Raw genomic sequence first — 110,464 nt, forward strand, 5'->3', positions numbered from 1 at the left:
CCTTTGCCTCGGACCTCGGGTCCAAACGGGCGAGGGCCGGGATACCGCCGGAGTCCCTGACCTCGGCGGTGCGGCTGGACTTCAGCATCCTGTGGGCAGACCTCCTGGAGATCGCCGCACCGGAGGATGCCGGTCTGCTGGCCTCCCGGGTGGACCAGGTCTGGCGGGTCGTCGACGAGTTCGCCACCCGCACCCACATGAGCTACCTGACCGAGCGCGTGCGCATGGCCCAGGAGGAGTCCAGCATCCAGCACGAATTTATCGCCCGGCTGTTCAACCAGAGCACGCCCTCGGCCGAGACGTCCGCGCAGGTTGGCTCCGCCCTGGGCATCGGGCCGGATGCCCGCTGCGGCCTCGTGGCTGCCAGCGGCGACGCCGGCGCCCGCCTTCGTGCGGCCGCTACCCAATTCGGCGCCGCCCAGCGCCGACAGAAGATCTTCCTGCACGAATCCGGCGGAAACACGTACCTGTTTTGGCCGCTCTTGTCGTGGACACCGTCGGGGAGGTCCGGAGAAGCGCGGAGCGCGCCGCAGCCCCCGCCGCTCGTGGCGGATATTCCCTCCGGCTATGTCCCGGAGGTGCACGGGCTGCGCGGCCTACCCGCCGCCGCCCGGACCGCAGAGAGCCTTGCGGCCCTGTTGCGCCCCAGCGACGCCGGTCCCCTGTCCGCGGATGCCGCATGGGCCCGGTTTGCCCAGCAAAACCTCCAGGACGCCGGGCTCGACCTCGCCGCCCAGCTGGAGGAAGCCATGGAGGAATGCCGCGGCGGGGAACGGGAACGTCTCCGGGAAACGGTGCAGCACTATCTCTCCACCGGCAACATCACGGCCACGGCGGAACAGCTGTTCTGCCACCGGAACACCATCCTGAACCGGCTCAACCGCTTCCAGGAACTGACCGGGATCGACCTGACCATTCCGGCCCAGGCCGCGCGGCTGGTGGTCGCCTGGGCCTGATAGTTGTGTGAACACACACTTCGAGGCCTTTACTGGTGGGGTTTTTGCCATTGAGCTGTGATCACCAACACAGAATAGTTGGCTACTACCTTGCACTGGACATTCGTCCCCGCACCCCCATCTGGAGATATTGATGGCTCAATCGGTAGAAACCACCTCCCACGCGGCTGCCCGTCTGGACCTCGCAAAAATGCGCAAAATCGCTCTCGCCAGCGTCATCGGCACCACCGTTGAGTGGTACGACCTCTTTGTTTTCGGCACGGCATCCGCGCTCGTGTTCAATAAGATCTTCTTCCCCAGCTTCGACCCCATCGTGGGCACCATGCTCGCCTTCGGAACCTTCGCCTCCGCCTACATTGCACGCATGGTCGGCGCCATCATCTTCGGCCACTTCGGGGACCGCCTGGGCCGCAAATCCATGCTCCTGATTTCACTGCTGACAATGGGCGCCGCCACCTTCGCCATCGGCCTGCTGCCGGATTACAACAGCATCGGGATCATGGCGCCGCTGCTGCTGCTCTTCCTGCGCGTCATCCAGGGCCTGGCCCTGGGCGGCGAATGGGGCGGAGCGGTCCTGATGACGGTGGAGCACGCTCCCGCATCCAAGCGCGGGTTCTACGGCTCATTGGTCCAGGTGGGCGTGCCCGCCGGAACCCTGATCGCCAACGTGGCGTTCCTCATTGTCGCCTCGACGGTCAGCACCGAAGAGCTTCTCGCCTGGGGCTGGCGCATCCCGTTCCTGGCCTCCGCGCTGCTCGTGGCCGTGGGCATCTACATCCGGCTGCACATCGAGGAAACCCCGTCCTTCCAGGCGGTCAAGGAAGCCGGCGCCAAGGCCAAGTTGCCGTTCGCCGCCCTCATGGCCAAGTACTGGAAGCAGGTCATCCTCGGCGGCGTTGCCACCCTGTCCACCGGCAGCACCTTCACCCTGCTTGTGGCCTCGGGCGTCTCCTACGGTAAAAAGGAACTGGGCCACTCGGAGGCCCTGATGCTATGGGTCGTGCTGGCCGCCTGCGCCCTGTGCTTTGTCCTGATCCCTTTCTTCGGCCGGCTCTCTGACAAGCACGGCCGCAAGCCGATCATCTACGCCGGAGTGGCCGCCGAGGCAGCCCTCGCGTTCCCGATGTTCTGGCTGATGGACACCAAGTCCGTGCCGCTGCTCTTCGTCGCGTACCTCGCCATGATGACGGCCTTCGCCGCGAACTACGGCCCGATCGCCACGTTCCTCGCCGAACTCTTCGGTTCCAAGGTCCGCTACTCGGGACTGTCGGTGGCCTACATGCTCTCCGGACTCCTCGGCAGCGCCGCCACGCCGTTCATCACCACCTGGCTGCTCGGCATGACCCACCAGAGTTCCTCCATCGCGTGGTACATCATGGCCGCCGCCCTCGTCTCGCTCGGCGCCTTGTTCGTCCTGACCGAAACCCGGCACGGCAACATCGACGCCGTCGACTCCGCCCCGACTGACGCAGTCACTGACGCAACCACCGACGCGAGCACCGGCCCGGCCGCCGAAGCGGTGGCTGCCAAATGACAGCTCCACAGGCCGTTCTCCCCGCTGTCGATCCCGCTGTTCAGCCCGTAACAGAGTCCGTCCGACGGATCGCGCAGATCCCGGGCGGCGCGGCCGCCGTCGGCCCGTTCTCCCAGGCGGTCGCCGCCAACGGGTTCGTGTTCACCGCCGGCCAGATCCCCGCGATCAGCGGGCTGGAGGACCAGCCGGACACGTTCGAGGACCAGGTCCGCCAGACCATCATCAACCTCCGGTCCGTGCTCGAGGCGGCCGGGTCCGGCCTGGAGCATGTGGTCAAGGTCAACGGCTACCTCACGGATCCCAGCCAGCTCGAGGCTTACAACCGGGTTTACTCCGAGTTCTTCGGGGCGGCCAAGCCGGCGCGGACCACTGTCTGCGTGAGCCTGTGGGGCGTCGCGCTGGAAATCGAATGCGTTGCCGTGGTTGCCGGCGCCACGGCGCCGGACGCCCCGTGAACGTCGTGAACGCGGTGAACGCAGGGCTCGCCGAGGGGCTCCGCGAGGGGCTCGCCGCCGTCAGCTACCCCACGATCGGGCACTTCCTGGAGGACGGATTCGTGGATCCGGCCATCCGGGCGCTGCTCGACGGCGTCAAGGTGGCGGGCCCCGCGGTCACGGTGCGCATTGCGGAAAATGACGCCTACGCCATGAACCGCGCCCTGCTGGAGCTGTACCCCGGCGCGGTGCTGGTCGTGGACATGTCCGGGGACCACCGGCACGCGCCGGTGGGCGCGGTCACCGCCGCAGCGGCCACCGCGCAAGGCGCTGCCGGCGTCGTCGTCGACGGCGTGGCCACCGACATCCTGGAGCTCCGCGCGACCGGCCTGCCGGTCTTCGCCCGCGGGACCTCGTGCCTGACCACCAAGCGGGTCCGCAGCGCCGTCTCCGCCGTCAATGTCCCGGTGCAGTGCGGCGGCGTCCAGGTCAATCCGGGCGACTGGGTGCTCGGTGACGACAACGGCGTGATCGTCCTGTCCGCGGAGGCGGCAGCCGACGTCCTGGGCCTGGCCCTGGACTCGGACGCCGCCGAGCCGGCGCTGCTGGCACGGATTGCCGCCGGCGAGCCGCTGGAATCGGTGCTGGCGATCTGAGTGACGGCGCGGGGTTCGGGGACGGGATGGGGTAGAACTTAACCATGAATGTGCGCACCCCTGACCCGAATCCCGGCTGGCTCTCCGACGACGACCTGTTCGAAGCGCGGGGCAGGCTGCCGATGGTCTATGTCGAGGCTGTTCCGGTCCGGCTGGACCCCCTCGGGTTCGTGAACGAGGTCGGCACCCTCCTGCAGGCCGACGAGGACGGCACCATGGTCCGGTCCCTGGTGTCCGGCCGCGTTCTCTACCGCGAGACCATCCGCGCCGCGCTGCTCCGCCACATGGAGAAGGACCTGGGCCCGCTCGCCTTCCCGCAGCTTCCGGTCAGCCCGGTGCCGTTCACCGTGGCCGAGTACTTCCCGTCCCCGTCCCATACCGGCTTCACGGACGACCGCCAGCACGCCGTTGCCCTGGCGTACGTCATTCCTGTGACCGGCGAATGCTCCCCGCGGCAGGACGCCCTTGAGCTGACCTGGATGACCCCGCAGGAGGTCATGAGCACCGACGTGCAGCTGGAATTCAGCGGCGGCCGGGGGGCCCTGATCCGGCAGGCACTGGCGTTCGCGGGAGTCGGCAACTAGCCGCTTCGCTGGGGCCCGGCGCCGGCCGGGACTCTCGGGGGCTCCCCTGCGTCCCCGACTTCGTGCGGCCGATTTTGTAGACTGTTGGGCGGACCGCAAGAGAACTTTAAGGACTCCCGATGACCCACCCCCCAGCCTCCCGGAACTACAGTGAACAGCAGGCTGGATCTCTGCGGGCCGGCGACCACCTGATTCTGCCTGACGGAAACCGCTCCGCAGAGATCCATCGCGTGGATGTCGAAACCGACGATTTTGGTACTCCCGCCATGGTGTTGACGACCCTCAGCGGCGGCGGTGTGCTGCGGATCGCGGCGGGATCACTGGTCCGCGTCACGGACGACGCCGGGGCCGGCACACCGGCGTCCGACGGCGGCGCGACCGGCACGCCAACTCCTTCCGATGGCGGCGCCCCTGCGCCGGACGAGGCTGAGCCGGTCGCACCCGGGCCTGGCACAACTGAATCCGACACTGCCGGGCCTGGCACAACTGAATCCGACACACCCGGGGCCGACGCACCTGAATCCGACGCTGCCGGGCCCGACAATACGGCGGCCGCCGCCGTCGTCGTTCCTCCCCAGCCTGTTGCGCCGCCCGCGGTGAGCGGACCCAGCGAAGCGGACCTGGCACTCATCCCGGCCCCCGACGGCACGCCGGAGTCTGTCGTGGAGGCCGCGGCCGAGGACCATCCGGGCGCCGTCGGGGTCCTCCTGCTCAGTGAACGGCTCGCCAAGGGCATCAACACCAAGTCCGGGAGCTGCCTGAAGGATCTCAGCGACCTCGCGCACGAGCTCTTCGTCACCCTCAAGGACCCCGACAACGCCCTGGCGGTCGCGGACCTGCTCAACGTCCTGCCGTTCGACGGCAACCCCGACCGCTGGGCCTCCGTGGAGTCATCGCTGGCGCTCTCCAGCTACATCTGCCGCCAGCTGGGTCAGGACCAGCGCGCCGGGATCTACGAGAAACTGCTCCGCGCGCCGGAGGCCATGGAAACGGACCCGTTCAAGGCCAGGATCAACGCCAAGGTGCGCCAGCGCTCGCTCAACGAGCCCAACCTGTACGACAAGGAAATCTTCCGCTCGATCGACAACGCGAACCAGGATGCGGAACGCGACTGGCGCCTGCTGCGGCTCGAGGCGCTCCTGTTCCTGCGCGCGCACGGCAGCTCCGAAACAATTGGCACCGTTGAGCTGGAACGCCGGATCGCCAACGAGCTCGAATCGGTCCGCGCCTGAGGTCTAGCGTTGGGCCCTACCCGTGGCGGTCCCGGAGTTGTAGATTCACCCCATGACGAACAATCTGAGCGTTGTGATCAATTCCGACGCGCAGCAAGTTTGGACCATGCTGCGCGAACCCGCCAAGATCGCCCAATGGCACGGCTGGGTGGCCGATGACCAAGAGGCCGAAATCAACGAAATCTACTTCGGCCCCAATGTGGTCGAAGGCGCCGACCACACCTCCCTGGTGGTCGACGGCGGCGACGTTTTCACCTTGAAACCTGTCCCCACGGGCACGGAGGTCAGCGTCACCCGGGCGGCAATCGACCACAATTCCGAGTGGGCGGCCTGGGACGAGGACATCACCCAGGGCTGGCTGACATTCCTCCACCAGTTGCGCTTCACCCTGGAGCGCCACCCGCATGGTAAGCGCCGGACCTTCTTCTTCTCCGTTCCCGGCTCAGGCGGGTCCGCGATCGAAAGGCTGGGGCTGAGCGATGTCCCGGCGCCGGGGGACCCGTATTCGCTCACCCTGCCCACGGGCGAGGAAATCTCCGGCAAAGTGTGGTTCCGCAGCAACCACCAGGTGGGTCTGACCGTCCACAACTATGCCGAGCACGGGGACGGCCTGCTGATCGTGGCGGACCAGCCCGCCATCGCCGACGTCCGGCCCGACGGCGGATCCCTCGCAATCGTCTCCACCTACGACCTCGGGGCCCACCAGTTGGAGGCGGTCCGCGACTACTGGGACAAGTGGCGGGCTGAGAACTACCCCACATCGGATCCCGTCCACTGAGTCCAGAGCTGCGTTAGCTGGCACACTTGAACCGTGCCAGCCAATCCTGACTTCGAGTCTTCGTCCCCCGCGCCTGCCCGGCAGTCCGAGTTCTCCTTCCGCGTGGGCAAACGCCTGAGCGAGACGTGCCCGCCGTCGGCCGGGCAGGTTGCCGCCAACGGCGGTGAGTTCCTGGGCCGGACCGGCACCATAGCCACCCCGCACGGGGAGATCCAAACCCCGGCGTTCATCGCCGTCGGCACCAAGGCCACGGTCAAGTCCGTGCTGCCGGAATCCATTGCCGAACTCGGCGCGCAGGCGGTGCTGGCCAACGCCTACCACCTGTACCTGCAGCCGGGCGCGGACATCCTGGACGAGGCCGGCGGCCTGGGGGCGTTCATGAACTGGCGCGGTCCGACGTTCACCGATTCCGGCGGGTTCCAGGTGATGAGCCTGGGCTCCGGGTTCAAGAAGGTCATCGACATGAAATCGGTGGACCATTCGGGGCCGGACGACGCAGTCGCACCCGGCAAAGAACGCCTGGCCCACGTGGACGAGGAAGGCGTGTGGTTCAAGAGCCACCTCAACGGCGACCGGCACCGCTTCAGCCCCGAGATCTCCATGAACGTCCAGCACCAGATCGGCGCGGACATCATGTTCGCGTTCGACGAGCTCACCACGCTGCAGAACTCCCGCGGCTACCAGGAGGAGTCCCTGGAGCGGACCCGGCGCTGGGCCGAGCGGTGCATCACCGAGCACTTCCGGCTCACGGACGAGCGCGCCGGCAAGCCCTACCAGGCCCTGTTCGGGGTGATCCAGGGCGCCCAGTACGAGGACCTGCGCCGCAAGGCCTGCCGCGACCTCGGCGGCATGAACTTCGACGGCTTCGGGATCGGCGGGGCGCTGGAGAAAGAGAACCTCGGCACGATCGTGCGCTGGTGCAACGAGGAGCTGCCGGAGAACAAGCCGCGGCACCTGCTGGGCATCTCCGAACCGGACGACATCTTTACGGCCATTGAAAACGGCGCGGACACTTTCGACTGCGTCTCCCCCACCCGGGTGGCCCGCAACTCGGCGTTCTACCACCCCACCGGCCGGTACAACCTCTCCGGCGCGAAGTACAAACGCGACTTCGGCCCGCTGCAGGAGGGCTGCGACTGCTACGCCTGCCTGAACTATTCGCGGGCCTACATCCATCATCTGTTCAAGGCCAAGGAGATGGTCTCGGCCACCCTGATCTCGATCCACAACGAGCGCTTCGTGGTGAAGATGGTCGACGACGCCCGGCTCGCCATCGAGGCCGGCAACTTCTTCGAGTTCAAGGCCGAGACCCTGGCGAACTACTACTCCTAGGTCGCCCCGGCGTCGGTGCGGCCCCGGCGTCGGTGCGGCCCCGGCGTCGAGGTCGCCCCGGCGTCGAGGTCGCCGGAACCGTGCGAGATCGCCGGAAGTTTCCGGCGACCCCGCAGTGTTCCGGCGACTCGGCGGCAGGACTTGGGTGCCGGGCCGTCAGTTGGTGAGGTGCAGCGACGCCGCGAGTGCCGAGTCGGCGTCCCGCAGGACCTTGGCCGCCACCTGGAGGCCCTCGATCCGGCCCAGAGAGACGTCCTCGTGCTCGATGTTGACCAGCATCTCCGGGTCCACCTCGTAGAGCGCGCGCAGGAACTCGGCCCAGTAGGCCGTGTCGTGCCCGCGGCCCAGGGCAACGAAGTCCCAGGCGGAGTCCTTGGGCCATTCGTTGGCCCACTCGTCGCCGCCGAGGTTGGTGCGGTTTTCGTCCGGGGAGAGTCGCCGGAAGCTGTTGTCGAGGACACCGTAGAGCGCTGCGTTGGCGGTATTGATGCGGACGTCCTTCGCCGCGGCCTGGAAGACCAGCGGGCCGAGTTCGCGGACCACCGCGACCGGATCCATCTGCTGCCAGAACAGGTGCGAGGCGTCCAGCTCGACGCCGACATGGGTCGCGCCGGTAAGCTCAATGAGCTTGTGGACGTCGGCGGTGTTGAACACGATGTTCTGCGGGTGCAGCTCGAGGGCCACCTTCACGCCATGGTCGGCGGCCAGGCGGTCGGTTTCCTTCCAGAAGTCGGCCGCGATGCCCCATTGGTAGTCGAGCACGTCCAGGGCCGCCGAGTTCCAGGCGTTGACCACCCAGTTGACCGTGGTGGCCCCGGGTTCGCCGCCGGGCAGGCCGGACATGGTCACCACACGGTCCTGTCCCAGCCGCTGCGCCAGCCGGATGGAGCGGCGGATGTCCTCGGCATGCTTCCCGCCGATCTCACGTTTGGGGTGCAGCGGGTTGCCATTGCAGTTCAGGCCGGCAATCGAGACGCCGGTGCCCTCGAAAATCGCGAGGTAGTCATCGCGGGCCGCATCGCTTTCCAGGATCTGGTCCATGGTGGGGACGTGGACGGCCGGCAGGAACCCGCCCGTGTTGATTTCGATGCCGGTCAGTCCGAGGTTGGCGATGACCTTGAGGGCCTCGGGAAGGGGCCGGTCGTGCAGGATTGCGTTGTAGACGCCGAGTTTCATAGCGTGATTTTCTTTCCGTTGTTGAGGGCGGATTCGGTGACTGCGCCGAGCAGCTCCATGTTGCGCACGCCCTCGTCGAACGTGGCGCAGCGGGGCAGGGAGTCCGCCTCGCTGAGGCCGGCGACCTCCTCGAGGAAGGCCCGGGCCTGGTAGCCGAAGGCGTCGTTCTGGCCGAAGCCGACGCTGGGCGCGTCCATGGCCAGCCCGCCGGCGATGTAGGGGTGTCCGGGGCCGAGGATCACCTGGCGGTAGCCGTTTTCGTTGGCCGGGCCGTCGTTGAGGAACAGCTCGATCTCCGCGGGGCGGCGCTGGTCGAACCGGGCGGCGCCGTTCTCGCAGAAGACCTCGAAGATGAGGCTGTTCGCGTGCCCTGCGGCGACCCGGGAGACCTCGAAGCCGCCTGCACCGTTCTCGAATTCGGCGGAAAACACCGCGTAGTCGTCGTTCTCGACCGGCTCGAACGTGTCGCTGACCGCGGCGTGGTCGTGGCCCATGACGGCGCCCAGCGGCAGCGGGCGCTTGTCGATCACGGTGCTGAGGCGTCCGCCGCTGATGGACTTGATGTCGCCGCAGAGGAACTCAGCGACGTACGTCAGGTGGCTGCCGACGTCGGCCAGGGCCCCGGAGCCCGGGCCGCCCTTGTAGCGCCAGCTCATGGGCGCCGACCGGCTGAACCCGTAGTCGGTCCAGTAGCGGCCGCTGAAGTGCAGGACGTTTCCCAGCACGCCGGTGCGGATGAGGTCCCGGATGTAGGCGATGCCCGGCGTGCGGCGGAAGGTGAACCCGATGCGGGCAATCGAACTGGCACTGCGGGCCGCCTCGGCCATGGCGCGGGCGTCCTCGATTGAGTCGCTCAGCGGCTTCTCGCACAGCACATGCTTGCCGGCGGCCAGCAGGCCCTCCACGACTTCGCGGTGGAGGGAGTTCGCGATCACGACGCTCACGACGTCGATGTCATCGGCCTCGGCGATCGCCTGCCACGAGGTGTCGTGGCGTTCGTAGCCGAAACGCTTCGCGGCCAGGGAACCGAACTCGGCGTTGACGTCGCCGATGGAGACCAGCCGGATAGGAGGAAGAACCGGGCTGTAGAGCGCCGACGCCGTGCGGTACGCGGCCGCATGCGCTTTTCCTGCCATGCCGGCGCCGATTACGGCAACTCCCAAACTGTCAGCCATCGATTTCTCCTTTGAAATTCGGTCAGGCCGACGGCCCGACGGTAGAAATTGGAGCGCTACAAAATCTGGCGCTGAACAAAAGCGTAGCTATGTCCATATGTCCTGTCAATGGTTGACCGGTTATCCTCGGATGAGACGTGAAAGGCCCTGCAGATGTCGTTGAATACCCCCAGAACCCGCCGCCCGACGATCTACGACGTCGCCAAGAGCGCCGGCGTCTCCCCGTCACTGGTCTCGCTCGTGCTTCAAAACCCGTCAAAGGTCAGCGAGAAGCGTCGGGAGGCCGTCCGGGCGGCCATGTCGGAGCTCGGTTACCGCCCCAGCCGGGCGGCGACCACGCTCGCCAGCAGCCAGACGAAAAGCATCGGGCTGGTCATTGACGACTTCCGGAACCCATGGTTCGTGGACCTCCTGCGCGGCATGGAATCCGTGTTCTCCCCCCGCGGCTACCAGGTCACCCTCGCCGATTCCCGCCCCGGCGAGAACCGCATCACGGAGGCCGTGGACGGCCTGCTGTCCATGCATGTGGAGGGCCTCGTCATCGCCGCCGAGCCGAGCGAGTCCATGATGGCCGGCACTTGGGTTCCCGCCGTCGTCGCCGGCTGGCGGAACGGCGTTCCCGCCGGCGCCGGGCTCATCACCAACGACGACGACGGCGGCGGCCGCATGGCGGCGGAGCACCTGATCGGGCTCGGCCACACACGCATCGGACACCTCTCGGGCTCCGGCGGCGCCGCGGCCCACCGGCGGGAGGGCTTCCGCCGCCGCATCCTGGAGGCCGGCGTCGAGGCCCGGATCGCCGGTGAATCCCGCGGCACCTCTGAGGAGGACGGCTATGCGGCCGCCTGCTGGGTCCTTGACCACCACCCCGACACGACCGCCCTGTTCGCCGCCAATGACACCATGGCCCTGGGCGCCTTCGCCGCAGCCAAGGCCCGGGGCTTGTCCATCCCGGAAGAGCTCTCCGTGATCGGCTACGACAACTCCCCGCTGGCCAAGTCGCGGTATCTGGACATGACCTCGGTGGACAACCGGAGCGACATTGTCGGGTCCGGCGTCGCAAGCGCCCTGCTGGCACGGATCCAGGACCCCGCCCTCGAGCCTGAGCGCCAGCTGATCGAGCCGGACCTCATCGTCCGCGGAACCACCGCCCGCGTTCCCGGCTGACGCCCCGCCGAATTCGCGGGAAACCACCGACTTCGCCGTAAATTGACGGCGCCTTCGCCGCGTTCCGGCGAATTGGGCGGCATCCAAAGCGGCCGTCCCCCTAAGAAGCCAAGGTGCGGCGCCCTCGTGTTTTCCACATAGCGACGGCGGGGCCTCCCGCCTGCTCCTGCAGCGGCCGAAGCTGGTGGCATGACGCATAACCCCGTGCTGGAGCCGCCGCCGACCGGTAACCTCTGGCGCACCGAACAGCTCCTGGATCTCGGCTTCAGCTCGCGCGCCATTCGCTCGCTCCTCGATTCAGGCACCCTCGTCCGGCTCCGGCACGGCTGCTACATCCGCGCCAGCCTCTGGAACGCCCAGTCGCATACTGTCCGGAGCCGGCAGCTCATCTACGCGCAGGCCCACGGAACGCGTACGACGTCGACAGGCGCCTTCCACTACAGCCACACTTCCGCAGCGCGCCTCCGCCTCCTCCACCTGTGGGAAGTGGATGACGTGATCCATGTCCTCCAGAAAGTACGGCCCTCGAACGAGCGACACGGCAGGGACGTCCGCTGCCACACGCGCCCCTTCGCCGACCACGACGTCGCCGTGGTGAACGGCCTCCGGACCACGTCCCTGGAGCGCACGACGGCCGACTGCGCCATGCTGCTGCCCTACAGGCAGGCGTTGATCCTCACCGACCACGCGCTTCGACTCGGCGCGGACCCGGGCGCCCTGCAGGCCATGGCAGATGACCTGGACGGCCGCCGGGGCATTCGGACTTTCCGCCGTGTCCTGGCCGCGGCCGATCCGCGCTCCGAATCTCCCGGCGAGACCCTGACCCGCGATCTGATCCTGCGGCTGCGGATCCGGCCACCTGAGCCGCAGCTGGAAGTGTCGAGCCGCGCCGGGCGCCATCGCCTGGACTTTGCATGGAAGGAGGAAAAGGTCGCACTCGAGTTCGACGGCAAAATCAAGTACTTCGACTACAGTCCCACGGCCGAGGTGCTCTTCGAGGAACGGCGCCGGGAGAAGGCCTTGGTTGAAGAGGGCTGGCGGTTCGTCCGCGTGGAGTGGAAGGACCTCTTTCGCGAGCAGGAATTCAAACACCGTCTGCTTCGTGCGCTGGCCGGCCGCCGGCACCCCTGAGCGTCGAATGCGTCGCGGCGCCCGGCACCCCGCACCCCAAAGCCCGCACCCCAAAGACTCGAATTCGCCGGTAGCCCGCCACGTCGTCGGAAACTTACGGCGACACCGCGGGTTTCCGGCGAATTGGGCGGCTGCTGGCTCCGAACTGGCTGGCTCCGAACTGGCCGGCGGCCGGCGGCGGAGTCCTAGGCGCCGTAGCTCGGTTCGCGCTTCTTGACCCAGCCGATGGCGAGCGAGGTCAGCGGGACGAAGGCGAACTCCACGAGGGTCTTGTAGAGGAAGCCCACGAGGACGTAGTTCATGAACATCGCGGCGTCGGTAATTCCGATCACGGATGCGGCGATGCTGCAGAAAATCAGGGTGTCCACGAACTCACCCGCCACGGAGGAGCCCATGATGCGCGCCCACAGGGACCTTTCCCCGGTCCGCGCCTTCATCTTCACCAGGATCCAGGAGTTGATGGTCTGGCCGGCGAGGAAGGCCAGCAGCGATGCCAGCACAATCTGCGGGACCGGTCCCAGTGCGCCTTCCAAGGCTGCCTGCTTGGAGGAACCGTATTCGTCGTCGAACCCCGGAAGGGCGATGATGACCCAGTAGCAGAGCGACGCGAAGACGGACAGCGCAAAGCTGGTGATGATGGCCTTGCGCGCCACTTTGAAGCCATAGACCTCGCTGATGACATCGCCCAGGATGTACGCCAGCGGGAAGAGGAAGAAGCCGCCGTCGGTGATCACGGGGCCGATCGCCACGCCCTTGGACGCCCCGATGTTGGACAGGATCAGCACCACGGCCATGACAGCGAGCATGATGCCGAAATGTGGGGAGCCGATCGAGGCGAACCTTGGTGCGGCTGACGCCGGGAAGGTCTTGGCGGAAGTCATGGGTATTCCATTCGTAGTGGTTCGCTCGGCGGCCCGCACCCGCAAGGGGAACACGCTGGGCGGCCGGCTGTATTAGCACTGGACGGCCCCGGTAACACAAGCAGCCGGAACCGCCTCCATTCTCGCACCCGACGGTGCGGGAGCCTGATGCAGCCGCAGCTTCACCCTGTGAACGCTCCGGGCGTGGTGGCAGGATGGGGCCATGGAGGAGCCCCATGCCTGACTCCGCGGTTTCCACGCGCGCCCTCGTCAAGCGGTACCGCGACGTCACCGCCGTCGACTCGCTCAACCTTGACGTCCGCCGGGGCGAGATCTACGGGTTCCTCGGCAGGAACGGGGCGGGCAAAACGACCACCATCCGCATGATGCTCGGCCTGATCCGGCCGAGCAGCGGGGAGGTGACCGTCCTGGGCCAGCGCATCATCCCTGGCGAGACCGCTGTGTTCGCCCGCGTTGGCTTCCTCGTCGAGACCGCGACCGCCTACCCCAACCTCACCGTGCGCGAGAATCTGGACATCCAGCGCCGGCTCACCGGTTCGCCGCCGCGGTCGGTCGCCGACTCGATCACGCTGCTGCGCTTGGATCCTTATGCCGATCGGCGTGCCGGGCAGCTCTCGCTCGGCAACAAACAGCGTCTCGCTCTCGCCCGCGCGCTGCTGCACTCCCCCGAACTGCTCGTGCTCGACGAGCCCGCCAACGGCCTTGATCCGGCCGGCATTGTCGAGATCCGCGAGCTGCTCCGTTCGCTCGCCGACGAGCGCGGCGCCACCGTCTTCATGTCGAGCCACATCCTCGCCGAGGTCGCTCACCTGGTCGACCGCATCGGTATCGTCCACGACGGCCGTCTCATCGAGGAGTCGTCGCGCGACGAACTCGCCGCGAAGGCGCGCGCGTTCGCGACCGACGCCTACACCCCGGAAGAGCGCGAGCAGGCGCTGCTCACACTGGATCTGGAGCGCTACTTCCTGGCGCGGACGGGCGATGCGCGCGGTGCCGATGGCCGGAGGAGCGGCGCTTCGTCCGAGGGCGGCGCGGTTTGATGTTCGGTCAGGTTCTTGGCACCGAGTTCATGAAGCTCCACCGTGCCAAGGCGACGTGGGCCACGCTGGCGGTGCTCGCGATCATGCCGCTCGGTATTGCGCTTTTCATGTGGATCGTGCGCGAACCGGGGCGGGCGGCCCAGCTGGGGCTTCTGGGTACCAAAGCGAGCCTTGCCGGGCTTGAGGCGACGTGGCTCCAATACTTCTACATGCTCACGCTGGTCTTCGGTGTCGGCGGGATGCTGCTGCTGACGTTCATCGTCGCCTACCTGTTTGGTCGGGAGTACGGTGATGCCACTGCCAAGAACATGCTCGCACTGCCTGTGGCCCGTCATTGGTTCGCCGCCGCCAAGCTGGCGGTCGCGGCCGTGTGGTGGATGGCGCTCATCGTCATAGTCCTCGTCGAGGCCATGGCGATCGGACTGGTGTTGGGGCTGCCGGGGTTCTCGGCAGAGTTGGCCGCGACGGGAATCGCACACGTGCTCCTCGCTGCGACGATCTCGTTCCTGCTCGCGCCTGTGGTCGCCTGGATCGCAGTGTGGAGCCGAGGCGAAGTGGCCCCCATCGCTTTCTCGCTCGTTATGCTGGCCCTGGGCAATCTGTTCGGCAAGACCGGCTGGGCGGAATGGTTCCCTTATTCGATCGTCCCGCTGCTGATCGGCATGGTGGCCGATCCTGTCGGCTCGCTCCAGCCAGGCAGCTATGTTGTGCTCGCGGGAACGTTCGTGGCGGGCACCGCCGCAACGATCCTGCAGCTGCGGTTCGCAGACAACGCCCAATAGCGTGGGACCGGGCCGCCGTCGTTGTCGCCGTCCATTCGCTCCTTAGGCCGCGAGTTCGCCGGATACGCGCCAAGTCGCCGTAAACATACGGCGACCCGGCGCGCTTCCGGCGAATTCGAGGACGGCTTGCGGCCTGCCCTAGCGGCGCGAGGCGTCGATGAGGTCCTTGTCCTCGTCCCTGCCGCCGTCGCCCGGACCACCAGCAGCCGCGTCCGGACCAGCGGCCGCCCAGGCGTGGCCCTGTTCGTGGTCCAGGTGCGTGGACTTCTTGTTCTTCAAGGCGAAGATGTACACCAGCAGGGAGATGCCGATGGCCACGGTGACGTAGGTGAAGAACAGCTCTTCCTGCCCGGTCTTCTGCAGAGCAGCGCCGATGAGCGGGACGGTGCCGCCGAAGAGAGAGTTGGCGATCGCGTAGCCCAGGCCCACCCCGAGGGCGCGGATGGACGCGGGGAAGAGCTCGGCCTTCACCAGGGCGTTGATGGAGGTGTAGCCGCCCACGATCAGCAGACCGCCCATCATCAGCAGGAACGCGGTGATCGGATCCTTGGTCCCGGCGAGCGCGGACAGGAGCGGCCAGGTGAACAGGACGCCGGTGATGCCGAACCACAGCAGCAGCGGTTTGCGGCCGACCTTGTCCGAGATGATGCCGTAGACCGGCTGGAGCAGCATGAAGATGAACAGTGCCCAGAAGTTGATGACCGACGTGTCCGTCTTGGCGATGCCGGAGGTATCGTTCATGAACTTCAGGATGAAGTTGGTGTACGTGTAGAACGCCACCGTGCCGCCAAGGGTGATTCCGATGCAGATCATGAGCGGTTTCCAGTAGCTGGTGAACAGCAGCTTCATGGTCCCGGGCTGCGCCTGGCCTCCCCCGGCAGGGGCCTTTGCGGCCTCGAGCTGTTCGGCCGAGACGGTTTCCTCCATGGAGCGCCGCAGCCAGAGGACCACCAGCGCGGCCACGCCGCCCACCGCGAACGGGATGCGCCAGCCCCACTCGGTCAGCTCAGCCTTGGGCATGGCGTTCTGCAAGACCACAAGGACCAGCAGTGCCAGCATCTGTCCGCCGATCAGCGTGACGTACTGGAAGCTGGAGAAGAAGCCGCGGCGCTTGGACGTGGCAGCCTCGGACATGTACGTGGCGCTGGTGCCGTACTCACCGCCCACGGAGAAGCCCTGGATCACGCGGATGAGGACCAGCAGGATCAGGGCCCACAGGCCGATCACGTCCTGGGTGGGCAGCACCGCAATCGCGAAAGAGCCCGCGGACATCATGGTCACGCTCAGTGTCAACGCGGCTTTGCGGCCCTTGCGGTCGGCGTACCGGCCAAAGAACCAGGCACCGATCGGGCGCATCAGGAACGACGTCGAGAAGACGGCCATCGCCTCGAGACCGGCCTGGAGCTCGTCCTTGGAGTTGAAGAAGTGCGCCTGGAAGTAGGCCGCGAACACGGTGTAGACGTAGAGGTCGTACCACTCAACAAGGTTGCCGGCCGAGCCTTTGAGGATGTTGCCGACGGCTTTCCGGGTCTGGGCCGCTTCGGTCAGTTGGGTGCTCATCAATGAACCTTCCTGGATCCGGCGCCGCCTGTAAGCAACACCGTCCGCCACCCTAGTCCGCGTGATCCGGAACACTCAGGTTTTGTTCATACTGTTCATGGAACGCTTGTTCATGAGCACAATGCGCGCGGTTTTGGCGGGATGGCAGGATGGGACCATGACTTCTACCGCATTCGATTCCACCGCCCTGGCGGATGGCGCTGCTGCTTCCGATACAGCTACCGAGCCCGCCTCCTCCCCCGCCGTCGCGCTGACCATCGCAGGCTCCGAAGCGACCGGCGGCGCCGGCGCGCAGGCTGACCTGAAGACGTTCCAGGAACTCGGCGTCTTCGGGATCGCGAACCTGACCTGCATCGTGTCCTTCGACCCCAAGGACAACTGGAACCACCGCTTTGTCCCGGTGGACCAGCAGGTCATCGCGGACCAGCTGGAAGCCACGACGGCGGCCTACGGTGCCGCGTCCGGCGCACCGGCCGTGCTGGACACCGTCAAGATCGGCATGCTGGGCAGCCCGGCGACGATTTCGACCGTGGCCGCGGCGCTGGCGGCCGGGCAGTTCGCCAACGTGGTGCTGGATCCGGTGCTGATCTGCAAGGGCCAGGAGCCGGGCCACGCCCTGGACACCGACCAGGCGCTCAAGTCCCACATCCTGCCGCTGGCCACCTTCGTCACGCCCAACCATTTCGAGGCCGAGTCGCTCTCCGGGCTGGAGATTACCGACGTCGAGTCCCTCAAGGCCGCCGCGGTCCGCATCCATGAGCTCAGCGGCGCCGCGGTGCTCGCCAAGGGCGGCGTGCGGCTCGAAGGCCCCGACGCCGTCGACGTCTACTACGACGGCGAAACCCTGGAAGTCCTGTCCGCCCCGAAGGTGGGCGAGGTGGCAGTCTCCGGCGCCGGGTGCTCTTTGGCCGCGGCGGTGACGGCCGAGCTCGCCAAGGGTGCGACGCCGCTGGCCGCCGCCCGGACGGCGAAGGCGTTTGTGACCGCCGGCATCCGGAACCGTGTGGCCTCGGGCGCGCCGTTCGATGCCTTGTGGCAGGGCGGCCCGCGCTAACTCGTTGCTGGGATCGTTGGAGGGAACGGCAATGGCACAGCACTTTGAGTCCGTGGAGGAATACATCGCCTCGTTTCCTGCTGATGTGCAGGAGGCGCTGCAGGAGATCCGGCGATGCTGCCATGCGGCGGTACCCGGATCAGGGGAGAAGATCAGTTACGGCATCCCGACGATCACGCTCGGGGGCAGATACGTCGTATATTTCGCGGGCTGGGCGCACCACATCTCCGTCTACCCCGTGCCCGACGGCGACGAATCGCTAAGCACGGAACTCGCCCCCTACCGCGCCGCGAAGGGCACCCTGAAGTTCCCGTTGCGGAAGCCTGTCCCGTACGAGCTGATTGGAAAAGTGGCGGCGGCACTGGCACAAGAGCGCCGGAGCGGGACGCCCTAAGCCGTCGAGTTCGCCGGAGTCCCTCCAGTTCGCCGGAAGTTTGCGACGAACTGGAGGGCTTCCGGCGATGTGGGTCCCGGCAGGCCGCCCCTCAGCGCGGGTCCGCGACCTTCCCCATGAAGATCGGGAGCCCGGTTTCGGTGTGCACGACCTGGTAGAGGAACGGCCGGTCGAAGTCGATGGTCTGGTCCGGGAGGGGCGGCACACCGGTCACGGCGCCGTTGATCTGCGTCACGGCGGCGGCCACCGTTCCCTTCTCGGCAACGGTGATGTTGGCGGCCTGGGCGGCCTGCGTGAGCGTCAGCTTCGGCTGGATGGCGTCGAAGTCTTCGGTGGTGACCAGGGTCCTGGCCAGCCCCAGCGCTTCAAATACCTTCCGCAGGTCGAAGGTGCTCTTGTGGTCCCACTTGGGCAGGGAGATCAGTGCGGAGACCTCCGGGGCCGTGTCCAGGGCCGCCGCAATTGCCGTCAGCTTGGCCGCCGTGAGGCTCTCCGGCCCAACGCCAGGACCGGGCAGCACCAGCCGCATGGCAAAACCTTCTGCGTACGGCAGCTCGACCGCCCGCCAGCCGGGGCCCTCCGCATAGGCCAGCTGCAGCGAGTTGTACATGGTCGGCACGCTGATTTCCTCGCCACCGGACTTGGTGAAGGGGCTGTCCGAGGTGTCGTTCGGGTCGAAAGGCGACTGCCACGCCGCGGCGAAGTACAGGGCATTGAGGAGGCTGAACGTGTTGTCGCGATCGTACTCCGCAGGTGCTTTCTTGATCCGGCCGCCCGTGTTCTTATCCACCCAGGCATCCAGGGCCGGCCCCGTGGCGGCCTCATCCCGGAAGTCCACGGGGTACACCCCGGTGCCGTAGTGCCGGGCAAGGGTTTCCAGGTAGTTCTTTCCGGTTGGTACGTCCTTGTCCACAAACAGACCGTTGGCCGCATGCATGACCGGCGTCCGGGGCGGGTCCTTTTCGTCGACCGAGCCGGGATCACCGTCGTACGCAGCCAGGGACTCGAGCAGGGCGTTCATGGCCTCATCCCGGTTGCCGTCCGGGAGCCCCAGCATCTGGTCCATTTCGACGGCGGTCTCCCCGGACGCCCCTGCCCGCAGCATGGCGAGCGCGATCAGCAGGCTGCCGGGGGACGACACCACGTTCCCTTCGGCCCCTTCACCGCCGTCGGCCAGCAGCGCGGCTCCCAACGTCAGGGCGGAGGCCCGGAATGCCTGAAATTCGGCAGCGTACGCGGCGCGGTCCACCGGAACCCGTTCGACGCCGTCGGCCTTCACAAGCCCTGGTACCGGGGGCGCACAAGCCGTGAGCACCGCGATGGTTCCCACCGCCACAATTTTCGCCATGCGGTGATCTTTCATGGCCACCCCCTTCGCCTCGATTGGTGCGCAGTTCGCCGGAATGTCTCCAGTTCGCCGGAAATGTCCGGCGAACCGGGCAGCTTCCGGCGAGTTCGCCGGGCCCGCCCCTAGCGCCGCGGGACGTTCCGCAGGTTGCTCCGTGCCATGCTGACGGCCTCGCCGGCGCCCCGGTTCAGGACCACTTTGGACATGGCCGTGGCGAAGCCCAGGACCTGTGCGCCCTTGATCTTCGGCGGGAGGGACAGCGCCTTGGGGTCCGTGATGAGCTCCACCAGCGACGGGCCGGGGTGGGCGAAGGCTTCCCGGTACGCGGCCTCGATGCGGGACGGATCCGTGACGCGCTCGGCGTGGAAGCCCAGGGCCCGGGCAACGTCCGCGTAGTTGGCGTCCGGGACGTCGACGCCGAAGTCCGGGAGCCCGTCCACCAGCATTTCGAGTTTCACCATGCCCAGGGTGGAGTTGTTGAAGACCACCACGTTCACGGGCAGCCGGTGCGCGGCGACCGTAATGAGCTCGCCCAGCAGCATCGACAGGCCGCCGTCGCCGGAGACCGAAACCACCTGCCGGCCGGGGTATGCCAGCTGGGCGCCGATCGCGTGCGGCAGCGCGTTGGCCATGGACCCGTGCAGGTACGAGCCGATCAGCCGGCGGGTGCCCAGCGGGTTGATGTACCGGGCGGTCCAGACATTGCACATGCCGGTGTCCGCCGTGAAAATCGCGTCCCTCGCCGCCACCTGGTCCAGCAGCGAGGCCGCATATTCCGGGTGGATCGGCTGTTTCGTCCCGACGTTGCGGGTATACGCCCCCACGGCCTTGTTCATGAGCCGGTCGTGCTTCTTCAGCATCGCATCCAGGAAACGGCGGCTCTTCTTGGCCGTGACCAACGGCATGAGGGCGGCAAGGGTAGGGAGGACGTCGCCGTGCACTGCGACGTCGACGTCGGTCCGCCGCCCCAGTTTGTGCGCGGCCCGGTCCACCTGCGCCGTCCGGGTTCCGGGAAGGAACTGGTCGTACGGGAAGTCCGTTCCCAGCAGGATCAGCAGGTCCGCGTCCTCGATGCCCTCGGCCGCGGCGCCGTAACCCAGCAGCCCGGTCATGCCGATGTCATAGGCGTTGTCGTACTGCATGAAGTCTTTGCCGCGGAGGCTATGGCCGATCGGCGCCGCGATCAGCCCGGCGAGCGCAATCACCTCGTCGTGGGCGCCCTCGACGCCGGCACCGGCAAAGATGGCCACCTTGCCGGCGGCGTTGATGGCGTCGGCCAGTTCCTGCACACTCGCGGGGTCCGGCATCAGCGTCGCCGGCCGGAAGGTCGCCGGGGCCGGCGTTTCGGCCGTCGCCTCCAGGCCGGCGATGTCACCGGGAAGGGTCACGACGGCGACGCCCCTGAGGCCGACGGCGTGCTGGATGGCGCTGTGCATGACGCGGGGCGCCTGCTCCGCGGTGCTGATCAGCTCGGAGTAGACCGAGCACTCGTTGAAGAGCCGGTCGGGGTGGGTTTCCTGGAAGAAACTGCTGCCGATCTGCTTGCTGGGGATGTGAGAGGCGATGGCCAGCACCGGCGCCCCGGAACGGTTGGCGTCGTACAGGCCGTTGATCAGGTGCAGGTTGCCGGGTCCGCAGGAGCCGGCGCACACCGCGAGCCGGCCGGTCAGCTGGGCTTCCGCCGCCGCGGCGAAGGCGGCCGCCTCCTCATGCCGGACATGGATCCAGTCGATCCCGCCCTGTTGCGAGCCGCCAGTCTTGCGGACGGCGTCGACAATCGGGTTGAGGCTGTCCCCGACTATCCCGTAGATCCGCTGCACGCCGGCAGCCTGGAGTTGTTCGATGAGCTGGGTGGCAAGTTCCTTGGCCATGGGCGCACGCTCCCGCGAGATGGATCGATGAGCTGACACAGGCCAATATAGTCCGCCCGCCTGCCAGCCGCCCCCCACGGAACGCTCCCTCAGCTTTGGCAACCGATCGCCGAACGCTCCCTCACCTGATCTGAGGGAGCGCCGGGGAGCTTCGGGCCGGATCTGAGGGAGCGTCCCGCCAAAAACCGCAGGACCTGAGGGAGCGTCTGGGAAAATCCTGCAGAAGCTGCCGGAGGGTCAACTCCCCGAGTGCGCCTGCAGAAAGGAGTAGACCTCGGTCTCGTCCACGCCCGGGAAGGCGCCCGGCGGCATGGCCGCCAGCAGGTGGGAGTGGGCCCGGGCCGAGGGCCAGGCGTTCCCGGCCCATTCGGCGGTCAGCGACGCCGGCGGGCGGCGGCAGCAGCTTTCGTCCGGGCAGGTGGACTTGGACCGCTCGGTGGTGTCGCGGCCGCGGAACCACTTCACGTGCGCATACGGGACACCCACGGACAGGGAGAACTCCCCGTTCGCGGAGCGTTCCGTCCGGGCCGTGCACCAGTACGTCCCGGCCGGGGTGTCCGTGTACTGGTTGTAGGCGCTGAACTTGTCCGGGACGTCGAACACCACCCGGGACGTCCAGTTCCGGCACGAGAACTGACCCTCGATGGCGCCGGTGTGGTCCTGCGGGAACGTCACGCCGTCGTTCTCGTAGGCCTTGTAGATGATGCCGCTCTTGTGCGTCTTCTGGAAGTGCGTGCGGATGCCCAGGTGCTGGGTGGCCAGGTTGGTGAAGCGGTGCGCGGCGGTCTCGTAGGACACCGCGAAGGCATCCCGGATGTCCTCGACCGCGATTTCCTTGGCCTGCTTGGCCTCCTGCAGGAATGCCACGGTGGCCTGCTCGGGCAGCAGCAGCGCGGCGGCGAAGTAGTTCGTGGCCACGCGCTGCATCAGGAAATCGCCGTAGTTGTTCGGCGTCTGGTGGCCCAGGACGTAATGGCCCAGCGCCTGCAGCAGCACCGAACGGGGGTCGTGATCGCTGCGGGCGTTCTGCGTGAGATAAATTCGGCGGTTCTTAAGATCAGTCACCGAACGCGTGGAATGAGGGAGATCACCCACATGGTGGAGGCTGAATCCGAGATGCCCGGCGATGTCCGAAATGACGTGGTGGGACAGCGGACCGCTGGTGTGGCCCACCGAGGCCAGGACCTTCTGCGCCTCGGCCTCATACTCGGGGAAATAGTTGTTCCTCTCGCGCATCATCGCGCGCAGTTCACCGTTCGCGCGGCGGGCCTCCTCCGGCGTCGCGACCTGCTCATTGAGCCGGCGTTCAAGCTCATGCTGCAGGCCCACCATCGACTCCAGCACATCCATCGGAAGCCGCGAACTGATGCGGATCTTGGGCAGGTTCAGGGACTCATAGATGGGGCTGCGCTGGTACCGTTCCAGCTCGATCTCCAGCGCCGCACGCCGGTTGGGCGGCTCCGCGCCGAGCAGTTCGTCGATGCTCACCCCGAGTGCCGCTGCAAGCTGCTGGAGCAGACCAAGCTTGGGCTCGCGTTTGCCGTTTTCCATCAGGCTCAGCTGGCTGGGGGCCGTCCCGACGGCGGCACTCAGGTCGTCGAGCGTGAGCCCTGCCGCCTTGCGCAGATGCCGGACGCGCCGGCCCAGGCTGATGACATCCACCTCCGGCGCTGCGGGCGCGGACGACGCAAGGGCTTGGCGGTTCCAGCTGGTTGAGTGCATTTCTTGAGAATACGCGAAGAAGTGCATTTCTTTCCATAGCTTTGGTCTAGAAACCCCTTGGAAAGTGCAGAAAAGTAGAACTCACGGAAAGATTCACTATCCGGGAACAACCAGCCAGGCTCTGCAGAGACGCAGACTGACCGGCCCGGACCCACCAAGGAGACAAAGATGACTGCAGCATTTGAGCCCACCCAGCAGACGCCCGAGCAGCAGGCCGCCGCACTGGAGCTCGAGTGGGCCGCCAACCCCCGCTGGGAAGGTGTGACCCGGGACTACAAGGCCTCCGACGTCATCCGCCTCCGCGGCCGCGTCTCCGAAGAACACACCCTCGCCCGGCGCGGCTCCGAAAAGCTGTGGAAGCAGCTCACCGAAGAGCACAAGACCGGCGGCTACACCAACGCCCTCGGCGCCCTGACCGGCAACCAGGCCGTGCAGCAGGTCAAGGCCGGCCTCCGCGCCATCTACCTCTCCGGCTGGCAGGTCGCCGCGGACGCCAACAACTCCGGCCACACCTACCCGGACCAGTCGCTCTACCCCGCCAATTCCGTTCCCACGGTGGTCCGGCGCATCAACAACGCCCTGCTCCGCGCGGACCAGATCGAGTTCTCCGAAGGCATCCAGACCGTCGAGGACTGGATGGTCCCGATCGTGGCCGACGCCGAGGCAGGCTTCGGCGGCCCGCTGAACGCCTACGAGCTCATGAAGTCCATGATCCAGGCCGGCGCCGCGGGCGTGCACTGGGAAGACCAGCTCGCCTCGGAAAAAAAGTGCGGCCACCTCGGCGGCAAGGTCCTGATCCCCACCCAGCAGCACGTCCGGACGCTGAACGCGGCCCGGCTCGCCGCCGACGTCGCCGGTACCCCGTCGGTCATCATCGCCCGCACCGACGCCGAGGCGGCCACCCTGATCACCTCCGACGTCGACGAGCGTGACCAGGAATTCATCCTCCGCGAAGGCGGCCAGCCGGTCCGCACCCCGGAGGGCTTCTACAAGGTCCGCAACGGGATCGAACCCTGCATCGCCCGCGCCAAGGCCTACGCCCCGTACTCCGACCTCATCTGGATGGAGACGGGCACCCCGGACCTGGAACTGGCCCGCAAATTCGCGGAATCCGTCAAGGCCGAGTTCCCGGACCAGATGCTCTCCTACAACTGCTCGCCGTCGTTCAACTGGCGCAAGCACCTCGATGACGCCACGATCGCGAAGTTCCAGCGCGAACTCGGCGCCATGGGCTTCACCTTCCAGTTCATCACCCTGGCCGGCTTCCACGCCCTGAACTACTCGATGTTCGACCTCGCCCACGGCTACGCCCGGGAAGGCATGAGCGCGTACGTCGAGCTGCAGGAGAAGGAATTCGCCTCCGAGTCCCGCGGCTACACCGCCACCAAGCACCAGCGCGAAGTCGGCACCGGCTACTTCGACGACATCGCCACCGCGCTCAACCCGAACGCATCCACCCTGGCCCTGGTGGGATCCACCGAAGAAGGCCAGTTCCACTAGAACTCACGACGGCGGCAGTTCCGCCAGCGGACCGAACGCTCCTCCGCGTGCTATTCCCCATTGCCGCCTTCGCCATTGCCCACCTCGGCGGGGCGGCAATGGGGCCCCTTTTACGCACGCTTCCGGAGCATCTGGCCCGCCGTCTTCAGCGCACGTCACCACCCGCCGTCGAACTTTTGCTTCTCCAAGGAGAGATTGAGATGAACAGCTTCACTGACAACTTCACTATCAACGGGATCACGTTGACCGCGCAGCCGATTTGCCGGCAGAGCGAGGTCCTCACGCCGGACGCGCTGGCGTTTGTTGCCAAGCTGCACAAGGCCACGGCAGGGCCCCGTCGGGAGCTGCTGCAGGCACGGCAGGAACGCCGCCAGCAGATCTCCAAGGGCCAGGACCCGCGGTTCCTGCGCGAGACCGAGTCCGTCCGCAACGACCCGAACTGGCGCGTGGCTCCCCCGGCCCCGGGCCTGGAGGACCGCCGCGTGGAAATCACCGGGCCGGTCGACAAGAAGATGACGATCAATGCGCTGAATTCCGGCGCCAAGGTGTGGCTCGCGGACATGGAGGACTCCTCCACGCCGTCCTGGCGCAACGTGATCCAGGGCCAGCTGAACCTCACCGATGCGCTGGAGCGCCGGATCGACTTCACTTCCCCGGAGGGCAAGGAGTACAAGCTGCGCCCGGCCGGGGAACTGCCCACAGTCGTGGTCCGCCCCCGCGGCTGGCACCTGCCGGAAAAGCACATGCTCATCGATGGCACGCCTATTGCCGGCGGGATCGTGGATTTTGGCTTGTACTTCTTCCACAACGCCCGCCGCCTGATCGCCCAGGGCAAAGGTCCGTACTTCTACCTGCCGAAGATCGAGAGCCACCTCGAGGCCCGGCTGTGGAACGACATCTTCATCATGGCGCAGGACCTGCTGGGTATCCCGCAGGGCACCATCCGCGCGACCGTGCTGATCGAGACCATCACCGCGGCGTTCGAAATGGAGGAGATCCTCTACGAACTCCGGGACCACGCCGCGGGCCTGAACGCCGGCCGCTGGGACTACATCTTCTCCCTGATCAAGAACTTCCGCACCCGGGGACCGCGCTTCGTGCTCCCGGACCGCGGCCAGGTCACCATGACCCAGCCGTTCATGCGCGCCTACACCGAGCAGCTGGTCCGGGCCTGCCACAAGCGTGGCGCCATGGCGATCGGCGGCATGGCCGCCGCCGTCCCCAACCGCAAGGATGCGGACGCCAACGCGATCGCCTTCGAGAAGGTCCGCGCGGACAAGACCCGTGAGGCGAACGACGGCTTCGACGGTTCCTGGGTGGCGCACCCGGACCTGGTGCCGGTCTGCCGCGAGGTGTTCGACGCCGTCCTCGGCGAGCGTCCGAACCAGCTCGAGCGCCTCCGCGAAGACGTCACCGCGGACGACCGCGCGCTCCTGGACATCTCCGCGACCACCGGAACCATCACTGAGCAGGGGATCCGGAACAACATCGAAGTGGGGATCCGCTACATCGAATCCTGGCTGCGCGGCAACGGCGCGGTGGCCATCCACAACCTGATGGAGGACGCCGCCACCGCGGAAATCTCCCGCTCGCAGCTGTGGCAGTGGATCTTCGCCCGGGCCATCACTGACCACGGCGACGTAATCACCCGGGAGTGGGTGGAGGACATGCTGGACGAGGAATTCGCCAAACTGGAGCGCTTCGAAGGAGACCGTTTCGCCGACGCGCGGGACATCTTCGAGGAAGTCACCCTCAGCAGCGAATTCCCGGCCTTCCTGACGCTGCCGGCCTACGACCGCTTCCTGCATGAAGCGCGCGACGGCGCCGACGCCGCCAGCGGGGACCCCGCACTGGTTCCGGCGTAGGACTCCGCGTCCCGGGCAACCGGGTCCGCACAGATTTCCGTTGGCTGGACTGCCAGGCCCTTCGCAACAGGCACCCCGAAATCCGGGTGGCAGTCCAGCAACGGAAAATCCCCCCGTGCTCGACAACGGCGTCGAGACGACAGGTAAGGCCCATGTTCCCCGCGAACATGGGCCTTACCTGTCGTCTCGATTGACATCACCCCGGCGCGCGACAGCGAGTCAGTGGGGCTTCGGCACCCGCCGCAGCGACAGCGAGGTGCCCAGGATGAACGCGGCCACCGAGCCCAGGATCATCAGCAGCGGTCCGGTCCAGGCGCCGGTGGTCCCGTGGACGTAGCCCAGCAGGGTCGGCGCCACTGCCCCGAAGGAGTATCCCGTCCCCTGGACGACGGCGGACATCCGGGCCGCCGAGGTCTGGTCCCGCGCCAGCCGGATAATGGCCAGGAAGATCAGCGTGATGCCGCCGCCTTGGGCCACACCGCCGAAGGAACACCACAGCCACCACAGCTCCGGTGCCAGCAGCAGGCCCACGGGTACGGTGAGCCACAGCAGCCCCAGGGCGAGGCCCACCGCCGTCGTACTGGCGAACCGGGCCGCCAGCGGCACGCCCAGTCCGCCCACAATGGCCAGGATCTGGAAGAGCGAGGACCCTGCCCCGGCGGCTGCGGGCGCCATGCCGAGTTCGTCCGAGAGCAGGCTCGGCAGCCAGGCGGTCACTCCGTAGTAGGAGAACGCCTGCCCGGCGAACCCGAAGGTCAGCGCTGCCGTGATCCACCGGGAGGTGAGCTTCCCGGGCCGCCGCGGGTCCGCCGCAGTGACGGCGGCCGGAATAAAGGCCCGCCGGCCAACCGCGATCACCCACACGGCGGCGGCCGCCACCGCGAACAGGCCACTGGCGGCAATCGCGGGCCGCCAGCCCAGGAGTTCAGCCAGCGGCGCCGACACCATGGAGGTCAGGAACGAGCCGATGTTCAGTGCCGCGGTGTAGGTGCCCATTGCCGCGCCTTGCCGGGCGGGGGTGAAGTCACGGCGGATGATCAGCGGGACCACGATGTTGCCGATCGTAATGGCGACGCCGAGGATCACCGTGCCCAGCATGACCAGGGCACCCCCGCCGGCCGAGCGGACCACGACGCCGAAGAGCACCCCGAGCAGGGTCAGGGTGATGGCGAATTCTGGCCCCAACTTGCGCCCGGCCAGCGAGGCCAGGGGCGCGGCCAGTGCAAAGCACAGGACCGGGATGCCGGTCAGGAATCCCAATTCCACCGGGGTGAACCCGAGATCGTCCTCCAGTTGGGCGATCACCGGCGCCACCGCCACCAACGGGCCGCGCATGTTCAGCGCGATCAGCCCGATCGCGAGCATGAGGAGCCAGCCGCGCGGCGCCCGGGCCACGCTGCTCATGGGGCGGCCCGTAGCCCGGCGGCCGGGCAGAAATATGATTTCATCAGTCCCATTGCTGTCACGGGCCCCGGCCGCGCCTTCGGAATGTGACGCTTTCCGGGACACCCCTGCCGGGCGCGCCGCTTTCCGGGACACCCCTAGCCCGTGGCCTGCAGGGTCGCTTCAATGACCGCGGGTGAGAGCACATGCTGCGTGACCATCTGGCTGGCGCCGAGGATCGCGGCCTGGTCACCGGCCCGGGACACGCCGATCCGCAGGTGCGCCGTGGCCAGCGGCAGCGAGCGCCGGTAGACCACCTCGCGGACGCCGGCCATCAGATGCTCCCCGGCCTGGCCGAGGCTTCCGCCGATCACAATCACCGAGGGGTTCAGCAGGTTAACGACCATGGAGAGGACGTCGCCGAGGTCCCTGCCGGCCTGCCGCAGCGCCTGGATGGCCTGCAGGTTCCCTTCGGCGACCAGGCGCAACACATCGCCGCCGTCGTGCGCCGGCAGGCCCTGCCGCGTCAGCGCCTTGGCGACGGCGGGCCCGGACGCCAGGGCTTCGAGGCACCCGTAGTTCCCGCACCGGCACAGCACGTCATCGCCACGCGGAACCCGGACGTGTCCGAGGTCGCCGGCCGTCCCGTTGGCTCCGCGCTGGAGCTGGCCGCTGCTGATGATGCCCGCCCCGATGCCGGTGGCCACCTTGATGAACAGGAAGTTTTCGACGTCAGGCCAGTGCGCCGTGCGCTCCCCCAGCGCCATGATGTTCACGTCGTTGTCCACCAGGACCGGCACCGGAAGGGACCGCTGGACGTGGCGGACGACGTCGAACCCGTCCCAGCCGGGCATGATTGGCGGCTTCACCGGCATGCCGGTGGCGTGTTCCACGGGCCCCGGGAGCCCGATGCCGGCGCCGGCCAGGTCCCCAATTCCCCGGCCGGCCCCGCCGAGCAGCTGCAGCCCTTCCTCGATCACCCGGTCCAGGACAACCACCGGGCCGTCGGCGACGTCCTGCGCCAGCCGGCGCTCCGCGAGCACCGTCCCGCCGAGGTCCGTGACGGCGATGATCACGTGGGTGGCCCCGACATCCACCGCCAGAACGACGCGGGCCGCCGGGTTGAAGGCAAAGCGCGACGGCGGGCGGCCGCCGCTGGAGCTCGCCTCCCCGGCGGGGCCGACGAGCCCGGAGACCATCAGCGCGTCGATGCGGGAAGCGACAGTGGACCGGGCGAGCCCGGTGGTCAGGGCCAGCTCCGCGCGGGTCCGGGCCTTGCCGTCGCGCAGGAGCTGGAAGAGGTCTCCGGCGCGGGACAGGCTGCCGCCGGCCTCGGGGGTTGCGGGCTCGGTGCCGGTGGGCGTACTCATGAGTAAGTGATAGCACGAAGATCTTCTGCATGTCACGCTTCACAAAGATTGACACGTAGGGTCCAACTTTTGCTTGACGCCCGGCAAAAGTCTCCCTAGTTTGGAGCCATCGTGTTCTCCGCTCCAGACAAATCATCTCGCTGCCCATGGGCGTGCAGTCCTTCTTCGCGCAGAATCAAACGGAATGGACGCCCCTTCCCGCCGTCAGGGCTGACCCTCACACCTTCGAAGCCGAACTCGTGCAAAGGAATCCCGTGTCTTATTCAATCCAGCTGTACACCCTCCGCAACGCCCTCCAAGAAGACTTGCCCGGCACCATCAAAAAGGTCGCCGAACTCGGTTTCACCCAGGTTGAGCCCTACAACTTCGTCGCCACGGCCGCCGAGCTCGGCGCTGCCCTGAAGGAGAACGGCCTGACCGCCCCGTCCGGCCACGCCCCGCTGCTGAGCCAGGACCAAGACGAAATCTTCGCCGCGGCCAAGGAGTTGGGCATCACCACGGTGATCGACCCCTACCTCCCGGCCGAGCACTGGCAGTCCGCCGAGGACATCCAGGCCACCGCAGCGAGGCTCAACGCCGCCGCCAAGAAGGGCGCCGGGTACGGCATCCGCATCGGCTACCACAACCACGCCTGGGAGCTGGAGTCCAGCATCGAGGGCCAGACCGCCCTGGAGTACTTCGAGGGACTCCTGGACCCGGAACTCGTCCTGGAAGTGGACACCTACTGGGCCGCCGTCGGCGGCCAGGACCCGGTGCAGCTGCTGCAGCGCCTCGGCGACAGGGTCAGATTCATCCACATCAAGGACGGCCCCGTCTCCACGGACACCAAGGCGCAGCAGCCGGCCGGGCAGGGCAAGATCGCCGTGCGGGACGTCATCGCCGCGGCGCAGTCCCTCGAAGTCGGCGTCGTGGAATTCGACGACTACTCCGGCGACATCTTCGACGGCATCGCCCAGAGCCTGGGCTACCTGCAAAGCGGTTCCGCCGGCGCGCAGGGCGTGAACGCATGAGCGCCGCACCGAACCGTGTAGCAACGAACCGTGCCGCCGGCCGCGGCCCCGTGGGCGTCGCCGTCATCGGCGCCGGCAACATCAGCAAGCAGTACCTGGACAACCTGACCGTCTTCCCCGACCTTAAGGTCCAGGTGATCGCCGACCTCTTCGAGGAGGCGGCCGGGGCGCGGGCCAAGGAATACGGCATCCCGGAGTGGGGCGGGGTGGACGCCGCCCTGAACCACCCCGACGTCGAAATCATCGTCAACCTGACCATCCCGGCCGCGCACGTGGAAGTGGCCACGGCCGCCGTCGATGCCGGCAAACACGTCTGGACGGAAAAGCCGTTCTCGCTGGACCGCGATTCCGGCCTGGGCCTGCTGAAAACGGCCGACGCCGCGGGGCTGCGGCTGGGCTGCGCCCCGGATACGTTCCTGGGCGCCGGGCTGCAGACTGCCCGGCGGCTGATCGAACGTGGCGACATCGGCACCCCGCTGACGGCCATGACCACGTTCCAGACGCCCGGGCCGGAATCGTGGCACCCCAACCCCGCGTTCCTCTTCCAGCACGGCGCCGGGCCGCTGTTCGACATGGGCCCGTACTACCTCACAGCCCTGGTGCAGACGTTCGGCTCCGTGCGCCGCGTGGCCGCGACCGGTTCCAAGGCAAAGGAGGTCCGGGTCATCGGTTCCGGCCCCAAGGCCGGCGAGGAATTCACGGTCGAGGTCCCCACCCACGTCTCCGCCATGGCCCAGTTCGAGTCCGGCGCGTCCTCCCACAGCGTGTTCAGCTTCGAGTCCCCGCGGCTGCGGATGGGCTTCGTGGAGATCACCGGGACCGAGGCCACCATCTCGCTGCCCGATCCAAACTACTTCGACGGCGACATCAAGCTCTGGCGCGCCGGCGACGAGGAATGGACCGTTATTCCGGCCACCGGCCCCAGCCAGGGCCGCGGCATGGGCGTGCTGGACATGGCACGCTCCATCCGCGCCGGCGTTCCGCACCGCGCCACCGGCAACCTCGCCTACCACGTCCTGGACACCATGGTCTCGATCTCCGAGTCGGTCGATTCGGGCACGTTCATCGATGTGGAAAGCTCCGCGCCCACCTCCGCAGCCCTCCCCGAGGACTGGGACCCCACCGCTTCCACACTCTAGGGACCAGCAATGAATTCCCACGAAACCACCCCCGGCCCCGCCGCCGGTTCACGTTTGGGTGTGGCCATGATCGGGTACGCGTTCATGGGCAAGGCCCACTCGAACGCCTGGCGGAATGTTGCCAGCTACTTCGACGTCCCGGCGTTCGAACGGCGCGTCCTGGTCGAAAACCACTGGCCAACACCCTCGCCGAGGCCGAGGCCATGACCGCGGCAGCGCAGGCAGCCCGGGAGCGAGGGGTGCAGTCCATGATCGGCTTCAACTACCGCCGGGTCCCGGCCCAGGCGCTGGCCCGGGAGCTGATCGCGGAGGGCCGGCTCGGCGCCGTCCGGCACGTCCGGGCCGCCTACCTGCAGGACTGGCTCGTGGACCCGGATGCGCCCATGACGTGGCGGCTGAACAAGGACACCGCCGGGTCCGGGGCGCTGGGCGACATTGCCAGCCACGCGATCGACCAGGTGCTGTTCCTCCTGGGCGAGCCGGTCACCGAGGTCTCCGGCCGGCTGCACACCTTCACGCCGCGGCGACCGGGCGCTGCCGGGCTGGAGGAGGTGACGGTCGACGACGCCGCCTGGGCCACGCTGACCCTCGCCTCCGGGGCCATCGCCTCGGTGGAGGTCTCCCGGGTGGCCGCCGGGCGGAAGAACTCGCTCACGCTGGAGATCTATGGCGACAAGGGAGCCCTGCTCTTCGATCTGGAGGACCTGAACGAGCTCTGCTTCCTGGACGCCACAGTGCCGGTCCGCGAACAGGGCTTCCGCCGGATCCTCGTCAACGAACCCGAGCACCCGTACCTTGAAGCATGGTGGCCGCAGGGCCACGTGATCGGCTGGGAACACACGTTCACGCACGAGATCCGCGACTTCCTCACCGCGGTGGGCAACGGAACCCAGCCGTCGCCGTCGTTCGAGGACGGCCTGAGCGTCCAGCGGATCCTCGCCGCCGTGGAGGAAAGCACCGCGGCCAAAAGTTCACTCATCCAGCTCACCCCGTCCGCACGGACCACCCAAACGATTACCGAAGGAACCTGACATGCCCCGCCTGTACACCCTGTTCACCGGCCAGTGGGCCGACCTGCCCTTCGAGGAAGTCGCCCGCCTGGCCTCCGGCTGGGGCTACGACGGCCTGGAAATCGCCGTGTCCGGCGACCACCTGGACGCCTGGCGCTGGGACGAACCCGGCTACGTCGAATCCAAGCTGGCCGTGCTGGAGAAGTACAACCTCAAGGTCTGGGCCATCTCCAACCACCTCAAGGGCCAGGCGGTGTGCGATGACCCGATCGACTTCCGGCACGAGGCGATCGTCGGGGCCAGGGTCTGGGGCGACGGCGACCCCGAAGGCGTCCGCCAACGCGCCGCAGAGGAAATGAAACACACCGCCCGGCTCGCCAAAGCCCTCGGCGTCGACACCGTGGTCGGGTTCACCGGATCCTCCATCTGGCAGTACGTCGCGATGTTCCCGCCCGTGCCGGAAAAGGTCATCGAGGCCGGCTACCAGGACTTCGCCGACCGCTGGAACCCCATCCTGGACGTGTTCGACGAAAACGGTGTCCGCTTCGCACACGAGGTCCACCCCTCCGAGATCGCCTACGACTACTGGACCACCGTCCGCACCCTCGAGGCGATCGGGCACCGCGAGGCCTTCGGCCTGAACTGGGACCCCTCCCACTTCATGTGGCAGGGCATCGACCCCGTCTCCTTCATCTGGGACTTCAAGGACCGGATCTACCACGTGGACTGCAAGGACACGAAGCTGCGCCCCACCGGCCGCAACACCGTGCTGGGCTCGCACCTGCCCTGGGGCGACCCGCGCCGTGGCTGGGACTTCGTCTCCGCCGGCCGCGGCGACGTGCCCTGGGAATCGTCCTTCCGCGCCCTGACCGCAATCGGCTACGACGGCCCCATCTCGATCGAATGGGAAGACGCGGGCATGGACCGGCTCCACGGCGCCCCCGAAGCCCTCGCCGCGCTGAAGAAGTTCGACTTTCCGGCCTCGAACACCTCCTTCGACGCCGCCTTCAAGCAGTAGCGGGGCACGCCGTAACGGCGGCACGGGCAGAATCCGCTACGTTTCCGGACACCTGGGACGAAACCGGCCCGGCGCACCGCGGATCCGCGCTGCGCCGGACCGATTTCGTGGCCCTGGTCCGATTCCGTAGCGGAAACCAGGCCGAATCGTCACAGTCCACAGCTGTCATCGTCGGGAGCTTCGAGTGCCGGAACTCCCGGAAAACACCATCGCACCGCGGGAACTTCAGCCCGGCCAGCGCTGCGAGGTCTGGATCGCGTCCGTCACCGGTGAGCGCGAGCTGGCGTTCCCCAACGTGGACGTGCTCCTTGAGGCGCCGAACACCTCCCGAGTGCAAGTTCCGCCGACTGTTGACATGGGACTCCGAGCGGTCCGATGCTGAGCTGATCCGGTATTGCTTACCCCTCGGTGCGGCTTTGCGCATCGAGCAGGTGCAGGAACATTCCCCCTCCTCGTGCGACCCAGCCGAGAGATAGCAAAAAGGAGCACCCCCATGCACATCGATATGCCGACCCGGGACGACGTGGAACGGCTGGCCGCCGCGCGCGATCCACACAGCGTCACCGTGTATCTTTCGACGAGCAGCGTCCCTGCCCATTCGGAGGACAATCAGTCCAGAGCCCGGTCCTTGTTCAGTTCCGCCGTCGCACAGCTCCGCGAAGCGGGAAGCAACGACGCGGTCGTCGCGATAGAAACGTTTCTCGACGAGCTGCTGGGATCCCCGGAATTCTGGTTTGAGATGGGGCGGAGCCTGGCCATCTTCGTGACGCCGACTTCGATTCTCGAGTTCCGTTTGCCCAACGATCTCGAAGACCACGTGAGCGTGGCCGATCGTTTCGCCATCACACCGCTGCTCCGTGCCCTCACCTTCCCCAACGCGGCGCTCGTGCTCGCCATCTCCCAGAACGGGGCACGGCTCATCGAGGTCACGGCGGACCGACCGGCCGAAGAGGTCACGGTACCGGGCATGCCACAGGGTGCAGCCAGTGCCGTCGGGCTCGAATCGATCGGCGGCCGCTCCCACTTCGGGCGGCTGCATGGCGACGAGGGACGAAAGGTACGGCTAGCCCAGTACGCCCGTTCCGTCGACCACGTGCTTCGTCCATTGTTGAACGGGCAGTCTCTGCCGCTGGTGATCGCTGCGACGGAGCCGCTCGCGAGCATCTACCGCAACCTCGCAGGATACGCCCACCTCGCGTCCGAGGGCATCGAGGGGAACCCCGATGAACTGACCCCGGCCCAATTGGCGGAAGCGGCGCGTGGCGTACTTGACCGGATCTATGCGGCCGATCTTGTTGCCCTGCAAACGACGTTTGAAGAGCGTCGCCCCAGCGGCCGCGGCACCGCCGACCTCAGCGACTTGGCGCGGGCCGCCGCCTTCGGCGCCATTGCGACGCTTGCTGTGGACATGGATGCCAGTGTCAAAGGTGCTGTCGGAGACGACGGCGCGCTCACCCTTGACGGTGACACCGGACAGGACGTGGTCGAGGAAATCGCCCGTCGGGCCCTCGGCTCGGGCGCCCGGGTCTTCGCCGTGCGCCGATCCGACATGCCGGAAAATGTGGAGGCCGTCGGAATCCTCCGCTACGCCATCTGATATGTAGCCCCCAACCACGCCAGTTCTTGTTGATGCCCGGGCCCCGCCGCGGGCTAGGGTTTAGCCATGACGCACCGGATCCGGACAGCAACCGCGGACGACGCCGGGAAGCTGGCCGCACTCGCGGCCGTCACCTTCCCGCTCGCGTGCCCGCCGGAGTCCCGGCCGGAGGACATCGCGGCCCACCTCGCCAATACCCTGAGCGAGGCCAATTTCCGGGCCTATCTGGCAGATCCGGAGGTCACGGTGCTGGTGATCGACGCCGACGGTGACCTCCGCGGTTACAGCCTGCTGGTGGCCGGCCCTACCCGGGATCCGGACGTAGCCGCGGTCCTGAGCGAATTGCAGTGCACCGAGCTCAGCAAGTGCTACGTCCATCCCGAGCACCACGGACTCGGCGCCTCGGCCGAACTGATGCACGCCAGCATCGGCGCGGCTGCGGAAGCCGGCGCCCGCGGGCTCTGGCTCGGCGTGAACAGCCAGAACGCCCGGGCCATCCGGTTCTACGAAAAGTCCGGCTTCCGCAAGGTCGGCACCAAGTCCTTCCAGCTCGGCACCACCGTGGAGCACGACTTCGTGATGGAGCGCCCAGTCGCGCCGTGAGGCCGCGGGCGCCGGCCGGCCCTCAGCCGGGAGGACCCTTAGCCGTGGGGCCGTGACGAAGCCGACAGGCCGCCGGGGAATGGACCCGGCGGCGGCGCGGTTGTTGCGGGCATGAAGATTGAGATCTGGTCCGACGTCGCCTGCCCCTGGTGCTACATCGGCAAACGCCGTTTCGAAACCGCCCTCGCGGCCTTCCCGCACCGCGATTCCGTGGAGGTGCAGTGGCGCAGCTACCAGCTGGACCCCACGCTCCCGGAGCACTACGACGGCACCGAACTGGACTACCTGAGCACGCGCAAGGGCATGGCGCCGGCGCAGGTATCGCAGATGTTCGAGCACGTCGCGGCCCAGGCCAAGGGCGAGGGGCTGAACTACCGGTTCGACGCCGTCGTGGTCGCCAACAGCTTCACGGCCCACCGACTGATCCACCTCGCCGCCGCCCACGGCCAGCAGGACGCCGCGAAGGAACGCCTGCTCAGCGACCACTTCGAGCATGGCAAGGACATCGGCAGCCAGGACTACCTGACCGCCCTGGGCCTGGACCTCGGACTCGATGCGGGCGAACTGGCGGAACTGTTCAGCACCGAGGCCTACGCCGACGCCGTCCGCAACGACATCGTCGAGGCCCGCGCCCTGGGCATCAGCGGCGTCCCGTTCTTCGTGATCGACCGGAAGTTCGGACTCTCCGGTGCCCAACCCGCCGAAACCTTCACCGCCGCCCTCGAGCAGGCGTGGCAGGACAGCCACCCGCTGGTCATGGTGGGCGCCGGCGCGGAGGCTGCGGACGCCACCACCGATTCCCCCGCGGAATCCGGCGCCTGCGGCCCGGACGGCTGCCCCGTCTGAGCCCGGCATCGTCGAAGTCGCCGGAAACTCCCGGATTCGCCGGAAGTTTCCGGCGACTCGGGGCGTTTCCGGCGAAGTCGCGGCACGGGCGGCATCCTGCGGCTTCGGGCGGCCCGGCCTAGAGTGGATCATGGACACTTCGGCCGGACCGGACGGACCCCGGACCTCCCTGTTTACCGACCACTATGAGCTGACCATGTTCCAGGCGGCCCTCCACTCCGGGGCCGCGCACCGCCGGTCCATCTTCCAGGCCTTCGCCCGGGGACTGCCGGCCGGGCGCCGGTACGGGATCGTGGCCGGCACCGGCCGGCTCCTCGAGGGAATCGCGAACTTCAGCTTCAACGAGGACGACGTCGCCTTCCTGGCCGCCACCGGCGTGGTCCATGAGGACACCCTGGAGCACCTGGCCGCCTTCCGGTTCTCCGGCGACATCTGGGGCTATCCGGAAGGTGAAGCCTACTTCCCGCACTCCCCCGTCCTGATCGTCGAATCGACGTTCGCCGAGGCCTGCGTCCTGGAGACCTACGTCCTGTCGGTGCTGAACCATGACAGCGCCATCGCCTCGGCCGCATCCCGGATGACCAGCGCCGCCGGCGGCAGGCCCTGCATTGAGATGGGCTCCCGCCGCACCCACGAGGAAGCGGCCGCCGCGGCGGCCCGCGCGGCTGTCATCGCGGGCTTTTCCGGCACCTCCAACCTGGCCGCCGGGCGGCGTTACGGCCTGCGGACCATCGGCACCGCGGCCCACTCCTTCACCCTGCTCCACGACTCCGAGCGCGACGCTTTCGCGGCGCAGCTTGCCTCGCTCGGGTCCGGCACCACGCTGCTCGTGGACACGTACGACGTCGAACTGGCGGTCCGTACCGCCGTCGACCTCGCCGGAGACAAACTTGGGGCCATCCGGCTGGACTCCGGAGACCTCGTGGCCCAGGCACGGTGGGTCCGGGAACTCCTGGACAGCCTCGGCAACGTGCACACCAGGATCGTGGTGACCTCGGACCTGGACGAATTCGCCGTCGCCGCGCTCCGCTCCGCCCCGGCCGATTCCTATGGCATCGGCACGTCCCTGGTGACCGGATCCGGGGCGCCAACGGCCGGGATGGTCTACAAGCTGGTGAGCCGGGCCGGTGACTCCGGTGAGCTGGCTGCCGTGGCGAAGACCTCGAAGGACAAGATCAACATGGGCGGGCGCAAGTTCGCCGTGCGCCGCCTCGACGACCGCGGCACCGCCACCCACGAGGTCCTCGGCGTGGACCACCCGCCGGCCGCCGGAAGAAACGGGCGCCCCCTCCTGCAGCAGTTCATGAAAGACGGCGAAATCCTGCCCGGCTGGACCGGCCCGGACGGGGTGGGGCGGGCGCGGGACCGGCACACGGCCTCCATGGCGGAGCTGCCCCGGGTGGTGGACAGGCTGCAGCCCGGCGAGCCGGCCATCCCCACGATCTACGAATAGAGCCCGCCAAGGCGGCGCAAGACCCAAATCCCGTTCCGGGAGGACGGCGACCTAGTCTGACGTCCGGTGCAGGACAAAGATGCCGCCGTAGGCGGGCTGGTCCAAGCGCTGCCGGTCACTGTCGGTGTATTCGCTCAGCACAGCGTGGATGCGCGTGGTGAGGTCCTCAGCATCTTCCTCGGAGAGGTGCAGAACGAAGCGTGAGAGGCTGGCGAGCGCGGCCGGTCCTGCTTCCGTCAGCTCTTCCCGGAACGCCTCGAGCGGGGCCAGCGGACCGGCGGGACCGGCTTCACTCAGTGCGGTGTCCAGCTTCCAGGACCGCCCCGTGGAACGATACGGCTTCTCCAGCGCGCCACTCTCGCCCGTGCGGACCCCGGCGGGTTCAAGGAACCCCGTTGAGAGCAACTGCCGCACGTGATAAAGCACCGTTCCCGGGTCCTGGCCCAGCCGGTCGGCGAGTTGTTTGTTGGTCAGTTCGTGGAGCCCGCACAGGCGCAGGATCCTCAGGCGCAGCGGATGGGCCAACGCCTTAATTTCCCGGGCGCTCGCGACGGGTCTTTTTTGGTCCGCGCTCGACTGCTCTGCGTCCGTCATGTCCCAATCCTACAATTCGATGTACTGGATTCAATCACCTTGAATTTTCTCAATCACTGTGGAATGGTCCACCTATGACTAGTCACGCCGCGCAGGTGAAGGAACGGCATCGTGCGCCGCTGGGTGCGTCCTACTGGAAGCTGTGGACCTCGTCCGGACTCTCGAACCTCGCGGACGGCGTCTTCAAGATCGCGCTGCCGCTGCTGGCCATTCAGTTCACCCAGTCACCCACGCTGGTTGCCGGACTGAGCGTCGCAGCGACGCTTCCCTGGCTCCTCTTCGCCCTCACTGCCGGCGCGCTGGCCGACCGGCTGGACCGGCGCAAGCTCATGTTGTGGGCCAACCTCAGCCGGGCGGTGCTGCCGGCCCTGCTGGCCGCCGTCGTGTTGCTGGATGCGGGCTCCGTCTGGGCTCTGTACGTTGTCGCACTGATGGTGGGTGTGGCTGAGACGCTCTACGACACCTCCGCGCAGTCGATCATGCCCCAGCTGGTGCACAGGGATCAGCTCTCGCGCGCCAACGGCCGGCTCTACGCCGTCGAGCTCACCACCAACCAGTTCATTGGTCCCCCGCTGGGCGGGCTGCTGGTGGCCATGGGCCTGGTTGCGGGCGTTGCCGTGCCGGCGGCTCTGTGGCTTGCGGCCGTCGGCGGCCTGCTCCTGGTCCCGGGGGCATTTCGCACAGAACGTGAGCAGAAGACGACACTGCGATTCGACATTGCTGAGGGGCTGCGGTTCCTCTGGAACCAGAAGATCCTGCGCACACTCGCGGTGATGACCGGGGTGTTCAACTTCGCATCCAGCGCGGCCTTCGCGGTCTTAGTGCTGTTTGCCGTGGGCCCGGCTTCACAGATGGGGCTGTCCGAAGTGGGGTTCGGCCTGCTCTTGACCACCTCCGCTCTCGGCGCCTTCGTTGGCTCGTTCATGTCCGAGCGGGTGGAGGCCAGGCTCGGCCGGTCCACGTCCCTGATGCTGACGATCTTCGGGGCCGCGCTGTTCGTGGGTGCGCCCGCCCTGACCGACAACCCCTATGTTCTTGGCCCAATCTTCTTCGTGGGCGGCATGCTGATCGTGCTTTGGAACGTCATCACCGTATCCCTGCGCCAGCGCATTACTCCCAACCGCTTGCTGGGCAGAGTCAACAGCGCCTACCGCCTGCTGGCGTGGGGCACCATGCCGCTTGGTGCAGCAGCCGGCGGTCTGCTGGCCCAATGGCTGGGCCTGCAGGTCATGTTCGGCATCATGGGAGTGCTGACGCTCGCCCTGCTGGGGATGATGCCCGTCCTCACGAACAAGGCAATGGCCGCGGCCGACGTCGAATCCTAAGTTGCTGCCAGGGGCGCGGATCGGGCATCCGCGCCCCTTGTTTGGTGCCGGGTTCCTGTCAGCTGTCGATCGAGGCCATGTTGGCCTCGTCGTGGCGTTCCCCCGCGGCGGGCCGGAGCGAGTTCAGCCGATCCAGCTGGTCACGGGTGAGTTCGATGCCGTCGGCCGCGGTGTTTTCCTCGACCCGGGAGACCCTGCGGGTGCCGGGGATCGGGGCGATGTCGATCCCGCGGGTCAGCAGCCACGCGAGGGCGGTCTGCGCGGGGGTCGCGCCGATCTCGGCGCCGATGGCCTTCACCTCGTCGACGATCGCGAGGTTGCGGCGGAAGTTCTCACCCGTGAACCGGGGGTTGGTCTTGCGCCAGTCGTCGTCGGCGAAGTCCTCGACGGAGCGGATCTGGCCGGTCAGCAGCCCGTGTCCGAGCGGCGAATACGGAACGAACCCAATTCCGAGGTGGCGCAGCAGCGGCAGGATCTCCGCCTCCACGTCCCGGGTCCACAGCGAGTACTCCGTCTGCAGGGCCGAGACCGGCTGCACGGCGTGTGCCCGGCGGATGGTCTCCGGGGAGGCCTCGGACAGCCCGAAGTGCAGCACCTTGCCCTCGGTGATCAGGTCCGCAACCGCGCCGGCCGTCTCCTCGATCGGGGTGTTCCGGTCGATCCGGTGCTGGTAGTACAGGTCGATGTGGTCGGTGCCGAGGCGCTTGAGGGAGCCCTCGACGGCGGCCCTCACGTTCGCCGCGCTGCTGTCGACCACGCCGGGGCCGCCGCCGGAATGGGAGACCAGGCCGAACTTCGTTGCAATCCTGACCTGATCGCGGCGTCCCTTGACGGCTTGGCCGACGATCTCCTCGCTCAGGAACGGCCCGTAGATCTCCGCGGTGTCGATGTGGGTGACCCCGAGGTCAAGGGCGCGGTGGATCGTCCGGATCGACTCCGCGTTATCCAGGGCGCCCTCGCTGGTGTAGGTGCCGGCCATGGTCATGGCGCCGAGTCCGATGCGGGAGACTTCCAGGCTTCCGAGGCGTGCGTTCTTCATGGTGTATTTCCTTTGGGTGTGGTTTCCCGGCCTGGAATGTGGGCATGGCCCACAGCGTGGCGAGGGTTTTGGGGCGGCCGGTAGCCATTGGCGTCCGGCGGGTATGTCGAGACTAGGTGGACGACGGCGGGAGGCTCCCGACGTCATCCGTTTGCCTCGGTGTCAGGCGTCGGTGTCAGGCGTCGTCGTGGGCCAGGTTGCTGGAGAGCTCGCGGTGGGCGTCGGCCTGGACCTGGAGTTCCTTGGCCCGGGCCTCAAAGACTCCAACAGCGTCCGCTCCCGCGGCGAAGCGCAGCGGCGGTTCATCCAGCTCCGCCAGTTGAATGAGGGCGACGGCGAGCTTGGCCGGGTCCCCGCCCTGAAGGCCGTTCATGCCTTTCCACGCGGTGACTGTCTGCTCGGCCCGCTCGGAATAGTCCCCGATAGTGGATGCCGCGTAGCTGGTGGATTCCGGGGTGAGGAGCTCGGTGCGGAAGAATCCCGGCTCAACGATCATGGTGCGGATTCCGAACGGCGCGACTTCGGGGGCCAGGGATTCGGCCCAGCCCTCCACACCGAACTTCGAGGCGGCGTAAGCAGAAAGGAACTCCCCGCCGGCGATGCCGGCGGTGGAGGAGATCGTGACCAGCAGGCCCGAGCGCTGGGCCCGCAGGACGGGCAGGGCCGCGCGGGTGACGTTTATGGGTCCGAACATGGTGGTTTCGATTTGGGCCCGGAAGTCCTCCGGGGTGATTTCCTCGAAGAACCCGGCGTAGAAGTTGCCGGCATTGTTTACGAGCACGTCGATCCGGCCGAACCGGTCCACGGCGGCGGCGATGGCGGCGGTGGCGTCGGCGGGGTTGGTGACGTCGAGTTTTACGGCCAGCAGGTTCTCGTTCTCGCCGACGGCCTGGGCGACCTTGTCGGGGTTTCGGCCGGTGGCGACGACTGCGTGGCCGGCGGCCAGGGCGGCCTTGGCGATGTCAATGCCCATACCGCGGCCTGCCCCGGTGATGAACCAGACTTTCTGTCCGGTCTTGGCGTCGTTGTGCTCAGTCATGTTCTGTCTTTCCTGGGTTGGGTGTTCCGGGCCGCGCGTGGGAGCGCAGATCCGGGATGGAAGGGTCGCTGGTTGCGGTTTTCGCCGGGGGCGATGCCGCCCAGCTGGCAAGGAACGCCAGCGCGTTTTCGGATGCGGACCCCGGCTCTGCAGTGAAGGTGTACAGGGTTTGTCCCTCATCGCCGGGAAGGTCGAGCGTCTCGAACTGCAGCGACACGTCGCCGGCGACCGGATGGTGGAAGCGCTTGGTTCCCGTGGTGTGGATCCTTACGTCATGGCCGGCCCACAAGGCGGCGAAGTGCCCGCTGCGTGTGGTCAGCTCGCCGACCAGTTCGTTCAATGCGCGGTCATGGGGATTCCGTCCCGCTTCCGATCGGAGCATCGCCACCGTGGTGGCAGCGATTGCGGACCAATCGGGGTAGAAGTCCCCTGCCCCCGGATCGAGGAAGAGGTACCGGGCCTGGTTCGGCAGCTGGCCCGGAGCCTCCGGACCAGCGGCTGCTGTGGACTCGAACACCGGCCCGTACAGCGCGCGCCCCAAGGAGTTGGCGGCCAGCACGTCCGAGCGTCCGTTCTGCACCAGGGCGACCGCTCCGGTCATCCCGTCCAGCAAACGCAATACTCCGGGACGGACCCTCTGCTGCGGTGGCCGGCGCGCCGGCCTCCGGGAGGACGGCGTGTTGGCCGTCCTGGCCAAGTCCATCAGATGTGTCCGCTCTGCCTCATCCAGCTGAAGGGCGGAGGCCACAGCGTCGAGGACCGAGTCCGAGACGCCGCGGATGCTGCCGCGTTCCAGCCGCGTGTAATAGTCCGTGCTTACCCCGGCCAGCTGTGCCACTTCCTCCCGACGCAGCCCCGGAACGCGGCGCAGTTCGCCATAGTTGGGGAGCCCGGCCTGATCCGGGGTGATCTTCGCCCGGCGCGAGATCAGGAAGTCCCGGATTTCGTCTTTTCTGTCCACATCCACCACGCTACGCAGCCCGGACGGGCGGTGGCAGTGTCTATCAGACACCCCCAGTTGAGGCGGTGGATACAGGTGTGGCCCCTCAGAACCGGTCGATGTTCGTAGCCCGGCCGTGTCACAGTCCGCCGCCCGGCTGCTTTGGTGACAGATCGCGCTAAAGTGTGCGTATGCCTAGGATTTCGGCCGCGAGCAACGCCGCCCAACGTGCCGAGACCCAGCGTCGCATCCTGACCGCATTCGGGGAACTCCTCTTCACCCACGGGCTCCCCGGCCTGACCATGACGGACGTCGCGCGCCATGCCCAGATCGGCCGGACCGCCGTCTACAACTACTACGCGGATATCGAAGAGCTCCTCATCGCCTACGCCCTGGATGAAACCGAGCGGTTCCTGCTCGATCTGCGCGAATCCCTCGATGCGCTGGAGAACCCGGTGGAGCGCCTGGCCGTCTACGTCCGCGCCCAGGTGGAGGACCTGAGCCGGCGCCACCTGCCGCCGGGCCCGGCCATGGCGGCGGTGCTCTCGCCGTCGTCGTTTGCCAAACTTGCCGACCACGTGGGTGAGCTCAGCGTGCTCCTGCGGGGCATCCTGCGCGACGGCATGGCCCAGGGGTACCTGCCCGAGTCGGACATTGCCCAGCTGGCCCAGCTCATCCACGGCACGCTCTCCTCAAGCGCTGCGCGGGGCGACGGGGCGGGCCAGGACGCCGGGGCCGAGGCACGGCTCGCCCGGACGGTGCGGTTTGTCCAGCTGGGGGCCGGGGCGAGGTTTGACGACGCCGGCCGGCCGGTCCGCACCATCCGCTAGGCCGCGGCGCCGGGAAGGCTGGAAGGCTGGCAGGCCGTGCCTTAGCCCGTGCCGGGCGTCGCCGTGGGTACGGCGGGCAGCGTGGCCTCATCCACGATGCGCCGGTTCTCGCGGGGGCAGCTGAGCTGGCCCGGCGTCTGGTCCACGAGTTCCGGCTTGGCCAGTTCCTTGAAGTCGCCGGTAATGATCACGTCCACGCTCGGGTCAGCGCGGCCGTCCTGGACATAGTCCGAGCCGGGCACGTGGCGCTGGACGCTGAAGGCGGCCGACTGGCCGGCGGCACCGGAGACCACCAGCGCCACGCCGCGGTAGCTCGACGTCGTGTTCCCCACGGCACCCACCAGGAACTTCCGGGCGGCAAGCTGGTCGGCCACGCTCCGGGCCAGGCCCGGCCGGCTCGTGGAGTTGTAGATATTGACGTGGACCTTCTCCGGCGGCGCGTAGTCGTAGGTGGCCGCCGGGCACACCGACACTGCCGCCTTGCTCCGCTCCGCCCCGGGGATCTTGATCTGGCCGTTCATGATGGCGAGGGCCACCACGATCGCGGCCACGATCAGGCCGACAAGCATCACCAGCACAACGCCGTGCAGGATCCTGCGCCGCAGCCGGTGGGGGTTCTCTGCCGTATCGTCCTGCCCCACGAACGTGGCCCTCAGCTCGGAGCCACTGATGACGCGGTGCCCGTGCAGGACTCTGACGTCTGGCGGCTTCCTAGCCATTTATCACGAGGACCCGCGCGTGGATTGCGGTGCGCTGGTGCAGCGCGGTGCGGACTGCCCGGTGCAGGCCGTCTTCAAGGTAGAGGACGCCGCGGTATTCCACGACGTGCGGAAAGAGGTCGCCGAAAAACGTGGAGTCCTCGGCCAGCAGGGCTTCAAGGTCCAGTGTGCGCTTCGTGGTCACCAGCTCATCAAGCCGGACAGGACGCGGGGGCAGGGCCGCCCAGTCCTTGGGCGTGGTGTAACCATGGTCGGGGTACGGGCGTCCCTCGCCCACAGCTTTGAATATCACCATGCCAGCCTAGGGAACTTGGACGCCCGAAGGAACGAATGTCCCCCGGCGGCGTGAGGTTGTGGCCAAACGGTAACCATTTGTCACACGACGCATTGACACGACCAGCGCCTGCCGCCTGTCACATCCAGCGCCGGGCCGTCGATCTGCTGCGCGGTTCACCCAAACGCCCCGTGCGGCTGACAGAATGGCCGTATGACTTCACCCGAGACTGTCCCTGTTCCGTCGCCGTCGGCTCCCGTGCTGGCGCTGCTGCTCGACGTCGACGGTCCGGTCGCGAGCCCGGTCACCCGCGAGGTGCAGCCCGGCATCATCGCCGACCTGGTGGCCCTGGCCGCCGCCGGCGTGCCGGTCATCTTCAACACCGGCCGGTCGGACGCGTTCATCCGCGAGCAGGTCATGGAACCGATGATCGCCGCCGGGATGCCCGCCGGCACCCTCATCCACGCCATTTGCGAGAAGGGCGCCGTCTGGTTCAGCTACACCGCGGAAGGCCCCGGCCCGGTCCACGTGGACCACGAGCTCGCCATTCCGCAGGCCTTCGGCGATGACGTGCGCCGCCTGGTGGCCGAGGACTACTCCGCCCACATGTTCTACGACGAAACCAAGCGGGCCATGGTCTCCGTGGAGCAGCACATTGCCGTCCCCAACCCCGACTACCGGGCCGAGCAGGAACTCTTCGACGCCGACGCCATGGGCCTCATGGCCCGGCACGGGCTCGGCGTGGTGCGGCTGGACCACCACGTCCCCGATTCGGATGACCAGGTCGACTTCCGCGTCGATCCGACCATCATCTCCACCGATATCGAATCGGTCCGGCTGGGCAAGGACCTGGGCGCGAGCCGGGCCGTGGAGTTCCTGGCCGCGCAGGGGATCACGCCGCAGGCTTGGCGCACGGTGGGCGATTCCCGCACGGACTACGCCATGGCCGACTGGCTGCACCACAACGACCACGCCGTGAAGCACGTCGACGTCCGGCCCGCGGACGGCATCCCGGTCAAACCCTACGATGTCCTCACCGCCGCCGATCTGGGGCTCGGCGAAGACGTGATCCACGACGACGCCGGTGCCGCCTTCCTGCACCATTGGCTGGCCGTCGTCACCGGCTGAGGCCCCGCTCCGCCGTTACTCTTCACCGTTTACGGTCCGTCACATTTCGTCGTCACGCACGCCGCGCGGCGGCCGGTTTTCCGCGGCAATTTTGAGGCCCGCGTTATCATGCAAGTAGACACCAACGCACTCAAAGAAGCGGGAGCTCAGACATTACCGAAGCAGCGATCCAAGACGAGATTTACTATGGCAGCCAGGCATCTGTGGACGCCCACGCCGAGGTCACGTCGGCGGCCGCAGTCGCCAGATTCCGGACCCGCTCCGATGTTGTCCGCCACCGCGGCCGCTATGCGCTGATCAACGAAAACCGCACGCCGTACCAGGCCATGGTCGAGGACCTGATGTTCCTGCGTTCGGTCCTGGCCGGCGCCGGTATCGGCTACCTGCTGGTCCGCGGCAACAACCACCGCCCTGTGGTCGCCGTCGACTGGAAAGACCGCAAGGAACTCCGCGACGCCCTCGTGGAGGCGTGCCGCGACGAGCCGATGTATTCCATGAGCGTGGATGCAAAGAAGAAGTCGTCCGTGCTGGTGGCCGACGGCGAGCTGTCGCCGAACCGCCAGGCCCGGATCTTCCGGCTTTACCGGCCCAGGGTCGAGCCCGAAGGCGGTTTTGAATTCGGGGCTTCCGCCGGCGTCCAGCTGGAGCTGTGGAGCTTCGAAGGCGATCAGCTGATCCTGCCGATCGAGAACTCCCTGACGCGCCGCACCATGCTGGCCCAGGATGCCGTGCGCGGCACGGTGGAACGCTACGGCCACACGTGGCCCACCATCGAGAACATGTTCGCGGACCACGCCAGCGACATCAGCTTCGACGTCGACCTGGTCTTCTCATGGGTTGACGGCAGCTCCCCCGAGTACATCGCGGCCCGCCGCGCCCGCATGGCCGGCGTGGTGGTGGGCGAGGGCGATGACCACGAGGCCCGCTTCCGCCAGATCGATGAGCTCAAGTACGCCCTGCGCTCGGTGTACATGTTTGCGCCGTGGATCCGCCGGATCTTCATCGCCACGGACTCCCCCGCGCCGTCATGGCTGGCCGACCACCCGAGTGTGACGATCGTCCGGAGCGAAGAGTTTTTCGCCGACACGTCAGTTCTGCCCACGCACAATTCGCAGGCCGTGGAGTGTCAGCTGCACCACATCGAGGGGCTCTCAGAGCACTTCCTGTATTCGAACGACGACATGTTCTTCGGCCGCGCCGTGGGCCCGGACATGTTCTTCACCCCGGGCGGCATCACGAAGTTCATCGAGGCCGAGACCCGGATCGGCCTGGGCGACAACGACGCCGAACGCAGCGGCTTTGAGAACGCCGCCCGCGTGAACCGCAAGCTGCTCTGGAACCGCTTCGGCCGCATCACCACCCGGCACCTGGAGCACACGGCGGCCCCGTTGCGGCGCAGCGTGGTCGAGCAGATGGAGCAGGAGTTCCCGGCCGAGTTTGCCAAGACCGCCGCGAGTACCTTCCGGGCAGCGGACAACATCTCCGTGACCAACTCGTTCTACCACTACTACGCGCTGCTCACGGGCCGGGCCGTGACCCAGACAGCTGCCAAGGTGAGGTATGTGGACACCACGGCGCGGGCCGGCCTGAACTACCTGCCCAAGCTCCTGGCCAAGCGGAACATGGACTTCTTCTGCCTCAACGACGGCAGCTTCCCCGAGGTCCCGGCGGAAGAGCGGGCCGAACTGGTCACGGACTTCCTGGAGAAGTACTACCCCATCAAGGCGCCCTGGGAGAAGTAACGGACCGTGACCAAAACGGGCGCCGCGTCGGCCGGGGAGTGAATCAGTTCAGGGTGGTGTACCTGCGGTGCGCCGACGTCCGGGACGGGGCCTCGAGCTTGGCCTTCCCAGGGATATGGATCCCTGCGGCCGCGAGCCGGCGCTGGACTTCCTCCGGCGAGACCAGCTCCCCCACCGCCGGGGTGTCGCCGAGCAGCACCACGGAGTGCACGATCGTGTGTTCGTAGACGTGGACCAGGTTGAACGCCTGCCCGCCGTCGCGGCCTCGGGTGCCGCCGACCGGGACGTTCAGATCCTGCGTGTAGCAGGTGGCTGAAGCCACGGACACAGGGATGCCCGCGAACGTTGCGGTGGTCGAGTAGTGCAGGTGGCCGCCCAGGATGGCGCGGACATCGGAGTTGCGCAGGACGCCGGCGAGCGCCGGCTGGCCCCGGAGCTCCACGAGCACGGCAAGGTCCAGCACGGACGGTACCGGCGGGTGGTGCAGGGCAAGGATGGTCCCGTCCGGGGCCGGGGTGGCCAGTTCAGCAGCGAGCCAGTCCAGCTGGTCGTGGCTCAATTCACCATGGTGGAAGCCGGGCACGGAGGTGTCGAGGGTGATGATGCGCAGCCCGTTGACGAAGTAGCTGTGGTCCACGGGCGCGTCATTGTCGGCTTGGTCCAGGAGCCCGGCCCGGAAATTCGCCCGGTCGTCGTGGTTGCCCATCGCCCAGATGACCTTGGCCCCCAGGGCCTCGCACGCCGGATCCACGATGGCGCGGAGCTTGGCATACGCCTCGGGTTCGCCCAGGTCAGCCAGGTCGCCCGTGAAGATTACGGCTTCGGGGCGGGCTCCGGAGGCGTGGACCTCCTCGAAGAGTTGCCTGAGCAGGGCTTCGCTGTCCACGACGCCGTGCAAGGGTTGCGGACCCCCCAGCAGGTGGGGGTCGCTCAGGTGAAGTAGGAAATGACGTGGCCGGGGGTGTTCGGCCTCGATGCGCTCCATTGCTGCCTTCTTGGTTGGGTGGAAGCGGTGCTTCCAGGGTCCCTCTCAGTAAGAACTATCCAACCAGACATTGGGCAAACAATGTAAAAACTGGGACAGGCATATTGGAAAAATAAGCGTTAACAGGTGGCGTGCCCTCACATGCCCTTTCCGGCATATACGGGGCTGTGAAGCCCGGCGGCACTCCCGAAACCCCGGGGCTTCGGGGCGGGACGGACAGTGCCGCCGGGTTCACGGTTTGCGCTAGCTCAGGTAGCCGTTCGGGTTAAGCACGAACTTCGTCGCCGCGCCGGCGTCGAATTCCGCGTAGCCCTTCGGCGCGTCCTCCAGGGTAATCGCCTTCGCGTTGACGTTCTTGGCGATGTGCACCCTGTCATGCAGGATGGCCATCATCAGCTGCCGGTTGTACTTCATGACCGGACACTGTCCCGTGGTGAAGCTGAGTGACTTTGCCCAGCCCGTTCCGAGGCTGAGCGAGAGCGAACCCTTCTTCGCGGCCTCGTCCACGCCGCCCGGGTCCCCGGTGACGTAGAGCCCGGGGATGCCCAGGGCACCGCCGGCGGCCGTTACCTCCATCAGCGAGTTCAGGACGGTGGCGGGGGCCTCGTGGGCTCCGGCCCCGTGCCCCTTGGCCTCAAATCCCACGGCATCCACGCCGCAATCGACTTCCGGGACGCCCAGGAGTTGCTCAATCTGCTCGGCCGGGCCGCCCTTGCTCAGGTCGATGGTCTCGCAGCCGAAGCTGCGCGCCTGCGCCAGGCGGTCCGCGTTCATGTCACCCACAATCACGACGGCGGCACCCAGGAGCTGGGCACTGGTCGCCGCGGCCAGGCCCACGGGCCCTGCGCCTGCCACGTAGACGGTGGAACCGACGCCGACGCCTGCGGTGACCGCACCATGGAATCCGGTCGGGAAGATGTCCGAGAGCATCGTCAGGTCCATCATCTTTTCGAGGGCCTGGTCTTTGTCCGGGAACTTCAACAGGTTCCAATCGGCATACGGGACCAGGACGTAGTTGGCCTGGCCGCCTACCCAGCCGCCCATGTCCACATAGCCATAGGCGCTGCCCGGGCGGTCGGGGTTGACGTTCAGGCAGATGCCCGTCTTGCGTTCCTTGCAGTTCCGGCAGCGCCCGCAGGCGATATTGAACGGGACGGAACAGATGTCCCCCACTTTGATGAATTCAACATCCGGACCTACTTCCACCACTTCTCCGGTGATCTCGTGCCCGAGCACCAGGTCGGCGGGAGCCGTGGTGCGCCCCCGGACCATGTGCTGGTCCGAACCGCAAATATTCGTGGCCACGGTTTTGAGGATTACGCCGTGGCGCACCTGCCGGCCCACGTTGGCGGGGTTGACCCCCGGGCCGTCCTTGAGTTCGAAGGTGGGGTAGTCAATGTCGATCAGTTCGACCTTGCCAGGCCCCTTGTAGGCAACGGCTTTGTTCCCTGTCATCTATTTCCTCCTGCTTTCACGGGCCCCGTGGTGGGCGCCCTGGTGTGATTCACGAAGTTCTTTGATGCGCCCTCCACAGGAACACCCGGCCATACTGCCGACGGCTGCCAGAGTTGCTTGCGCCGCGGGGAAGCCCGGAATGTTGGAGGGTCCGGCCAGTCTAGGCGCTAAGCATGCTTAGGGATAGGGCTGAGTTCCTCTGGACCCCGGGGCAGGTCGGGTCAGTCGAGGGCGGACTGAACAGCCTCGATGATCTCCGGCGCGTCCGGCTCAACGGTGGGCGCAAAGCGGGCGATGACCTCGCCGTCGCGGTTCACGAGGAACTTCTCGAAGTTCCACTTCACCAGGCCGGGCAGGATTCCCGTCTTGAATTTGGTGAGCTCGGCGTAGAGCGGGTGCTGGTTCTTTCCCCGGACGTTGGCCTTGACCGTCAGCGGGAAGGTCACCCCGAAATTGCGCTCGCAGAACTCGGCAATCTCGGCCTCGCCGCCGGGCTCCTGCCCGGCGAACTGGTTGCAGGGGACGCCGAGGACCTGGAAGCCCTGGCCCCGGAACTTGTTGTGCAGCGCCTCGAGTCCAGCGTACTGGGGCGTGAAACCGCACTGGGACGCCACGTTGACCACCAGAACCACCTCGCCCTTGAATCGGCCAAAATCGGTCTCGGTCCCGTCGATGAGGGTCAGGGGAATGGAGTGCAGAGCTGTCATGGGGCGCGTCCTTGCGATGTCGATGGTCCGGAGCAGGGAATCTGAACTGGTCACTCCATTATTCGGCACCGGGGCCTGCGGGTATGGGTGTGCCTCCCGGACATGACGCCGGAACAACGCCCTGCGGCGCGGCGGGGGCTAGCCGCCGGGCGTCGCTGAGGGTTCTGTTGTCACGGCCGTAGTGGCCGACTGCGTGACCGCCCGTGGCTTCGGCGTATCGGCCGGCGCGGTGACCGGGTCCGGCTCCACAGTGAGCGGGGCCGGCACCGGGGTGGCCGTCTTGGCGGCAGCCTCCGTCGCCGTTGCGGAGACTGACGCGGGCGCGGAGGACGGCGGTGCCACCGGCGGCGGGACCGATAACGGTGCTGATGGCTTGGCTGAGGCTGTTCCCGTCTGGGTTGGCGCCGGCGTCGGGGTGGCGGTCGCCGACGGCGTCGGGGTGGCGGTCGCCGACGGCGTCGGGGTCGCAGTTGCCGACGGGGTTGGGGTGGGCGCGGCAGGCGCGGTCGTCGTGGCAGTGCCGGTCGGCGTCGGGGTCGCGGAAGCGGTGCCGGTGGGTGTCGGCTTAGGGGTGGCAGTGCCGGTGGGCGTCGGGGTCGCGGAAGCAGTGCCCGTGGGTGTCGGCTTAGAGGTGGCTGAAGGCGTTGGGGACGGTTTGTCGGCGGCGGCTTCAGTAGCCGCAGGCGAGGCACTCCCCGACGGCTTGGCGGCCACCGCGGCAGGCTGCTCCTGAACGCCGTCGCCCACCACATGGGTCAGGTCCTCCCGGACAGGAATCGCCCAGCCAATCCCCGCGTTGGTTGCCTTACCGGCGTCGGGTGCGTAACTGGTCATGTCGATCGGGCCGAGTTGATCCACCTGCTTGATGGGGAGAAATGTCCAATCGCGCGGATCAGTGTGGGAGCCATTGAGGATGGTTTCGAAGTGAAGATGGCAGCCGGTAGAGGATCCGGTGGTACCTACCCGGGCAATAATTTCCCCCACCCGCACGGAGTCGCCCTTCTTGACCGCGATCGCCTCCAGATGGTTGTACGTGGTGATGAGACCGTTGCCGTGGTCGATTTCCACCCGGTTTCCGCCGCCCCACGGGTGCCACCCGACGGCCCGCACCACACCGGCGTCGGCGGAGTAGACCCGGGTGCCGCAGGGGGCCGCGAAGTCCTGGCCCCAGTGGAATTCGCCCGCGAATCCCGTCAGGGGGCTGGTGCGCAGCCCGAACGGGGACGAAGGCACCAGTGATTCAAGGGGGGCCATGAGGAAACCCACCGCGGGCCGGTGCAGCGACGCCGAGGCCACATTGAGCTCGCCCCGCACCCCTGCCCGGGTGGCCGTGTCCACCGTGCTCCGGCTAAAGGCCACGAGCGCCTGGGCATCGGCGGTGACAGCGCCGGCGCCGGGAGTCCCTGCTGGCGCGGTCGCGGCGGAGTGGGCCAGCGGGTCCAGGGCCTCCGGTCCCACGTCGCCGGAGGCAGGCATGGCCGCCGTCGGGACGGCGGTGGGCGCGCCGTAGGTCGCAAAGGCGCTCAGTCCCTGAAAGCCGCCGAATGCCAGCACGGCCAAGGACAGGCACAGGCCTCCGGACACGCAGCGCACGGCAATGGTCCGCGCCCTCGCTGACTGCTCACTCGATGAGTTTCCCCAGTGTTTTCCCACGAAATGACTCCCGCAATATGTCCGCCAGACCCCAATCTTCACGGACTTACCTCCCTATGTGACCACAGACGGCCGGGTCTGTGAACCGTCAGCGTGTTCCTTTTGCGGGACCAATCGGAGATCCGCGAATGTCCCCAGTAGCTTGCCAGCGGCGCCCCAGTAGTTCTCCGCACAATTGCAGGTGCCGCACGCCGCCGGGACGGGTAAGAATGAAGGATGCGAAATGTCCTCAGGGAATGGCAGGCGGAACTCAAACAGACGTTCACGGGGACGCGCGATTCGGTGCCCGAGTGGGTGCCGGGCCTGGCCGAGGGGGACGACGCCGGTTACCACTTGCCCGGCTCGGCCGTCTGGGCCGTGCACGGGGACATGCCAACCATCGTGGCGGGCATCCGGGCACTGCTGATGCAGGCGCTCCATCCCGGCGCGTTGGCCGGAGTCCACGATCACTCCCGTTTCCGCGAAGACCCGCTGGGCCGGCTGGCTGGCACGATCCGCTGGATCTTCACCGTGACGTATGGCTCCACGGATACGGCGACGGCGGCGTCGGACTGGGTTCTTCGGCTGCACCGGACGGTGCGGGGAGAATTTGTGGATGGCCACGGCATCAGGCGCAGTTACGCGGCCAACGATCCCGAGCTGCTCCGGTGGGTTCACATTGCCTTTACAGACGCCTTCCTCTCTGCCCACAAGCTGTGGGGGCGGCCAATTCCTGGCGGACCTGATGCCTACGTCCGTGAGTGGGCCCAGGCCGGCCGGCTGATGGGCGTCGAGGCACCGCCGCTGAGCGAAGCGGAAATGCGGCAGCAGTTGGACCGCTGGTACGACGCCGGCGAGCTCCGCTGTGACGAACGGGTCACCGAAACGGTGGCGTTCATTCGCGACCCGCCCCTGCACCCCGCGCTCAGGCTTGGCTACCGGGTGCTGTTCGCGGCCGCAGTCGTCAGTCTTGAACCTAAGTACCGCGAGCTCCTGGGTCTGCGGACCGCGCGGCTGGGCCCGATACCGCTGCCGGTAACCCTGGCCACCCGGGTCACGCTCGGCGTGGTGCATGTGGCCCTCGGCCGGATGGGCCCGAGCGAGCAAGCTGCCCGGGCCCGGCTGCGCCGGCTGGGATACCGGGCCTGAGTCTGGGCCGGCGGGCGGCGGCGGCGGCTTGCTGGTTCGGGGCGGGCCGGGGGCGCAGTGCGGCTGGGGCACGGGGGGCTGGGGCACAGGCGGCTGGGGCACAGGGGGCTGGGGCACAGGCGGCTGGGGCACAGGGGGCTGGGGCACAGGCGGCTGGGCGTCCGAGCCGACTTGGCGGATGAATCGGTGCCGGTACTGCCGGAGGACGCAGTCTTGGCCAGAACCTCACGAGAAGCTCACGAGGATAGAAATGCCCGAGACGCGAAAGGCCCGTAGACGCAAAAAGGCCCCGGTCCGAGGACCGGGGCCAACCGCGGAGAATGGGGGATTTGAACCCCCGAGGGCGTTAACCCAACACGCGTTCCAGGCGTGCGCCATAGGCCGCTAGGCGAATTCTCCAGTTGCTTCTGAATCAAAAGCAGATACTAGAATACCTGAACTTTCCGGCTTCGCCCAATTGAGCCTCCCCGCCCCGGCCTGCGGCTCCTCCGCGGGACATGCCCCGCGGCCCGCTTGAGAGCTGGACATAGCCCCAAATAGCCCACTCCTTCCCGCCAAGAATGGGCATGCCCCACACTGCCCACTCCCGCGACTGGACATGCCCCACAGCCCGCCCGACCGCTGGACACAGTCCCAAATAACCCACTCCTTCCCGCCAAGAATGGGCATGCCCCACACTGCCCACTCCCGCCACTTGGACATGCCCCACGGCCCGCCCGACCGCTGGACATAGCCCCACCGCGCCCACTCCTGCGGCCCGCCCCTAACGCGAAGAATGGGCATGCCCCATCGAGGATCAAGGGCCAAACCGGGCCAATTCGGGGCACACCCAATCGTCAGGTAAACTTGCTGACGGCCCCTCATGTGGCGTCATCCTGTTGAACTCCCCCAGGACCGGAAGGTAGCAAGGGTAAACGGGCTCTGGCGGGTGCATGAGGGGTCTTTTATGTCTGTGCCGATTGGTAGGGTTTATCTGTGACTGTTACTACCGCCCTCTACCGTCGATACCGCCCCGATTCGTTCGCGGACGTTATCGGGCAGGAGCACGTCACCGAGCCTCTCATGACGGCCCTGCGCAAGAACCGCGTCAACCACGCCTATCTCTTTTCGGGCCCCCGCGGCTGTGGCAAAACCACCTCCGCCCGCATCCTGGCCCGCTGCCTGAACTGCGCCGAGGGCCCCACGGACACTCCCTGCGGCAAGTGCCCCAGCTGCGTGGAACTCGCCCGCGGCGGCTCCGGCTCCCTGGACGTCATCGAGATCGACGCCGCCAGCCACGGCGGTGTGGACGACGCCCGCGACCTCCGGGAACGGGCCACCTACGCCCCCGTCCGGGACCGCTACAAGATCTTCATCATCGACGAAGCCCACATGGTCACGTCGGCCGGGTTCAACGCCCTGCTCAAGATCGTCGAAGAACCGCCGGAACACATCAAGTTCATCTTCGCCACCACGGAGCCGGACAAGGTCATCGGCACCATCCGTTCCCGCACGCACCACTACCCTTTCCGCTTGGTGCCGCCGGAGCCTCTCATGGCGTATCTGGAGCTGCTCTGCACCCAGGAGAACGTCCCCGTGGCACCCGGGGTGCTCTCGCTCGTCATCCGCGCGGGCGGCGGTTCGGTCCGCGACTCCCTCTCCGTGCTCGACCAGCTCATGGCCGGCGCCGGACCAAACGGACTGGACTACGAACTCGCGGTCGCCCTCCTGGGCTACACGCACGCCTCCCTGCTCGATGACGTCGTCGAAGCCGTCGCGGCGTCGGATGCCGCCACGGTGTTCCGCGCTGTGGACCGCGTCATCCAGACCGGGCACGATCCCCGGCGCTTCGTCGAGGACCTGCTGGAACGCTTCCGCGACCTCATCATCGTCCAGGCCATGCCCGAAAGCGCCCAGTCCATCCTCCGCGGCATGCCGGCGGACCAGATCGCCCGGCTACAGAACCAGGCGCACAACCTCGGGGCGGCCGAGCTCTCCCGCGCCGCTGACGTGACCAATACCGCGCTCACGGACATGACCGGGGCCACCTCTCCGCGCCTGCACCTGGAACTGCTGTGCGCCCGCATCCTGCTGCCCAGCTCCGAGCAGACCGAGCGCGGCATTGCGGCCCGGATCGACCGCGTCGAGCGGCGGTTGAACTACGCCGGGAACGACGTCGGGGCTCCCCTCGCCAGCGCCCCCGCACCTGCCACCGTTCCCCCTGCACGCACGGAGCAGGCAGCCGCGCCACAGTTGCCGGCAGCGCACGTGCCCGCCGCACCTTCGCACGCCGCGCCGGCTGCCACGACCACCACCCCCTCCGCCCCGCGTCAGGGCGAGCAGCCGCCGGCCACAGTCTCCGCGCCCGCCCGGCAGGACGAACCCATCCGAGAACCGCTGACGGCACCACGGGTCAGCACCAGCGACTGGCCTGTGGACGAACCCGCGGCGGCCAGCCGGCCCGCCCCCGCCGCAGGTCCCGCCGCCGCGCCTCCGTCCCTGCCCGCGTCGGCGACTGCCCCAACGGTTGCCCCATCCGCCCCTGCACCGTCCGCCCCTGCACCGTCTGCCCCGGCGGCATCTACCCCAGCACCCTCCGTCCCCGCGCGTCCCGAGCCGGCCGAGCCCGGCCGGGCGCCTGCCGCTGTTCCCAGCCCCGCTCCCGGCTCCGCCGCCGGACCCGGAGCCGACGTGGAGGTTTTGCGCCGCGCCTGGCCCGAGATCCTGCAAACGCTCACCAAGATCAAACGCAGCACCTGGGCGCTGGTGGAACCCAACGCCCAGGTCGGCCACTTCGAAGACCACGTCCTGACCCTCGCGTTCACCACCGCCGGGCTGGCGGGCGCCTTCGGCCGGGCCGACCACGCCGAGAACCTCCGGCAGGCGATCCACAAGACCATCGGCATCGATTGCCAGATCCGGGCCGTGGCCGGCAGCAGCAACAGCCCAGCGAGCTCTGAGCCAAACCCAAAAGCGCCGCCGGCTAGCCCGGAGACCCCGGCATCGTCCGCAAGCCAGGCGACATCGGCCGACGTCGCCTGGGGCCTGAGCCCGGCTCCCCAGCAGGCCCCATCTCCGGCCAACGATGCCGCTGAAGCCGTCCCCTCGCGGGTGGCCCCGGCGCACGTTCCCGCCGCCTCAATGCCTTCGGCGCAACCCACTCCGGCCCCCGCGGCCCCGGCTCAGGTCCGTGCCGCCGCGCCGGCAGCGGAACCGCAGTCACCCGCCCCCGCAGCCCAGGCGCCGGTCCGCGCAGCCGAGCCAGCAGCCGAATCGGACGGCCCTTCGGAGCCTTCCGGGTCCTACGCCGACGCCGATGACGACTGGGGACCGCCCCGGGACGAGGACGCCCCTCCGCTGGACGAGGAACCACCAATGGATTGGGACCCCTCGCCCGTAGCCACGCCGCGCCGCCCCGAGCCCGCGGCTGCCGCTACTGCTCCGGCCCGCAAGTCCCCTGCCGCGCCGGCGTCCAAAACCGTTGGTTCCCCGGCCCGGACACCGGGCGCAGACCCGGACGCGTCGGATGACGCGTGGGCCCGCGCCGTCGAGCAGTCACCCGGTGTCTGGACGGTCGGCACAGATTCGAACCTCGGCCGGTACACGAGCCCGGATGTCGAACCCGCTGCGCCCGAGCCCGAGCCGAAGCCTGTGCACTACGAGCCGGCGGCGGCACAGATCCCGGAGTACGCGGGTGTCGTGTCCGCGCCGTCCGGACTGGCCTCGGACCACCCGGCCCGGGCCGAAGCGGCTCCGGCTCCGGCGCCGGCGGTTGCGGAGTCTGTTGCGCCGCGTGTGGCCGCCGCTGCCGTAGCTGCCGTCGCGGAGGCTGTTGCGGTCACTGCCGTTCCCGAGGCCGCCGCCCCGGCAGGCCGGCAAAGCCTGTACCAGCGGCTGTCGAACAGTCCCGAGGCCGAGGCCGGGCGGGCGAAGGCCCCCACCCGAGCTGCCGCCGCGACCACCGTCTACGTACAGGACATCCCCAGCGCCGACGACGAAACGATCGAGGAATCGGGCGTCTTCGGCCGGGCCGCCGTCGAGCGTATTCTGGGCGGGAAACTGGTGGAGGAGCGCTCCCTGGATGGAAGCCCCCTGCCGCCCCGCTTCTAGCAGACCCCCTGCCGGCTGGCCCCGGCCCCACTCCAAAAGAACGAGGACATTGTGTACGAAGGCGCAGTTCAAGAGCTGATCGACGAGCTCGGACGCCTTCCCGGAGTGGGGCCGAAGTCAGCCCAGCGGCTGGCCTTCCACATCCTCGAGGCTGATCCCCAGGACATGAAGCGGCTTGTCGATGCCATCACCACCGTGAAGGAACGGGTCAAGTTCTGCACGGTTTGCGGGAACGTGACCGAGCAGGAACTGTGCAACATCTGCCGCGACCCGCGCCGGGATCCCACGGTGATCTGCGTCGTCGAAGAATCCAAGGACGTCCTGGCGGTGGAGCGCACGCGGTCCTTCCGCGGCAGGTACCACGTCCTGGGCGGCGCGATTAATCCGATCGCCGGGATCGGTCCGGAACAGCTCCGGATCCGTGAGCTGCTGACCCGGCTCAACGACGGTGCCATTCAGGAAATCATCATCGCCACCGACCCCAACCTCGAGGGCGAGGCCACGGCGACGTATCTGGCCCGGATGCTCAAGTCGATTGGCATCGCCGTCACCCGGCTGGCGTCCGGCCTGCCCGTGGGCGGGGACCTGGAATACGCCGACGAAGTCACGCTCGGCAGGGCCTTCGAGGGCCGCCGCAACGCCCTGAGCTGAGCTGACGGATTCGTGGCAACCACCGGCAGCGGCACCCCGGCGCCGCTCCTCACCGGGCGGTTGCTGTTGCGTCCGTTGACAGCGGACGACGCCGGCGCCCTGCTCCGATTCCGGGCCCATCCGGCGGCCACGCGGTACCTGTCCCATGGTCCGCTCACCCCCGCGCAGAACAGCGCCCGGCTTGAGCAGACACTGTCCGCGGCGGCATCCTCCACGGCCGAGTGGTTTCACTTCGGCTGGGCGATCGAGCTCCGGGCCACCGGTGAAGTCGTTGGCGACGCCCGGACCTGGAACACGCAGGAACCCCCGGCGCCCGGCCGGATTCCCGCAGACTCAGCCAGCCTGGGCTACGTTCTTCACCCGGAGCACCACGGGCTCGGTCTCGGCCGGGAGGCCGCCGGCGCCCTGGTCGACTGGCTTTTCGGCGCCCGCGGCAGCGAGACCATTTTCGCGGGAGTCTACGAGCCCAATCTCCCGTCCCGAAGGCTACTCGAGGGCCTGGGCTTCCGGAAGGACCGCTTCTTCCCCGTCGCGGAGGACACAGCGGGAAAGCAGCTCCCGTCCTGGCGCTACCGGCTGGACCGCGGCTAGCGGACATGCCCCGCGCCCACGCCCACGCCCACGCCCACGCCCAGCGGACATGCCCCGCGCCCGCACCCAACAATGGACACAATGCCCTCACGCCCACTCCTGCCCGCCAAGAATGAGCATGTCCCGCGGCAGCACTGAGCATGTCCACTCCTGGCCCGAGCTCCCCCACCCTGCCCCGGCGGACATGTCCAGCGCCCCTGCCCGGGAATGGACACAATGCCCTCATGCCCGCTCCAGGCCGCCAAGAATGAGCATGTCCCGCGGCAGCACTGAGCATGTCCACTCCTGGCCCGAGCTCCCCCACCCTGCCCCGGCGGACATGTCCAGCGCCCCTGCCCGGGAATGGACACAATGCCCTCATGCCCACTCCAGCCCGCCAAGAATGAGCATGTCCCGCGGCAGCAGTGAGCATGTCCACTCCTTGCCCGCAGCACTGGGCATGTCCGGTGGAGACAAAACCCGGAGTGTCTGCCATTCGGTCACAATTCAACGGCGCGGGCGGCACGGCGATAAACTGGGGTGAGAAGTTACGCCGTCGCGCCGTTTGGTTGCCTGGCCCAGAACCCCGATGATCCAGTGAGGGTGCGCGAATGAGTTTGCCCACTACCGAAGTCCAGCCCGGATCGCAGACGTTGCCCGTCTCGGCCGCCGCCACCAAGCACCTTGTCGTGAAGAAATTTGGCGGTTCCTCGGTGGCTGACGCAGAAGGCATCAAGCGCGTCGCCCGGCGGGTCGTGGATGCCCAAAACGCCGGCGACGAGGTCGTCGTGGTGGTTTCCGCCATGGGCGACACCACCGATGAGCTCCTTGACCTCGCCGGCCAGGTCACCGATTCCGCGCCCGCCCGCGAAATGGACATGCTCCTCTCCGCCGGCGAACGAATCTCCATGGCGCTGCTGGCCATGGCCATCAACAAGTTCGGCGCCTCGGCCCAGTCTTTCACCGGGTCCCAGGCCGGCATGATCACCGACGGCATCCACGGCAAGGCCCGGATCATCGACGTCGACCCGCACCGCATCCGCACCGCCCTGGACAAGGGGCACATCGCGATCGTGGCCGGGTTCCAGGGCATGAGCCACACGACGAACGAGATCACGACGCTCGGGCGCGGCGGGTCGGACACGACGGCGGTGGCCCTCGCCGCGGCGCTCGACGCCGATGTCTGCGAGATCTTCACCGACGTCGACGGCGTGTACACGGCCGATCCGCGCGTGGTCGCGTCCGCCCGGAAGATCGACCGCATCTCCAGCGAGGAAATGCTGGAACTGGCCGCGTCCGGCGCTAAGATTCTGCACCTGCGCTGTGTTGAATACGCCCGCCGCTTTGGGGTGCCACTGCACGTCCGTTCCTCATTCAGCCAGAACGAAGGCACCTGGGTTCTGCCCGGCGCCGACGACAAGATCACGACTCAAGAGGGAGTTGCCTTGGAGCAGCCAATCATCTCCGGTGTGGCACACGATCGGTCCGAAGCCAAGGTCACGGTTGTCGGCGTACCTGACATCCCCGGCAAGGCAGCGGCGATCTTCCAGGTCATCGCGGACGCCCACTCGAACATCGACATGATCGTCCAGAACGTGTCCACCCACGGCACGGGCCGGACCGATATCTCCTTCACCCTCCCGATCGTCGAAGGCGCCGAGGCCCTGGCCGCCCTGCACGCCGCGCAGGACCGGATCGGCTTTGAGAGCATCGAATATAACGAGAAGATCGGCAAGCTTTCGCTGATCGGCGCCGGCATGCGCTCGCACCCGGGTGTGTCCGCCCGCTTCTTCGCGGCCCTCTCCGAGGCCGGCATCAACATCAACATGATCTCCACCTCGGAGATCCGGATCTCCGTGGTCACCCACGCGGATCTGCTCGACGACGCCGTCCGCGCCATCCACAGGGCCTTTGACCTCGACAGCGAGGACGAGGCCACGGTCTACGGCGGCACCGGCCGCTAGCCGCACCTGCGCATCCGGGCGGACCCCGGACCGCATAAAGACGGGGAAGGGAGCGGCACCTGCCGCTCCCTTCCCCGTCTCCGCCCGTCGTCGGCCGCTTCCCCACAACTCCGGCCGAATTCCCACGTTTCCGGCCGAATTCCCACATTTCCGGCCGCGTACCACGCGGCCGCCCAGGACGCCCCCGGTACCCGGAACCGGCGAAGCGGGCCTCGTCAGACCTCTTCTTTCCCGAGATCCGTTTTCCGGACAGCGTAGTGGTGTCCGTGGTCGTCCGTCTCGACTTCGAAACCTGCCAGGTCGTCTTCCGAGGCGTGCTCGAAGTCGTCGTGCTTGTGAACTACAGGCGCCGCGGTGTCGCCTCGATTTGCGGGCCCGAACAGCAGCCTCAGCTTGTCGGTCTTTTCCATGAAAGCTCTGACAGCACGTGTCACTAGTCCCACCCCCTTTCCTCGTCCCGGATGGTTCAGGATGCTGCACAGCGGTGTGTCAGTGCCCTCATTTTACGCCCGGCAGCGGGAAATGGCCCGGGTGGGGTGGCGCTAAAAGGGACCTAGCGCAGGGATTTGTCGTCAGGGTTTCGGGGCACCACATAAGTGCTGCCGTCGGGCCGGTGCAAGGTCTCCCACTGTTCAGTTTCAGCCTGCCGCGCCGCCAGCAGCCGCCTGTTCTGGTCGGTCATCTCGTGGCCGAGTGAACTGCGGTTGGCCGGCCCGAACACCGCCCGGAACTTCCCGGTGGCCCGCATGAACCTCTCGACGGCGTTTTCCTTGGCCATGGCTATCCTTTCCTGGGAGCAAGACAATGCTCCCAGTGTACGCTAATCATTAGTGCACTAATCATTCGAAGGAGTCGGTGTGACCCAAGGAACCCCAGCAATTCAGGGCGGCCACGCCACGAACGGCCTGCCGGACGCCCAGGCAGCGCAGGACGACCTCCTGCTGGAACAGCAGCTCTGCTTCGCCCTGACGGTGGCCTCCCGCAGCGTCGTGGGCGCTTACAAGCCCGTCCTGGACAGGCTCGGCCTGACCCACCCGCAGTACCTCGTGATGTTGTGCCTGTGGGAAGCGAGCCCGCGGTCGGTCCGCGACATCAGCGACGCCCTGGCCCAGGAGCCGGCAACCATCTCGCCGCTGCTGCGCCGGCTCGAGACGGCCGGCTTCATCACCCGCCAGCGGATGGAAGGCAACGAGCGCACCCTGGATGTCCGGCTGACGCCGCGCGGCGCCGCCCTTCGGGAGCAGGCCACCGAAGTCCCGGGCATCATGATGGCCCGGCTGGGCCTGACCCGTGAACAGGTCGGCCAGCTGCACGCCACCATGATGGACCTGATCGCCGCCACACGGCCCGGCCCGGAGGACGCGCCCCGGCGGTAGACTGGGCAAAACAGAGGAGGACTGCTGATGCGCACGCAATCGGGCCGCCCGGCACTTGTCCTGGCGGCCGTCCTGGTGGCCGTGGCCGGACTGGCCGCCTGCACGCCGAACGGCGGGCCCACACCTTCTCCCTCCCCCAGCACGACGTCGGGCACCCCCTCCAGCCCGTCACCCACAGCGCCGTCGGGCTCGCCGTCGCCGGAGACGGAGACGACCTCGCCGGCACCGTCCCCCTCCGCCGTCCCGCTGCCGTCCGGACCGGGCAAGGGCAACGCCGAACTCGCCATCATGGTCAAGCCGAACGAAACCGGCACCGCGGCCAACTTCACGCTGGTGTGCCAAAACGGGGTTCCGGCGGCCGAAAGCCAGCACCCCAACGCCGCCGCCGCGTGCATCGCCATCAAGAACAACCCGGCCATCCTCAGCCCCGCCCCGCCCGCCAAGAACCAGACCTGCACCCAGCAGTACGGCGGCCCGCAGGTGGCCACAGTCACCGGCGTCGTGGATGGCAGGGCGGTTCAGGCGAGCTTCAGCCTGACAAACGGCTGTGAAATCGCCGCCTGGAACGCCGCCAAAGATGTTCTGGGCTCATCCGGCGGGGCGAGCTAAGCCCTTGCACCTCCAGCAGGAAGAATGGCTGCCGCGCCAGACCGCCCACGTCCAACATGTCCGCCGCTACGCGGACCCCTACCTCGAGCGGCGCTCCGCCGGCCGGAAGCACCCGGTGGAGGACTTCCTCTTCACCTACTACACCCAGAAGCCCGGACAGCTGCTGCGCTGGCACCCGGGCGCCGGCGTCGTGCTCTCCGGCCCCGAGGCTGAGGCGCGGACCGGGTGGAAGTATTACCGCGCGGCCGACGCCGCAGAACTCGCGGCCGCCGGGCTGCCGGCGGAGTCGCCGGCGGTGACGGTCGACGTCGACGCCTTCCTGAGGGAGCGCCGGGAGGCACTGCAGTTCGCAGGGATCATCCTGGCCGGGACTGCCGCGCGGCCGGCCCAGTTCGGCTGCTTCGGGCTGCACGAGTGGGCCATGGTCTACCGGCAGGACAAGTTCGATCTCCGGCACGAGTACCTGCAGCTGCGGCTGGGGTCCGGGCGCACCGACGAGGTGGTGGAGGAGAACCGGATCCGGTGCTCGCACTTCGACGCCTTCCGCTTCTACACCCCGGACGCCGTTCCGCTGAACAGCATGGTTCCCAGCCGGGAGAACCAGCGCACCATGGAGCAGCCGGGCTGCCTGCACGCCAACATGGACCTATACAAGTGGGCCTACAAGCTGTCCCCGTTGCTGCCCAGCGAGCTCGTCATGGACTGTTTCGAACTCTCGTGGCGGATCCGGGCCATGGACATGCGGGCGTCGCCGTACGACCTCGCCGACTGGGGGTATCCGGCGATCCGGATCGAGACACCCGAGGGCAAAGCTGCGTACGTTGAGCACCAGCGGGCTTTTTCAGCCGAATCACAAGTACTGCGGCAGCGGCTGTTGCAGGAGCTCGCTCCCCTGCTCCAGTCGATGGGTTCCGGCCCTGCCCCCGAACACACGGAAGGACAGCAATGACCGCCACCCACGAGCGTCACAGCCACCACGAGATCGATCTCACCGTCCGGCTGACGGAGGCCCCGGAAGCGCCGGAGTACACCTTCCGACTGGCGGTCGACGGCGGCAGCGTCGCCCCGGCGTCCACGCTGCCGGATTCGGCGGCCGCCCTCGCGGCGGTCACGCAGCACGGCGAGGCGATCTTCTTTCCAAAGCCGGGGCCGCCGAAGATGTGCACGCAGCAGTACGGGGGTCCGCAGGTCGCCGTGGTGACCGGCTGGTTCCTGGGCCGGGAAGTCCACAGCACGTTCAGCCGCACCGATGGCTGCGAGATCGCCCGCTGGCGGGCGATGGCGCCGCTGCTGGGCGGGGTTGCGGGATCCACCGGGGCAATCTGAGCCTTCACGGCACGGACGCCCGCGGCCCCTGGGCTCTCCCGGCTCCGCCGGCCGGCCCGGGACCGGGTCCGCCCCGACCTTTCCCGCGCGCTCGGCTCTCCCGGCTCCGCCCCCGGCGGATTAAACGGCAACGGCCGGCGGTGTGAGCCGCCGGCCGATGCCGTATTTTGGTGCTGCTTCTGCCTAAATGGCGTCGCCTAGATGGCGTAGTTCGGGGCGAAGGACTGATCGCTGTTCTGCATCTTGCCCTGCTCCTCCTTCACCTTCTTGCCCTTGTCCTTCTTGTCCTTGTGGGAGTTGTCGCCATCGGCGTCGTCACCCGGACCGTCATTGGAATCCTGGTCCTCGGAGGTCGGCGGGACCACGACGGTCCCGGCCGGGGTCACCAGGACTGAGACGAACGTGGGATCGCTGGCACCGGCGAAGGTGACCCGGCCGATGTACGAACCGACCTGAAGCCCATCCCAGCTCAGCGTGACCTTGCCGGCCTTGCCGTTGGCGAGCCGGAGCGGGTTCGGGCTCAGCGAGGCCTTGCCCTCGACCTTGCCGAGCACGGCGGCGTCGACCGAGGCCTTGGTGGCCTGGTTGTTCGGGCTGGCGTACAGGTTGGCGTAGATCGTGTACTTACCCGGGGTCGGGTTGGGGATGGACACCGATTCGCTGGCCGACGACGTCGCGACCGTCAGCGGACCGTTCGGGGTCATGACGTACATGTCGAAGTCAGCCTTCGGATCCGCGGAAATGACCGAGAACTTGGCCAGCGGGGAGCCGGCCACGACTGTGACGTCCTTGACTACGTTGGAGGCATCCGGGCCGCCGGTGAACGGACCCGGGACGAGCTCGACGGCCGTGGAGTCGGCCTTCGAAAGACCGTCGAGGGTCATGTTGGTCGGCGCGTTCGTGCCCGAGACCACCTTGATGGCACCGGAACCGCTGCCACCCTCGGAGGTGAAGGCGACGTCGGACAAGGCCACGACCGACTGCGGACGGACCGCGATCGGCGACGCCACATTCTTATTGGCGCCCTGCCAGGTCAGCGAACCGGTCGCGAACTTGCCCAGGGGCGCGCCCTGGTTCTCAAAGGAGACCTTGAACGTGCGCTTCTCGCCGGCGGCGCGGAAGTTCAGAACAGCCGGGGTCACGCTGACCTTGATGCCGGGAACGTTGAACTGGGCCTTGTAGACCCCCGGGGTCAGGGCGGTCAGCGTGCGGGTGACCTCGATCTTCCCGGCCAGGTTGCCGAGGGCGAAGGAGGGCAGGTTCATGTCCCGCGCCTTGGTGGTTCCGTGGATGAACTCCAGGTAGTCGGCCTCGCTGGCGTCGTAGACGAGGCCCGGATCCAGCACGCGGGCCGGGTCCACCTGGCCTGCGCCGGTGGCAAAGACATCGGTGTTCTTGGATCCGTCGGCGTTCTTGACGTCGCTCGTGGTGGTCATCATCGCGGATTTGACCGCCGCCGGGGACCACGTGGGCTTCATGGCCAGGATCAGCGCGCCGAAGCCGGCTACGTGCGGGGAGGCCATTGACGTGCCGGAAAGGAAACCGAAGTTGTCGCCGCCGGTGCCGATCGGCGAAACGCCGGCCAGCACGGCCACGCCGGGCGCCGCGACGTCGGGCTTGAGGAGGTCGGAGCCTTCAGCGAGCAGCGGGCCGCGGGAAGAGAACCCGGCGATCTGCGGCTGCGCCTCGAGGGGCAGTCCGGTGGTGTCCTTGTTGACCAGGGAAACCGTGATGGCCGGATTGGCCGTGACCTTGGCCTTGATGGCTTCGGTGGCGGGCGGGTTCACGTGGACGGTGGGGACCGAGTGTTTGTCCGTGTCCAGTGAGGAGACGGACAGGTTCACGAGGATCATGCCGACGCCGCCTCCGCGCTTGACTTCGGCGCTCTTTGCGACGCGGTCCACGACGCCGCGGTCACAGACCACAACCTTGCCGGTGATTTTGGCCGGGTCCAGCGAATCGGGGCCGCACAGATTCGGGCTGGCTTTCCCGGCGGCTCCTGCGTTGGCTGCCAGCACGACGCCGGCATTGGAAACCTGGCCGTTCATGATGCTGGCGCCGCGGTATTTGCTGCCGTCGGAGAACTCGACCGTGCCCTGCAGTTCCTGCGAGAAGCTGGTGGCCGCGACCGTGGTCAGCCAGGGCGCGCCGTGGTTGACGGTGCTGGCGGTCGGGCCGGAGTTGCCGGCGGAGACCGCGACGAAGATCCCGGCCGAGGCGGCGGACAGGAATGCCAGGGAGACCGGATCGGTGGTGGTATCCGTGGCGCCGGAGATGGAGTAGTTCAGGACGTCCACGCCGTCCTCGATGGCCTTGTTGATGGCCTCGACGGACGCGGACGAGTAGCACCCACCGGAGTTGGGATCGTTGTCTTCCCAGCAGACCTTGTAAACGGAGAGCTTGGCGGCCGGCGCGATGCCGCTGGTCAGCCCGAAGCTCCTGCCGTCAACCATGGCCTCGACATTGGCGTTGCCGGCAGCCGTGCTGGCGGTGTGGGTTCCGTGGCTGGCGGCGTCGACCGGGGACAGCCGTTCGCCCGGAGCCCAGTCTTCCGGCGGGACAGTGGCCGCGAAGTCCTCGCCAAAGTAGCGGGCGCTCAGGACCTTGGAGTTGCAGGCGGTGCCGTCGAAGTCGGTGCCGACCTGGCATTCGCCCTTGAAGGTTTCGCCGTCGGCTTTGAGCATCGCGATCTTGCCGTCCGGGGTGCGGTACGGCACGCCGACGACGGGATTTCCGGTGAGGGGCTTGACCTCCTGGCCGGCAAAGTAGGCGCTGGAGGGGGTGTAGCCGGTGTCAATGACGCCGACCACGACGCCCTTGCCGGCCGCGTCCTGGCCGCCGAACTTGGTGTTCCACGTGCCGTTGGGCCCGCTGAGCTTCAGGAAGTCGGCGGTGGAGTAATCGGGTGCGTTCTCCGTGTCCGGCGCGACGACGAGGACCGACGGGTCCCGGGCCAGTTTCACGGCCTGGTCCGCGGTCAGCTTGGCGCTGAAGCCGTTGAGGGCTGCGGTGAACTGGCGCTGCATCTTGACGCCCTGCTGGCCGGCCACCTGGGCCTGCTTCTGTTCCAGGTGGGCCTTGTACTGCTTGACTTCGGCCTTGGTGGCATCCAGTTTCTTGCCGGAGGCAGGCTTGGTGGCCGGCAGGCCGGCCGTCCCGCCGTCGTAAGTCGCGGAAGGCTTCTCCGCCATGACCACTATGTAGCGGCCGTCCTTGTAGTTGTTCGGATCGATATTCTTCTGTGCGACGCCGGCTACGCCCGGGCCTTGCGCCGGGGCCGCATTGGCGGGGGCGATCGCGATGCTGGACAGAAGAACCGGCAAGCCCAGGGTCAGTGCCGCGGCCCTCCGGAGTCCCCCGCTTCGAAGGAAGCTCTTTCCTGGTGATGTCACGAGTGTTTGAACCTTTCGTAAAGGAACGGCCCGACTCCAACGCCGGGCCCAACGGACTGGCGGGAACTCACCGGGCGGTCGCCCGGCCCGCCCCCACGGATACCAGCCGATTCATACAGTACAGACCGAGAGCGAGATATGACATAGACCACAAGGAGGTATTTAAAATTTGTCACGCAATACGACACGATGCGATGGCGAGGATGCTGAACTGCGTCAATTGGACTCCGGCGGGCACAGTGCCTACGCCAGCATGCGCCGGCTCAGCGCCGGAGGCCGCGACGACTTACGATCTTCGGGCCCGCCGCCGGCCCGCTCGTGATCCGCCGGCCTATTTTCGGGGAGTCCGGACCACGTCGCTGATCCATGCGCGGGTCTTCTCATCCAGGGGGCCGGCCACCTTGGTCGCCTTCGCCGCACGGTCAGCCTTGATCTTCTGCAGAACCATCCGGCCCAGCCCGGCGAACACTGCGACGGCCACAACAGACAACACCACGGATTTCGGTTTCTCAGCCATGCGCACATCCTACTGACCCGCGGCAGCCCCGACCATAGGGCGCAGCCGCCCCCGCGACGCCATCTCCCCAGCTCAAGGACCTGCCGGGGAGGCCGCGTTCACACTCCCCGCCCGAATACGGCCGGACGCACGGTGGCCGGTAGAATGGGCATGCAAGCTCGCGGAGCGCCCTTTCACGCTGTATTCACCAGTCCAACACACAGCGGATCGGCGTGAGACGGCACCACTCCGCTGCGCCCTTACCCAACGCTCACGCACAGGAGTTACCGGATGCCCCGGATCGTTGTCGACGTCATGCCCAAGCCCGAGATTCTGGACCCGCAGGGGAAGGCCATCGTCGGTGCTCTGCCCCGGCTGGGCTTCACCGCTTTCAGCTCTGTCCGCCAGGGCAAGCGCTTTGAACTCACGGTCGACGGCGAGGTGACCGAGGAGATCCTGGCCCAGGCCCGCGACGCCGCGGAGACCCTGCTGTCCAACCCGGTCATCGAGGACGTCGTCAACGTCGAGGTCGTTGAGGCCTGAAATGACTGAACTCCCCCTGATCGGCGAGGCCGTCGCCGTCGCCGCCAACGCTCCTGGTGCTCGCAGGCTCGCCGGTGCGAAGATCGGCGTCGTCACCTTCCCCGGCACCCTGGACGACCGCGACGCCGCCCGTGCGGTCCGTCTGGCCGGCGCCACCCCGGTGGAGCTCTGGCACGCCGGCACCACCCTGGGTGACGTTGACGCCGTCGTGATTCCCGGCGGGTTCTCGTACGGCGATTACCTCCGCGCCGGCGCGATCGCCCGCTTCGCGCCGCTGATGTCCAGGATCATCGACGCCGCCAATTCCGAGGCCAAGCTGCCCGTGCTGGGCATCTGCAACGGCTTCCAGATCCTGACCGAGTCGCACCTGCTGCCCGGTTCCATGATCAAGAACGACCACCTGAAGTTCATGTGCCGCGACCAGGTCCTGCGCGTGGAAAACAACACCACCGCCTGGACCGGGGACTACGCCGCCGGCCAGGAAATCACCGTGCCGCTGAAGAACCAGGACGGCCAGTACATCGCCGACGAGAAGACCCTGGACGCGCTCGAGGCCGAAGGCCGCGTTGTGTTCCGCTACGTCGGCTTCAACCCGAACGGCTCTCGGCGCGACATCGCCGGCATTTCCAACGCCGCGGGCAACGTGGTGGGCCTCATGCCGCACCCCGAGCACGCTGTGGAGGCCGGCTTCGGTCCCGAGCTCGGCTCCGGCACCGAGGGCCTCGGGTTCTTCACCTCTGTCCTGAACAAGATCGTGGGAGACAACAAATGACGGAGACACCCGCAGTGGCGGCACCCGCGGAGACCGCCCGGAAGTTCAACATCGACACCGTCGAGAACGCGGCCAAGACCCCGGACACCGAACTCCCCTGGGCCGAACTGGGCCTGAAGCAGAACGAGTTCGACGAGGTGGTCAAGGTCCTGGGCCGCCGCCCCACCGGCGCGGAACTGGCCATGTACTCGGTGATGTGGAGCGAACACTGCTCCTACAAGTCCTCGAAGAACCACCTGCGCCAGTTCGGCGACAAGGTGACCGAGGAAATGAAGAAGGACATGCTCGTGGGAATCGGCGAAAACGCCGGTGTCACCAACCTGGGCGACGGCTGGGCCGTGACGTTCAAGATTGAGTCCCACAACTCGCCTTCGTTCGTGGAGCCCTACCAGGGCGCCGCAACCGGCATCGGCGGCATTGTCCGCGACATCATCTCCATGGGCGCCCGCCCGGTAGCGGTGATGGATCCGCTGCGCTTCGGCGCCATTGACCACCCGGACACCGCCCGCGTCATGCACGGCGCCGTGGCAGGGATCGGCGGCTACGGCAACTCGCTGGGCCTGCCCAACATCGGCGGCGAAATGGTCTTCGACTCCGTGTACCAGGGCAACCCGCTGGTGAACGCGCTGGCCGTCGGCGTGATGCGCCACGAGGACATCCGCCTCGCGAACGCCTCCGGCAAGGGCAACAAGGTGGTGCTGTTCGGTGCCCGCACCGGCGGCGACGGCATCGGCGGCGCCTCCGTGCTGGCCTCGGAGTCCTTCGATGACACCAAGCCGTCCAAGCGCCCCGCGGTCCAGGTGGGCGACCCGTTCGCCGAGAAGGTCCTGATCGAGTGCTGCCTCGAGCTGTTCAAGGGATCCCTGGTGGAGGGCATCCAGGACCTCGGCGCCGCCGGCATTTCCTGCGCCACCTCCGAGCTTGCCTCCAACGGCGACGGCGGCATGGAAGTCGAGCTGACCTCCGTGCTGCTCCGCGACCCCACCCTGACCCCGGGCGAAATACTGATGTCCGAGTCGCAGGAACGCATGATGGCCGTGGTCACCCCGGAAAACATCGCCGCGTTTGAAGCGGTCATGGACAAGTGGGCGGTGGAGTACTCCTGGCTGGGCGAGGTGACCGACACCGGCCGCCTCATCATCACGTGGGAAGGCGAGGTCATTGTCGACGTCGACCCGCGCACCGTGGCCCACGACGGCCCGGTCTACGACCGACCGTATGCCCGCCCCGAATGGCAGGACGCCGTCCAGGCCGACTCCTTCACCGGGTCCGTGCAGGACGCCGGCCGTCCCTCCGCCCCGGCGGACCTGGCCGCCGCCATCACCGAGCTCGTCGCCTCCCCGAACATGTGCGACAAGTCCTGGATCACCAAGCAGTACGACCGCTACGTCGGCGGCAACACCGCCATGGCGTTCCCGGACGACGCCGGCGTGGTCCGGGTGGACGAGGAAACCGGCCTCGGCGTGGCCCTGGCCACCGACGCCAACGGCCGCTACACCTACCTGGACCCGTACCACGGCGCTCAGCTGGCCCTGGCCGAGGCCTACCGCAACGTCGCCACCTCAGGTGCCGTGCCGATGGCCGTCAGCGACTGCCTGAACTTCGGCTCCCCCGAGGACCCCGACGTCATGTGGCAGCTCGCCGAAGCCATCTGCGGCCTGTCCGACGCCTGCATGGTCCTCGGCATCCCGGTCACCGGCGGCAACGTCTCGCTGTACAACCAGACCGGGACCACCCCCATCCACCCCTCCCCCGTGGTGGCAGTGCTGGGCAAGTTCGACGACGTCGCCCGCCGCACGCCGTCGGGCTGGAAGGAAGACGGCCAGGCCATCTACCTGCTGGGCACGACGGCGGCAGAGCTGGACGGTTCGGAATGGTCGAACATGCGCGGACACCTGGGCGGCCTGCCGCCGAAGGTTGACCTCGACGCCGAGCGCGAACTGGGACAGATCCTGATCAACGCCTCCCGCGACGGCATGGTGGATTCCGCCCACGACCTCTCCGAAGGCGGCCTCGCCGCGGCCCTCGTGGAGTCGTCCCTGCGTTACGGTGTGGGCGCCCGAATCGCCCTGCAGGACGTCCTGGACCGCGACGGCGTGGACCTGTTCACGGCGCTGTTCTCCGAAACCCAGGGCCGCGCCGTCGTCGCTGTGCCCCGCTCGGAGGAAATCCGCTTCACGGACATGTGCACCGCCCGCGGCTTCGCGCACGTCCGGATCGGTGTGGTGGACGCCGAGGGCGGCACGCTGGAGATCAACGGTGTCGAGACCATGAGCCTCGACGCGCTCCGCGAAGCCCACGAGGCGACCCTGCCGAAGTACTTCGGCTAAGCCCCACCGCTCAAAGCAACGCGGGGTCACTTACCGCCCATAAATCCCCTCGGGATGGGCGCTAAGTGACCCCGCGTTGTTTAATCGTCGCTGCGGAGCTCCCGTTGCCGTGCGCTGAGGAGTTCGAGTTCGGGCCGGGCCGCCACGAAGCGTTCGACGGCGGTCAGAACCTCCACGACGTGTGCCCGGTCTGCTGCCACCAGGCCGGCGCCCAACTGCGTGCGCCGGTACTGTTCGTGGTCCCCGACCTCGGCCACGGAGACATCAAAGCGGCGCTTCAGCTCCGCAAGCAGCGGCCGCACCATGGAACGTTTCTCCTTCAGGCTGTGAACGTCGCCCAGAAGGATGTCGAATTCAATCCAGCCGATCCACATGCCATAAGCGTATCCATTGCCGGTTAGATGGTGAGCTCGCCCATCCGGTCCCAGCCGTCGCCGTCGAGCTGCCGGCTGATGATCCGGGGCGTCTCGGCCAGCGCCTGAGGCATGTCCGCCATAGCCTGCTTGAAGTGGGCGCTGTTCACGTGGGCCCCGGCGGCGTCATCCTTGAAGGCCTCAACCAGGACGAATTCATTGGGGTCCTCCACACTGCGGGACCAGTCGAACCACAGGTTGCCGGGCTCCTGGCGGGTGGCCTGGGTGAAATCGTTAACGAGTCCCAGCCAGCGCTCCGACCAGTCCGGCTTGACCTTAAATTTGACGACGATGAAGATCATGGGCTGAAGCCTTTCATTGGTTTTCCGGAGGTTCCATTCTTCCAGAATGACCATGCCGGGTCACATGGCCAGTTGGCGGGTCAACAGGCCTTGATGGCCTCGCGGGCCAGTTCCTGCTGCCGCGGGGTGCCGATCCGGTCGGCCCACTGTTCGGCGAGCTGGAACTCCACCATGGCCTCGGTGCACCGGCCGGCGTCATGCAGCGTCCAGCCGAGGTTGTTGTGCAGCGAAACCACCCACCGTTTGGTCCGCTCATCGTGAACCGTGGACGCGTACTCCAGGGCGCTCCGGGTCCAGGTCTCGGCGTGGGCGGAGTCGGCAATGGCGAGCATGTGCAGCGCGTCCACGGCCAGGAATTCCTCGACCAGGTAGTCAGCCAGTTCGGCCGCCTGTTCAAACAGCGGCACGGCCATCTCGGGGTGGCCGCTGGAATTGAGCACCCGGCCGCGTTCCAGCAGCACCCGCACCGCGACTGTGGGCTCGTCGGCATCGACCGCATCCAGCAGGGCGTCGGCTTCCTCGTAGCGGCCCTGCAGCCCGATGGCCCGGCCCAGCTGGGTGGTGAGTTCGGCGCGTTCGTCGGCGTCGTAGCGTTCATTTGCGGCCGCCGCCCGGAACCGGGCTTCGGACCCGGCGGGGTCGTCGAAGTTCCACAATTGGTCAAGGGTTTTCTGTTCCAGCATCCATCTGCTCCTGATCAGCTTTCACCTGCGGCCAGTTCGTGTGCACTCCCAATGTAGCGGGAAGTGACATGCCTTTGTGCCCGTCCCGTGAGGGCGCGGCCGGCCGCGTAGAACCAGTTGGCCGGCCGGCTGAAGGCCGTGATTTTCAGGAACACCCGGCCGACGGCGTCGATCTCCACTTCGAAGGCCTCCTCGCCCCGCACGGGATGACCGGGCAGTGTGCCGTACCCGAACCCGGCTCGTTGCGGCCCGTCGCCGGGCACCGGCCGGCGCACCCACACCACCTCGCAGGGCGCGTTGATCCGGAAGGGTCCGACGCCGAATCCGCTCACCACGCGCGCGCCGGGCACGACGGCGTCGGAGTCGGTGCGGACGCGCAGCCCGGAGCGTCTCTGCAGCTGCCAGGTCAGAATCCCCTGCGCCACCCTCCGGTACAGTGCCGGGCCGTCGCCGAGGTACGCCCGGGACACCAGGCAGGGAAAGCCTGCCGGAGCCTGGCCATGCTCAGTGGAGCCAATGCCCGGATAGTTCAGCCCGTCCCGCGCGCCGGCACCAGGATCACCGCTCATGTGTCCTCGCCCCTGGCCAGTCCCGCCCAGCCCAGCTGTTCCCGCTGCTTCCGGCTGAACGAGGCGACCACCAGGTCATAGGAATCCTCCACCATGTCCCGGATCATGCCGTCCGGCAACGATCCGTCCAGCCGGACCCCGTTCCAGTGCGTCTTGTTCATATGCCAGGCGCCGGTGATTTCCGGGTGGATGGCCCGCAGCTGTTCGGCAAGGGCCGGCTCGCATTTGAGGCTCACGGACCAGTCGGCCGGGTCCATGGCCGATGCCGCGAACATCTTGGCGTCCTGCCTCGTGCCGCCGGCGATCCCCGCCCGCACCTTGAAAACCGATGTCTCCGGGCCGAAAGGAAAGTCCTCAAACGCACCGGGGAAGCTCAGGCAGATCTCGCGGAGGGTGGCAACGTCCATGGCACGAGCCTATCGGGCTGCGGCCTGCCCGGCTGTGCGGGCTATCCGGCTGCGGCCTGCCTCACCCTGCCTGCGCGGCGGTGCGGGCGTCGCCGATGCTGTGCAGCCCTTCCGGGCTGGTGCCGTTGACTTCGTAGTCGCCCACGGTGCGGGCCTTGAACACGGCGGGGTTGTGGGTGGAAACGGTCCTGGCGTTGCGCCAGTGCCGGTCCAGCGATTTCGACTTCGACGTGGCGGACGCCCCGGTGACGTCGAAGAGCTGCTGGGCCGCGGACTGGACGAGTTCGGGCACCAGAAGCTGCGCCTTTTCCACCGCGATCTCGCCGCGGACGTAGCGTTGTTCCGGGGTGAGATCCAGGTTCTGGTCCGCGCCGGCGTCGAGCTCCCGGGCGGCGGCCAGCACCACGGATTCCGCCGCGAAGACCTTGGCCGAGAGCTGGCCGATGAGCTGCAGGATCAGCGGGTCGTGGCGGAACAGTTCGCCGGAGCCGGTGTTGAAGGTGCGCTTGCGGTCGCGGACCAGCGCCCTCGCGTCGGCCATTGCCGCCCGGCCGATGCCCGCCAGGACGGCGAGCAGGACCAGCTGGAAGAAGGCCGGCTCGTGCGTGGTGGATTCCGAGCGCCGGATGATGTTGGTGTCCGGCACCACGGCGTCACGGAAAATCGTGGTGCCGGTGCCGGTCAGCTGCTGGCCGAACCCGTCCCAGTCGTCGAGGATTTCCACTCCGGGCTGGGTGGTGCTGACCACGGCGTACTGCCGGCCCTCCACGCCCGCGGTGCTGGCCATGACGGCAATCCACTCGGCGAAGATGGTGCCGGTGGTGTAGTACTTCCTGCCGTTCAAGAGCCAGTCCCCGCCGTGGCGGGTCAGCTTGGTTCCGGTGGTGCCGAGGACATTGCCGGATTTCTCCGTGGCGGCGTTTCCAAAGATCTCGCCGGCCACCACTTTCGGGTACCAGCGGTTCCGGAAGTCCTCGGATTCCAGGCCGACGGTTTCCACGAACGCGAAGTGCGAGCGGTAGAGGTGGGCCACGGAGGAATCCGCCTCGGCGAGTTCGATGAGCAGCCGGAAGAAGGGCTCAAAGCCGATGCCGTCGCCCCCGTGTTCCGTGGGCACCCGCAGCCGGCCGAAGCCTTCCTCGTTCAGCCAGCGGACCTGTTCGAAGGGCAGGACCCTGTCCTGCTCGCGGGCCAGCGCGTCCTCCGCGATCCGGGCAAACACGGGCCGGAAACGCTGCGCCAGCCTCTCGTAGGCGGCTTCGGCCGACGGCGCTGATGGTGCTGAATGTGCTGCGGGGGCTGTGGTCTCTGGTGCGTAGGACATGCGTTCCCTTGGTTGCTGGTGGCCGGGCTAGAGCTTGGCGGCGTCGGCGGCGGGGTCCCGGTCCCAGGGGGTGGGCAGGATGCCCTTCTGGTAGCTGGCAAACCAGGCCTTGACCTCCGGTGACTGGAAGGCGGCCTTAAGGGCCGCGGCCTTCTCCGACCCGGCAAAATCCTTCCGCCCGGCAACCACGATCCGGAACGGGACCTGGTCCGCATCCGTTTCGAAGGCCAGCGCGTCGTCCTTGCTGTGCCCGGCATCCGCGGCCATCCGGGCGACCAGGAAGCCGGCGTCGACATCGGGAAGGGTCTTGGCGAGGGACTGCTGGTCCACTTCCACGAACTGCAGCTTCTTCGGGTTGGCCGTGATGTTCTTTTGCGAGGTGTGGATCACGGTGGCGTCAGACAGCTCCAGCAGGCCGGCGTCGCGCAGCATGAACAGGGCACGGCCGTTGTTCGCCGGGTCCACGGGAATGCCGATCTTGGCGCCGTCCGGGAGCTCGTTCAGGGACTTGTACTTGTCAGACCAGATGCCGCCCGGGGCGCTGTAGACGTAGAACAGTCCCACGTTCTCCAGGCCCTTGTCCTGGTTGAACTGCTTCAGGTAGGCGTTGTGCTGGAAGAAGTTGGCGTCGAATTCGCCGTTGGCCACGGCCAGGTTGGGCTGGATGATGTCCGTGACGTACGTGGGCTCCAGGGTCCAGCCCTGGGCCGCGAGCAGCTTCTGGGCCAGCTTGGTCGGTTCCTGGTACGGGGCGGACTCGGTGACGATAATCTTGATCGTCTTGCCGCCGCTGGCGCCGGCACCGCCGGGGTTGGTGAGGCCGCAGCCGGTCAGTGCCGCGGCGGAGACAGCACCGGCACCGGCGAGGGCATATTTGAGGAAATTTCTACGCTGCATGGTCTTGGTCCTTTGTGGTGGTTCGCGCTGGGCTATGACTGGGCGGTAACGCTGGCGGGCTGGTTTTCGGCCGCCGCGGAGAATTCGGTGAAGGCTCCCCGGAAGGCCGCGGCGGGGTGCCGTCCGTTGAGCCGTGGCCCGGCGCCGAAGAGCTTCTCGCGCAGGGTTCCCGGCGCGTAGCCGGTCTGGGCGAGGCCGCGGCTGCGCAGTTCCGGCAGCACACCGTCGATGAAGTCGGTGTAGGAGCCGGGGATGGTCTGGTTGATGATGTTGATGCCGTCGATTCCGGCGTCCTGCCACTGCTCGAGACGGTCGGCAATCTGGTCCGGCGTTCCCACCACCCGGTTGGCCCGGCTGCGGTAGAGCGCAATGTCGCGGAGGGTGGGGTTGCCGCCGCGGACGGAGGCGCGGATAGCCGTGAGATGTCCCTGGCTGCCTTCCGTTTCAAGGTCCCCGAGCGGGGTGTCCAGCGGCAGGCCGCCGAGGTCGACGCCGAACCCGCCGCCCACGTGGGCCAGCAGGGCTTCAATGTCCAGGCTGTCCTCGAGCTCGTCGGCTTTGCGGTTCGCCTCGGCTTCGGTGCCGCCCACCACGAAGTGCATGCCCTGGAGGAACTTCACGTCATCCGGATGGCGGCCGGCGGCAACGGCCTGTTCCCGGACGGCCGCGGTGTACTTCGCGGCCACCTCGGTGCTCGGCGCGAGTGTGAAGGTGGCCTCGGCGTTGGCGGCGCAGAACTGCTGGCCGCGGCCGGAGCTCCCGGCCTGGAAAAGCACCGGGGTGCGTTGCGGTGAAGGGGCCGCGAGGTGGGGTCCGTCGATCGAGTACCGGGGCCCGCGGTGGTAGATCTTGCTGACTTTCTCCGGGTCCGCGTGGACCCCGGTCGCCTTGTCCCGGAGCAGCGCGTCGTCTTCCCAGGATCCTTCCCACAATTTGTAGGCGGCCTCGACGTATTCGTCCGCCCAGTCGTAGCGTTCGTCATGCTTGGTCAGCTCGGTGGCGTTGAAGTTCCGGTGCGCGTTTTCCAGCACGCTGGTGACGATGTTCCAGGCCACGCGGCCGCCGCTGATGTGGTCCAGCGTGGACATTTGCCGGGCGAACTGGAACGGATGGCTTTGAATCACCGACGACGTCGCGGCCAGCCCGATCTCCCGCGTTCCCGTGGCGAGCGCGGACAGCAGGATGAGGGGGTCGTTGGACGGCACCTGCAGGCCCTTTTTCAGCAGCGATGCCCACCCGCCGTCGTAGTCGCCGTAGAGACCGACGACGTCGGCGAAGAAGATCGCGTCAAACTTGGCGCCTTCGAGCTGGCGGGCCAGGTCGATCCAGAGCTGGAGTTCGTTGAACCGGTGCTGCTGGGCTTCCGGGCGCCGCCACTGGCCGCCCATGATGTGGCTGGACGTGTTCATCACGAAGGCGCTGATCAGCAGGCGCGGGCGGGGTCCGTCGAAACGGGTACTGGGCGTTGAAGTCATGGGGTGCTTTCCGCTGTGGGAGGTGGGACGAGGGTGCTGCCGGCGCTCAGAGGCGCTTGTCCAGGCGCCGGGCAACATAGGATCCGCCCAGCTGAACGATGGTGACCAGCAGGATCATCAGGACAATGGCGGTGATCATGAGCGGCGTTTCGTAGCGGTAATAGCCGTACCGGATGGCGAAGTCGCCGATTCCGCCGCCGCCCACCAGTCCGGCCATCGCCGAGTAGGAGATGAAGCTGACGGTCATGATGGTGATGGAGCTGACGAGTCCGGGCTTCGCCTCCACAATCAGGACGTCCCGGACGATCTGGGACCGGCTGGCGCCCATGGACCGTGCCGCTTCGACCACTCCGCCGCCGAGCTGGCTCAGGTTCTGTTCCACGAAGCGGGCGAAATACGGAATGGCGTTGAGGGTCAGCGGGACAATGACGGCGGCCGTGCCGATGGTCGTGCCGACAATGAACCTGGTCACGGGAATGATCGCGATCAGCAGGATCAGGAACGGGAACGAGCGGAGCAGGTTGACCAGCCCGTCCAGGACCCGGTGCAGCTTTGGCCTGTGCTTGAGCCCGTTGGGACCGATGGTGTAGAGCAGGACACCCAGCGGTGTCCCGAGCAGCACCGCCAGCGGGATGGCCACCAGCAGCATGGTGAGGGTCTGTCCCATGGCGACGCCGATTTCGGGCAGGACTTCCAGGATGCGGTCAAACATTGATCAGGCCCTCCGACGCGGCTGTGGTGTGGGTGCCCCTCCCGGAGCGGTCCAGCTGGATCTCATCGGAGACCAGGTAGCGGCCGATCGACGTCGCCGGGTGGAAACCGGGGCGCTGGAGTTCGGCGAGGTCGAGCTGCTCCACCACCCGGCCTTCTTCCATGACCGCGACGTTGTCCGCGATGGCCTTGATGACATTCATCTCGTGGGTGACCACCACGATTGTGATGCCGAATTCGGCGTTGACGTCGGCCAGGTATTGCAGGACCGATGACGTCGTCCGGGGATCCACGGCCGACGTCGGCTCGTCACAGAGCAGCACTTTGGGCCCGGTGGCAAGGGCGCGGGCGATCGCCACCCGCTGTTTCTGGCCCCCGGAGAGTTTGGCCGGATACGTTCCCGCTTTGTCGGCGAGGTCCACGATTTCCAGGGTTTCGGCGGCCCGCCGCCGGCGTTCCGCCTTCCCGACGCCGGCGAACTTCAGGGACAGCTCCACATTTTCCTGGGCTGTGAGGTTGTTGAGGAGATTGAAGTGCTGGAAAATCATGCCGATGTCATGCCGCTTGGTCCGGAGCTCGGCGTCGGACAGGGTCACCAGGTCCACGCCGTCCACCAGGACGCGGCCCGACGTCGGGCGCTCGAGGAGGTTGATGTTGCGCAGCAGCGTGGATTTGCCGGCGCCGGAGAACCCGATGATGCCCTGGATGGTGCCCCGCCTGATGTGCAGGCTGACGTCATCGACGGCCGTGAAAGGTCCCGCGGCCGAACCGAATGACGTGCTGACGTTCTGGATCTCGATCACAGGCCCCCACCTGCTCGGGGCCGCGGCGCTGCCGCTGTCTGCGTGTTCATGATTTCCTCCGGGCTCGCCCGAGGAAAGCCCTGGGTCCTGGCTTCCGGGCAGCGCTGAGCGAAGCCGGGGAGCCTCAGAACACAGTGGTTCTCCATCGGTCCTGGCGGTAGCACCGTCCTCAAAGGAGGGGGTTGCTGCGGCGTCACGGAGCCAGATCTCTCAGCCGCTCGGGATGGTTACGAGTCCATCTCACACGGCAGGAGGCCGGATACAGAAAAAGCCGGTCACATTTTGTAACCGACTCTTCCCGATCTGTTGATCGTCATTCCCGGGCCGTTAGATGCCCACGCGCCAGCCTTCGCGGGCGGGGCACGCGTTCACGACGACGTCCAGCCCGGCGGCCCTGGCCCGGTCCGTCGCGGCGTCGTCGAAGACGCCCAGCTGCAGCCAGACGGCCTTGGCGCCTACTGCGATGGCCTCGTCTATGACTGCGCCCACCCTGTGGGAGTTGACGAAGCAGTCCACGACGTCGATCGGGTGCTTCTCCGCCGGGATGTCAGACAGGGAACGGTACCCCTTCTCGCCGTGGACATCGTCGCCCGGAAGGTTGACCGGAATGATGGTCATGCCCATCCGGTCCCGGACATAGAGGGAGACCTCATACGCCGAGCGCCATTCGTTGGTGGTGAGGCCGACCACCGCCCACGTGCCTTTGGTTCGCATGAGGCGGTCAATGACTGCCGGATCGTTAACATGGGCCATGCATCAACCTTACTCCTGCGACCTTTCCGGGCAATTGTCGAATAAATGAATGATTTGGGTCGGACCCACGCCGGGTGAACGAATATTACGGCGCTCCCGGACGCCGATTTTGCGGAATCGTGCATCTGAAGTTCTAGTAGGTAGTGACCATCCCGAGCGGCCGAGAGACCTGGATCGATGACGCCGCAGCAACCCCCCGGTGACGTGGGACGACCATTCCCACGCCACCGCTCCGCCCTCCTTCGGTGAAATTCGAGGGAGCCGGAGCAACCAAGGGTGCTACTGCCAGGACCGATGGAGTGCAGCAATGACCCCTGAGAATTCTTCCGCTCTGCCCACCTTTGCCCGGCCTGCGTCCGAGGCATTCCCCCAAACCACTTCGGACGCGACGGCGAACGAAGCAGGGCTGCGTGACGCGCCCGGCTCCTCTCGCGGCTCTTCGGGATGGTCCCTGAACGAGTCCACGGACGGCGCAGTGCACGGCGTCCCCGCCGATGGGCCGGCGCGTCACCGCAGCACCACCTTCGGAAACCACCTTCCCCGGCACGGCGGCGCCGCGACCGCGGGAACTGTCCAGGCAGAGACGGTTGCGTTCTGGGAAACCCAGGCTCTCCGCCTCGACTGGGCGGACCTGCCCGGCGGCGCGACGGAGCAAACCAAGCCCTGGCACACCGCGCACCGCCGGGTCCCGGCCGACGTCGAGGCCGGCACCGGACCGCAGATCACCTGGTTCGAAGGGGGCAGGCTCAATGTCGCCTACAACTGCGTCGACCGCCACGTAGCGGCGGGGCGCGGAGACAAGGTGGCCCTGCACTTTGAGGGCGAGCCCGGCGACCGCCGTGCCGTCACCTACGCCGGACTCCAGCGCGAGGTCTCCAAAGCCGCAAATGCCCTCCTGGATCTCGGCATCACCAAGGGCGACCGGGTGGTCATCTACCTCCCCGTCATCCCCGAAACCGTGATCATCACCCTCGCAGTGGCCCGGATCGGTGCCATCCATTCCCTGGTCTTCGGCGGATTCTCCGCCGAGGCCCTGAAGTTCCGGGTGGAGGACACCGGCGCCAAGCTCCTGGTCACCACCGACGGCCAGTTCCGCCGCGGCACCGCCGTACCGGTCAAGGACAACGCGGACGCCGCCGTCTCCGGCGACAACGCCATCGAACACGTCCTGGTGGTCAACCGGACCACTCCCGCGGACGAGCTGGACACCGTCCCGATGACCGCCGGCCGCGATGTGTGGTGGCACGACGCCGTCGGCACCGCCTCCGAGACTCACGAAGCCGAGGCGTTCGACGCCGAGACGCCGCTGTTCATCATGTACACCTCCGGCACCACCGGCAAGCCCAAGGGGCTGGTCCACACCTCCGGCGGCTACCTCACACAGGCGTCATGGAGCTTCGAGCACCTGTTCAGCAACCCCGACCCCGCGCTGCGGGAGAAGGACGTGCACTGGTGCACGGCCGACCTCGCCTGGGTCACCGCGCACACCTATGAGCTCTACGGCCCGCTCTCCAACGGCGCCACGCAGGTCATCTTCGAGGGCACGCCCAACACCCCGCACCCGGGCCGGCACTTTGAGATCATCGAACGCTACGCGGTCACGCAGTATTACACCGCGCCCACCCTGGTCCGCTCCCTCATGGGCTGGTTCCCGGACGGCGTCCCGGACACGTACGACCTCTCCTCTATCCGTCTTCTCGGCACGGTAGGCGAGGCCATCAACCCCGAGGCCTGGCGCTGGTTCCGGACCAACATCGGCGCCGGCACCGCCCCCGTGGTGGACACGTGGTGGCAGTCCGAAACCGGCGCCACCATCCTCTCCCCGGCACCGACGGACGCCGCGTTCAAGCCCGGCTGCGCGGCCCGCCCGCTGCCCGGCGTCAGCACGCGCATCGTGGACGACGCCGGCAACACGGTGCCGCCCGGCGTCCAGGGTTTCATCGTGGTGGACTCCCCCGGCCCGGCGATCGCCCGGACGGTCTGGGGCAACCCGCGCCGCTACTTCGATTCGTACTGGCGCCAATACGCCGAGCAGGGCTGGTTCCTCGCCGGTGACGGCGCCAAGTATGACGACGACGGCGACATCTGGATCCTCGGGCGGGTGGACGACACCCTCAACGTCTCCGGACACCTGCTCTCCACCATCGAGGTCGAATCGGCGCTCGTCACCCACCCGGACGTGGTGGAGGCCGGCGTCTGCCCGGTCGCGGACCCAAAGACCGGCCACGCGATCGTCGCGTTCGTGGTGCTGAAGGATTCGGCGGCCACCCCCGACATCCAGGGTGTGCTGAAGGCGCACGTCGCGAAGCAGATCGGGCCGATCGCCAAGCCGCGGGACGTCGTCGTCGTTCCCGACGTGCCGAAAACCCGCAGCGGCAAGATCATGCGCCGGCTGCTGACCCAGCTGTTCGAAGGCACAACGCTCGGCGACACCACCTCGCTGCAGAACGAACCATCCATCGCGGGCATCCAGGATGTGCTGCGCGACCGCGCCGCGGAAATCCTGGCACCAGCAAGCCCCACCCGGAAGTAAAGGAACACCCATGACTGAGATCAGCAACGTCGCCCGTCTTTCCGAACCGCTCAAGTTCGCCTACTGGGTCCCCAACGTCTCCGGCGGCCTGGTGGTATCCACCATCGAACAGCGCACCGGCTGGGACTTCGAATACAACAAGAAGCTGGCCAGGATCGCGGAGAACTCCGGCTTCGAATACGCCCTGACCCAGACCCGGTACGCCGCCTCCTACGGCGCGGACAAACAGCACGAGGCCACCTCGTTCAGCCTGGCGCTGCTGGCCGCCACCGAGCGCCTCAAGGTGATCTCCGCCGTCCATCCGGGCATGTGGCACCCCGGCGTGCTGGCGAAGTACATCATCACCGCGGACCACATCTCCAACGGCCGCGCCGCCGTGAACATCGTCTCCGGCTGGCTCAAGGACGAATTCACCAACTTCGGCCTCGAATGGCTCGAACACGACGAGCGCTACGTCCGCACCGAGGAATTCATCAAGGTCCTCCGCGGGCTCTGGACCGAGCAGGACTACAGCCAGTCCGGCAAGTACTACAACATCACCGACTTCACCCTGAACCCGGCACCGGTGGACGTGCCGGGCCGGGCGCACCCGGAGATCTTCTTCGGCGGCAACTCCACGGCCGCGCAGGCCACCGCCGGCCGGGTGGCTGACTGGTACTTCTCCAACGGCAAGGACCTCGACGGGTTCAAGGAGAACATCGCCGGCGTCGTGGCGGCGTCAGGTGCCGCCGGTCGCGGCACGGAAGGTGCCCTCCCCTCCCCCAAGTTCGGCCTCAACGGCTTCGTGATCGCCCGGGATTCCGAGAAGGAAGCCCGCGACACGCTCCGCGAGATCGTCGAGAAGGCGCACAAGCCCGCCGTCGAGGGGTTCCGCGCCGCCGTCCAGGAAGCCGGGGCGGCCACCAAGGACGGCAAGGGCATGTGGGCCGACTCGAGCTTCGAGGACCTGGTCCAGTACAACGACGGCTTCAAGACCCAGCTGATCGGCACCCCGGAACAGATCGCCGAGCGGATCGTGGAGTACAAGAAGATCGGCGTGAACCTGTTCCTGACCGGCTACCTCCACTTCCAGGAGGAAGTCGCCGCGTTCGGCCAGGACATCCTGCCGATCGTCCGCGAACTCGAGGCCGACCTCGCCCGCAAGAACGGCACCGAACTGGACCTGTCCCGGACCCCGGCGGCAAACGCCGGCACTACCAGCAAGCTGGTGAACGCGTAATGGCTGACCGCAAGTTCGGATTCCGCACCCGCGCGCTGCACGCCGGCGGCACCCCCGACGCCGAGCACGGCGCCCGCGCCGTGCCGATCTACCAGACCACCTCCTTCGTGTTCAAGGACACCCAGGACGCCGCGAACCTCTTCGCGCTGCAGAAATACGGCAACATCTATTCCCGGATCGGCAACCCCACCGTGGCCGCGTTCGAGGAGCGCATCGCCTCCCTGGAGGGCGGAATCGGCGCCGTGGCGACGTCGTCGGGCATGGCGGCGGAGTTCATCACCTTTGCCGCGCTGACCCAGGCCGGGGACCACATCGTGGCCGCCTCCCAGCTCTACGGCGGCACGGTGACCCAGCTGGACGTCACGCTGCGCCGCTTCGGCGTGGACACCACATTCGTCGCCGGCACCGACCCGGCGGACTACGCCGCCGCAGTCCGGGAAAACACGAAGGCGATCTTCGTGGAGGTGGTGGCCAACCCGTCCTCGGAGGTCCAGGACCTTGCGGCCCTCGCCAAGGTGGCGCACGACGCCGGCGTCCCGCTCGTCGTCGACGCCACCCTGAGCACGCCCTACCTCGTGCGGCCGATCGAGCACGGGGCGGACATCGTGATCCACTCGGCCACCAAATTCCTCGGCGGCCACGGCACCACCCTCGGCGGCGTGATCGTCGAAAGCGGCCGCTTCGACTGGGGCAACGGCAACTTCCCGACCATGACCGAGCCCGTGGCCTCCTACGGCAACGTCTCCTGGTGGGGGAACTTCGGCGAGTACGGGTTCCTCACCAAGCTGCGCTGCGAACAGCTGCGCGACATCGGACCCGCACTGTCCCCACAGTCGGCGTTCCAGCTGCTGCAGGGCGTGGAGACGCTCCCCCAGCGCCTCGACGAGCACCTGAAGAACGCCCAGGCCGTGGCCGAATGGCTCGAAGCGGACGAGCGCGTGGCCTACGTGAACTTCTCCGGCCTGCCCTCGCACCCGCACTTCGAGCGGGCGCAGAAGTACCTGCCGCTGGGTCCGGGCTCGGTGTTCTCCTTCGGCGTCAAGGGCGGCCGGGCCGCCGGGCAGAAGTTCATCGAGTCCCTGCAGCTGGCCTCACACCTGGCCAATGTGGGCGACTCCCGGACCCTGGTCATCCACCCCGGGTCCACCACCCACCAGCAACTGAGCCCCGAACAGCTCGAGGCGGCAGGTGTCCCCGAGGACCTGGTCCGCATCTCCGTGGGCCTCGAGGACATCGATGACATCCTCTGGGACCTGGACCAGGCACTGGACGCCGCCTCGGAAGCAGCAGCCCCGGATGCATCCGCAGAGGCTGAAGCCTGCACGATCGGAGCGAACTGATGAGTGTTGAAGAACGGACCTGGACCGGCCCCTCGGCGCCGGAGCGCCTGAACCTGCTGCGGCAGGCGAAGTCGATCGCGATTGTGGGCGCATCGGACAAGCCCTCGCGCGCGAGCTATTTCGTGGCCACCTATCTGCAGTCCTCCACCCGGTACAAGGTCTATTTCGTGAACCCGGTGGTGAAGGAAATCCTGGGTCAGCCGACGTATCCGTCGCTCGCGGACCTGCCGGAAAGCCCGGACATTGTGGACGTGTTCCGCAAGCACGGCGACTTGCCCGGCGTCCTGGACGAGGCCATTGCCGCCGGCGCCAAGACCCTCTGGCTGCAACTGGGCTCCTGGCACGAGGACGTTGCCAAGGAGGCCGAGGCCGCCGGACTCGACGTCGTGATGGACCGCTGCGTGAAGATTGAGCATGCCCGGTTCCACGGCGGCCTGCACCTTGCCGGATTCGACACCGGCGTCATCTCTTCGAAGCGGCAGGTCCTGGCCTAAACAGCAGGAACAGCCCAACTCGAGCCGCCGCGAACCACCCCCCCGCCAACCAACCCGTTGCGCTATCACTTTGGGTCGTTCTGAGCGCTCAGAACAGCCCTAAGTGATAGCGCAACCGGGTTAACAAAGTGCTTTAAGGGCGGCTTATGGCTGGCCGGGCGCCTTGGTCGGAACGACGCCCGGCAGGGTTGGCGTGATGTGGCCCGGAACGCGCGGCAGATCCTTGCCTGCGTTTCCGCCGCCGCCCGGAAGGTCGGGTGATCCGGGCAGCCCCGGCGCTCCGGGCCGCTGCCCGGGGGTCGGCAGGATGCCGTCGCGGCCGACGGCGGGCGGCGTGGCGGGGGGCGCGTGTCCGGCCGCCGGGGCGCCCGGGGCGCTGGAGCTGCTGGGCGTCGATGCTCCGGACGGGTCAGCACCGGGCGTGCCGGGCGCGCCGTGACCCGGCGTGGCGACAGGCGCGGGAAGGGCGGGGATGGTGGACGGCGAGGGCTGGACATGCTCGGGGGCCGGTGCGCCGCCGTGGCCCGGAGTCTGGAAGATGACCCCGACGGTGTGGCTGACGCTGTGCCGGAAGTCCTCGCTGGATGCCGCCACGGCGCCGGCACCAAGGGTCATGGCACCCACGACGGCGCCACCGACGATTGCCAGCCGGCGCTTCCGGCCGCGGCGCTCGGCCAGGCTGGTGACCCCGGCCGGCAGCGATTCATCGGCATCATTCTTCGCGGACACGACGGTGGGCAGCGCCGTCGTCGTGGCTGTGTCAGGGGCGGCGGCAAGACCGGTTGCTCCGGCCGCGAGCAGGGCCGCGAGGTCGGCGCGGGGCGCGGGAGCGGCATCCGGGACCACGGCGCGGAGCTGTTCCAGCGCGCTCCGAAGCTCGGCCGCGGATTCGAGGCCGGAATCGCCCAGCATCGCCTGGATGGTGCCATCCTGCTGGGGGTCGCGGGTGCCGGTCATGATGCTGCGTGGTCCTTTTCGGTTACGAGTTCGCGCAGGGCACTGAGCCCGCGGCGCTGAAGCTGCTTGATGGCACCCGGCGTCTTGTCCATGATGCCGGCCACCTGTTCGATGGAAAGGTCCGCGACGATCCGCAGGACCAGAACTTCGCGCTGCTCCTCATTGAGCCTCGCGAGGGTGTCCGAGATACCGCCCAGGGATCCGAGCGCTTCGTCCTCGGCGGATGCCGAGTACCGGGCGTCGTTCAGGGGATCGTATTCGGCCAAATGCGGAGTGCGTTCTGCCCGCCTCCTGTAGTCGACCAGCCGCGCGTGGGCGACGGAGAAAATGAAGGTCCTCAGACCTGCGTGACCGCCGCTGACGCCGGCCAGCTTTGGCAGGACGTCTACGAACACATCCTGGGTCAGGGCCTCGGCGTCGTCCACGCCCCGGGCCCGGAAGTAGCCCAGCACGGCCGGGGAAATAACCGCGTACACCGCGCTGAAACCTGAAGGGTCACCAGCTAAGGCGGCTGACAATTCGTCATCGCTTAGCTGCTGTGCCAAGAGGCTGTCCTTCCGTTACTGCTGGGGTGCGGCCCCCGCAAGTCTAGCGGCCGCACCCCGGAGCCCTCCAAAGTGAGGGCTACCTCCTTGCTTTCAGACCCGTGCCGGGTCCAGGCTAAACAGCCGAAATTTACTTGTCGTGCTGGGGCAGCTCGACCGACGGCTGGGCCGGAACAGCCGGGGTTGCCGGAATAGCGGGGGTTGCCGGAACGCCCTTGGCACCGGGGACGGCCGGTGTCGCCGGGGTGGCCGGAACTGCGGCGTGGATGTTGGCGTTGGCGCGTGCCTCGCCGGCAGCACCCTTGACGCTGGCGTCGCCCTTGACGGTGGCTCCGTCCTTTGCGTCGGCGGAACCGTCGACGGCACCCTCGGTGCCGTCCACGTCGGCTTCGGCGTCGCCCTTGGCCTTGCCGTCAGTCGACGGCGCGGCCGGAACTGCGGGGACGGCCGGCTTTGCCGGGAGCGTAGGCGTGGCCGGGACAGCCGGCGTGGCGGGCGTAGCGTGGCTCACTTCAGCCTGCTCGGTGCCGGACATCTGAGCGGCATTGGCCAGTCCGATGCCGGAGAAACCTCCGACTGCCAGAATGGCGGCGCCGACAGCGATCTTGGTGGTCTTGCTAACACTCTTCATTACAGACGTACATCCTTTGTTTTTTTGGTTTGAAGGCGGGCTGAGGCCTCATGGGGGCAGTTGACAGCCCGCTCTCGCCAGAAAAGGCTGGCCGGCGCCCATGGGGGCAGGCGCCGGCCGGCACTTACGGTGGAAGGCCAGCCGGTGTCTGGTGGGGGGTCCAAGACTCCGGCGGCGCTTACAAAGGAGTAATCGCTGGGCGGGCCCGAAAGGTTACGCACCAATCGGAAATTTCTTGATTTCTTTTTTGAGCCGGCGCTGCAGGGGCTTAACGACGACGGTGGGCCCCCGCCAGGGAACCCGTCGCCGCAGGAGCTTAACGACGACGCCGCGTCAGGACCGGAAGAGCCCGCTGTAGGCATTCAGGGCGACCTGGCCGCCGAGGTGGGCGTAGAGGACATTGCTGCCGGCCGGAATTTCCCGGCTTTTCACAAGGTCGATTAGCCCGGCTAGGGACTTGCCCTCGTAGACGGGGTCGGTGATCATGGCCTCGAGCGAGGCGCCCAGGCGGATGGCCTCCAGGGTGGAATCGACGGGAATCCCATAGAGGTCCCCGGCCCAGCCCTCCATGACGTTGATTTCCTCGTCCCGGAGTTCCCTGCCCAGGCCGATCAGCTCGGCGGTGTTCCGGGCGATGCGTTCCACCTGGTCACGGGTCTTCGCCAGGGTTGCCGACGCGTCGATGCCGATCACGCGGCGCGGTTTGTCCTGGCCGGCAAAACCTGCGATCATCCCGGCGTGGGTGGAGCCCGTGACGGTGCAGACGACAATCGTGTCGAAAAAGATGCCGAGCTCGCGCTCCTGCTCTTCCACCTCGTAGGCCCAGTTGGCGAAGCCCAGACCGCCCAGCCTGTGGTCTGACCCGCCGGCCGGGATCGCGTAGGGCTTGCCGCCGGCGGCCTTGACCTCTTCGATGGCGGTTTCCCAGCTGCTGCGGATGCCGATGTCGAAGCCCGCACTGTCCAGCCGCACGTCGGCGCCCATGATCCGCGAGAGCAGGATGTTGCCTACCCGGTCGGACAACGGATCGGGCCAGTCGACCCAGTTTTCCTGGACCAGGCGTGCTTTGAGACCGAGCTTCGCGGCCACCGCCGCGACCTGGCGGGTGTGGTTGGACTGGTAGCCGCCAATCGAGACGAGGGTGTCCGCACCCTGGGCCAAGGCCTCCGGGACGAAGTACTCCAGCTTGCGCGTCTTGTTGCCGCCAAACGCGAGGCCGCTGTTGACGTCCTCGCGTTTCGCCCAGATCTGCGCCCCGCCCAGGTGTGCGCTGAGCCGCGGCAGCGGATGGATGGGGCTCGGGCCAAACGTCAGGGGGTAGCGTTCGAAATCGGTGATGGCCATCGTCGGTCCTTCGCTCGCGGTGGGAAACGGTCACAGCAAATATGCAATATATTGCATTGTCGGATACGGGCTCCGGAAGGGCAAGAGGGATATACGATATGTTGCATGCCCGTACCCTCGCTCGCCGGAGTCCACAAGCGGCCGCTGCTGCGGGACAACGTCTTTGAATCGATCCGTAACGCGATCGTCGACGGCACCTTCGAGCCCGGCGAACGGCTGAAGGACGCCGAACTGGAAGCGTGGCTCGGCGTGAGCCGGACACCCATCCGCGAGGCGCTGCTGCGGCTGGAACGCGCCGGCCTGGTGGTTGCGCTGCCGGGCAAGGCGACCATCGTGGCCCCCTGCGACCCGGCGTCGACGCTCAGCACGCAGCAGGTGGTGGCGGGACTGCACGAGCTGGCCGCACGCCTGGCGGTCCCGCTCCTGGCGGAGGAGCACCTCGCCGCCATGGCCGGGGCCAACGCGCGCTTCGAACAGGCCCTGCAGGCGGCGGAGGTCGAGTCGGCACTGCGGGCCGATGACGATTTCCACGCCGTCTTTGTCACGGTCAGCGGCAACCCGGTGCTCCGGGAACTCCTGGAACAAACCACCCCCGTCCTGCGCCGGGTGGAGCGGATGCGTTTCGGCTCCTTTGCCGCCCGGGAATCGGTGGCTCAGCACGCTGAAATCATCCGGCTCGCCCGCCTTGGCGACGCCGAGGCGGCCGCCAGGGCGTGCCGGGAGAACTGGCTCTCGCTGCGGTTCACATCCGCGGAAGACCCCGCTTAGGACCGTTGTGGTCCCGCCTGCGCCAGGCGTGACTGCTGCCTTAACTGCGACGGCTGCGGCCTTAACCGCGACGGCGGCGGCCCGCCCCTGCAAGGGCGACCCGCCGCCGTCGTACGCCGGTTGGTGACACGTCAGTCGGTGCCGGCCAGTGTCAGTCGTTGATGAGGTCGTTGACCACGATCGTCTGGTCGCGGTCCGGGCCGACGCCGATCGCGGAGAACCGCGTGCCGGAGAGCTTTTCCAGGGCCAGGACGTAGTTCCGGGCGTTCTCCGGCAGGTCCTCCAGGGTACGGGCGCCGGTGATGTCCTCGGTCCAGCCTTCGAAGTATTCGAAGATCGGCTTGGCGTGGTGGAACTCGGTCTGGGTCATGGGCATTTCGTCGTGCCGCACGCCGTCGACGTCGTAGGCCACGCAGACCGGGATCTGTTCGATGCCCGTCAGCACGTCCAGCTTGGTGACGAAGTAGTCCGTGAAGCCGTTGACGCGGGAGGCGTGGCGTGCCAGCACGGCGTCGTACCAGCCGCAGCGGCGGGGACGGCCGGTGTTGACGCCGAACTCGCCGCCGGTCTTCTGCAGGTACATGCCCATCTCATCGAACAGTTCCGTCGGGAACGGCCCTGCGCCCACGCGGGTGGTGTAGGCCTTGATGATGCCGATGGAACGCGAGATCCGGGTGGGGCCGATGCCGGAGCCCACGGAGGCGCCGCCCGCGGTCGGGTTCGAGGACGTCACGAAGGGGTAGGTGCCGTGGTCAACGTCCAGGAAGGTGGCCTGGCCGCCCTCCATGAGGACCACCTTGCCCTCGTCCAGGGCGGTGTTCAGGACGTAGGTGCTGTCGATGACCAGCGGGCGGAGGCGCTCGGCGAAGGACAGGAAGTACTCCACGATCTCGTCCACCTCGATGTCCCGGCGGTTGTAGACCTTGACCAGGAGCTCGTTCTTCTGGCGCAGCGAACCCTCTACCTTCTGGCGCAGGATCGAGGCGTCAAAGACGTCCTGGACGCGGATGCCGAGGCGGGCCACCTTGTCCATGTAGGCCGGGCCGATCCCGCGGCCGGTGGTGCCGATGGCGCGGCTGCCGAGGAACCGCTCGGTGACCTTGTCCAGGACCTGGTGGTAGGGCGCCACGAGGTGCGCGTTGGCGGAGACGCGCAGCTTGGAGGTGTCCGCGCCGCGGGCCTCCAGTCCGTCGATCTCCTGGAACAGGGCTTCCAGGTTCACCACGCAGCCGTTGCCGATGATCGGAATCGCGTTCGGGCTCAGGATGCCGGCCGGAAGGAGCTTGAGCTCATACTTCTCACCGCCTACGACGACGGTGTGCCCGGCGTTGTTGCCGCCGTTGGGCTTGACGACATAGTCGACGCGGCCGCCAAGCAGGTCAGTGGCCTTACCTTTGCCTTCGTCGCCCCATTGGGCTCCGACGATCACGATTGCTGGCATGGGATCCTCCCCCATTCGTTCGGGCCGAACTGCGTTTAGTGACCAGGCGGTCACCGCAGTTCAGCGCCGTTCATGAGAATGCCCCGAATCTATCGCTGTGTTCGTATCCAACGCCAGAGTTCCGGGGCTCTTACCACCCAAGTTTAGCCGAAATCGGTGCCCGGCATCGCTTTGGGTCCTTGCTTGGACGCGCCGCCTAGGTGGTGAACGCCAGGGCGGCTTCCGCGAGGGGGGCCTCGCGTCCGCCGCGGCGGACGCGCCGTTCTTTTTTCCTGGCGTTCGTCGTAGCTGCCTCATCCACCAGCTCAGGCCCGACACATAGCGGGCACCACTTGCGGGACGGCGCGAGGTGGAATTGAGTGGGAGTGAGAATCCCGAGCGGCCGAAAGGAATCCGCGCCATGCCCCGGACCACTGACCACATCCGTGTGACCCATGCCGGCTCATTGCCCCGCACGCCGGAGCTGATCGCCGCAAACGAGGCCAAGGAAACCGACGGCATCACGCCCGAATTCCTGGACCTGCTCGAAACCTCGGTAGTGGACGTCGTCCAGCGCCAGAAGGAGCTGGGCATCGACATCCCCAATGACGGCGAGTACGGGCACACGATGTCCAGCTCCGTGGACTACGGCGCCTGGTGGAATTACTCCTTCTCACGGCTCGGCGGCCTGGAACCGACCGACGTGGACCGCTGGGCCGACGCCACGGTGCACCGCTCCTCGCCCGGCCACATCGTCCTGACCTCCTTCCCGGACCGCCGGGACCGGCAGAAGTTCGATGACGCCTACAACGACCCCTCCTCCGGGATCCTGGCCCACCGCAAGGCCGTCACGCAGCCCAAGGTCGCCGGGCCACTGACGTACACGGGCCAGGAGCTCGTGGCCTCGGACGTTGCCAACCTCAAGACCGGACTGGCCGCGGCCGGGCTCGCCGAGGGGTTCATCGCTTCCCTCTCGCCCGGTTCGTGCGCCCGGGTGGCCAACGATTACTACGGCAGCGACGAGGAACTCCTCTACGCCTGCGCCGACGCGATGCGCGAGGAATACAAGGCCATCATCGACGCCGGCCTGACAGTCCAGCTCGACGACCCCTCCCTGGCCGAGAGCTGGGACCAGATCAACCCCGAGCCGAGCCTGGCGGACTACCTGAAGTTCATCCAACTCCGGGTCGAAGCAACGAACTGGGCGCTGCGCGGTCTTCCCCAGGAGCAGATCCGGCTGCATGTCTGCTGGGGTTCCTGGCACGGCCCGCACACCACGGACATCCCGTTCGCGGACATCGTCGACTCAGTCCTGCAGGTCAATGCCGGCGGCTACTCCTTCGAGGCGGCCAACGTCCGGCACGAGCACGAATGGCGCGTCTGGGAGGATGCGAAGCTTCCCGAGGGGAAGGTCATCATCCCCGGCGTCGTCTCACACGCCACCAACGTCGTGGAGCATCCGGATCTCGTGGCCGACCGGATCGTGCGCTTCGCCGAGCTCGTGGGACGTGAAAACGTGATTGCGTCCACCGATTGCGGCCTGGGCGGCAGGGTGCATCCCCAAATCGCGTACGCCAAGCTGGAGGCCCTCGGCGAAGGCGCACGCCGCGCCACCCAGCGGCTCTGGTAGCAGCACCGGGCCGGCGGGGTCCGGCCCGGCGCCGCATTTCGCGGGGCTTGATAGACTGATAAGGATCGACCAGGAATCGGTCCACACCACATTTTCAAACCACACCATTGCTCCGCATGCCCGTATTCGGCGCGCCTGCATCCGGTGTGGCAGCTTTGCCAATCCCGCAGGAGACCCAGCAACATATGACAGCCCTGGCCACCGAAAATTTCCGCGAAGAGCTTCTGAGCCGCCGGTACGAACCTAACGTCGCCCCCGTCAACGAGCTCCTTGACGTCCTCCAGGCAACCAAAGCTGGCACCGCTGTCCCCTACGTGGACCCCATGCACGACGTCGACGAGTGCCGGATCATCAGCCTGTACTCCAACATCGGCACCGCTGACGCGTCAGGCTTCATCACCGCCGGCGACGACGAAGCCGCCACCCGCATGCTGGGCATCCAGTGGAAACTCGGCCTGCGCCCCGAATTCGTCATGCCCTGGAACGTCCACCCGTGGCACGTCCCCGGCGAGCCGAACGGCAAGTTCACGCCGGACCAGATTTCCGCGGGCCTGAAGCCGCTGCTGAAGTTCCTGGCCCTCGTTCCCCGCGCCTCCGTGATCGTCGCCCACGGCACCGAGGCCAACCGCCTGGCCAACCTGCTGCTCAAGACCGAAGTGCCCATGATCTGGCGCCGCGGCCTGAAGACCTACAAGGTCCGCTCGCTCAGCGGCCGGGCGTTCGCCGGCACCCCGGCCCGGCAGGAAGAGTACCTGGCAGAGATGCACACCGCCTACGCGGACGCCATGGCCCGCACGGGCCTGGCCAAGGCAAGCTGACCCACGCACGCACAAACGACGGCGGGCTCCCACCTCAAGGTGGGAGCCCGCCGTCGCACGTTAACGCGTTAACACGTTAATCCGCCGCTTAAACCGCAACGCGGGGTCACTTACGGCCCATCCACCGTGGTGGGATGGACCGTAAGTGACCCCGCGTTGCGTCGTTTGGCGGCGCCTCAGCCCTCGGCTTCGATGGCCGCCTTCGCGCCGGGATCGGAATCCTTCAGGAACTTTTCGATCCGCTCCGGCTCCTCGGGCTCGCCGATCGCCGCGGACGCACGGCCAAGCGAGTAGAGGGAGCGCAGGAAGCCGCGGTTGGGTTCGTGCTCCCACGGGATCGGCCCGACGCCGCGCCACCCGTTGCGGCGCAGCGAATCCAGGCCGCGGTGGTAGCCGACCCGCGAGTACGCGTAGGAATCGATGGTGCGGCCCTCGTTCCAGGCCTCCTCGGCGAGGATGGCCCACAGGAGCGAGGAGGTGGGGTGCTTCGCCACGAGGTCCACGGCTTCCTGGCCGAGCGCGAGATGTTGGTAGATCTCGCTCTCGGCAGGCAGGAGCGTGGGCTCGGGACCCATCAGGTTTTTCCGGAACTCGTCGGACATGGCTAGAAGGTCTTGCCGGTGGAGCCCAGCTGCTGGGCGGCCTCGACCACGCGGGCGGCCAGGCCGGCCTCCGCCGAAGCGCCCCAGACACGGGGATCGTAGAGCTTCTTGTTGCCGACCTCGCCGTCGACCTTCAGCACGCCGTCGTAGTTGCGGAACATGTGGTCCACCACGGGGCGGGTGTAGGCGTACTGGGTGTCGGTGTCGATGTTCATCTTGATGACGCCGTAGGAGACGGCGTCCGCGATTTCCTTGTCCGAGGAGCCGGAGCCGCCGTGGAACACGAGGTCGAACGGGTTGGCCTTACCGATCTTGGCGCCGACCTGCTCCTGGATGTCCTTGAGGATCTCGGGGCGGAGCTTGACGCCGCCCGGCTTGTAGACGCCGTGCACGTTGCCGAAGGTCAGCGCCGTGATGTAGCGGCCGTTTTCGCCGGAACCGAGCGCGTCGATGGTGGCCAGGGCGTCCTCGACCGTGGTGTAGAGCTTGTCGTTGATGGCGTTCTCGACGCCGTCTTCCTCGCCGCCCACGGTGCCGATCTCGACCTCGAGGATCATCTTGGCGGCGGCGGTGCGCGCGAGCAGTTCACGGGCGATCCGCAGGTTTTCCTGCAGGGTCTCGGCGGAGCCGTCCCACATGTGCGAGTTGAAGAGGGGGTTGCGGCCTGCCTTGACCTCGGCCTCGGAGGCGGCGAGCAGCGGGAGCACAAAGCCGTCCAGCTTGTCCTTGGGGCAGTGGTCCGTGTGCAGGGCGACGTTCACGCCGTAGTTCTTCGCGACTTCGCGGGCGAACGCGGCAAAGCCGAGGGAGCCGGCAACCATGTCCTTGGTGGCGGCGCCGGACCAGTAAGCCGCGCCGCCGGTGGAGACCTGGACGATGCCGTCGGACTCGGCCTCGGCGAAGCCGCGCAGGGCGGCGTTCAGGGTCTGGGAGGACGTGACGTTGACCGCCGGGAAGGCGAAGCCGCCCGTCTTGGCACGGTCGATCATCTCGGAGTAGATCTCTGGGGTTGCAATGGGCATGCTGACTCCTAATGTGAATTTCGTCTACGGGCTGGTGATCCTGGAGGGAACCTCGTCGGCTAGGAACCATCCTAGCCATTCCTGCGCCGGGGCCGTGTCTCCGGTCACGTGGCCCCTGTAACACTCGCGGCCGGGCGCTTCGGTCACGGTTCCGGCCTGCCGCCGGACTGGCCGGCGCCGGCCCCGCCGCCGGCGTTGCGCCGGGCGCTGGCGGTACGCGTGGCTCTGGCTTTACGCGTGGCGCGGGCTTTCCGGATCCGCAACGTGATGACGGCTGCCACGACGACTACCGCGACCGCCGCGGTGACGCCGCGTCCGGCAGATGTGGCCGCCGCTTCGTAGGAGTTCCCGGCCAGGTAACCGAGCAGGACAAATCCTGTACCCCACACCAGGCCGCCGGCGGCGTTGAAGGCCAGAAACTTCAGGTAGGGCATCCGTGAACTGCCGGCCAGTGCGGGCATGACGGCGCGGAAAAATGCCACAAACCGGCCTAGGAACACCGCCGAACCGCCTCGGAGGCGCAGGAATTCCTGGGCCTTTTCAAATCTGGCCAGACGCCTGTTCATGACTTTCAGACTCAGAAGTCTCGGTCCCAGGTGTTTACCGACCTCGTATCCGGCTGAGTCCCCGATGATTGCGGCCAGCACGACCACGACCATCACGGACCACAAGGGCAGGACCCCGCGGCTGGCCACGACCCCGCCCAGAACCGCGGCGGTCTCCCCGGGGACAACGAAGCCGACGAAGAGGGCGTCCTCGGCGAAGACCAGCAGGCCCACGATGATCAGGGCCAGCAGCGGGTCTACATTCAGGACGCTGTCCACAAACCCGCTCACCGGGTTTCCGCTCCCCTGCCGAACGGGACGGCCTCATCCGACGCGCAACGGTGATGTCCTTGGTTATCGTCCACATCCTTCTCCTCGCACGTTCGCCTCGCACCGACAGCGTCTGCTGGTTTGCGACCCACGTCAACGGCTCGCTTGTCGGTACGGAACCCCCGGGGCCACGGACGCCTAAGAGTGGCTTTAGCCCGGGAGCTGGCCGAACACGTGGCGGCGGATCCAGGCGTGCATCGCGATCGCGGCGGCGGAGGCTGCGTTGATGGAACGGGTGGAGCCGAACTGTTCGATCGACAGGGTGTCCAGCGCCGCTTCGTGGACTTCAGGGGTCAGGCCCGGGCCTTCCTGGCCGAAGACCAGGACGCAGTCCTTGGGCAGTTCGTAGGTCTCCAGCGGCACCGAGTCCGGGAAGATGTCGATCCCGATGACCGCCAGCCCCTCCCCCTGTGCCCAGGCCACGAAGTCCTCAACGGTGGGGTGGTGGCGGACGTGCTGGTAGCGGTCGGTGACCATGGCCCCGCGGCGGTTCCACCGGCGTCGTCCGATGATGTGGACTTCCTTGGCGAGGAACGCGTTGGCGGTCCGGACCACGGTGCCGATGTTGAGGTCGTGCTGCCAGTTCTCGATCGCGATGTGGAAGTTGTGCCGCTTGGAGTCCAGGTCGGCCACGATCGCCTCGTGCTTCCAGTAGCGGTATTTGTCCACCACGTTGCGCCGGTCGCCGTCCGCCAGCAGGTCCGGGTCCCAGTGCCCGCCCTGGGGAACTTCGCCTTCCCAGGGTCCGACGCCGACCTCCGCCTTCGGTTCCGGCCCTTCCTCTGCGGCGGGGAGGGACGGGGCGGGGATCTCGGGTTCAGTCACGCCTCAACATTAGACTGGGTGACAGGAAGCGGCACACTTAGGCGGAGGACAGCATGGCAGATCAGCGCGAAGAGCATGGTACCGATTCAGACGAGGGCCGTTCGTACGCCTCGATGTACCGCAGCGGCCAGGAAATCGAGTGCTGGCTCACGGACATGGACGGCGTGCTGGTCCACGAGAACCAGCCCATCCCGGGCGCGGCGGAGCTGATCCAGCGCTGGGTGGACACCTCCAAGCGGTTCCTCGTGCTGACCAACAACTCGATCTTCACGCCCCGGGACCTCGCGGCCCGGCTGAGCTCTTCCGGGCTGGAAATCCCGGAGGAGAACATCTGGACCTCGGCCCTGGCCACGGCCCAGTTCCTCAAGGACCAGGTCCGCGGTTCGGAGTCGGGGAACCGCGCCTACACGATCGGCGAAGCAGGACTCACGACGGCGCTCCACGAGGCCGGCTTCATCCTCACCGACCAGAACCCCGACTTCGTGGTGCTCGGCGAGACCCGCACCTATTCGTTTGAAGCCATCACCATGGCCATCCGCCTGATCCTCGCCGGCGCGCGTTTCATCGCCACCAACCCGGACGCCACCGGGCCCTCGAAGGACGGACCCATGCCTGCCACCGGGGCCATCGCCGCCCTCATCACCAAGGCCACGGGGCGCGAACCGTACATTGTGGGCAAGCCCAACCCGATGATGTTCCGGTCGGCGATGAACCAGATCGACGCGCACTCGGAAACCACGGCCATGATCGGCGACCGCATGGACACCGACATCATCGCCGGCATGGAGGCGGGCCTGCACACGGTGCTGGTGCTCAGCGGCATCACCCACCGGGACGATATCGCCGCGTATCCGTTCCGGCCGAACCAGATCCTGAATTCCGTGGCGGACCTCAAGAACCAGATCTGAGCAACACCCCAGAACGCGATACCTCAGAACGCGGTCTTCTTCCCGCCGCCGCCCGGCAGCGGGAAGAGGTCGTCCTGGAGTTTTTCGATGATGGGCCGGTAGATGAACGGGCTCCAGCCAGGGCTCGCGTGCTCCGGCCTCGCCCCGTCGGTGCGCAGGTCATCCGAGACCATGTTGGTTTTGAAGGACAGTGACCAGGTGTCCCGGGCGGTCTCGTAATCCACCGTCTTGTCCCGGGGGTTGCCGATGAACGCCATCTTCGTTTCGCCCAGCTTCCCGACGAAACGGCTGGCCTCAAAGTGGAAGATATAGGCGGATTCGGACTGGATCAGCACGCTGGACGGCGCGATCGGGGACAGCTGTTCCAGTGTCTGGTCCACCACCTGACCCCAACTGCGTTCATTCTTGTGCAGCATCCTCTCGCCGAGCTCATAGCCGCCGCGCAGCACTGTGGGGAAGCGGAACCCGCTTTCGTAGAGCATCACCACACCCTCGAACCAGCTCTGGTCCAGCACGTCGTGCCGGCTCGCCGGGCTGGAGTCGAGCAGGATGAACGCCACTTCGACGCCGTGCAGTTCGCGCAGCCGGGCGGCCACCTGCGTTGCCACCATGCCGCCAAAACTATGGCCGTAGAAGTAGAGGGTGGTGAGATTGTGGGCGCGGACGTGCTCGATCACGGCGATGACCACCTCGTCAATGTCCAGGCCTTCGTTGGAATACCCGACGGCGGCGAGCTGGCCCCTCTTGTTCAGGGAGCCGCGCAGCGCGTTCAGGATCCACAGGGCTTCTTCCCAGCTCGTTTTGTAGCCGGGGAACAGGATCCAGCTGGCGTGGGGGTAATACCGTTCGGCAACGTCATCAGGTACTTCGAGGATCCGGCTGACATGCCGCTCGGCCTGCACGCGCTGAGTGAACAGCATGTCCGCCGCCAGCAGCGACGCGGACCCGGCGCCGATCAGGAACGATCGCCGGGAAACCCGTTTAAGCTCGACGGCGCGGCGGAGCATGCGGGCCTCGGAACCACCGGGGCCTCGCGGATGGTTCGGATCCATCTCGGCCGGCACATCTCTACCGTATCCACGCTTCGGCGGGGATGAGAAACCGGACCATACAGCGGTCCCGAAGCTCAGCGTGGAAGCGCCGCTGGCACGCCACTGGCACGGTTGGGGCCGTTGGCACGCCGTTGAAGCGCCGTCGCCGGCTACGCGGGTTCGGGCTCGCGGCCGACCTCGCGGCGGCTGATTTCCATGCCGATCTCGTCATAGGTCGCCAGGAGTTCCGAGCGGGCCATGTCAGCGGGATCATCGAGAAGGCCGAACACAGAGTCGCTCGCGGCGAAGAGTTCGTCGTCGGAGAACCGGTTCAGCTTCCGGGTGCCTGAGGGATCGATCGAGGCCGTAAATTCCCCGGCCATGTCCAGAGGTGGCAATGCAGCGGAATCGTCGCGGTGCGCGGTCAGTTCCAGGGAGACTCCGCCGGGAGCCGGCATGCCGGCGACTTCCGAGCCGGAGGCCCCGCCGTCGATCGCGTTGAGGTCGTTGCGCAGGCCGGCCAGCGCCGCTGATTCCACGAATGCGGCCAAGCCGAGGTCGACGCGGATGTGCGAGATGATCCCCATGCGGCGGATGCGCTGGATAATTTGCATCAGGGAGGGGCGGGAGGCTTGTGTGAGGCTCCCCCGGACACTAATCCGGACGACGTCGGACACGACATCGAGTTTGACGTGGGCTTGCAGTGTTTGGTCCATAGGTACTCCAAATAAGGATGTCTATGGCCGACGGCTCAACCTCATTCAGCGTATCCGCGCTTGTGGTCGCACACAAGTCATAGGCCGCTGCCGGTTCAGCCAGCCCGCCGCCGGTTCGGCTCTTCGTAGTGCGTCCTGGTAGCCGTTCCGCCGACAGATTGCACCAGTGAGGCGGCTATGTCGCGGAGTTTGACGTTGCCGTTGCTGGAGGCATCGGTGAGGATCCGGACCGCGGTTTCCTGGTCGCAACGGTTTTGGGCCATGACGATCCCGATGGCCATGTCGATCACGGTCCGGGATTCGAGCGTGGCGCGCAGGTTCGTGGCGCTGTCCGTGTGCAGCGAGAAGCGGACTGCCAGCCGCAGCGCCTGGGAGATTTCACGGGTGTAGCCGCGGGCCCGGACCGCGACGTCGCCGTCGAACTTGTGCGGGACATCGGAGTACAGGTTCAGGGCCGCCTGGGCTTCGCCCTGGAGGTGGAAAGGCACCGACAACACCGAGCGCAGGCCGTGCGAGGCGACGGCGGAGGCGTAGTCAGGGCCCCAGCGGTCCTCATCGAAGAGGTCCGGGACGTAGACTTCCCGTTCCTCCTTAGCGGCGGTCAGGCAGGGGCCCTGGGACAGTGAGTACTGGATCTCGTCCACTTCGCGGGCGGAGTCGCTGCTCCACCCGATCGTGGCGGCCTTACGGTCCCGGAGCAGGGTGATTCCGCACAGCGCGTCGTCGCCGGAGCCGGCCACCTGGTGCGCGGAAAAACGCGCGAGCTCGTTCAGGAACACTTCGAAGTCCGCGCTGTCCAGGATCAGGTTCTGGATCTGGTCGACAGTGTTGACGGAGTCAGCGGTCAAGTCTTCAGGGGGCGGGAGCATGTCGCGTTTCTCCAGATGCGGGTACGGACGGGGGGTATTTAAGAAATGATAAGTCACCCCCTAGGCACCGTCCACCCGCGTCAGCTGAGGGAGAAACGCTAGTTGAGGCCCAGTTCGTCCTTGCCGAAGGCGAAGAGGTACGGAACGCCGGCTTCGGCCTCGATCTTTTCCTTGGCTCCGGTGTCGCGGTCCACGATCACGGCGACGGCCACCACGTTGCCGCCGGCCTTGCGGACGCCTTCGACGGCGGTCAGCGCGGACCCGCCGGTGGTTGAGGTGTCCTCCAGGACCAGGACCTTGCGGCCCTCGACCGAGGGGCCTTCCACCTGGCGTCCCATGCCGTAGGACTTCTGCGCCTTGCGGACGACGAACGCGTCCACCGGGCGGCCGGCGTCGACGGCGGCATGCATGACGGCCGTGCCCACCGGGTCCGCCCCCATGGTGAGTCCCCCGGCGCACTCGAAATCGATCCCGGCGTCCTCCATCAGCGAGAGCATGACCTGCCCGACGAGTTTGGACGCCTCGTGGTGCAGGGTGATGCGGCGCAGGTCGATGTAGTAGTCGGCCTCGGCGCCGCTGGAGAGGATGACCTTGCCGCGGACTACGGCCAGTTCCTTGATCAGTTCCAGCAGTCGGGCACGGGCAGCGGCAGCGTCGGCTGCGAAGTCACGGGTGGCAGTCATGGCTCCCAGTTTAGTGGCTGGTCCGCCGCGGATTCCCAGCCGGGGTCTTGCACGTCGGTCCGGGACCTTTTGCTCTGGGCGGCACCGGCACACGGGAGTCGGATGGAACCATGACGGCAGGAACCGAACCATCCATCCGCTGGCCTGCGATCACCAAAGACATCGGCAGTTTCCGGGTCCGGCCGAACCTGGTGGATTATGACGCGGCGTGCGCGGCCTTCACCTGGGATGAGGCCCGGCGAGCCCTATCCGGACTCCCCGGTGGCCGCGGCCTCAACATCGCCTACGAGGCAGTGGACCGGCACGCGGCTGGCAGCACGGCAGGACATGAGGCCTTGCGGTTCGTCCGGGCCGATGGCAGCACCCACTCCTTGAGCTACGCCGAACTCGCCGAACAGACCAGCCGCTTCGCCGGCGTCCTGCGCAGCCTTGGCGTCGGCCGCGGGGAACGGGTCTTCTCCCTCACCGGCCGCGGCCCCGCCCTGTACATCGCGGTGCTCGGCACGTTCAAGAACGCGAGCGTGTTCTGCCCGCTGTTCTCCGCTTTCGGTCCCGAGCCGGTGCGGCAGCGACTCACGCTGGGCTCCGGCCGGGCGCTGGTCACCACGCGGGCGCTGTACCGCAGGAAGATCGTCCAGCTGCGCGGGCAGCTCCCGGAGTTGCGCCACGTCCTGCTCATCGACGCCGACGGCGATCCCGAGCCCGGAACCCTCGACCTGGCCGCCCTCATGCGCCAAGCCCCGCCGGACGGGGAGATCGCGGCCACCCAGCCGGAGGACATGGCCCTGCTGCACTTCACGTCCGGCACCACCGGCACTCCCAAGGGCGCGATACACGTGCACGACGCCGTGACCGCCCACCACGCGACCGGAACCTTCGCCCTGGACCTGCAACCCGGAGACGTCTACTGGTGCACGGCCGACCCGGGCTGGGTCACGGGCACCTCGTACGGCGTGATCGCACCCCTGAGCCACGGCGTGACGGCCATCGTGGACGAGGAGGAAATGGACGCCGACCGGTGGTACCGGATCCTCGCCGAGCAAGGAGTCACGGTCTGGTACACAGCCCCGACGGCCTTGCGCATGCTCATGAAGGCCGGAGCCGACCGCGCCGCAGGACACGACCTCTCTGCCTTGCGCTTCGTCGCCAGCGTCGGCGAGCCGCTCAACCCGGAGGTTGTGGTGTGGGGGCAGGAGGCCTTCGGCCAGCCGGTGCACGACAACTGGTGGCAGACCGAAACAGGCGGCATCATGATCTCGAACTACGCCGCCACCGAGATCCGGCCCGGCTCGATGGGCCGTCCATTGCCCGGCGTCGAGGCCGCCGTCGTGGCCCGGGATGCGGACGGCAAGCCCGTCATCCGCGACGGCGAAGCGGTGCTGGTCACGGACCCCGACTCCATGGGGGAACTGGCCCTCCGGCCCGGCTGGCCCTCCATGTTCCGCGGCTATCTGCACGAAGAGGAGCGCTACCGCCGCTGCTTCGCCGGGGGCTGGTACCTGACCGGGGATCTCGCCAAACGCGACGCCGACGGCTACTACTGGTTTGTGGGCCGGGGCGACGACGTCATCAAGTCGTCGGGGCACCTGATCGGCCCGTTCGAGGTGGAGAGTTCCCTCATGGAGCACCCGGCCGTCGCCGAGGCCGGCGTGATCGGGGTCCCGGACCCGGTGGCCGGCGAGGTGGTCAAGGCCTTCGTTGAACTCCGGACCGGCTGGGAACCGTCCGGGGAGCTGGCCCTGGACATCATCGGCTTCTTCCGCAAGCGGCTGGGCCCCGCCGTCGCGCCGCGGCTGCTTGACTTCACCGCCGCACTGCCCAAGACCCGCAGCGGGAAGATCCTCCGGCGACTGCTCAAGGCCCGCGAGCTCGGCCTGCCCGAGGGCGACACCTCCACCATCGAGACGCCCCCGGTCCCGCCAAACCCGGCCCGCATAGAGCCGGCCAGCACCGAACAGGCACCGAAATGACCGGTACAGCGAGCCCACGCGGAGGCCCTTTGGACGCGGCCCACGGCCAGCACCTGCTGCTGCAGATGTTGCGCGTCCGCCAGCTCGAAGAGAAATGCGTCGAGCTGTACAGTGCAGCCAAGATCCGCGGCTTCCTGCACGTCTACATTGGCGAGGAGGCTGTCGCCGCCGGCGTCCTGGCGTCATTGGGACCGGAGGACGCCGTCGTCGCGACGTACCGGGAGCACGGGCACGCGCTGTTGCGGGGCGTCTCGGCCGAGGCGATCCTCGCCGAAATGTACGGCTACGTTGAGGGGTGCTGCCGTGGCCGGGGCGGGTCAATGCACCTGTTCGATGCCCCCACCCGCTTCTTCGGCGGCAACGCGATAGTCGCCGGGGGCCTACCTCTCGCCGTCGGCCTGGCACTGGCCGACAAGATGGCGGGGCGCTCCAATGTCACGGTGTGCTTCTTCGGCGAAGGCGCCGTGGCCGAAGGCGCATTCCACGAGAGCCTGAATCTGGCGGCCCTGTGGCAGCTGCCCGTGCTGTTCTGCTGCGAGAACAACCTCTATGCCATGGGTACCGCCCTGGCCCGTTCCGAATCGCAGACGGACATCGCCCTCAAGGCTGCCGGCTACGAGATCCCCGCGTGGGCCGTGGACGGCATGGACGTCCTGGCCGTCGAGGAGGGTGCACGCCGCGCGGTGGACGCCGTCCGTTCCGGAGGCGGTCCGCACTTCCTGGAGCTGCGGACCTACCGTTTCCGGGCCCACTCGATGTTCGATCCCGAACGCTACCGGACGAAGGAGGAGGTGGCGCGGTGGATGGAACGGGACCCGATCACGCTGCTGCGGACCGCGCTGGAGTCCGCGGGCCACCTCTCGGCCGCCGAGTGGGAGCAGCTGCAGGCGGACGCGCAGGCGGAGATCGCGGCCGCCGTCGAGTTCGCCGAGGCCGGAACCCCGGAACCGGTGGAGGAACTGACCCGCTTTGTCTACAGCGAGCGCGGCGCCGAAGACGGCGCGGGCACAGCCGGGCAGCCTGCCGGGAAGGCCGCAGGCACGCCATGAAATCGAGCTACCGAGAGGCGCTACGGGCGGGCATCCGCGACGCCATGATCCGCGACGAACGCGTATTCCTGATGGGGGAGGACGTGGGCGCCTATGGCGGCTCGTTCGCGGTCAGCCTGGGCCTGCTGGAGGAGTTCGGCCCGGACCGGATCCGCGACACCCCGCTCTCGGAATCCGGGTTCGTCGGTGCCGGGATCGGTGCGGCCCTGGGCGGCATGCGCCCGATCGTGGAAATCATGACCGTCAACTTCAGCCTCCTGGCGCTCGACCAGATCGTGAATAATGCCGCCACCTTGCTGCACATGTCCGGTGGGCAGTTCCACGTCCCGCTCGTGATCCGCATGACCACCGGTGCGGGCCGCCAGCTCGGCGCCCAGCACTCGCACAGCCTCGAAGGCTGGTACGCGCACATCCCGGGGCTGCGGATCCTGGCCCCGGCCACCCTCGAAGACGCCCGCGGCATGCTCTGGACGGCGCTGCAGGACCCGGACCCCGTGCTGATCTTCGAGCACGGCTCGCTGTACAACGTCCCCGGGGAACTGGCCGACGACGCCGGCCCGGTGGACATCGGCACGGCCGCCATCCGGCGCCCCGGCAACGACATCTCGCTGATCACCTACGGCGGGACCCTGCCCGTGGTGCTCGAAGCCGCGGAACAGCTCGCCGCCGAAGGGATCGACGCCGAGGTCCTGGACCTGCGCACGCTCCGCCCGCTCGACGACGCCGCCATCCTCTCCTCCGTGACCAGGACGCACCGGGCCGTCGTGGTCGATGAAGGCTGGCGCAGCGGCAGCCTGTCGGCCGAGGTGAGTGCGCGGATCACCGAGCAGGCGTTTTTCGACCTCGATGCGCCGGTGGCCAGGGTCTGCAGCGCCGAGGTGCCGATCCCCTATGCCAAGCACCTGGAACTCGCCGCCCTGCCGTCCGCGGAACGGATCGTGGCCGCGGCCAAAGCAACAGTAGGCGCCGGTGGGTGACTTCCTGATGCCCTCGCTCGGGGCCGACATGGAGCACGGCAAGATCGTCGAATGGCTGGTCAAGCGCGGTGACTATGTGCGCCGCGGCGATCTCGTGGCGGTCGTGGACACGGACAAGACGGTCATGGACGTGGAGTCCTTCCAGGAAGGCGTCGTGGCGGACCTCCTGGTGGGCATCGGCGAAACCGTTCCGGTGGGAACCCCGCTGGCCGTGATCACCCAGACCCCTGCCGAGGTCGGGGCTCCAGTTCGTGCGGCTCCCCCGGCGGGGGCGCCGTCGAAACCCGCTGCTCTCACGCCGCGGCCCCCTGAGCCGGTCGGGCCGACGGCGGGTCCCCCGATCGCCCCTCCCGTGCGGCACCTGGCGCACCGGCTGGGCGTGGACACCGGCAGGATCCAGGGCACCGGCAAGGACGGGGCCATCACCCGCGCCGACGTCGAACACGCGGTGGCGGCCCGGACCGGCGGGACGGGCAGGGTGCGTTCGTCGCCGCGGGCGCGGCTGCTCGCCGCGGAACTCGGGATCGGGCTTTCCACCGTGACCGGCACCGGCCCGGACGGCGCCGTGACGGTGGCCGACGTGCAGCGCGCAGCAGCCAGAGTTCCAACGCCGGGTCCCCCGGAGCCCGGTCGGGTTGCATCCGCGACGGAACCCCCAGCTCCGGAACGCGTCGCGGCCGTACTGGAAGCGCCGGAGACACCAGCTAGAGGGAGGCCGACGTCGGAAGCCCGCGAGCGCGTGGCCAGCCTGCGTCGGGCCATCGGCGCCCTGATGACGCGCTCGAAGCAGACCATCCCGCACTACTACCTCAGCACCACGCTGGATCTGCGCACCGCCGTCGGGTGGATGCAGTCGGTCAATGCGCACCGGCCCGTCGCCGGCCGGCTGGTGCCGTCGGCGCTCCTGCTAAAAGCCGCGGCTCTGGCGGCACGGGACGTCCCCGAGGTCAACGGCTTCTACGTTGACGGCGGTTTCCGTCCCAGTGCGGCAGTGCACCTGGGCGTCGCGGTGGCCCTGCGCCAAGGCGGTCTGGTGGCCCCGGCAATCCACGACGCCGACACCCTGCCCCTGGACGTGCTCATGGAGCAGCTGCGGGATCTTGTCAGCCGGGCACGTGCGGGGCGTCTCCAGCGCGCCGAAATGGCCGATCCAACCTTGACCGTGACCAACCTCGGAGACCTCGGCGTAGACAGTGTCTACGGCGTGATCTATCCGCCCCAGGTGGCCATGGTGGGCTTCGGCCGGGTGATGGAACAGCCCTGGGCCCAGGACGGGCTCCTTGGGGTCCGGCATGCCGCCATCGCTACGCTCTCCGCGGACCACCGGGTCAGCGACGGCCTGCGCGGCGCCCGTTACCTCGCCCGGATCAACGAGCTGTTGCAGGAACCGGAGCACCTGTGACACCCAAAGCCAGGAAACCGGAGGAACCATGAACGAACAGGACGCCCGCGCGGCGGTGCACGCCGCGATCGGCGCGGTGGCCCCTGACGTCGAACTCGACGACGTCGACGAGAACGCCCGGCTGCGCCAGGATTTGGAACTCGATTCGCTTGATTTCCTGCGACTCGTGGAAACGATCGACGCGGCCACCGGCGTGGACATTCCGGAGCGCGACTACTCGGCGGTGGCTACCGTCAAGGGCCTGATCGGCTACCTCACGGCGCACGGCTAACCGCATCGGTTAGGGCTGCGGCTGGGGTTCGGCCCGCCGCGCGAAGGCCGGTGCGTGCTCGGGGCGCGGGCCAAAGGCGATGAAGCGGGGAATGATGGTGCGGAACACCGGAACGTGCCGGGCAAAGAACAATGCCGCGGCCGGAGCCTTCGACCGCTTCCCGGTCAGGATCGGGCCGAAGACTGCCCTCTGCATGAGCCGTTGGACGCTCTGCACAATGACGGTGGGCAGCCGGCGCCGCCGCTCGACTTTCTCCAGGTCTGCCGTGGTCACCCTGCCCCGGAGCAGTGCGGGGGCAAGGTACTCGGCGGCGGCGGCCGCGTCCTGGATGGCGAGGTTGATTCCGACGCCGCCGGCCGGGGACATCGCGTGCGCGGCGTCCCCGATGAACAGCAGCCCGTTGATGTGCCACGAGTGCAGCCGGTTCAGCCGCACGTCGAGCCAGTGGAGGTCATCAAGGGATTCGATGGCGTCAACCCGGTCCGCAAGATCCGGGCGGAGGGCCGCCACCCGCCTTCGGAAGCCCTCGACGCCTTCCGCGCGGATCCGGGCGTCGGCGCCCTTGGCGGCGAGGTAGCCCATTTGGTAGTAGTCGTTGCGGAACAGGGCCAGCAGCGCCTCGCCGGGGCCGAACGCCGGCACGAGCCCGGCCACCTCACCCGTTTCGGAGGGATAGCGGGGCAGCCGGAACCACCACGTGTCGAAGGGCACCGGGAACTCCTTTGGCGCCAGCCCGGCCGCGGTGCGCAGCACGGAATGGCGGCCGTCCGTGGCAACCACCAGGTCCGCCAGGAGCTCGTCCTGTGTGCCGTCGGCGGTCCGGAAGCGGACTCCGCGGACACGGCCTCCGTTGCGGACCAAGCCCGTGGCGGTGTGGCTCATGAGCAGCGTAAACCCCGGCTCCTGGGCTGCGGCCTCGGCGAGGAAGCTCAGGAAATCCCATTGCGGCATCATGGCAATGTAGTTGTACGGCGGCGGCAGGGCGTCAAAGTCGCCCATGGTCACGGGCGCCCCGCCCGGGACCGGGAAAACGACATTCTTCAGGCGGCTCTGCGGCAACCGGCGAAACTCCCGGCCGAGTCCGAGTTCGTCAATGAGCCGGATCGTGGACGGGTGCACCGTGTCGCCGCGGAAGTCGCGCAGAAAATCGGCGTGCTTCTCCAACACCGTCACCCGCACCCCGGCCCGTGCCAGGAGCAAGCCCAGCATCATCCCCGCAGGTCCACCGCCCACCACCGCGCATCCGGTCTTCTCCATGGCCCCACGCTACGCCTGCGCGGGGTGCCGCGGGAGGGGGTTTCGGGCTTTCGCGGCGCAAAATACCCTGCGCTACGGGAATCCTGGTAGCGCAGGGTATTTTGCGCCGCGTCAGGTCAAGAACGCAGCGCGGTTCAGAGCCGGGTATCGAAGGAGTCGCAGAAGACGTTCTCGTTGAACGTGCCCTGGAACTCCGACTTGCCCTGGATCTTCTCGATGGCGGCCCGGATGGCTGCCGGCGTGCCCGCGTGGGCGTGGATGGCGGTCTTGACCATCGGCACGTCAATGAGGTGGTTGGGCTGGTTGAGCGAGACGAACACCGTGGGGACCTCGGTGGTGTACCAGGGGATCTCGGCGGCCATCGGCGTGGACCACTTGATCCGGATCGCTGCCTCCTGCGCGAAGCCCTTCACATTGGCAAACACGAACGCGGCGTCATATTTGTCCGCGTAGTCCCCGGTGGCTTCCTCGGAGATGACGGACATGAAGTTCACGCCTTCCTCCCCTGCCGCCTTGCGCTGCGCCGCCGTCTTGAAGAGGTGCACCTCAAAACCAGCCCGCTCCAGTTCCTCGGCCACCACATCGAGGTAGGCCAGGGGATCCGCCATGGTGAAGTCCGAGCCGCCGGAAATGCCGTACAGCCGGATCCGCTTGTGCGTCCGCGGTGTGATGGGCAGGTTCTGCGCAGTGTCCTTCACCAGGGTGACGGTCTTGTCCGCAATTTCGGCGGCGATGGCCAGGTGCGCTTCGCTGCCGATCCGGGCCAGCGCCTCGGCTGGCGGAACCAGCGCCCCTCGGGACTTCAGGTGCAGTCCGAGCGAGGCCTTGAGGGCCAGGATCCGGCGCAGCGCGTCATGCAGCCGCGCTTCGGTGATGACCCCGGACTTGTAGCCGTCCAGCATGTACCCGAAGTCCTCGGCCGGGTTCCGGAAGAACAGGAACATGTCGCACCCGGCCGCAATGGTGGCCGGGACCAGCTCGCTGCGCTTCATGGCCTGGGTGAGGCCGATCATCTGGGACGCGTCGGTGAGGATCAGTCCGTTGAAGCCGAGCTCGCCGCGCAACAGGTCCTGGAGGAGTTCCGGCGCCAGGGTCGCAGGCAGGATGTCCCCCGCCGCGAGGCCCGGACGGAAATGCCGTGACAGGTCCGGCGCACCGATGTGCCCGACCATGATGGACTGCACGCCGTGCCCGATCATCTCCCGGTATACGTGCCCGTAGGTCTCGTTCCACTGCTCGTAGCCGAACGTGTTGTAGGACGTGACCACGTGCTGGTCGCGCTCGTCCAGGCCGTCACCGGGGAAGTGCTTCATGGCGCACACGGTGGGCGATTCGCTGATGCCGTCGAAGTACTCCTTGGCCCGTTCCACCACGATTTCCGGGGTGTTGCCGAAGGCCCGGGTGGAGATGACGGTGTTGCGCCAGTTGTAGTGGATGTCCACGATCGGTGCGAAGGCCCAGTTGCAGCCCAGCGCGGCGGTCTCCACCCCGGCAACGCGCCCCATCTGGCGGGCGATGCCCTTGTCCGGGTGCGAGCCCGCCTGCAGGTGGGTCGAGACGAACGTCCCGTCGTCGCAACTGCCGGCGCCGCCCATTTCCGGGTTCGATGCGATCAGCAGCGGCACCCGTGTCTTGGACTGCGCGTACCGGATGTGCTCCTGCACCTCGGCCGACGGCCCCGGCCGGTACCGCATGCCGCCCACGTGATACTGCTCCAGGACACCGTCGAGGTATTCCGGGGAGTAGTCGTTGTTGTGGTTGATGAACAGCTGCCCGATCTTTTCCTCGTCCGACATGGAGCCGATGGTGGACTCCACCCACGCAATCGCGGCATCGTCGAGGTTGAACGGCGCGGCCTTCAGGTCCACCAGGAACCGGGTGGCTCCGCCCTGCAACCCGTCAAGGGCCGCAACAGTGTCGTTAACGATCTGGTTCACTGGCGTGGCGATATCCACTACAACACTCGCTTCATCGGTTTGGAGTTCTTCCAGGGTTTCGAGCTGCGAATCCAGCAGCGAGAGCGGCATGAAATGGCCCGGACGCGCTGCCATGCGGCTGCCGAGCAGTTCCCTGGTGCCGTGCAGGTGCACGAACACCACGGAGGAGTCCCCGCTGCGGATGATGTCGCGGTAGGAACGCTTGAGCGCGCTGCACGCGATGACCAGCCCGGAATCCGACGCCGCGAAGCGCCTGCCGACCTCGGCCAGCCAGGGTGCCCGGTCGTCGTCGTCCAGCGGGGTACCCGAGGCCATCTTGTCGATGTTGGACTGCGGGTGCAGCGCGTCGCCGTCGAGGAATTCCGCCCCCAGGCGGTCGGCGATGGCCGCGCCTACGGTGCTTTTGCCGCAACTGGTCACGCCCATGACGACAATGTGGGCGGGACCGGCGGACTTCAGCTCACCAGTCATGCCCGACTCGCCGGTCGTGGTCGGGTTACCAGTCATGGACGGTGCCGTCGACGAGGCGGTTGTAGGGCAGGTAGGCCTGCTGGTAGGGGAACGCGGCGGCGGCTTCTTCGTTGAATTCCACGCCGATGCCGGGCTTGTCGCCCGGGTGCAGGTAGCCGTCGACGAAGGTCATGGATTGTTCGAAGACCTCGTTGGTCGCATCCGAGTGCTGCATGTATTCCTGGATGCCGTAGTTGTGGATCGCCAGGCCCACGTGCAGCTGCGCGGCGAACCCGACCGGGGAGAT

102 protein-coding genes, 1 tRNA gene, 1 other RNA gene, 1 pseudogene and 1 riboswitch (1 of these 106 only partly in view) are annotated in these 110,464 nt (G+C 67.5%); of the genes and pseudogenes, 54 read left to right on the plus strand and 51 right to left on the minus strand.

Annotation, left to right across the window (positions count from 1 at the left end; all coding sequences use genetic code 11):
• The 8 genes from AC1DKN_RS08450 to tgt form a co-directional block, all read left to right on the plus strand.
• On the plus strand, positions 1-956 hold the 3' portion of the coding sequence (locus AC1DKN_RS08450; protein WP_476871011.1) for a PucR family transcriptional regulator. The gene continues 238 nt to the left of window position 1, outside the view; the window shows 956 of its 1,194 coding nt (coding positions 239-1,194); its start codon lies off the left edge, out of view; the stop codon is at positions 954-956.
• Positions 957-1,089: 133 nt separating this feature from the next.
• The gene (locus AC1DKN_RS08455) at positions 1,090-2,490 is read left to right on the plus strand and encodes an MFS transporter (RefSeq protein ID WP_476871012.1); all 1,401 of its coding nucleotides are present in this window, start codon (positions 1,090-1,092) and stop codon (positions 2,488-2,490) included.
• Complete coding sequence (locus AC1DKN_RS08460) at positions 2,487-2,945, plus strand: RidA family protein (protein WP_476871013.1); 459 nt, start codon at positions 2,487-2,489, stop codon at positions 2,943-2,945. The genes AC1DKN_RS08455 and AC1DKN_RS08460 overlap by 4 nt, the downstream gene beginning before the upstream one ends.
• The gene (locus tag AC1DKN_RS08465; RefSeq protein ID WP_476871014.1) at positions 2,942-3,580 is read left to right on the plus strand and encodes an RraA family protein; all 639 of its coding nucleotides are present in this window, start codon (positions 2,942-2,944) and stop codon (positions 3,578-3,580) included. Before AC1DKN_RS08460 ends, AC1DKN_RS08465 begins: the two co-directional genes overlap by 4 nt.
• A gap of 44 nt (positions 3,581-3,624) precedes the next feature.
• Entirely contained in the window at positions 3,625-4,164 is a 540-nt protein-coding gene (locus AC1DKN_RS08470) for an NUDIX hydrolase family protein (RefSeq protein ID WP_223914477.1), read from the plus strand.
• A gap of 119 nt (positions 4,165-4,283) precedes the next feature.
• Positions 4,284-5,396 carry a DUF6707 family protein gene (locus tag AC1DKN_RS08475; RefSeq protein WP_476871015.1) on the plus strand — a complete coding sequence of 371 codons (1,113 nt, stop codon included), beginning with the start codon at positions 4,284-4,286 and terminating at the stop codon, positions 5,394-5,396.
• A gap of 52 nt (positions 5,397-5,448) precedes the next feature.
• Positions 5,449-6,174, plus strand: coding sequence for an SRPBCC family protein (locus tag AC1DKN_RS08480; RefSeq protein ID WP_476871016.1), 726 nt, complete (start codon positions 5,449-5,451; stop codon positions 6,172-6,174).
• Positions 6,175-6,207: 33 nt separating this feature from the next.
• Positions 6,208-7,506 (plus strand): tRNA guanosine(34) transglycosylase Tgt, encoded by a 1,299-nt coding sequence (gene tgt, locus AC1DKN_RS08485; RefSeq protein WP_476871017.1) that lies wholly within the window; start codon positions 6,208-6,210, stop codon positions 7,504-7,506.
• A gap of 156 nt (positions 7,507-7,662) precedes the next feature.
• Here the strand turns inward: tgt and AC1DKN_RS08490 are convergent, their stop codons facing one another.
• Entirely contained in the window at positions 7,663-8,682 is a 1,020-nt protein-coding gene (locus AC1DKN_RS08490) for a sugar phosphate isomerase/epimerase family protein (RefSeq protein WP_476850549.1), read from the minus strand.
• A complete protein-coding gene (locus tag AC1DKN_RS08495; protein ID WP_476871018.1) occupies positions 8,679-9,857 on the minus strand; it encodes a Gfo/Idh/MocA family protein in 1,179 nt (392 codons plus the stop codon). Before AC1DKN_RS08495 ends, AC1DKN_RS08490 begins: the two co-directional genes overlap by 4 nt.
• Before the next feature lie 153 nt (positions 9,858-10,010).
• On the opposite strand from AC1DKN_RS08495, the gene AC1DKN_RS08500 reads away from it, so the two are divergent.
• Positions 10,011-11,024, plus strand: coding sequence for a LacI family DNA-binding transcriptional regulator (locus AC1DKN_RS08500; RefSeq protein WP_476871019.1), 1,014 nt, complete (start codon positions 10,011-10,013; stop codon positions 11,022-11,024).
• Between the two features lie 189 nt (positions 11,025-11,213).
• The gene (locus tag AC1DKN_RS08505) at positions 11,214-12,155 is read left to right on the plus strand and encodes a type IV toxin-antitoxin system AbiEi family antitoxin domain-containing protein (protein ID WP_476871020.1); all 942 of its coding nucleotides are present in this window, start codon (positions 11,214-11,216) and stop codon (positions 12,153-12,155) included.
• 185 nt (positions 12,156-12,340) lie between these two features.
• Here the strand turns inward: AC1DKN_RS08505 and AC1DKN_RS08510 are convergent, their stop codons facing one another.
• A complete protein-coding gene (locus AC1DKN_RS08510; protein ID WP_476857838.1) occupies positions 12,341-13,036 on the minus strand; it encodes a queuosine precursor transporter in 696 nt (231 codons plus the stop codon).
• Between the two features lie 215 nt (positions 13,037-13,251).
• Between AC1DKN_RS08510 and AC1DKN_RS08515 the strand changes: the two genes are divergently transcribed.
• Entirely contained in the window at positions 13,252-14,076 is an 825-nt protein-coding gene (locus AC1DKN_RS08515; RefSeq protein ID WP_476871021.1) for an ABC transporter ATP-binding protein, read from the plus strand.
• Positions 14,076-14,858: an ABC transporter permease gene (locus AC1DKN_RS08520; RefSeq protein WP_476850543.1), complete on the plus strand. Its 783-nt coding sequence runs from the start codon at positions 14,076-14,078 to the stop codon at positions 14,856-14,858. The genes AC1DKN_RS08515 and AC1DKN_RS08520 overlap by 1 nt, the downstream gene beginning before the upstream one ends.
• Positions 14,859-14,996: 138 nt before the next feature.
• On the opposite strand, the gene AC1DKN_RS08525 is transcribed toward AC1DKN_RS08520, so the two are convergent.
• Entirely contained in the window at positions 14,997-16,418 is a 1,422-nt protein-coding gene (locus tag AC1DKN_RS08525) for an MFS transporter (RefSeq protein ID WP_476871022.1), read from the minus strand.
• Between the two features lie 157 nt (positions 16,419-16,575).
• Between AC1DKN_RS08525 and AC1DKN_RS08530 the strand changes: the two genes are divergently transcribed.
• Positions 16,576-17,472 (plus strand): hydroxymethylpyrimidine/phosphomethylpyrimidine kinase, encoded by an 897-nt coding sequence (locus AC1DKN_RS08530; RefSeq protein WP_476857835.1) that lies wholly within the window; start codon positions 16,576-16,578, stop codon positions 17,470-17,472.
• A gap of 31 nt (positions 17,473-17,503) precedes the next feature.
• On the plus strand, positions 17,504-17,866 hold the full coding sequence (locus AC1DKN_RS08535; protein WP_476857834.1) for an iron chaperone: 363 nt from the start codon (positions 17,504-17,506) through the stop codon (positions 17,864-17,866).
• Positions 17,867-17,957: 91 nt separating this feature from the next.
• On the opposite strand, the gene AC1DKN_RS08540 is transcribed toward AC1DKN_RS08535, so the two are convergent.
• From AC1DKN_RS08540 to AC1DKN_RS08550, 3 genes are all read right to left on the minus strand, one after another.
• Positions 17,958-19,229 (minus strand): serpin family protein, encoded by a 1,272-nt coding sequence (locus AC1DKN_RS08540; protein WP_476871023.1) that lies wholly within the window; start codon positions 19,227-19,229, stop codon positions 17,958-17,960.
• A gap of 107 nt (positions 19,230-19,336) precedes the next feature.
• On the minus strand, positions 19,337-21,085 hold the full coding sequence (locus tag AC1DKN_RS08545) for a pyruvate dehydrogenase (protein WP_223914492.1): 1,749 nt from the start codon (positions 21,083-21,085) through the stop codon (positions 19,337-19,339).
• A gap of 237 nt (positions 21,086-21,322) precedes the next feature.
• Entirely contained in the window at positions 21,323-22,834 is a 1,512-nt protein-coding gene (locus tag AC1DKN_RS08550; RefSeq protein ID WP_028278044.1) for a helix-turn-helix transcriptional regulator, read from the minus strand.
• A gap of 141 nt (positions 22,835-22,975) precedes the next feature.
• Here AC1DKN_RS08550 and aceA point away from each other — a divergent pair, with 141 nt between their 5' ends.
• A complete protein-coding gene (gene aceA, locus AC1DKN_RS08555; RefSeq protein WP_459383768.1) occupies positions 22,976-24,307 on the plus strand; it encodes an isocitrate lyase in 1,332 nt (443 codons plus the stop codon).
• A 200-nt stretch (positions 24,308-24,507) separates the two neighbouring features.
• The gene (gene aceB / locus AC1DKN_RS08560) at positions 24,508-26,172 is read left to right on the plus strand and encodes a malate synthase A (protein WP_476860060.1); all 1,665 of its coding nucleotides are present in this window, start codon (positions 24,508-24,510) and stop codon (positions 26,170-26,172) included.
• A gap of 219 nt (positions 26,173-26,391) precedes the next feature.
• Here aceB and AC1DKN_RS08565 read toward each other — a convergent pair whose 3' ends face one another.
• The gene (locus AC1DKN_RS08565) at positions 26,392-27,576 is read right to left on the minus strand and encodes an MFS transporter (protein WP_476871024.1); all 1,185 of its coding nucleotides are present in this window, start codon (positions 27,574-27,576) and stop codon (positions 26,392-26,394) included.
• A 137-nt stretch (positions 27,577-27,713) separates the two neighbouring features.
• The gene (locus AC1DKN_RS08570) at positions 27,714-28,925 is read right to left on the minus strand and encodes an ROK family transcriptional regulator (RefSeq protein WP_476871025.1); all 1,212 of its coding nucleotides are present in this window, start codon (positions 28,923-28,925) and stop codon (positions 27,714-27,716) included.
• 254 nt (positions 28,926-29,179) lie between these two features.
• Here AC1DKN_RS08570 and AC1DKN_RS08575 point away from each other — a divergent pair, with 254 nt between their 5' ends.
• The 8 genes and pseudogenes from AC1DKN_RS08575 to AC1DKN_RS08610 all read left to right on the plus strand — a co-directional run bounded on the left by AC1DKN_RS08575 (position 29,180) and on the right by AC1DKN_RS08610 (position 37,601).
• Positions 29,180-29,935: a sugar phosphate isomerase/epimerase family protein gene (locus tag AC1DKN_RS08575; RefSeq protein WP_476871026.1), complete on the plus strand. Its 756-nt coding sequence runs from the start codon at positions 29,180-29,182 to the stop codon at positions 29,933-29,935.
• The gene (locus tag AC1DKN_RS08580) at positions 29,932-31,074 is read left to right on the plus strand and encodes a Gfo/Idh/MocA family protein (protein ID WP_476860057.1); all 1,143 of its coding nucleotides are present in this window, start codon (positions 29,932-29,934) and stop codon (positions 31,072-31,074) included. The genes AC1DKN_RS08575 and AC1DKN_RS08580 overlap by 4 nt, the downstream gene beginning before the upstream one ends.
• A gap of 9 nt (positions 31,075-31,083) precedes the next feature.
• Positions 31,084-32,105, plus strand: a pseudogene (locus AC1DKN_RS08585) (Gfo/Idh/MocA family protein).
• A 1-nt stretch (position 32,106) separates the two neighbouring features.
• Positions 32,107-33,102 carry a sugar phosphate isomerase/epimerase family protein gene (locus tag AC1DKN_RS08590; protein ID WP_476871027.1) on the plus strand — a complete coding sequence of 332 codons (996 nt, stop codon included), beginning with the start codon at positions 32,107-32,109 and terminating at the stop codon, positions 33,100-33,102.
• Positions 33,103-33,595: 493 nt separating this feature from the next.
• The gene (locus tag AC1DKN_RS08595; protein WP_476850530.1) at positions 33,596-34,699 is read left to right on the plus strand and encodes a baeRF11 domain-containing protein; all 1,104 of its coding nucleotides are present in this window, start codon (positions 33,596-33,598) and stop codon (positions 34,697-34,699) included.
• Between the two features lie 66 nt (positions 34,700-34,765).
• Positions 34,766-35,302, plus strand: coding sequence for an N-acetyltransferase family protein (locus AC1DKN_RS08600; protein WP_476871028.1), 537 nt, complete (start codon positions 34,766-34,768; stop codon positions 35,300-35,302).
• 111 nt (positions 35,303-35,413) lie between these two features.
• Positions 35,414-36,148, plus strand: a complete 735-nt coding sequence (locus tag AC1DKN_RS08605) for a DsbA family oxidoreductase (protein WP_230007786.1) — start codon at positions 35,414-35,416, stop codon at positions 36,146-36,148.
• A gap of 130 nt (positions 36,149-36,278) precedes the next feature.
• Positions 36,279-37,601, plus strand: a complete 1,323-nt coding sequence (locus AC1DKN_RS08610; RefSeq protein WP_476871029.1) for a nicotinate phosphoribosyltransferase — start codon at positions 36,279-36,281, stop codon at positions 37,599-37,601.
• Between the two features lie 51 nt (positions 37,602-37,652).
• Here the strand turns inward: AC1DKN_RS08610 and AC1DKN_RS08615 are convergent, their stop codons facing one another.
• A complete protein-coding gene (locus AC1DKN_RS08615) occupies positions 37,653-38,195 on the minus strand; it encodes an ArsR/SmtB family transcription factor (RefSeq protein ID WP_476871030.1) in 543 nt (180 codons plus the stop codon).
• A gap of 74 nt (positions 38,196-38,269) precedes the next feature.
• Here AC1DKN_RS08615 and AC1DKN_RS08620 point away from each other — a divergent pair, with 74 nt between their 5' ends.
• Positions 38,270-39,520, plus strand: a complete 1,251-nt coding sequence (locus AC1DKN_RS08620; protein ID WP_476857675.1) for an MFS transporter — start codon at positions 38,270-38,272, stop codon at positions 39,518-39,520.
• 58 nt (positions 39,521-39,578) lie between these two features.
• Here AC1DKN_RS08620 and AC1DKN_RS08625 read toward each other — a convergent pair whose 3' ends face one another.
• The 3 genes from AC1DKN_RS08625 to AC1DKN_RS08635 form a co-directional block, all read right to left on the minus strand.
• On the minus strand, positions 39,579-40,559 hold the full coding sequence (locus AC1DKN_RS08625; RefSeq protein WP_476850524.1) for an aldo/keto reductase: 981 nt from the start codon (positions 40,557-40,559) through the stop codon (positions 39,579-39,581).
• A 175-nt stretch (positions 40,560-40,734) separates the two neighbouring features.
• Positions 40,735-41,598 (minus strand): SDR family oxidoreductase, encoded by an 864-nt coding sequence (locus AC1DKN_RS08630; protein WP_476871031.1) that lies wholly within the window; start codon positions 41,596-41,598, stop codon positions 40,735-40,737.
• On the minus strand, positions 41,591-42,559 hold the full coding sequence (locus AC1DKN_RS08635; protein WP_476857672.1) for a helix-turn-helix transcriptional regulator: 969 nt from the start codon (positions 42,557-42,559) through the stop codon (positions 41,591-41,593). The genes AC1DKN_RS08630 and AC1DKN_RS08635 overlap by 8 nt, the downstream gene beginning before the upstream one ends.
• A 170-nt stretch (positions 42,560-42,729) precedes the next feature.
• On the opposite strand from AC1DKN_RS08635, the gene AC1DKN_RS08640 reads away from it, so the two are divergent.
• Positions 42,730-43,368: a TetR/AcrR family transcriptional regulator gene (locus tag AC1DKN_RS08640; RefSeq protein WP_476860048.1), complete on the plus strand. Its 639-nt coding sequence runs from the start codon at positions 42,730-42,732 to the stop codon at positions 43,366-43,368.
• 41 nt (positions 43,369-43,409) lie between these two features.
• On the opposite strand, the gene AC1DKN_RS08645 is transcribed toward AC1DKN_RS08640, so the two are convergent.
• Positions 43,410-44,087, minus strand: a complete 678-nt coding sequence (locus AC1DKN_RS08645) for a LytR C-terminal domain-containing protein (protein ID WP_476850521.1) — start codon at positions 44,085-44,087, stop codon at positions 43,410-43,412.
• Positions 44,080-44,379, minus strand: coding sequence for a type II toxin-antitoxin system VapB family antitoxin (locus tag AC1DKN_RS08650; RefSeq protein ID WP_026266597.1), 300 nt, complete (start codon positions 44,377-44,379; stop codon positions 44,080-44,082). Before AC1DKN_RS08650 ends, AC1DKN_RS08645 begins: the two co-directional genes overlap by 8 nt.
• 195 nt (positions 44,380-44,574) lie before the next feature.
• On the opposite strand from AC1DKN_RS08650, the gene AC1DKN_RS08655 reads away from it, so the two are divergent.
• Positions 44,575-45,489 carry a Cof-type HAD-IIB family hydrolase gene (locus AC1DKN_RS08655; protein WP_476850520.1) on the plus strand — a complete coding sequence of 305 codons (915 nt, stop codon included), beginning with the start codon at positions 44,575-44,577 and terminating at the stop codon, positions 45,487-45,489.
• 203 nt (positions 45,490-45,692) lie between these two features.
• Complete coding sequence (locus tag AC1DKN_RS08660) at positions 45,693-47,231, plus strand: stealth family protein (RefSeq protein ID WP_230007875.1); 1,539 nt, start codon at positions 45,693-45,695, stop codon at positions 47,229-47,231.
• Between the two features lie 43 nt (positions 47,232-47,274).
• Here AC1DKN_RS08660 and AC1DKN_RS08665 read toward each other — a convergent pair whose 3' ends face one another.
• The 4 genes from AC1DKN_RS08665 to AC1DKN_RS08680 all read right to left on the minus strand — a co-directional run bounded on the left by AC1DKN_RS08665 (position 47,275) and on the right by AC1DKN_RS08680 (position 52,031).
• Entirely contained in the window at positions 47,275-48,216 is a 942-nt protein-coding gene (locus AC1DKN_RS08665; protein WP_230007874.1) for a phosphodiesterase, read from the minus strand.
• 243 nt (positions 48,217-48,459) lie between these two features.
• Positions 48,460-49,671 (minus strand): formaldehyde dehydrogenase, glutathione-independent, encoded by a 1,212-nt coding sequence (gene fdhA, locus AC1DKN_RS08670; protein ID WP_028278013.1) that lies wholly within the window; start codon positions 49,669-49,671, stop codon positions 48,460-48,462.
• Between the two features lie 221 nt (positions 49,672-49,892).
• Positions 49,893-50,378 (minus strand): glutathione peroxidase, encoded by a 486-nt coding sequence (locus AC1DKN_RS08675; RefSeq protein ID WP_230007873.1) that lies wholly within the window; start codon positions 50,376-50,378, stop codon positions 49,893-49,895.
• A gap of 138 nt (positions 50,379-50,516) precedes the next feature.
• Positions 50,517-52,031, minus strand: coding sequence for a M23 family metallopeptidase (locus AC1DKN_RS08680; RefSeq protein ID WP_476871032.1), 1,515 nt, complete (start codon positions 52,029-52,031; stop codon positions 50,517-50,519).
• Positions 52,032-52,247: 216 nt separating this feature from the next.
• Here AC1DKN_RS08680 and AC1DKN_RS08685 point away from each other — a divergent pair, with 216 nt between their 5' ends.
• Complete coding sequence (locus AC1DKN_RS08685; RefSeq protein ID WP_476871033.1) at positions 52,248-53,159, plus strand: oxygenase MpaB family protein; 912 nt, start codon at positions 52,248-52,250, stop codon at positions 53,157-53,159.
• Between the two features lie 314 nt (positions 53,160-53,473).
• Here the strand turns inward: AC1DKN_RS08685 and AC1DKN_RS08690 are convergent.
• Positions 53,474-53,558, minus strand: a tRNA-Ser gene (locus tag AC1DKN_RS08690).
• Between the two features lie 452 nt (positions 53,559-54,010).
• Between AC1DKN_RS08690 and ffs the strand changes: the two genes are divergently transcribed.
• The 5 genes from ffs to AC1DKN_RS08715 all read left to right on the plus strand — a co-directional run bounded on the left by ffs (position 54,011) and on the right by AC1DKN_RS08715 (position 60,433).
• An RNA gene (gene ffs, locus AC1DKN_RS08695) (signal recognition particle sRNA small type) lies at positions 54,011-54,107 on the plus strand.
• Between the two features lie 27 nt (positions 54,108-54,134).
• Positions 54,135-57,248, plus strand: coding sequence for a DNA polymerase III subunit gamma and tau (locus AC1DKN_RS08700; protein ID WP_476871034.1), 3,114 nt, complete (start codon positions 54,135-54,137; stop codon positions 57,246-57,248).
• Positions 57,249-57,299: 51 nt separating this feature from the next.
• Positions 57,300-57,899, plus strand: coding sequence for a recombination mediator RecR (recR, locus tag AC1DKN_RS08705; protein WP_018774392.1), 600 nt, complete (start codon positions 57,300-57,302; stop codon positions 57,897-57,899).
• 12 nt (positions 57,900-57,911) lie between these two features.
• Positions 57,912-58,490: a GNAT family N-acetyltransferase gene (locus AC1DKN_RS08710; protein WP_476850515.1), complete on the plus strand. Its 579-nt coding sequence runs from the start codon at positions 57,912-57,914 to the stop codon at positions 58,488-58,490.
• A gap of 590 nt (positions 58,491-59,080) precedes the next feature.
• Positions 59,081-60,433 (plus strand): aspartate kinase, encoded by a 1,353-nt coding sequence (locus AC1DKN_RS08715; RefSeq protein WP_018774393.1) that lies wholly within the window; start codon positions 59,081-59,083, stop codon positions 60,431-60,433.
• A gap of 215 nt (positions 60,434-60,648) precedes the next feature.
• On the opposite strand, the gene AC1DKN_RS08720 is transcribed toward AC1DKN_RS08715, so the two are convergent.
• Positions 60,649-60,843, minus strand: coding sequence for a hypothetical protein (locus AC1DKN_RS08720; RefSeq protein WP_043436631.1), 195 nt, complete (start codon positions 60,841-60,843; stop codon positions 60,649-60,651).
• Between the two features lie 143 nt (positions 60,844-60,986).
• Entirely contained in the window at positions 60,987-61,211 is a 225-nt protein-coding gene (locus tag AC1DKN_RS08725; RefSeq protein WP_028278007.1) for a hypothetical protein, read from the minus strand.
• 127 nt (positions 61,212-61,338) lie between these two features.
• On the opposite strand from AC1DKN_RS08725, the gene AC1DKN_RS08730 reads away from it, so the two are divergent.
• The 4 genes from AC1DKN_RS08730 to AC1DKN_RS08745 are packed head-to-tail and all read left to right on the plus strand — an operon-like array spanning position 61,339 to position 63,744.
• Positions 61,339-61,809: a MarR family winged helix-turn-helix transcriptional regulator gene (locus AC1DKN_RS08730; RefSeq protein ID WP_476850579.1), complete on the plus strand. Its 471-nt coding sequence runs from the start codon at positions 61,339-61,341 to the stop codon at positions 61,807-61,809.
• A gap of 27 nt (positions 61,810-61,836) precedes the next feature.
• Positions 61,837-62,418, plus strand: coding sequence for an SSI family serine proteinase inhibitor (locus AC1DKN_RS08735; protein ID WP_476871035.1), 582 nt, complete (start codon positions 61,837-61,839; stop codon positions 62,416-62,418).
• Positions 62,387-63,367, plus strand: coding sequence for a 3-methyladenine DNA glycosylase (locus tag AC1DKN_RS08740; protein WP_476871036.1), 981 nt, complete (start codon positions 62,387-62,389; stop codon positions 63,365-63,367). Before AC1DKN_RS08735 ends, AC1DKN_RS08740 begins: the two co-directional genes overlap by 32 nt.
• Positions 63,364-63,744, plus strand: coding sequence for a serine protease inhibitor (locus AC1DKN_RS08745; RefSeq protein WP_476871037.1), 381 nt, complete (start codon positions 63,364-63,366; stop codon positions 63,742-63,744). The genes AC1DKN_RS08740 and AC1DKN_RS08745 overlap by 4 nt, the downstream gene beginning before the upstream one ends.
• A gap of 197 nt (positions 63,745-63,941) precedes the next feature.
• Here AC1DKN_RS08745 and AC1DKN_RS08750 read toward each other — a convergent pair whose 3' ends face one another.
• Both AC1DKN_RS08750 and AC1DKN_RS08755 read right to left on the minus strand, forming a co-directional pair.
• Positions 63,942-67,136 carry a S8 family serine peptidase gene (locus tag AC1DKN_RS08750; RefSeq protein WP_476871038.1) on the minus strand — a complete coding sequence of 1,065 codons (3,195 nt, stop codon included), beginning with the start codon at positions 67,134-67,136 and terminating at the stop codon, positions 63,942-63,944.
• 331 nt (positions 67,137-67,467) lie between these two features.
• Positions 67,468-67,653 (minus strand): hypothetical protein, encoded by a 186-nt coding sequence (locus AC1DKN_RS08755; protein WP_028278002.1) that lies wholly within the window; start codon positions 67,651-67,653, stop codon positions 67,468-67,470.
• 270 nt (positions 67,654-67,923) lie between these two features.
• Between AC1DKN_RS08755 and purS the strand changes: the two genes are divergently transcribed.
• From purS to purL, 3 genes are read left to right on the plus strand one after another with little or no spacing between them, the layout of a single operon-like run.
• Entirely contained in the window at positions 67,924-68,175 is a 252-nt protein-coding gene (purS, locus tag AC1DKN_RS08760; protein WP_018776110.1) for a phosphoribosylformylglycinamidine synthase subunit PurS, read from the plus strand.
• A gap of 1 nt (position 68,176) precedes the next feature.
• Entirely contained in the window at positions 68,177-68,947 is a 771-nt protein-coding gene (gene purQ / locus AC1DKN_RS08765) for a phosphoribosylformylglycinamidine synthase subunit PurQ (protein WP_476857663.1), read from the plus strand.
• The gene (purL, locus tag AC1DKN_RS08770; protein WP_476871039.1) at positions 68,944-71,277 is read left to right on the plus strand and encodes a phosphoribosylformylglycinamidine synthase subunit PurL; all 2,334 of its coding nucleotides are present in this window, start codon (positions 68,944-68,946) and stop codon (positions 71,275-71,277) included. The genes purQ and purL overlap by 4 nt, the downstream gene beginning before the upstream one ends.
• Positions 71,278-71,357: 80 nt before the next feature.
• Here purL and AC1DKN_RS08775 read toward each other — a convergent pair whose 3' ends face one another.
• The 11 genes from AC1DKN_RS08775 to AC1DKN_RS08825 all read right to left on the minus strand — a co-directional run bounded on the left by AC1DKN_RS08775 (position 71,358) and on the right by AC1DKN_RS08825 (position 79,614).
• Positions 71,358-71,651, minus strand: coding sequence for a DUF503 domain-containing protein (locus AC1DKN_RS08775; RefSeq protein WP_223914525.1), 294 nt, complete (start codon positions 71,649-71,651; stop codon positions 71,358-71,360).
• 23 nt (positions 71,652-71,674) lie between these two features.
• Positions 71,675-71,992, minus strand: coding sequence for a putative quinol monooxygenase (locus AC1DKN_RS08780; protein ID WP_079555298.1), 318 nt, complete (start codon positions 71,990-71,992; stop codon positions 71,675-71,677).
• An 80-nt stretch (positions 71,993-72,072) separates the two neighbouring features.
• Positions 72,073-72,675: a hypothetical protein gene (locus AC1DKN_RS08785; protein WP_476871040.1), complete on the minus strand. Its 603-nt coding sequence runs from the start codon at positions 72,673-72,675 to the stop codon at positions 72,073-72,075.
• 14 nt (positions 72,676-72,689) lie between these two features.
• The gene (locus AC1DKN_RS08790) at positions 72,690-73,244 is read right to left on the minus strand and encodes a DUF1990 family protein (protein ID WP_476871041.1); all 555 of its coding nucleotides are present in this window, start codon (positions 73,242-73,244) and stop codon (positions 72,690-72,692) included.
• Positions 73,241-73,651, minus strand: a complete 411-nt coding sequence (locus AC1DKN_RS08795; protein ID WP_476850505.1) for an MmcQ/YjbR family DNA-binding protein — start codon at positions 73,649-73,651, stop codon at positions 73,241-73,243. Before AC1DKN_RS08795 ends, AC1DKN_RS08790 begins: the two co-directional genes overlap by 4 nt.
• 61 nt (positions 73,652-73,712) lie before the next feature.
• Positions 73,713-74,975, minus strand: a complete 1,263-nt coding sequence (locus AC1DKN_RS08800) for an acyl-CoA dehydrogenase family protein (protein ID WP_476860041.1) — start codon at positions 74,973-74,975, stop codon at positions 73,713-73,715.
• 27 nt (positions 74,976-75,002) lie between these two features.
• The gene (locus tag AC1DKN_RS08805; protein ID WP_476871042.1) at positions 75,003-75,872 is read right to left on the minus strand and encodes a MetQ/NlpA family ABC transporter substrate-binding protein; all 870 of its coding nucleotides are present in this window, start codon (positions 75,870-75,872) and stop codon (positions 75,003-75,005) included.
• Between the two features lie 32 nt (positions 75,873-75,904).
• Complete coding sequence (locus tag AC1DKN_RS08810; protein ID WP_476871043.1) at positions 75,905-77,347, minus strand: LLM class flavin-dependent oxidoreductase; 1,443 nt, start codon at positions 77,345-77,347, stop codon at positions 75,905-75,907.
• Positions 77,348-77,393: 46 nt separating this feature from the next.
• Positions 77,394-78,059 carry a methionine ABC transporter permease gene (locus AC1DKN_RS08815; protein ID WP_018776122.1) on the minus strand — a complete coding sequence of 222 codons (666 nt, stop codon included), beginning with the start codon at positions 78,057-78,059 and terminating at the stop codon, positions 77,394-77,396.
• A complete protein-coding gene (locus AC1DKN_RS08820; RefSeq protein WP_476871044.1) occupies positions 78,052-78,861 on the minus strand; it encodes a methionine ABC transporter ATP-binding protein in 810 nt (269 codons plus the stop codon). Before AC1DKN_RS08820 ends, AC1DKN_RS08815 begins: the two co-directional genes overlap by 8 nt.
• 139 nt (positions 78,862-79,000) lie before the next feature.
• Positions 79,001-79,091, minus strand: a riboswitch (SAM riboswitch).
• A 97-nt stretch (positions 79,092-79,188) separates the two neighbouring features.
• A complete protein-coding gene (locus AC1DKN_RS08825) occupies positions 79,189-79,614 on the minus strand; it encodes a CoA-binding protein (protein ID WP_476871045.1) in 426 nt (141 codons plus the stop codon).
• A 307-nt stretch (positions 79,615-79,921) separates the two neighbouring features.
• Here AC1DKN_RS08825 and acs point away from each other — a divergent pair, with 307 nt between their 5' ends.
• Genes acs through AC1DKN_RS08845 form a run of 4 tightly spaced genes read left to right on the plus strand, consistent with a single transcriptional unit; the run spans position 79,922 to position 85,200 of the window.
• A complete protein-coding gene (gene acs / locus AC1DKN_RS08830; protein ID WP_476871046.1) occupies positions 79,922-82,147 on the plus strand; it encodes an acetate--CoA ligase in 2,226 nt (741 codons plus the stop codon).
• Positions 82,148-82,157: 10 nt separating this feature from the next.
• Positions 82,158-83,366 (plus strand): dimethylsulfone monooxygenase SfnG, encoded by a 1,209-nt coding sequence (gene sfnG, locus AC1DKN_RS08835; RefSeq protein ID WP_476857654.1) that lies wholly within the window; start codon positions 82,158-82,160, stop codon positions 83,364-83,366.
• Positions 83,366-84,706: an O-acetylhomoserine aminocarboxypropyltransferase/cysteine synthase family protein gene (locus tag AC1DKN_RS08840; protein WP_476857653.1), complete on the plus strand. Its 1,341-nt coding sequence runs from the start codon at positions 83,366-83,368 to the stop codon at positions 84,704-84,706. Before sfnG ends, AC1DKN_RS08840 begins: the two co-directional genes overlap by 1 nt.
• Complete coding sequence (locus AC1DKN_RS08845; RefSeq protein ID WP_230011882.1) at positions 84,706-85,200, plus strand: CoA-binding protein; 495 nt, start codon at positions 84,706-84,708, stop codon at positions 85,198-85,200. Before AC1DKN_RS08840 ends, AC1DKN_RS08845 begins: the two co-directional genes overlap by 1 nt.
• A 144-nt stretch (positions 85,201-85,344) precedes the next feature.
• On the opposite strand, the gene AC1DKN_RS08850 is transcribed toward AC1DKN_RS08845, so the two are convergent.
• From AC1DKN_RS08850 to AC1DKN_RS08865, 4 genes are all read right to left on the minus strand, one after another.
• Positions 85,345-86,157 carry a hypothetical protein gene (locus AC1DKN_RS08850; protein WP_476871047.1) on the minus strand — a complete coding sequence of 271 codons (813 nt, stop codon included), beginning with the start codon at positions 86,155-86,157 and terminating at the stop codon, positions 85,345-85,347.
• Positions 86,154-86,702, minus strand: coding sequence for an RNA polymerase sigma factor (locus AC1DKN_RS08855; RefSeq protein ID WP_476871048.1), 549 nt, complete (start codon positions 86,700-86,702; stop codon positions 86,154-86,156). Before AC1DKN_RS08855 ends, AC1DKN_RS08850 begins: the two co-directional genes overlap by 4 nt.
• A 130-nt stretch (positions 86,703-86,832) precedes the next feature.
• Complete coding sequence (locus AC1DKN_RS08860; protein WP_476871049.1) at positions 86,833-87,333, minus strand: hypothetical protein; 501 nt, start codon at positions 87,331-87,333, stop codon at positions 86,833-86,835.
• Positions 87,334-87,666: 333 nt separating this feature from the next.
• Positions 87,667-88,677 carry a 1-aminocyclopropane-1-carboxylate deaminase gene (locus AC1DKN_RS08865; RefSeq protein WP_476857650.1) on the minus strand — a complete coding sequence of 337 codons (1,011 nt, stop codon included), beginning with the start codon at positions 88,675-88,677 and terminating at the stop codon, positions 87,667-87,669.
• Between the two features lie 105 nt (positions 88,678-88,782).
• Here AC1DKN_RS08865 and AC1DKN_RS08870 point away from each other — a divergent pair, with 105 nt between their 5' ends.
• Positions 88,783-89,445: a GntR family transcriptional regulator gene (locus AC1DKN_RS08870; RefSeq protein WP_230009254.1), complete on the plus strand. Its 663-nt coding sequence runs from the start codon at positions 88,783-88,785 to the stop codon at positions 89,443-89,445.
• Positions 89,446-89,596: 151 nt separating this feature from the next.
• Here the strand turns inward: AC1DKN_RS08870 and AC1DKN_RS08875 are convergent, their stop codons facing one another.
• Positions 89,597-90,886 carry an adenylosuccinate synthase gene (locus tag AC1DKN_RS08875; protein WP_018776133.1) on the minus strand — a complete coding sequence of 430 codons (1,290 nt, stop codon included), beginning with the start codon at positions 90,884-90,886 and terminating at the stop codon, positions 89,597-89,599.
• A 400-nt stretch (positions 90,887-91,286) separates the two neighbouring features.
• Between AC1DKN_RS08875 and AC1DKN_RS08880 the strand changes: the two genes are divergently transcribed.
• Both AC1DKN_RS08880 and AC1DKN_RS08885 read left to right on the plus strand, forming a co-directional pair.
• Positions 91,287-92,495 carry a cobalamin-independent methionine synthase II family protein gene (locus AC1DKN_RS08880; protein WP_476857648.1) on the plus strand — a complete coding sequence of 403 codons (1,209 nt, stop codon included), beginning with the start codon at positions 91,287-91,289 and terminating at the stop codon, positions 92,493-92,495.
• Positions 92,496-92,680: 185 nt separating this feature from the next.
• On the plus strand, positions 92,681-93,313 hold the full coding sequence (locus tag AC1DKN_RS08885; RefSeq protein ID WP_028277428.1) for a uracil-DNA glycosylase family protein: 633 nt from the start codon (positions 92,681-92,683) through the stop codon (positions 93,311-93,313).
• A gap of 176 nt (positions 93,314-93,489) precedes the next feature.
• On the opposite strand, the gene AC1DKN_RS08890 is transcribed toward AC1DKN_RS08885, so the two are convergent.
• From AC1DKN_RS08890 to AC1DKN_RS08905, 4 genes are all read right to left on the minus strand, one after another.
• The gene (locus AC1DKN_RS08890; protein ID WP_476850490.1) at positions 93,490-93,915 is read right to left on the minus strand and encodes a DUF3151 domain-containing protein; all 426 of its coding nucleotides are present in this window, start codon (positions 93,913-93,915) and stop codon (positions 93,490-93,492) included.
• 2 nt (positions 93,916-93,917) lie between these two features.
• Positions 93,918-94,937, minus strand: a complete 1,020-nt coding sequence (gene fbaA / locus AC1DKN_RS08895; RefSeq protein WP_476871050.1) for a class II fructose-bisphosphate aldolase — start codon at positions 94,935-94,937, stop codon at positions 93,918-93,920.
• Positions 94,938-95,080: 143 nt separating this feature from the next.
• A complete protein-coding gene (locus AC1DKN_RS08900; protein ID WP_476871051.1) occupies positions 95,081-95,773 on the minus strand; it encodes a DedA family protein in 693 nt (230 codons plus the stop codon).
• A gap of 189 nt (positions 95,774-95,962) precedes the next feature.
• Positions 95,963-96,637, minus strand: a complete 675-nt coding sequence (locus AC1DKN_RS08905) for a TrmH family RNA methyltransferase (protein WP_476871052.1) — start codon at positions 96,635-96,637, stop codon at positions 95,963-95,965.
• 53 nt (positions 96,638-96,690) lie between these two features.
• Between AC1DKN_RS08905 and AC1DKN_RS08910 the strand changes: the two genes are divergently transcribed.
• The gene (locus AC1DKN_RS08910; protein ID WP_476850487.1) at positions 96,691-97,545 is read left to right on the plus strand and encodes an HAD-IIA family hydrolase; all 855 of its coding nucleotides are present in this window, start codon (positions 96,691-96,693) and stop codon (positions 97,543-97,545) included.
• 23 nt (positions 97,546-97,568) lie between these two features.
• On the opposite strand, the gene AC1DKN_RS08915 is transcribed toward AC1DKN_RS08910, so the two are convergent.
• The 4 genes from AC1DKN_RS08915 to pyrE form a co-directional block, all read right to left on the minus strand.
• Positions 97,569-98,597: a thioesterase domain-containing protein gene (locus AC1DKN_RS08915; RefSeq protein WP_476871063.1), complete on the minus strand. Its 1,029-nt coding sequence runs from the start codon at positions 98,595-98,597 to the stop codon at positions 97,569-97,571.
• A 149-nt stretch (positions 98,598-98,746) separates the two neighbouring features.
• Positions 98,747-99,292, minus strand: coding sequence for a hypothetical protein (locus tag AC1DKN_RS08920; RefSeq protein WP_223914539.1), 546 nt, complete (start codon positions 99,290-99,292; stop codon positions 98,747-98,749).
• 95 nt (positions 99,293-99,387) lie between these two features.
• Complete coding sequence (locus AC1DKN_RS08925; RefSeq protein WP_476871053.1) at positions 99,388-100,161, minus strand: GAF and ANTAR domain-containing protein; 774 nt, start codon at positions 100,159-100,161, stop codon at positions 99,388-99,390.
• A 98-nt stretch (positions 100,162-100,259) separates the two neighbouring features.
• On the minus strand, positions 100,260-100,844 hold the full coding sequence (gene pyrE, locus AC1DKN_RS08930) for an orotate phosphoribosyltransferase (RefSeq protein ID WP_277528120.1): 585 nt from the start codon (positions 100,842-100,844) through the stop codon (positions 100,260-100,262).
• Between the two features lie 110 nt (positions 100,845-100,954).
• Here pyrE and acsA point away from each other — a divergent pair, with 110 nt between their 5' ends.
• From acsA to AC1DKN_RS08955, 5 genes are read left to right on the plus strand one after another with little or no spacing between them, the layout of a single operon-like run.
• Positions 100,955-102,814 carry an acetate--CoA ligase gene (gene acsA, locus AC1DKN_RS08935; protein ID WP_476871054.1) on the plus strand — a complete coding sequence of 620 codons (1,860 nt, stop codon included), beginning with the start codon at positions 100,955-100,957 and terminating at the stop codon, positions 102,812-102,814.
• Positions 102,811-103,863 (plus strand): pyruvate dehydrogenase (acetyl-transferring) E1 component subunit alpha, encoded by a 1,053-nt coding sequence (gene pdhA, locus AC1DKN_RS08940; protein ID WP_476871055.1) that lies wholly within the window; start codon positions 102,811-102,813, stop codon positions 103,861-103,863. The genes acsA and pdhA overlap by 4 nt, the downstream gene beginning before the upstream one ends.
• On the plus strand, positions 103,860-104,840 hold the full coding sequence (locus tag AC1DKN_RS08945; protein WP_476871056.1) for an alpha-ketoacid dehydrogenase subunit beta: 981 nt from the start codon (positions 103,860-103,862) through the stop codon (positions 104,838-104,840). The genes pdhA and AC1DKN_RS08945 overlap by 4 nt, the downstream gene beginning before the upstream one ends.
• The gene (locus AC1DKN_RS08950; RefSeq protein WP_476871057.1) at positions 104,833-106,242 is read left to right on the plus strand and encodes a 2-oxo acid dehydrogenase subunit E2; all 1,410 of its coding nucleotides are present in this window, start codon (positions 104,833-104,835) and stop codon (positions 106,240-106,242) included. The genes AC1DKN_RS08945 and AC1DKN_RS08950 overlap by 8 nt, the downstream gene beginning before the upstream one ends.
• Positions 106,243-106,270: 28 nt before the next feature.
• A complete protein-coding gene (locus AC1DKN_RS08955; RefSeq protein WP_476850481.1) occupies positions 106,271-106,513 on the plus strand; it encodes an acyl carrier protein in 243 nt (80 codons plus the stop codon).
• 9 nt (positions 106,514-106,522) lie between these two features.
• Here the strand turns inward: AC1DKN_RS08955 and AC1DKN_RS08960 are convergent, their stop codons facing one another.
• From AC1DKN_RS08960 to AC1DKN_RS08970, 3 genes are all read right to left on the minus strand, one after another.
• Positions 106,523-107,770: an FAD-dependent oxidoreductase gene (locus AC1DKN_RS08960; protein WP_476860024.1), complete on the minus strand. Its 1,248-nt coding sequence runs from the start codon at positions 107,768-107,770 to the stop codon at positions 106,523-106,525.
• A gap of 134 nt (positions 107,771-107,904) precedes the next feature.
• Positions 107,905-110,178 carry a gluconokinase, GntK/IdnK-type gene (locus tag AC1DKN_RS08965; protein ID WP_476871064.1) on the minus strand — a complete coding sequence of 758 codons (2,274 nt, stop codon included), beginning with the start codon at positions 110,176-110,178 and terminating at the stop codon, positions 107,905-107,907.
• A gap of 25 nt (positions 110,179-110,203) precedes the next feature.
• The coding region (locus tag AC1DKN_RS08970; RefSeq protein WP_476871058.1) for an enolase C-terminal domain-like protein at positions 110,204-110,464 on the minus strand (261 nt) is incomplete at its 5' end.

The sequence above is a fragment of the Arthrobacter sp. 01N444 genome, assembly GCF_056399305.1.

Excerpts from the sequence above, each read along its gene's own strand:
- AC1DKN_RS08455 (WP_476871012.1), top strand. The coding sequence starts at position 1,090 with ATGGCTCAATCGGTAGAAACCACCTCCCACGCGGCTGCCCGTCTGGAC.
- AC1DKN_RS08460 (WP_476871013.1), top strand. The coding sequence starts at position 2,487 with ATGACAGCTCCACAGGCCGTTCTCCCCGCTGTCGATCCCGCTGTTCAG.
- AC1DKN_RS08470 (WP_223914477.1), top strand. The coding sequence starts at position 3,625 with ATGAATGTGCGCACCCCTGACCCGAATCCCGGCTGGCTCTCCGACGAC.
- AC1DKN_RS08475 (WP_476871015.1), top strand. The coding sequence starts at position 4,284 with ATGACCCACCCCCCAGCCTCCCGGAACTACAGTGAACAGCAGGCTGGA.
- AC1DKN_RS08480 (WP_476871016.1), top strand. The coding sequence starts at position 5,449 with ATGACGAACAATCTGAGCGTTGTGATCAATTCCGACGCGCAGCAAGTT.
- AC1DKN_RS08490 (WP_476850549.1), bottom strand. The coding sequence starts at position 8,682 with ATGAAACTCGGCGTCTACAACGCAATCCTGCACGACCGGCCCCTTCCC.
- AC1DKN_RS08495 (WP_476871018.1), bottom strand. The coding sequence starts at position 9,857 with ATGGCTGACAGTTTGGGAGTTGCCGTAATCGGCGCCGGCATGGCAGGA.
- AC1DKN_RS08500 (WP_476871019.1), top strand. The coding sequence starts at position 10,011 with ATGTCGTTGAATACCCCCAGAACCCGCCGCCCGACGATCTACGACGTC.
- AC1DKN_RS08505 (WP_476871020.1), top strand. The coding sequence starts at position 11,214 with ATGACGCATAACCCCGTGCTGGAGCCGCCGCCGACCGGTAACCTCTGG.
- AC1DKN_RS08510 (WP_476857838.1), bottom strand. The coding sequence starts at position 13,036 with ATGACTTCCGCCAAGACCTTCCCGGCGTCAGCCGCACCAAGGTTCGCC.
- AC1DKN_RS08515 (WP_476871021.1), top strand. The coding sequence starts at position 13,252 with ATGCCTGACTCCGCGGTTTCCACGCGCGCCCTCGTCAAGCGGTACCGC.
- AC1DKN_RS08520 (WP_476850543.1), top strand. The coding sequence starts at position 14,076 with ATGTTCGGTCAGGTTCTTGGCACCGAGTTCATGAAGCTCCACCGTGCC.
- AC1DKN_RS08525 (WP_476871022.1), bottom strand. The coding sequence starts at position 16,418 with ATGAGCACCCAACTGACCGAAGCGGCCCAGACCCGGAAAGCCGTCGGC.
- AC1DKN_RS08530 (WP_476857835.1), top strand. The coding sequence starts at position 16,576 with ATGACTTCTACCGCATTCGATTCCACCGCCCTGGCGGATGGCGCTGCT.
- AC1DKN_RS08535 (WP_476857834.1), top strand. The coding sequence starts at position 17,504 with ATGGCACAGCACTTTGAGTCCGTGGAGGAATACATCGCCTCGTTTCCT.
- AC1DKN_RS08540 (WP_476871023.1), bottom strand. The coding sequence starts at position 19,229 with ATGAAAGATCACCGCATGGCGAAAATTGTGGCGGTGGGAACCATCGCG.
- AC1DKN_RS08545 (WP_223914492.1), bottom strand. The coding sequence starts at position 21,085 with ATGGCCAAGGAACTTGCCACCCAGCTCATCGAACAACTCCAGGCTGCC.
- AC1DKN_RS08550 (WP_028278044.1), bottom strand. The coding sequence starts at position 22,834 with ATGCACTTCTTCGCGTATTCTCAAGAAATGCACTCAACCAGCTGGAAC.
- aceA (WP_459383768.1), top strand. The coding sequence starts at position 22,976 with ATGACTGCAGCATTTGAGCCCACCCAGCAGACGCCCGAGCAGCAGGCC.
- aceB (WP_476860060.1), top strand. The coding sequence starts at position 24,508 with ATGAACAGCTTCACTGACAACTTCACTATCAACGGGATCACGTTGACC.
- AC1DKN_RS08565 (WP_476871024.1), bottom strand. The coding sequence starts at position 27,576 with ATGAGCAGCGTGGCCCGGGCGCCGCGCGGCTGGCTCCTCATGCTCGCG.
- AC1DKN_RS08570 (WP_476871025.1), bottom strand. The coding sequence starts at position 28,925 with ATGAGTACGCCCACCGGCACCGAGCCCGCAACCCCCGAGGCCGGCGGC.
- AC1DKN_RS08580 (WP_476860057.1), top strand. The coding sequence starts at position 29,932 with ATGAGCGCCGCACCGAACCGTGTAGCAACGAACCGTGCCGCCGGCCGC.
- AC1DKN_RS08590 (WP_476871027.1), top strand. The coding sequence starts at position 32,107 with ATGCCCCGCCTGTACACCCTGTTCACCGGCCAGTGGGCCGACCTGCCC.
- AC1DKN_RS08595 (WP_476850530.1), top strand. The coding sequence starts at position 33,596 with ATGCACATCGATATGCCGACCCGGGACGACGTGGAACGGCTGGCCGCC.
- AC1DKN_RS08600 (WP_476871028.1), top strand. The coding sequence starts at position 34,766 with ATGACGCACCGGATCCGGACAGCAACCGCGGACGACGCCGGGAAGCTG.
- AC1DKN_RS08605 (WP_230007786.1), top strand. The coding sequence starts at position 35,414 with ATGAAGATTGAGATCTGGTCCGACGTCGCCTGCCCCTGGTGCTACATC.
- AC1DKN_RS08610 (WP_476871029.1), top strand. The coding sequence starts at position 36,279 with ATGGACACTTCGGCCGGACCGGACGGACCCCGGACCTCCCTGTTTACC.
- AC1DKN_RS08615 (WP_476871030.1), bottom strand. The coding sequence starts at position 38,195 with ATGACGGACGCAGAGCAGTCGAGCGCGGACCAAAAAAGACCCGTCGCG.
- AC1DKN_RS08620 (WP_476857675.1), top strand. The coding sequence starts at position 38,270 with ATGACTAGTCACGCCGCGCAGGTGAAGGAACGGCATCGTGCGCCGCTG.
- AC1DKN_RS08625 (WP_476850524.1), bottom strand. The coding sequence starts at position 40,559 with ATGAAGAACGCACGCCTCGGAAGCCTGGAAGTCTCCCGCATCGGACTC.
- AC1DKN_RS08630 (WP_476871031.1), bottom strand. The coding sequence starts at position 41,598 with ATGACTGAGCACAACGACGCCAAGACCGGACAGAAAGTCTGGTTCATC.
- AC1DKN_RS08640 (WP_476860048.1), top strand. The coding sequence starts at position 42,730 with ATGCCTAGGATTTCGGCCGCGAGCAACGCCGCCCAACGTGCCGAGACC.
- AC1DKN_RS08645 (WP_476850521.1), bottom strand. The coding sequence starts at position 44,087 with ATGGCTAGGAAGCCGCCAGACGTCAGAGTCCTGCACGGGCACCGCGTC.
- AC1DKN_RS08655 (WP_476850520.1), top strand. The coding sequence starts at position 44,575 with ATGACTTCACCCGAGACTGTCCCTGTTCCGTCGCCGTCGGCTCCCGTG.
- AC1DKN_RS08665 (WP_230007874.1), bottom strand. The coding sequence starts at position 48,216 with ATGGAGCGCATCGAGGCCGAACACCCCCGGCCACGTCATTTCCTACTT.
- fdhA (WP_028278013.1), bottom strand. The coding sequence starts at position 49,671 with ATGACAGGGAACAAAGCCGTTGCCTACAAGGGGCCTGGCAAGGTCGAA.
- AC1DKN_RS08675 (WP_230007873.1), bottom strand. The coding sequence starts at position 50,378 with ATGACAGCTCTGCACTCCATTCCCCTGACCCTCATCGACGGGACCGAG.
- AC1DKN_RS08685 (WP_476871033.1), top strand. The coding sequence starts at position 52,248 with ATGCGAAATGTCCTCAGGGAATGGCAGGCGGAACTCAAACAGACGTTC.
- AC1DKN_RS08715 (WP_018774393.1), top strand. The coding sequence starts at position 59,081 with ATGAGTTTGCCCACTACCGAAGTCCAGCCCGGATCGCAGACGTTGCCC.
- AC1DKN_RS08720 (WP_043436631.1), bottom strand. The coding sequence starts at position 60,843 with ATGGAAAAGACCGACAAGCTGAGGCTGCTGTTCGGGCCCGCAAATCGA.
- AC1DKN_RS08725 (WP_028278007.1), bottom strand. The coding sequence starts at position 61,211 with ATGGCCAAGGAAAACGCCGTCGAGAGGTTCATGCGGGCCACCGGGAAG.
- AC1DKN_RS08735 (WP_476871035.1), top strand. The coding sequence starts at position 61,837 with ATGCGCACGCAATCGGGCCGCCCGGCACTTGTCCTGGCGGCCGTCCTG.
- AC1DKN_RS08740 (WP_476871036.1), top strand. The coding sequence starts at position 62,387 with ATGTTCTGGGCTCATCCGGCGGGGCGAGCTAAGCCCTTGCACCTCCAG.
- AC1DKN_RS08745 (WP_476871037.1), top strand. The coding sequence starts at position 63,364 with ATGACCGCCACCCACGAGCGTCACAGCCACCACGAGATCGATCTCACC.
- AC1DKN_RS08755 (WP_028278002.1), bottom strand. The coding sequence starts at position 67,653 with ATGGCTGAGAAACCGAAATCCGTGGTGTTGTCTGTTGTGGCCGTCGCA.
- purS (WP_018776110.1), top strand. The coding sequence starts at position 67,924 with ATGCCCCGGATCGTTGTCGACGTCATGCCCAAGCCCGAGATTCTGGAC.
- purQ (WP_476857663.1), top strand. The coding sequence starts at position 68,177 with ATGACTGAACTCCCCCTGATCGGCGAGGCCGTCGCCGTCGCCGCCAAC.
- purL (WP_476871039.1), top strand. The coding sequence starts at position 68,944 with ATGACGGAGACACCCGCAGTGGCGGCACCCGCGGAGACCGCCCGGAAG.
- AC1DKN_RS08775 (WP_223914525.1), bottom strand. The coding sequence starts at position 71,651 with ATGTGGATCGGCTGGATTGAATTCGACATCCTTCTGGGCGACGTTCAC.
- AC1DKN_RS08780 (WP_079555298.1), bottom strand. The coding sequence starts at position 71,992 with ATGATCTTCATCGTCGTCAAATTTAAGGTCAAGCCGGACTGGTCGGAG.
- AC1DKN_RS08785 (WP_476871040.1), bottom strand. The coding sequence starts at position 72,675 with ATGCTGGAACAGAAAACCCTTGACCAATTGTGGAACTTCGACGACCCC.
- AC1DKN_RS08790 (WP_476871041.1), bottom strand. The coding sequence starts at position 73,244 with ATGAGCGGTGATCCTGGTGCCGGCGCGCGGGACGGGCTGAACTATCCG.
- AC1DKN_RS08795 (WP_476850505.1), bottom strand. The coding sequence starts at position 73,651 with ATGGACGTTGCCACCCTCCGCGAGATCTGCCTGAGCTTCCCCGGTGCG.
- AC1DKN_RS08800 (WP_476860041.1), bottom strand. The coding sequence starts at position 74,975 with ATGTCCTACGCACCAGAGACCACAGCCCCCGCAGCACATTCAGCACCA.
- AC1DKN_RS08805 (WP_476871042.1), bottom strand. The coding sequence starts at position 75,872 with ATGCAGCGTAGAAATTTCCTCAAATATGCCCTCGCCGGTGCCGGTGCT.
- AC1DKN_RS08810 (WP_476871043.1), bottom strand. The coding sequence starts at position 77,347 with ATGACTTCAACGCCCAGTACCCGTTTCGACGGACCCCGCCCGCGCCTG.
- AC1DKN_RS08815 (WP_018776122.1), bottom strand. The coding sequence starts at position 78,059 with ATGTTTGACCGCATCCTGGAAGTCCTGCCCGAAATCGGCGTCGCCATG.
- AC1DKN_RS08825 (WP_476871045.1), bottom strand. The coding sequence starts at position 79,614 with ATGGCCCATGTTAACGATCCGGCAGTCATTGACCGCCTCATGCGAACC.
- acs (WP_476871046.1), top strand. The coding sequence starts at position 79,922 with ATGACCCCTGAGAATTCTTCCGCTCTGCCCACCTTTGCCCGGCCTGCG.
- sfnG (WP_476857654.1), top strand. The coding sequence starts at position 82,158 with ATGACTGAGATCAGCAACGTCGCCCGTCTTTCCGAACCGCTCAAGTTC.
- AC1DKN_RS08840 (WP_476857653.1), top strand. The coding sequence starts at position 83,366 with ATGGCTGACCGCAAGTTCGGATTCCGCACCCGCGCGCTGCACGCCGGC.
- AC1DKN_RS08845 (WP_230011882.1), top strand. The coding sequence starts at position 84,706 with ATGAGTGTTGAAGAACGGACCTGGACCGGCCCCTCGGCGCCGGAGCGC.
- AC1DKN_RS08850 (WP_476871047.1), bottom strand. The coding sequence starts at position 86,157 with ATGACCGGCACCCGCGACCCCCAGCAGGATGGCACCATCCAGGCGATG.
- AC1DKN_RS08860 (WP_476871049.1), bottom strand. The coding sequence starts at position 87,333 with ATGAAGAGTGTTAGCAAGACCACCAAGATCGCTGTCGGCGCCGCCATT.
- AC1DKN_RS08865 (WP_476857650.1), bottom strand. The coding sequence starts at position 88,677 with ATGGCCATCACCGATTTCGAACGCTACCCCCTGACGTTTGGCCCGAGC.
- AC1DKN_RS08870 (WP_230009254.1), top strand. The coding sequence starts at position 88,783 with ATGCCCGTACCCTCGCTCGCCGGAGTCCACAAGCGGCCGCTGCTGCGG.
- AC1DKN_RS08875 (WP_018776133.1), bottom strand. The coding sequence starts at position 90,886 with ATGCCAGCAATCGTGATCGTCGGAGCCCAATGGGGCGACGAAGGCAAA.
- AC1DKN_RS08880 (WP_476857648.1), top strand. The coding sequence starts at position 91,287 with ATGCCCCGGACCACTGACCACATCCGTGTGACCCATGCCGGCTCATTG.
- AC1DKN_RS08885 (WP_028277428.1), top strand. The coding sequence starts at position 92,681 with ATGACAGCCCTGGCCACCGAAAATTTCCGCGAAGAGCTTCTGAGCCGC.
- AC1DKN_RS08890 (WP_476850490.1), bottom strand. The coding sequence starts at position 93,915 with ATGTCCGACGAGTTCCGGAAAAACCTGATGGGTCCCGAGCCCACGCTC.
- fbaA (WP_476871050.1), bottom strand. The coding sequence starts at position 94,937 with ATGCCCATTGCAACCCCAGAGATCTACTCCGAGATGATCGACCGTGCC.
- AC1DKN_RS08910 (WP_476850487.1), top strand. The coding sequence starts at position 96,691 with ATGGCAGATCAGCGCGAAGAGCATGGTACCGATTCAGACGAGGGCCGT.
- AC1DKN_RS08915 (WP_476871063.1), bottom strand. The coding sequence starts at position 98,597 with ATGGATCCGAACCATCCGCGAGGCCCCGGTGGTTCCGAGGCCCGCATG.
- AC1DKN_RS08920 (WP_223914539.1), bottom strand. The coding sequence starts at position 99,292 with ATGGACCAAACACTGCAAGCCCACGTCAAACTCGATGTCGTGTCCGAC.
- AC1DKN_RS08925 (WP_476871053.1), bottom strand. The coding sequence starts at position 100,161 with ATGCTCCCGCCCCCTGAAGACTTGACCGCTGACTCCGTCAACACTGTC.
- pyrE (WP_277528120.1), bottom strand. The coding sequence starts at position 100,844 with ATGACTGCCACCCGTGACTTCGCAGCCGACGCTGCCGCTGCCCGTGCC.
- acsA (WP_476871054.1), top strand. The coding sequence starts at position 100,955 with ATGACGGCAGGAACCGAACCATCCATCCGCTGGCCTGCGATCACCAAA.
- pdhA (WP_476871055.1), top strand. The coding sequence starts at position 102,811 with ATGACCGGTACAGCGAGCCCACGCGGAGGCCCTTTGGACGCGGCCCAC.
- AC1DKN_RS08945 (WP_476871056.1), top strand. The coding sequence starts at position 103,860 with ATGAAATCGAGCTACCGAGAGGCGCTACGGGCGGGCATCCGCGACGCC.
- AC1DKN_RS08955 (WP_476850481.1), top strand. The coding sequence starts at position 106,271 with ATGAACGAACAGGACGCCCGCGCGGCGGTGCACGCCGCGATCGGCGCG.
- AC1DKN_RS08960 (WP_476860024.1), bottom strand. The coding sequence starts at position 107,770 with ATGGAGAAGACCGGATGCGCGGTGGTGGGCGGTGGACCTGCGGGGATG.
- AC1DKN_RS08965 (WP_476871064.1), bottom strand. The coding sequence starts at position 110,178 with ATGACTGGTGAGCTGAAGTCCGCCGGTCCCGCCCACATTGTCGTCATG.